The sequence below is a fragment of the Pseudomonas akapageensis genome (assembly GCF_011355085.1).
Taxonomy (GTDB): domain Bacteria; phylum Pseudomonadota; class Gammaproteobacteria; order Pseudomonadales; family Pseudomonadaceae; genus Aquipseudomonas; species Aquipseudomonas akapageensis.
This window is the reverse complement of the sequence record NZ_VXCP01000006.1, coordinates 1-115,343: the sequence shown is the minus strand read 5'-3', so window position 1 is coordinate 115,343 and position 115,343 is coordinate 1. Positions and strand designations below refer to the sequence as shown.

The following is a 115,343-nucleotide window of genomic DNA, read 5'->3' as shown; positions in this document are numbered from 1 at the left end:
GCTCTGGTGCAGGAACGGATTGGCGCTGAGCAATGGCAGCTCCAGCACCGCCTGCGGCAACACCAGGCAGGGATACGTCCCGCGCTCGACTGCGATGCCCAGGTCTTGCAGAAAATCACCCGCAGCTTGATCGGGATCTAACACGACCCGGGTAAATACCTGTCCGGGCGGTTTGCCAAGGCGCCTGGCGATATTGCGCACCAGGCTCATGGTTGCCGCGTCCAGGGCGAAGAAATGCGGTTGCGTCTGGACGGGGCGCAGGTGCAGGTGGGCCTCATGGCCGTTTTCGACGAGCTCGGCGATGACATGGTTGGTGACCAGCGGCAGATACTGGGTAAAGCACGCAAGGCTCGCGCGCAGGGTGGCAGCGGAGTCCAGCAGAATGTTGATCCCCTGCAGGCTGCTGGTGGCCATGCCATGGATCAGTTCACAGCCAAAGTGACGGCCGGCCCCCGCTTTCTCGCATTCGAGCCACAGGCGATCGACCAGGCAGGCCGGGATCTGCTGATGCTGGTCCTCGAACCATGAAGGTTCGATGCCGGCGCGATGGAGCAGGTCATCCACCGGCAGGCCGGCGGCTTCGGCATGGCTGAGGATGGTGCGGGTAAAGGCGCTGGAAGCGAAGGTTTGGCTGTGCATGACGTACAACGGGTGTGGGAATACGGCTTCAGTTATGTCACGCTCTACGACATCGATCCAATGCATTAAAAGTATGCGTTACATGCAGGGGGTGCATATTGGATTTACGTCAGCTTCGCCACTTCGTCGCACTGGCCGATCACCGCAGTTTTGTCCGCGCGGCAGAGGCCATCAATTTGAGCCAGCCGGCCTTCAGCCGCAGCATCCAGACCCTGGAGCGCGACCTGGGCTGCAGTCTGGTCGAGCGCAGCAGCCGCGAGTTCCGCCTCACCGGCCAGGGGCAACTGGTGCTGCAGCATGCGCGGCGTCTGCTGGCCGGCAGCCAGGCATTGCACAATGAATTGGTGCAGTTCAATGGCCTCACCGGCGGCGAGCTGCAGTTCGGCAGCGGTCCCTATACCGCCCAGGTGCTGGTACCCGAAGCCCTGGCCGAATTCATCCGGGCGCATCCGGCGATTCGCACGGGCTTTCATCAGGGCGACTGGGAGCAACTGGCGGTCTGGCTCAAGGAGGAACGGATCGAGTTCATCGTTGCGGACTCGCGGCATTTCACCGGCGACCCGCAGTATCAGGTGCAGCTGCTGCGGCCCCGCCGTGGTCGTTTCTTTTGTCGCAAAGACCATCCCCTGGCCGGGCAAACAGGCCTGAAACTCAGCGCCCTGCTCGACTACCCGGTGGTCGGGACGCGGATCCCGCCGATGATCCGCAAGATCCTCGCCGATATCCAGGGTGTCACCGACTTCACGCCAAGTGTGGAGTGCGCTCAGTTCGATGCAATACGACGGGTGGTGATGCGTTCGGATGCGGTCGGCCTCGCCACGGTGGAGGCCTTGGCCGAGCTGGTGGAACAGGATTCGATCCATTTGTTGCGCTTTGTCGATATACCCGCCGATGACCCGGACCTGCAAGTGCAATACGGCGTGGTCAGCCGGCCCGGTCACTCCTTGACGCCGGCTGCCCAGGCCATGGTGCGGGCCCTTGTCGAGGTCGATGAGCGTCTGGCCGGTTAAGCGCGGCGGGCCAGTTCCAGGGGTGATTCGGTCTGGCTCAGTGCCTGCAGCAGGCACTGCATGGCCTGTTCGCGGCTGCGCTCGAATCGGTATTTGCTTTCCATGTAGAGGGCCAGCAACAGCTCTACCGGTTCATCGAAAGGCAGCGGTGCCTGCTGCAGCCCCAGGACACTGGCGACACGGCTCGGCAGGCTCAGGCCAAAGGGTTGGCGGTCGGCGATCAGTTTGGCGGCCAGGGTGCTCTGGGTAGTGACGGCGATCGTCCGGCGCTGGCCTTTCAGGCCCAGGTGCAGGTCGACCGGGCTGAGCCCGTCGCGCCGGCTCGACACCTGGATCTGCGGTTGCGCGAGGTAAGACTGGAGGGTACGCGGCGGTTCGCTCAGGCCGGCGCCGTACGCGAACACATAATGATCGGCGGGCAAGGGTTGTTTGTGTAGCCCGGCCAGGCCGGCCAGGGGCTGATCGAGATCGACCAGGATATCCAGCCGGCCGGTTGCCAGGTCCAGCAAGGCATCGCGCCGGCGCGGCTGGAAATAGCGAATCTGCCAGTTGGACTGGGGCGCTTGCAGCAGTGCATCGAGCAATACCGGCTGCAGGCAATCCAGGCAACTGATGCGCAGCAACGGGTTGCCCTGGCGACCGGCCGGGATCATGCGCAGGCCTTCGCGCAGGCTGTCCAGTGCGCTGCGCACATAATCGGCCAGCCGGTGCGCGGTCAGGGTCGGGGTCACGCCGAGCTTGTTCTTGATGAACAGCGGATCCCCGCACAGGGTTCTGAGGCGGCGCAAGGCATTGCTCATCGCCGGTTGCGAGAGGTTCATCACCTGCGCCGCCCGGCTGACGCTACGCTGCTGGTAGATTGCGTCGAAGGCCAGTAACAGGTTCAGATCAAGTTGGCGTAAATCAAGCATGGACCTTGCTCCGGAAAATCGCTTTGCGCAGACTAACGACACTGACGCGACAGGCATTGAGCCCTACATGACAAAAAGTAATCAGCCAGCGCCCAACGCTTTCTACGCACCCTCCCTGCTGCCGGCGATCGAGGAGCTTCTCGCCCGCGGATTCGAACGCGAGCGCATCGAGGCGGTGTTCCGCCGCAGCCTGTATGAGTTGCGCACGCCGTTCATGCGGGTGCCGTTGCTGCTGTCCCGACGCTTCTGGGCGCTGGCGCAGCAGAGCAATGACCCGTTGATCGGCCTGGCCGCCGGACGCCGCTTTCTGTCCACCTCGACCAATGGCCTGACCTACCTGTTCGATGTTGCCGCCTCGCTGGAAAGCGCCTGCCGCTACTTCGTGCGGTTCTTTCCGTTTTTCAACGGGCACTTTCATGCCGAGGTCGTCCGCGTCGATGAAGGGGTGGAGCTGCGTCTGCATGATTGCGGCAGCCTGAAGGCCACCCCGGCCATGACAGACTACATCCTGATCAGCCTCTGCAGCATGTTGCGCAGAAAACTGCTGGCCAGCGGCCTCGAGCAAGACCCGATCGAAGCGATCGGGTTGACCTTCCCCAGGCCTGCCGAGCACCAGGCCTATGTGCAGGCCTTTCGCGCCCCCGTGCTGTGGCAACAACCCTGCCACGTGATCCGCCTGCGCCCGGCACTGTTCGTCCAGCCGCTGACGCCCGGCAACCATATGCTGGAACAAACCCTGGTGGAGCTGCTGGAAACCACCCGGCGCAACAGCGAAACCACCTTGCTGGACCTGGTCTGCAATCATTTGGTGGCGCAACTGGCCAACAACGCCCGTTGGGAAGATTTTTGCGCGGCCCAGCACATGCTCGAACGCACGGCGGCGCGGCGGCTGAAAGCGCTGGGCTGGAGTTTTTCCGAGTTGCTGGATGAGTATCGCCGGTATCGGGCCGAGGATTTATTGCAGGGTCCAGGGCTTGAACTGGTGGAGATTTCCGATCGGCTCGGCTATAGCGATGTACAGAGCTTCAATCGGGCTTGTTTGCGCTGGTTCGGGGTGGCGCCGGGGGTTTATCGGTCGCGGTTGGGTTGAATGGATTTTTCTTGCCTGTAGGGCCTCATCGCTGGCAAGCCAGCTCCCACAGGGGTAATACATGCACCGTACTTCTCTGTGGGAGCTGGCTTGCCAGCGATTGGGCTGCAGAGCAGCCCCCCGTGAACTCGAGCGGATTTCAGTTGCCCAACCCAAGTAGCCCATAAGCACGCCAATGCGCTTCAAACTCGGAGGCTGCCTACAATGAGCGAAGAACAACCTCAAAGCCAATGGGCACTACGCAAACGCTGGTACGGACAACGCAAGCGCGACTTGATCCTGGCCACCTTGCAGCGCCAGCGCTACACACGCATTTTCGAGCCCGCCTGCGCCACCGGCGAGCTGAGCCTGGGCCTGGCCACGCACTGTGAGGAACTGGTGTGCACCGATGCCAGTGCCACCGCGGTTGCCCTCGCCCGCCAACGCTTGAATGGCCATGATCATGTGCAGGTCCAGCAGGGCCGCCTGCCTGGCGACTGGCCCGAAGGTGAGTTCGATCTGATCGTGCTCAGCGAAGTCGGCTACTGCCTGGGCCAGGACGATTTACTGCAAGTCATCGAGCGTGCCGTGAACAGCCTGACAAGCAACGGCGCCCTGCTGGCATGTCACTGGCTGCACCCGATCAAGGGTTGCCCGCTCGATGGTCGGCAGGTGCATTTCCTGCTGGAACACTTTCTGCATTTTCACCGCGCCGTGAGCCATGAAGAGGCCGACTTCATCCTCGAGTACTGGTGCCGCCAGCCAAGCCCCATCGACCTCGACGAGGAAGTCCCGTAGGCGGCGCGGTTACTTGGGCTTTTCGCCACAATGGCATTTGGCAGAAGCCGTGCACGGTTCACCATTGGGATGATGGTCGGCGCAGGCCTGGCAGCAGTAATGTTTGCCATGGCGAACGACGGAATGCTCGCCGACCTTGCAGGTGCATTGCGGACAGGCACAGGTTTGTTCATTCATGATCGGACTCCCTTGCTTTTCGGGTGAAAGTCGGGTGAACGTCGGGTGATATCCAAGCGTTGCCGGGCAACGCTCATGAACGGCTGACTGACGCAATTCATGATGGGTTGCCACTCTGCGCTGCGCAATGTCCTTTCGTCCCAGCACACCGATAAAACATGAAACCCTTGGCTCGCTGTGGCTTCAAAGAAGCATGTAGGGGCGTCCCATAGTCGCCTGGGAGGTTGTCATGTCAGCGCATTTCGTAAAGCTATTCACGCAACCCAACTTCGCCTGGACAGATATCCGCGAGGAAGAGGAACGCCATCCTCGCCACTATCTCGGTCATCTGCTGGTATTGGCCTTGATCCCCACGGTGTGCCTGTTCATCGGCACCACCACCGTGGGCTGGAGCCTAGTGGCAAATGAAACCGTCAAGTTGAGCCAGGCCAGTGCGCTGCAGCTCTGCGCCCTGCTGTTTCTGCGCCCTGCTGTTTCTGACGATTCTTGCCGGCGTTGCGATCATGGGCCTGTTCATGCGCTGGATGTCGAGGACGTTCGATGCCCGCCCGAGCATCAACCAATGCATCGGCTTCGTCGCGTACACGGCAACCCCGTTTTTTGTCGCCGGTGTTGCCGGCCTCTATCCGGGACGCTGGCTGGCGGTGGCCGTGCTGGGATGCGCATCGGTGTATAGCACCTTCCTGCTCTTCGCCGGCTTGCCGACCTTCATGCGCGTACGCAAGGAGGATGGCCTGCTGTTCGCGGCCAGTGCCTGGGCCGTGGGGCTGCTGGTCCTGGTGACGATGCTGGTGTCGATGATCCTGCTCTGGCTCAACGTGTTGAACCCGCAATACCTGCGTCTGCCGATCACAGGCTGACAGTTGGGCAGGCGAACACCTTCACAGCTCGCCTTTTTTCAGCGCAACGGCCAGATTCGTCAGGACTTCGGCCTTCTGTTTATCGCTCACGGCACCACGCAGCGACAGGAAATCGGCCAGAAGCTTCAACTGCTTGACCACCGAATCGAACTGCCGGGCCGAGGCACGCTGGCCCTGCAGTGCATCCCAATACAGGTCGCAGAGCACGCTCTCCGGCTTGGCCGCGACCGCGCCCTGGGCCGGTTGCGGCAGGCTGCCCGTCAAGAGCCACCCGGCCACTGCCGCATCGGCCGACATCACCGCGTCGAAGAAATCAAAACCTTTCTGGAATCGCGCCCGCGCCGCGGCCTGGCAGCGCACCACTTCGCTCAGGTCGGCGTGCTCGACCCCGAGCAAGGCGTCGAGTTGCAGGCGATTGATCCGCGTATACGGGTCCCAGTCGGGCATGTTGGGGTCACCCTCGCCCAGTGCGTAGGCATCCCGAGCCCGGATCAGGGACGGCTCGACCGCTTTCCAGGGTTTTCGCGCTATCCACAGAATCGCAGCCTTGCGCTTGTAGGCACTCCCCAGTATCGCCTGGCGCTCGGGGTGTCCCGCGCTGCTGTCCTGGGCGCTGGATGCGCTGTAGGGATGGGGGCTGGCGAGTTTGATCAGTGCTGTCGCCCGGGCGATGGCGTCGTTGATCAGCGCCAGGGCCGATCCCGCCAATGCCTTGGCCTCTGCGGTTTGCCCTTTCTTGTGCAGTTCCTGCGCCTGTTCACCCAGGGTCTGGGCGCGGCGAGCCTCGATGTTGACCAACTGCTCGACTGCGCGCAGCGGCACCACTGCCCGCGCGAAGTCCGCGGCAATCGATTGCAACAAGGCACAGCAGGCCGCTTCGTACCCCTCTTCGCCGCAGTCTCTGTAGAGCAGCCCGAGCGCATACTGAATTTCGGGCATCTGCGCCCATTGCGGCGGCAGGCTGCGCAGCCGTTGGGCGAGACGCCGCGACAGTGTCTCGAAGTCGAGCCGGTTCGTGGCCGTACAAGGCGCCAGAGCAGCCAGGCGAATGCGTTCGACCCAATCGAGCAGCTCTTCCGGCGCGCGCAAGGGTACATCGTCCTTGATATCGCCAGGGATCAACTTGAGCTGGAAGGATGGATCACCATAGGCCTGGTAGGCACCCCAGGTATTGCAATCAGGATAGCCATCGAGCACCGCCAGGCGCGCGGTTGAAATCGCCGCACCAAAGCTGTCGCCATGCAAGGCCATGCGCATGAAGAAAATTTCGGCAAAGGTCTTGGCGGCGTCGTCGCGCACCTCCCAGCCGGCCGCGACAACGCAGCGCACGCCCATGTCGATAAGCTCCCGGGCCAGGCTGGCGGCCAGGCGATTGTCGCTCTTGGCAAAGTCCTCCATTTTCGCCAGATGGCAGCAGCTGAGAAACACCAGATCGGGCACGATCTCCATGCGGGCAATCTCGGCTGCCGTCAACAACAAACCATCGGAAAGCACCACACCACTGCGGTAGATACCGTCGGCCCCGGCCTTGGCGAATATCCCGTGGGCCGCCACCGCCAATACCCGATAAGGCCGGGCGAACAGTTGCGTGAACACTTCCCCTGCGCTGGCGCCCGGCAACACCCGATAAGTGGTATAACCGGCCCCCTCCAGTACCTGGCTGACGGCTTCGCCTTCTTTCTCGGCCTCGCCCAGCTTCGGTAGCCAGTCATCGGGCGGCTCGCCGGTCAGGGTCACCTTTTGCTTCCACTGCGGCCCACCGAACTGCGTGTAGTAACCCTCGGTGCTGGGGTTGGCGATGACGCAGGCACTCATGCTGTCGGTGCGCAGCACTTCACGACGAAAGCGTTCGGTAATGAACTGACGGACCATGCGCGTTCGTTTGATCAGCGGCTCGCCATCGGTTTCGAGCATCTCCCACGGCAGGTTGGCACTGCTCTGGTCGACCATCAGGATCAGGTTGCGCGAACGGCGTACCGAAGACTTGAAGGTCAGCGGCAATAACAGCTGGAACAGGGTGTTGCCGAAAAATGAATTCTTTTGATAAACAGTGCACCCCTGCCCCTTCAGCGAGCTGTCGACCAGCTTTTCCACCAACCCCGGCTGACGTTGTTCGACCAGCGCTTCGACCCGCGCCTTGTCGCCCATGTACGAGAAGCGAAAGCTCCTGGCGCGCAACAGAACGGGGGCAGCAGGATCGAGGCCGGACTTGTCGCTGGCAACATCGACCATATCGTCGCTGCTGACCGACAGGCGCGGCCAGTAGTCGCTGAAGGGGCTGACACTCAAGCGTTGGCGAACACCGTCGCCATACTGCAACTCGTCTGCCAGCTCCAGCTTGGTGTCGAGTTGCACCAGTTCCGTGGCCAGATCCTTGTTCAGTTCACTGACGGCATAGGCAGCTGAGATCGCGGTATCGCGGAACACCTCGACCAGGTCCAGGCGCGCAATGAGCGCCTGGGTCGCGCCCCGCTCGGCCGCCCCGGCGGTGAAATCGCGATTGGCCAGCAGCACCCCCAGCACCACGGCCTTGACCGAATCGTTGATGCTCAACTGGGCGCTGGAGTTGGTGCCGATCAACAGGCTGGCCAGGCGCAGCGCCAAGGGTGCGCCCTGGGTGGCCGGGACAAATTGCCCGGTCTCCTTGCCGTAGAAATCGGAGGCATGCAGCAAATAACGCAACACGCCCGCGCGCACCGCCTGGGTGACGCCTTCGCTGGACAGGGTGCCCATTTCCCCCAGGCCCACGACCAGGGCGCCACGCCCGGTCTGGCGCAGGTGTTCTTCGCTCGAACGTGGCATCAGTACCACGGTGGCATTGCCCAACTCACCGGAGTGCAGGCCCAGGCGCTGGCGGTGGCTGAGTGCGCCATTGACCAGGGTCCGATCGATCACGGCTTCAGCACCGGAAATCGGGTCGCCACGGTAGTGGCCGCACATCACCGGCACCTGGACGAAACTCAAGTCCATGGCCTTGACCGTGATCTGCAGCACATTGCGTTTGCGGCTGCGCAAAATACTGCTGCGGCTGCCGAGCATGCGGCTGACCAGCTCCTGATCCGTGGGGTACAGGGGCGGGCCGCCCCGGTAGCTGATCAGCGGCGCACGTTGTTCCTCGCCCCGGCTCAGGGGCAGGCGCCCCAATCTGTTGGGCACCCCCTTGCTCAACATCGCCTGGATCTCGCTGAAGAACTCCGGGGTGCCGGTCAGACTGCCATGGTCGACCGGCATGAACCAGTAACGGTCCTCGGGCAGGTTCGTCAGCCGACCGGAACGCCAGGTCACCGAACCATCGCCATTGGGGGTGCCACGCATCATCACCCGCACAGGCTTGCTGCCCTGGTTGATAATCTGCAGCCCGCAGGGGGTGTTGTCGGCCTTGCCGAATACATAGGCGATGCGCTCGTGATCCAGGTCCACCCAATGGGTATCGAGCATGTCTTTCCAGAACGCCCGCGCTTCATCCAGCGCGGCCTGGTCGGGGCGCCCGCCCAGGTTGTCGCCGAACCAGAAATCATCGTTCAGCCGGGCCAGGCGCTGCCAGCTGCTTGCCTGAAAGAAGTCCACATCGTCAGGCCGCCCGCCGGAGTCTTCGAAGTCGGGGGCCGGCAGCAGGTGCAGTGCTCCGGGAAAACCGGAGACCACATCGAGCACGTCCTGCAGGTTATGGCTGACATCCACCCGGGCCAGCATGCGCACGGTATCGGATTGCCCCAGCAAGGTTTCCACGAACGAATACGAGCCCTGGTTCGGCGTGCCCAGCATCAACAGCCGTCCCCCGGGCCGCGCCACCAGCTCCGGCCAGAGGGTCTTGTCGGCGGCGAAGGCCGCTCGCACCAGCAAACCGCCCATGCTGTGGGCCAGCAGCCGCACCGGCTGGTCAGGATTGGCCGTCAGGGCCTTGCGGATGACCTCGGCCAGGCCCTTGCCCAATGCGGCAATGGGCTGGCGCCAGTCGTAGTCATGGACAATCACTTGGTGGCTGATTTGCAGGAAATCCACCAGTTTTGCATAGGTCAGCTCGACGAGGCCGTCTTTGCGCACGGTGCGGCGGCTGTTCATGGCGATTCTGGGCAAACTGCCGGTGGCCAGGTCCAGAGGGTCGAGCCAGACCCGATTGCCATCGGCGGCCAGGTGGCTGCCCATGATGCCAGGCAGGAAGATCAGCACGGGTCGGGCATTGGCCTGCGGCGCTGGCGCTCCCCGGTCCGGCCCGCGGTCGCTGACCGGGGCCAGGTCCGGCAGTGCCAGCGCCTCCTGCCACGGCGCCCGGCCCTGGGGCACGGTGTCCAGCAGCCAGGCGCCCAGTGCGCTGGGCAGCGGCAGGTTCTGGTACTTCACATCATCGCGAAAATAGCGGAAATGATTGACCTGGGCGCTGTGCACGAAAATCGCCCGTGCCTGATCGACGCGGGTCAGGATGCCGCCGTACATGGAGTCGGTGTCCACGACCAGGTCATTGCGCGCCCGGTCGAAGAACGCCCAATCGACGAACATCACCCCGACGCGCTGCAGCACGCCGGCCCCTCCGGTTTCGATGTCCCCTGCAATCACCGCCATTTTCACCGAAGGCGAGACGCGAGCACGGCCCAGCAGCATGCTCATCGGCGCTTCCGGCAACATGGCTTCGATGCCCGGCACGGTTTGCGGCTCGAGGCGCTTGTCGGCGATCTCCAGGACGATGCGGCTGAGGAACTTCAGCCCGCTGTCGGCCAGCTCCTTGGCCTTGGCCCCGGCCACCGGCGTTGCCACCAGGCCCACGGCGGCACCGATGCTCCAGGCACCGAACTTGCGCACCAGCCCCAGCAGGCAAGAGAGGAATACATCCAGGTTATCCGACAGCAAGGCTGTGCCCCGCGCCGGGGCTGCCACGCGTACATAACGCCCGACTTGCAGGTTCTTCTGCTTGAGCAGGTCGACCAGTTGGCGCAACTTGACCTGTTCTTCGGCGGCAACCTGCTCACGCTCCATGGCCAGGGCCGTATTGTTGCGCTCGCGCTCGGCCTCATCGGGCCTCGGGTTGCTGCGGTAGCGTTCGATCAACTCGCCCAGCCCCTTGTCCGTCGGGTCCAGGCACAGCAGATCGCCGACCAGGCCACCGCGTGAGTGGGTGACCACATTGAGTCGCGTACCGGGCGCCAGCGTATTGACCAGTGCCAGCGCGTTGTCGATCGGGCTTTCGGAAAAGGTCCGGTGTTCGAAGCCGAAGATGCGCTGGCCGAAGGCGGCCTGCAGGGCGCGCCAGGCGCCGGTCCCGGGCAAGTCGCCAAAACTGCCCAGGGTGTGTGAACCGGTGCCATGGATGAACACCAGCAAGGGCCCGGCCTGCGCGGCCTCTGCCAGCCGCGCGTCGAGGGGTGCGTGCAGGTCCTGGGCCTTGAGTAGCCCACCGTCCCAGCGATACAGGCCGGGCTCACCGGCAAGCGTTCGTTCGACAGCCGCCATCAGGGCCTTGGCGCTCTTGCGCGCCGCCCAGTCGATGACGCCACCGCTGACGAGGTCGGTGATTTGCTCCCTGGCCTCGGCGGTGATCGCATCATCGCTCAGCGCCAGCTCGCTGACCTGCTGCCAGATCCAGCTCGCGGCGCCCCGGCTGACATCGGCGGTGTCGCGCAGGCGGGCGAAATCGATGACGCCATCGTCATCGACCAGTTCGGGCCGGGTGCGGCGCAATTGCGCCACCAGGGTATCGGTGCGGATGAAAATCGTGGTCCCGTCGGTCGCTTCCAGTGCCAGCAGGCCCTGGTTACTGGAGAGCACCTCGGCATGGGGGGCATCGCCGCTGCGACTGGCCGGCGCCAACTGCCAGGTGCGCTTGACCTGCACATTGCCCAGCAGACTGACCCCGGCACCGCCAGGCCCGCGGCTGCCCGGCACCGTCAAGGCCTGGGGCATGGCGCCGCCGGCGGTCGCGGCATGCATCAACGGCAGCTTCAGCGCCGGTTTCGCTCCGCTGTCCTCGTCGGTCGGACTCATGATCCGCACCTCCACGGCAGTTGGGTTGTCACGTCACCTCAGGCAAAAACCTGCCAGTGACGTGCCGTGCGACTGCCGAACAGCTGTGGATCTTGCGGCAATTGGTTGGTCGGTAAATAAGACGGGCTGATCGCCTTCATCCAGTCCTGATAACTGGCGGTGGCACTGAGCCTGGACAGCGTCTTGAGGGCGTAGAACGTAAAGGCACCGTTCGGGCGATCCCTGAAGCGCGTGTCCCAGCTGAACTGGCCGTCGGTACAGCCGGCCAGCAACAGGTCGCCGCCGCTGCGGGCCAGCCCGCCCAGCAAATGTTTGGGTCGTTGCGCGACATTGCCTAACTGGTCGGCGGGCATCCACACTTGCGGCGGCAGGAAGCGCGCTCGCGGCAGGCCGGGGTCCAGGTCGGAATCATCACCCCGGGTCACGGAGCCTGAGTGGCAACTGTCGGAAATCAGCAGAATGCGCACCCCGCTGGCCCGCTTGGTAAAGATCGCCTCGATTTCATCATCGAGCAGTGCCTGCTCCTGGGCGATGTCCCAGGGGCACAAGGCTTCGTCACGACCGTCGGGCTCGTCCCCGCTCAGATCAGGCACCCAGGTGCCGTGACCGGAATAGGTGAACACCACCAGATCGCCACTGCGGGCACTGGCAATGGTCTGCACCATGGCGGTCACCATGGCCACCTTGGTCGCGGCGGCGTCCAATAACAGGTTGACGGTAAACCCGCGCTTGCCCAGCTCCGCCGCCCAGTCATGGGCGTCGTTCACACAGCCCGTCAGGTCATTTTCGGTGCCGGGGTAGTCGTTGATACCGATGCAGAGTGCGAGCTTGGCCATGCTGTTCTCCTCGAGCGCGTCGGCTCAGGGATGGCGCCAGAAGGCGAAGGCCTGGAACTTGTCGTCCAGCCACCAGGCGGTACGGTTTACGGCGTACTTGAAGTTTCGCGCACCGGCCTGGGACTCCACCGGTCGCGTGACCCTGCCCGCCCCATCGTGCCCTGCCTGGAACGCAGGTTGCTGCGGCACCACTGCCAGGATATGCCCGGAACGGTTCAAGTCCTTGCGCCGGGCGACGGTCAGGCAAACTTCCCCGGCGTCGGCGGCGGCCTGCAAGGTGGTCAGGTCGACCTCGCGGTGCCAGCCAAATGCGCTTCCGTAATCTTCCAGCCAGTCATGCAAGGCATTGGCATTGAGTTCACGCACGCTTTCGCCATAGGCCACCACCACGCCTTCGCCCCGGGCTATGCGCTGCAGGGCGCGATCCGTCCACCAGACCCGTGGCAGGTAAACCCCGGCCAGGCAGCAATAGTCATAGGCGTAGATGTTGCAGAACGTGGTGCCGCCCTGGGGCAGGTAGCGCTTGTGATCGGCTGCGGCGCAATCCAGGTAGTCGATGATTTTGAGCAACTGGCTGGCGCGGGTTGCCGGCTTGCTGGCGGTGCGTTGCGGGCGCCCGGCCTCGCCGAGCGGGTACGCCCGTCCACCATCGAAGGCACGGGTGACGGTCTTGCGATTTTGCTGCAGATGCACCGGTGCTATCGGATGCTCAGGCACCAGCGGTGCCTCCACCGGATCGAAGCCACCCCTGGAAGCCGGCACCGGTGCGAGGAAGCGCTCGGCCACGAAGCCGTCGCGTACCACCTGATTGATCAGGGCGCGCACCTGCACCCAGCCGTCGGCGAGTCTACTCACGACCTCGACCTTGCTGCCCTGGTTAAGCGTCGCCAGCCAGGTCGACGGCGCCACCCGTGGCGCCGAACGCAGGTTCAGCTGCAGGGGTACGACCTGGTGGGTCGGCTTGAAGTGTTGCGTGTCCGCGACGGGGACCGGGCTGGCTTGCCCTTCGGGCAGGTCGCGCAAGGCCGCCTTGGCTTTTTCCAGCAACAGTCGGCGTTCATCGAAGCCTTTGAGCCCGCCGTTGATGACTTCGGTGATCCGCCTGATGTCGTCGGTATCGGCGAGCCCGTTGAGATGATGGGATTCCCAGAAGTAGACCGCCGATTGCGGGGCGAACTGTTCGGCCACACGCTCGGGCTCGGCCACCACATCTTCACTGAGCCAATTGGAAAACGCCTTGTAGTTGGACTTGCCCGTGAGTTGCAGCAGCCCGCGACCACGGTAGCGATAACCATCGCCGCTGGCCTCGTTGCCATTGCCATTGCGCGAGGCATAGACGTGGTTGCCGATCATCATCGGCTTGCGTGCGTAGGTCTGGGCCAGGGCCCGGGTGGGAAAGTATTTGCCGAAGACGCCGAGCAAGCCGTCGACGGAGTAGTTCATGTTTTCCACGACATGCTTGAAGCAGCCGGATTCATGCACTACCTGGGCGAGAAAATGGGCTATCCGTAACCTGGAATCGATGCCGTACCTGGCCATTACCGTGTTGAGCGGCTCAAGATACTTGTCCACGTCAGCCTGACTGACGCCGAGTTTGCTGAGCACATCTCCAGAGAGCTTCATGATCGAGAGCCTCACAGACAAACGTGCTCTGATAACTAAAGTTCAAGCAGGTCGGATTTTCAAGGTAGCCGCTCTGCTCACGGGGCCGGCGGGATAGTTGTACTAGAATGAGTGTGTGCATTTTCCAGCGATGTGTCGCCGACTCGGGTTGCGCACGCACTGCTACGGGCCTCCCAATGGGGATTGGATATGGCTTTTGTCGGACCTCCCTTCGCCCATGACCTGTTCGTCAGCTACAGCCATGGCGACGACGGCACCGGCGTGGGTGTTCTGCAGCCCTGGTCGGCGGCATTTGTCAAAGTGCTGGAGCAGGAGTTGCGATTCGATCGCCAGTTGCGCAAGGATCTGAAAATCTTCCTCGACAAGGATCATCGCCCTGGCCAGGGCGTGGACCCCATGTCGCCGTTGACCAAACAGCTACGCAGCCAGATCAGCGAGTCGGCGTTGCTGGTGATCCTGATGTCGCCGGACTACCTGGCCTCGACCTGGTGCGCCGAAGAGCGCAATTGGTGGTGCGAACAACAAAAACAGTTGGGTCTGGCGCTCGACCAGCGCATCGCCGTAGTGAAGATTTACCCGACCGAGCCTGAGCCCTGGCCGCCGCCACTGGTCGACGAGTATGGCGCACCGCTCGTGGGCTTCAATTTCAATGCGTCGATCAGTGGCGTCATACGCCCCTTGGGCTGGCTTGAAGCACCGGGCCCTTTTGGCCTCGAATTTCGCCAGGAACTGCTGGGCATTGTCGGCCAGTTGGTCCCCAAACTCACGGCGCTCAAGGCGCGTCTGGACGAACGTCTGCGCAGCGTGGCCGAGGCCTCCGCGCTGGCCCATGCCGGTGGCCAGACCATTTACTTGCACGGCCGCGCCGATCAGGCCCAGGCCTGGGAGAAAGCCAGTCTTGCCTTGACCGAAAAAGGCTATGTGGTGTGCCCGAACAACCCTGACCCGGTCGAGGACGACCCGCAGAAAATCAACGAAATTCGCGAGCAGCGGGTCGAAACCCTCTGCGCCTGCGATGCCCTGATGTTACTCGGCACCGCCGATGGTCAGGCACTGGATGCCGACATGGTAGTGATCGGAAAGCATGATCGGCAATCGGCGCGCTCGCGCTCCAATCGCCTGCTGCCCTGCGGCCTGCTCAACACCGTCGGGCCGGCCATCACAACGGATGAGCGCAAGGCCAACGCACGCATCGTCCAGGCCGACTGGATCGACGGCACCCAGGCCAATTGGCCCGATCAGGTCCAGCCATGGCTGCTGGAAAAAAGCGCGCAACTGGAGCCCAGGCCATGAGCGACAACGCTGCTGGCCCCCAGGACGATGTCTTCAGGATCGAGTTGCCGCCGCGCCCGTACCCGGGTCTGCGGCCTTTCGAGAAAATCGAATGGCCGATCTTTTTCGGCCGCGAACGCATGGCCGATGCCATTGTCAAGGCGCTGATCGACAAACACCTGCTGGTGGTGCATGGCGACTCCGGCTGTGGCAAAAGCTCGTTGATCCGCGCCGCGGTGCTGCCTCGCCTGGAGCAGGAAAATGCTCGTGCCGGGTTGCGCTGGCGCACCTGCACGGCCCTGCCGCGCGAGACCCCCTTGCTCAATATCGCCGAAGCCCTGGCAGCGCTGGACGGTCCTGACAGCGATGACGAGCAGATCATCACCCTGCGACGTCTGCTCAACTTCGGCCAGAACGCGCCGGCACAACTTGCCAGTCTGTTGTGTACCCACCCCGGCGAGAACCTGTGCATCCTCATCGATCAGTTCGAGGAGCTGTTCAGTCAGGCTCGGCGCCATGGTCCCGCAGAGGCGCAGCTGCTGACCCAGTTCCTGATCGCCTTGCATGAACGCCCGCCACCAGGACTGTATGTCGTGCTGACCATGCGCTCGGAATTTCTTGGCGCCTGCGCGCACTACTCCGGCTTTGCCGAAGTGGTCAATGCCACGCAGTACCTGCTGCCACGAATGGATCACAGCGACCTGCTGCGCGCCATCTGCGAGCCGGCCAGGCTTTACGATGGGAATATCGGTGCGGATCTGGCCGAACGCCTAATCCTCGATGCCGGCGGCGGTCAGGATCAACTGCCCCTGATTCAGCATGGGCTGATGTTGTTGTACAACCTCAATGCCGTGCCGCCTGCCGGTCAGCTCCCCACGGAGAGTCAACCCTGGCACCTGGGCCTTGAGCATTATCACCATGAAAACCGCCTGGCCGGGCTATTGTCGGCCCATGCCGATGAGGTACTGATCAAGGCGCAGATGACCTATCTGCCGCTCGACAGTCATGCGATCGAAGACCTGTTTCGTGCACTGACCGACATGAACGCCGAAGGCCAGGCCATCCGCCGTCCACGCACACTCAAGCAGTTGCTCGCTGTGACAGGCGCAACTGAAGGCGCACTGCGCGGGGTCGTCGATACCTTCCGTGCCGACGGCGTCTCCTTTCTCACGCCCCACGGTGACGCAGCGTTAGCCATGGACGAATTGATCGACATCAGTCACGAGGCCTTGATTCGCTGTTGGCACAAGATTGCCGACCGGGCCGACGGCTGGCTCCTGCGTGAATTCAGGGATGGCCTGGTCTGGCGCAGCCTGCTGGTGGAAGCCGAAGGTTTCGAGCGCGATTCAAGCAATGTGATTCCCCCGCTGATCACCGGCGAGCGGCAACACTGGATGCCCCGCCACAACGAGGCCTGGGCGGCGCGCCACGGTGGCGGCTGGGAACGGGTGACAGCACTGGTGGACGCCAGCGCCCAGTCGCGTGACCGAGCCATCCGGCGCCAGCGCCTACTCATAACATTTGCCGCCTGCGCGATGACGGTCCTCAGCCTGTCGGCTGCCGCGTGGTACGGCATCTACTCCAAGAACAACGCACTGAACATGGCCTACGATGCCGCCAAGGAACAGCTCGATATCGCTGTCAAACAATACCCGACACTGGAAAAGCCACTGAACGACGTCAAGGCCGAATTGCAGATCCAACAACGAAGCCAAATGATACTCAACGCCCCAGCCGATCGAAAAGCCAGCCCACAATGACCCGACGCCAACGCTACAAACGCAAGCCCGACCAATATGTCACCGCCGTCCAGCTGGACCTGGACACACCCGGCTTCACCTACCGCAAATGGGGTGCCGAGCAGCACTGCAAACGCGGCGACTGGCTGGTGAACAACGCCGGTGAAACCTACACCGTCGACGCCCAGGTGTTTCCCAGGACCTACCGTCAGGTGGGCCCGGGTGTCTATATCAAGGCAACACCGGTATGGGCCGAAATGGCTGAACGCGCCGGCAGCGTTCGCACCAAGGAAGGCGTGTCGCACTTCGAGGCGGGCGACTACCTGGTCTTCAACGACGAACAGGGCCTGGACGGTTACTGCATCAAGGCCGAACGGTTCAACGCCTTGTATGAACGGGATGAGTGAAGCCGGTCACTGCTCGAAAGCGCCTGGCAGCAATTTCAGCGACGTACGGCCGTCCGTGACGCTGATGCCGGTGTAGTGTTCAAGGTCTGTATTGGCCGGCATGTTCGGCCTTGGGCGGACGAAAACCCGTTCCCCCGCGGTCACCGAAACGTCACCCGCCCCCGTCAATTGCAGATTTTCGAAGAAGCCCTCCCCGGGTGGCGAGCCAGTAAGCGCCTGCAAGGTGACAGGTCCCGACAAGGGGACACCACTGACGGCGTGGAACAACTGCACGACATCCGCGCCGTGCAGGGCAAAAAAACCACCGCTCGCAGTGATCGCCAGGCGCTGGGTGCAGCGGTCGATAGCACTCTGCAAAGGGCGGCGCCAGGTCAGATCACCGTTCTGGCTATCGAAGCCGAACAGCACGCCATCGGTACCCAGTCCCACCACCCGGTGCTCGCCGGCAAAGGCCAGACTGCCCGCGCCGGGCTGGGCCAGACGTGGATTTTGCGGGTCAGTGCAGCGCTCGTGAACGGCTTCGCCGAGTGCACGGTGCTTCATCAGGCGCGGTGCTGCGCCGTGCTCCAGCGCATAGAGCCACAGCTCGTTGGTCTCGCTCAGCAGCGCCAGCCGGTTTGACGCGGCGTCGAAGGCCTGCGCGACCACCAGGCCGGGCAGTTCCTTGAGTTCGCTGTGCGCCATTGTCGTGAGGTCGATCAGCTCCAGGGGCGTGGACCAGCCATCGCGGTTGGCGTTGGCCACCCAGCGCTGATCCGGAGAAATGCTATGACCGGATTCGATTACCAGAATCTCCTGCTGCCGGCACCACTCGATACGCTGGGACGCCGTGGCAATCTTGCAGGCCCCGAAGGCGCCGTACGAGTTACCGGTCACGTACAGGCCCCAGGGAAAGACGGCGTCCACATCGGTCACCACCCAGGGGCCTTCGACCGTCTCGCCCAGATTGGCCAGCACGGACTTCTCATCGTCCTTGAGTTGCGAGGCATCGGCCGATTCAAGTAACTGCTGGGCCTGCTCGTGTTGGCGTTGCCGGGCATCCTGCGGCTGCTTCGACTGCTCAAGCTCCGTCGCCGTTGCTTCACGCCAAAGTTGCTCCTGGGCGAGCATCTGCGGAAAATCATGCACCTGGTTGGCTTCAGGCAGCGTGACCCGGGTTCGGGCGTCCCATTGGGTGCCCTTGGGCAATTCGCTGACGTAAGCGCCCGACTGCAGATCAATCGTCAACCCTTGCACGAACTCTCCCGAAGATTCAGCAATCAGCAGATAACGCCGTGAAACATCGGCTGCCGCGCTGACCTGCAACAGATTCACCTCAGGGCAGAAGTGCAGTGCGGCGCTACCGCGAATGCCGGACAGGCGATGGATGACCTGCGCCTCGCTGCCGTCTGCCGGGTCGGGCTCCGGGACCGCGGCCGGCTTTGCATCCGCGACGTTCGCGCTGGGCATCACCAGCGTGAAGCAGTCGTAGACGGACACCGGATCGTCCTCGTCATTGTTGACGACCGTCTGCTTTCCGCTTGCCAACAGCCATCCGGTATTGGGGATGGCGGCAATGGCGTCTGGCCGTTCCCGGGCCGGCAGCTGCACTTGCAGCAGTGGTTCCAGCGCCGGCAAGGCCAGCAGCGAGACACTCGTGTAGTCGGCGGTTACCAGGCTCTGGTTGTCTTCACTGGCCGCGATCCGCATCGACGTGCCACCCGACAGTGGACGCAACCGGTGCGTGTCGGTCTTGACGTAGAGCGTCGCACGCCAAAGCAACGGATCGCCGATCTTCATACCGGGCACAATGTCATCCAGGGCACGCAACTGCACCTGCCAGAACGGCACCACATCGCGATACTCAGGCAACAGCCCCAGGTTGTCCGTCCTGACCACATGACCGAGTGAGGCAACCGCGGCAGCCAGATCGCCATCGGCCTGGTTCAGCGCCGACTCGGCCTGGCGGCGCAGGCCCGTGTACTCGGCATTGCGCCGCTCGGCCAGCCAGTTGACGCTGAGCACGGCCAGCACCAGGCCCACGGCTGCCGTGCCCAGCACCGTCAGCCTGAGCCGCCGCGCACCGGCCTTGCGGCTGGCCAGCAACAGCGCCATGTGTTCGGCGGTGGTCAAGGGTTGTTTGCCCTGGTAGGTGGCGACCATGGTTTCGGCGTTGCGCAGATCGGCGCCGCGCAGCAAGGTGCCGTTCTCGCGCCAGGCCAGCGCCTGGAAGGTCAGGCGCGTGTGGCGCTCAGCCCATTGCTGGTCGATATCGAGGGCGGCAATGATGCGCGCGGCGATGGCCTCGGTGTCCGCTGTGGCGGTGGCGTCGATCCACTGGATGGCGCCCAGGGATTCCGGCAACTCTGCCGGGGTCACGGCATCGATGCGCACTGTGACCAGGCGCTTGTTCAACGTACCGGCCAGGTCGAGTTCCCAACGGCATTCGCGCGAATCCAGGGAGGCCCGGCTGATCAGCACGATGATGTTCTGCGACGCCTGGATCAGCGACGTCAACTTGCGCCGCCAGGCTTCGCCGTCGTGGATATCGTCACGGTCATAGACGATCGATCGGCCCTGCCTTTCCAGTTGATCGATCAGCTGCTGGGCGAACGCAGTATCGCGCCGCGAATAGGACACGAAGGCATCGTGGATGGGTTTGGCCTCATCCGTTGCTGACAGGCTCATCTGCGCATACCCGAAGCGGTGTATTACTCAAGTAAAGCAGTGAATGCTTGATCAACGGGCACATGCCCTGCCCGTTCTGGACTACCGTTGTCCGAGCCTTTTCCCATTCCGGAGACTGCCATGCCCACCCCTGCCGAGGTCCGTCCCCCGCTGCCACCCTTTACCCGGGAGTCGGCCATCGAAAAGATCCGCCTGGCCGAAGACGGCTGGAACAGCCGCGACCCCGAGCGCGTATCGCTGGCCTATACGCTCGATACCCAATGGCGCAACCGCGCCGAATTCGCCCGCAATCGCGCCGAAGCCAAGGCATTTCTGATCCGCAAATGGACCCGGGAGCTCGATTATCGGTTGATCAAGGAACTCTGGGCCTTCACCGACAACCGCATCGCCGTGCGTTTCGCCTATGAATGGCACGACGACTCGGGTAACTGGTTTCGTTCGTATGGCAATGAAAACTGGGAGTTTGACGACAATGGGCTGATGAAAACCCGTTATGCGTCGATCAATGACCTGCCGATCAAGGAATCAGAGCGTAAGTACCGCTGGCCCCTGGGGCGGCGGCCCGATGATCATCCGGGGTTGTCGGAGTTGGGGTTGTAATCTGGGGTTGCAGTTACCCTCGTTCCCACGCTCCGCGTGGGAATGCAGTGCCAGACGCTCCAGCGTCGAGACGCGGAGCGTCAGCGGAGGCGTTCCCACGCAGAGCGTGGGAACGAGGTAATACGCGTGAGATCACTGCCCGGTTTTGACCAACACCGGCTCCTCCCGATAGCGCTCGGGAAACAGCTGCTTGAGCTGCGCCACCTTCGGCAAATCGTTGATCACGATATAGGGATAACTCGGGTGCTCGGTGAGGAAGTCCTGATGGTAGTCCTCGGCGGGGTAAAAGCCGTTGAAGGTTTCAAGTCGCGTCACGATAGGCCGGTCGAATGAATGCGCGCCATCGAGCTGGGCGATGTAGGCCTGGGCGATGCGTTTCTGTTCGCCGTTCTGCGGGAAAATCGCCGAACGGTATTGGGTGCCGGTATCCGGGCCCTGGCGGTTCAGTTCGGTGGGATTGTGGGCGACCGAGAAGAAGATCTGCAACAAGGCGCCGTAGCTCACTTGCGACGGATCGTAAGTGACCTGGACCGACTCGGCATGGCCGGTGTCACCGTCACTGACCCGTTCGTATTCGGCCGTGTTCGCGCTGCCGCCGGCATACCCCGAGACGGCCCGTTTGACCCCCTTGACGTGCTGGAACACCCCTTGCACACCCCAGAAGCAACCACCGGCGAACACCACGGTTTCGTTGCCGGTCTTGCCGGCGGGTTCGTCCAGAGTCGGCGGGGCAAGCTCGACGGCATCTGCACCCGCCCCGAAGAATGCGGCATGGGCTTGCCAGGCAAGGGCCAGGGCCGAGAGCCCGAGAAGCACACTGCGTCTGGAAGGCAATTTCATCTCTTTAACTCCTTCATCACGCCGCCAACGGCTGGAATTTCATCGCCAGGCCATTCATGCAATAGCGCAGGCCGGTGGGTTTCGGACCGTCGTCGAAGACGTGCCCCAGATGACCGCCGCAACGGCGGCAATGGACTTCATCGCGCGTCATGCCGAACGACGTGTCGGTACGCACGGCAACGGCGTTCTCCAGGGGCTGCCAGAAACTCGGCCAGCCGGTATGGCTGTCGAACTTGGTGCTCGAGGAAAACAGCGCCAACGCGCAACCGGCGCAGACGAAGGTGCCTTTGCCGTGTTCATCGTTGAGTGGGCTGCTGTAGGGGCGTTCGGTGCCTTCCTGGCGCAGGACTTCATAGCGCTCGGGGCCAAGCAGCGCCTTCCATTCGGCGTCGCTGTGGGTGACTTCGAAGGTTTCGGCGCTGGCTTGCGTCGCGGCAATCGCGGAACTGGCGGTCAAACGCGGCAGCATTGCACCGACCAGCGCCGCCACGCCCACACCGGAGCTGGCCACAAGGATCTGTCGTCTGGAAATCATGACTCTCTCCAACCTTTGCCCGAATAGGTGATGGAGCTAGCCTAGGCGTGTACCGATCGCGAAATCCTCACGCCAAGTTAAACAATTCGTGATAACTCACCGGGCAGAAAAGCCGCACAATGATGGCTACGCGCAAGAGCGGGCCTTGCATAGGATGAGAGTCGATGGATCAACCCAAACGCGTCCTGGTGGTCGAGGACGATAAACACATCGCCGATCTGATCGTGCTGCACCTGCGTGACGAGCAATTGCAGGTCGTGCACTGTGCCGATGGCGATCAAGGCTTGCAGCTGCTCGAGCAAGGCGGCTGGGATGCCTTGATCCTCGACCTGATGCTGCCTGGCGTCGACGGGCTGGAAATCTGCCGCCGGGCCCGGGCCATGGCCCGCTATACGCCGATCATCATCACCAGTGCCCGTTCCAGCGAAATGCACCGCATCCTCGGCCTGGAACTGGGTGCCGACGACTACCTGGCCAAGCCGTTTTCGATGCTCGAACTGGTGGCCAGGGTCAAGGCCCTGCTGCGGCGCGTCGATGCAATGGCGCGCACCCTGAAGATGGACACCGGCAGCCTCAACGCCGGCGGCCTGTTCATCGATCCGCTGACGCGTGAAGCCTCGCTGGACGGCAAGCGCCTGGACCTGACGCCGCGCGAATTCGACCTGCTGTACTTCTTCGCCCGTCAGCCAGGCAAGGTGTTCTCACGCATGGACCTGCTCAATGCCGTGTGGGGATACAGCCACGAAGGCTATGAACACACGGTCAATACCCACATCAACCGGCTGCGCGCCAAGGTCGAGGCCGACCCCGCGCAGCCAGCACGCATCCTCACCGTGTGGGGGCGCGGCTACAAGTTCGCAAGTCTGGAGGAACAGCCGTGAGACTGACCCTCACTCACCGACTTTCCCTGGTGTTCGCCCTGCTGTTGCTGGTGTGCAGCGGTACGTCGGCGTGGATGCAGGTGCGTTCCAACCGCATGCACGAACTGGAAGTGGTGCAAGGGCTTTCCCGTGACCTGGCCGCACACATCGCCCGCGATACACAATTGATGGATGCCCAGGGCCTGAAGCCGGAGGCTTTGCGCCAGTTGTTCAGCCAACTGATGCTGGTCAATCCGAGTGTCGAGGTCTACCTGCTCGACCCCAACGGGCGCATCGTCGGCAACGCCGCCCCTGCCGGGCGCCTGCGCCGCGAGCAAGTCGATCTGGAACCGGTACGACGCCTGCTCGCCGGCGCAACCCTGCCCATCGTCGGCGACGACCCACGCAGCGTCGACGGGCGCAAGGTCTTCAGCGCTGCGCCCCTGCGGGTCGATGGCAAGGAGGCGGGCTATCTCTACGTGGTACTGCTGGGCGAAGAACACGACCAGTTCGCCGAACGCGGCGCCACCAGCGAAGCCCTGAACACGGCCTTATGGTCGATCGGCATGGTGGCCTTGTTGTGCCTGCTCGCCGGCCTCACCGCCTTTGCCCTGATCACCCGGCCCTTGCGCCGCCTGACTGAAACGGTCAGGCAATTCGATATCGACGGTGCCCCCGTCACCCCACCCCCTGCTCCGGCCCTGGGCAAGGGCGCCAGCGTCGACGAGATCGCCATGCTCGATGCTGCCTTCCGACAGATGCAAACCCGCCTGGGCGAGCAGTGGCGCTCACTGACCCGTCAGGATCAGGAGCGCCGTGAACTGGTGGCGAACATCTCCCATGATCTGCGCACGCCTCTGGCGTCGCTGCATGGTTATCTGGAAACCCTGCAGCTCAAGGATGCCAGCCTGACCCCGGACGAACGCCGTCGCTACCTGGGCATCGCCCTGGATCAAAGCCGCAAGGTCGGTGGGCTGGCGCAGTCGTTGCTGGAGCTGGTACGTCTGGAGCATGGCTTCGTGCAGCCGGTGCTGGAGCAGTTTTATCTGACCGATCTGGTCCAGGACGTCTTCGAGAAATTCGAACTGACCGCCGAAGCGCGGCAGATTCAGCTCAAGGCGAGCTTCGCCCCCGGCGTCCCGGCGGTGTACGCCGACCTCGGGCTGATCGAGCGCGTGCTGACCAACTTGCTGGACAACGCACTGCGCCATACCCAGACCCTGGGTGATGTGAAGATCGACCTTGCCGCGCAGGGTGCATTCGTTGAAGTGACGGTGAGCGACAGCGGCCCGGGCATCGCCAGCGAATTGCGCGAAGGTCTGTTCCTGCGCCCGTTCAATATCGGCGGTGCACGCCGGGATGGCGGGCTGGGCCTGCGTATCGTGCACCGGATACTGCAGCTGCATGGGTGCGAGATCCGGCTGGTGGACCGTGCAGGGCGTGGGGCGACGTTTTGTTTCTCGTTGCCGGTGGATGGGCAGGTGGCTTCGAAACTGGCTGGCCGGTCGATGCTTGCGCGGTGATGCCATCGCCAAAGTCCATTGTGGGATCATATCCATCTTCATCTATCTGGTAGCTGACCATGAGCCTATCCGACGACCACCTCCCCCCCTGCTCCATCCTGCTCCTGGCCGGCGGTCGCGGCCAGCGCATGGGTGGCCTGGACAAAGGCCTGGTGCAATGGCGCGGGCGACCCTTGATCGCGCCTATCCACGACGTCGTGCGCCCGCTCACCGACGACCTGATCATTTCCTGCAATCGCAACCAGACGCTTTACCGGCCCTATGCCGACCATCTGGTGGTTGATCCGCAGGCTGACTTCCCGGGCCCGCTGGCGGGTGTGCTGGGCGGCCTTGCCCAGGCCAGGCATGACCGTTTGCTGGTACTGGCCTGCGATGCCCCGATGATCGATCGCGCCTTGCTGGAGCAACTGATACTTGCCGCCGGCCCCCAGCCAGCCGTCGCCATGGTGCGCCAGGATGGCCAATGGCAACCGATGTTCAGCCTGATTCCCCGGGTACTGCTTGGCGCGCTGCAAGCCCAATGGCAACAGGGTGAGCGCAGCCTGTTGCGCGCGCTGCTCGATCACGGCCTGTGCCCGGTCGAATGCGCAGCGGACGACCCGCGCCTGTGCAATTTCAATACCCTGGAACTGGTACAGCAACATTCCTGAGCCGCGTCGCTTTACTCGTTCCCATGCGCAGCAAAGGAATGCAGTGACTGACGCTCAGCGTCGAGACGCGGAGCGTCAGGGGAGGCATTCCCACGCGGAGCGTGGGAACGAGGTATGAGGCCCGGGAGCCTCACAAAAATCAACGCCGCCGGAACAACGGCCTCGGCTCGATCGCCGAACGCCCGTACAGCACGCTCATCCCCGCCAACCCCTTCAAGGCATCCTCGGCCGACTTGTCTTCACGCACCGCAAAGCTGTCGAACCCGCACTGGCGCATATGGCTCAGCTGGTCGCGCAACACATCGCCGATGGCACGCAGCTCACCCTGCCAACCCAGGCGCGTACGCAGCAGGTAGGCCTGGCTGTAGCCGCGGCCATCGCGAAAGCTGGGGAAATCGATAGCGATCAATGACAGTTCGCCGAGCCTGAGCTCAAGGCTTTCCACCTCATCATCCGGGCTCAGCCAGATGCCATGGCCTTCGCGCCAATGTGCCAATGGCAGGATCAGCGGCCCGGTCGGCAGTTCGTCTTCGATTTCGCGTACCAGCGTCCAGGGATCATCACTCAGCAGTTGTGCCTGGCCATCGACCAGGCGAATCAGGTTATTCATGCCGCTTCCCCCTCGGCCTTGGCATAGACCCGCTCCTTGAACGGCTCCAGGCCAATACGCTGGACGGTGTCGACGAACAGCTCATCGCTTTCGCGGTAGTCCGTGAAGGTGGCGACGATCTGTTCGATCACATCAGGTATTTGCGCAGCACTGAACGACGGCCCGATCACCTTGCCCAGCGCACTGTCCTTGCCCTGGGCGCCGCCAAGCGTGACCTGGTACCACTCGCTGCCGTTCTTGTCGACGCCCAGAATGCCGATGTTGCCGATGTGGTGATGGCCGCAGGCGTTCATGCAGCCGGAGATATTCAGGCTGACGTCGCCGATATCGTGGAGATAGTCCAGATCGTCGAAACGTTGCTGGATCGCCTGGGCAATCGGGATCGACTTGGCGTTGGCCAGGGCACAGAAATCACCACCCGGACAGGCGATGATATCGGTCAGCAAGCCAATATTGGCGGTGCCCAGGCCCTGCTCGCAGGCCCGGGCCCACAGGGCATAAAGGTCGCGCTTGCGCACATCCGGCAGGATCAGGTTCTGCTCGTGGGCAATACGGATTTCGCCAAAGCCGAATATTTCCGCCCAATCGGCGACAGCGTCCATCTGGATATCGGTCAGGTCACCGGGCGGCGCTGCAGGCCCGGGCTTGGTCGACAGCACCACGCTGGCATAGCCCGGCACCTTGTGCGGCTGGACATTGCGCGCGACCCAGCGGGCAAAAGCGGCATCCATGACCAGGCGCGTACCGAAATCCAGGTCCGTGTCGGACAGTGTCTGATAGCTCGGCGGGACGAAGGCATTGGCGACGCGCTGGTATTCCGCGTCGGTCAATTGCGCCGGTCCGTCCTTGATGTGCTGCCACTCCTGCTCCACTTCATGGGCGAACGCGTCGATGCCCAGCGCCTTGACCAGGATCTTGATACGCGCCTTGTATTTGTTGTCGCGCCGGCCGTGGCGGTTGTAGACCCGCAGAATGGCTTCGACGTAAGACAGCAAGTGCTGCCACGGCAGGCCTTCGCGGATTTGCAGGCCGAGAATCGGCGTGCGGCCCAGGCCGCCACCGACCATCACCCGCAACAACATCTCGCCGTTCGGGTCACGGTACAGGTACAGGCCGATGTCATGCATCATGATCGCCGCCCGGTCCTGTTCGGCCGAACAGATGGCGATCTTGAACTTGCGCGGCAGGTACAGGAATTCCGGGTTGATGGTCGACCACTGGCGCAGGATCTCTGCCAAGGGGCGCGGGTCCATCAACTCATCGGCGGCGACGCCGGCGAAGGCTTCGGTGGTGATATTGCGCACGCAGTTGCCGGAGGTCTGGATCGCATGCATCTCGACCTCGGCCAGGATCGCCAGGATATCCGGGACCTGCGCCAGTTCGATCCAGTTGAACTGGATATTCTGGCGTGTGGTGAAGTGGCCGTAACCACGGTCGAACTCCCGGGCGATGCGCGCCAGGGTGCGCAACTGGTTCGCGCCCAAGGTGCCATAGGGGATGGCCACACGCAGCATGTAGGCATGCTTCTGCAGGTACAGGCCGTTTTGCAGGCGCAGGGGCAGGAACTCTTCTTCGCTCAGCTCACCGCCCATAAAGCGTTGCACCTGGTCGCGAAACTGCGCCACGCGCTCGAACACCAGCGCGCGGTCATACTCGTCATAGTGATACATGGTCGGGGCCTCATCGGTTCAGAGGCCGTGACTATGCGCCGGGGGTGTATTGCATAACAGATTCAGATTGGCGGGAAAGTACCATATCAGTGGAGGACCTTGAGGGCCTCATCGCGGGCAAGCCCGCTCCCACAGGGGTGATGCATGAACCGTAGTTCTCTGTGGGAGCTGGCTTGCCAGCGATGCAGGCGACACGGTCTCAGCCAGTCTACCAATGCCGCTTGTCAGGCCTGGTCAACCCCAGCTTCTCGATCCGATACCGCAGCATGTCCCGGGTCAACCCCAGCAGCCGAGCCGACTTGGTCACGTTCCAGTCAGTCCTGTCGAGCATGTTGCGTACCCGGTCGCTTTCGCCGTGGGGCAGTTCTTCTTCATCGTGATGGTGTTCGGCAGGGGCTGTGTAGCTGTGGGCTATGCGCTCATCGGGCTGCGTGGGTTCATCGACCAGGCTCAGGCAGACATTCAACTGGCTCGGTTCGATGACCGGATTCGGCGCCAGCAGCACGGTTTGCTCCAGCATGTTGCGCAGCTCGCGCACATTGCCCGGCCAGCTGTAGCTCATCAGCAGTGATTGCGCCTGGGCGCTGAAACGCAGGTTCGGCTTGCCATAGCGCTTGCCGTGCTTGGCGAGAAAATGCCTGGCCAGCAACAGGATGTCCTCGCCGCGCTGATACAGGCGCGGCACCTTGATCGAAATGATGCGCAGGCGAAAGAACAGGTCTCGACGAAACTTGCCCTGCTGGACCATCTGTTCCAGGTTGCAATTGGTCGCACTGATGATGCGCAGGTCCACCTTGCGCTCCTTCACCGAACCGACCCGGCGAATGGTCCGGTCTTCGAGCAACTTGAGCAGCTTGGCTTGCAGCAGCAGGTCCATTTCCCCGACTTCATCGAGAAACAGGGTACCGCCGTCAGCGGCTTCGACCAGGCCTACCCGACGGTCCTTGGCGTCGGTGAAGGCACCTTTTTCGTGGCCGAACAATTCCGCCTCGATCAGGTTCGCCGGTATCGATGCACAGTTGAATTCGACGAAGGGTTCCTTGCTGCGCGGCCCGTCGAAATGCAGGGCCCTGGCCACCAGCTCCTTGCCGGTACCGGTTTCACCCTCGATCAGGACCGGCGGCAGGTCGCTGTTGCCCATGCGCTGCTCGGCATCGAGCAACTGGTTGATCATGTCTTTCATCGAGCGCATCGCCGGCGACTCGCCGATCAGCGCCTTGAGTCCGGCATTGTTGGCTTCACGCTCCTGATAGAACGACAGCGTGCGTTCCAGGCGCTCGGTCTCCAGTGCCTTGTCCAGCAACAATTTCAGTTCAGGCAAAGCCACGGGCTTGGTCAGGTAGTGAAAGGCCCCCTCCTTCATTGCCGTGACCGCATCTTCGACGTTGCCGTAGCCGGTCATCATGATCAGCTTGAGTGCAGGCGCCGTGCTGCTCAAGTGCTTGATCAACTCATGCCCGCTCATGCCAGGCAAGGAGTTGTCGGTCAGGACCACATCCGGTTGGCAGGTCTTGAGCAGTTCCAGGGCTTCTTCCGCCGAGTGACAAACCATGGTCTCGAAGTTCTTGCGCTCAAGATAGGTCTGTATGTTTTCAGCTAGAAGTTCGTCATCCTCAACGACCAGAATGCTGTGCTCCATGTTCCCCTCCCTCTGCAATTCTAAAGTCCAGGGTTACGCGGGTTCCTTCCTCTTCGCCGCTGCTCAGACTGACCGAGCCGCCGAATCTTTCCATGATTCGTTTGACGAGTACCAGGCCAACTCCCAGTCCACCCTGTTTGGTGGTGAAAAACGGCTTGAAGACCATCTGTTGTTGTTGTCGGGTCATCCCTTTACCCGTGTCGGTCAGCGACATACGCAGATTACCGCTGGCCGACTCGGGTTCAAACTCGATTTTCAGAACGCCGCCGGTGGGCATCGCCTCCAGTGCGTTGGCAAGCAGACTATTAATAATCTGCGTCAACTGCACCTGTTGGCTGACCACCGGTGGCACCGGTTGCGGGTCATACTCGATCTGGACATTGGACCGTTTGATCTGCAGTCCGTAGGCATGCAGGCTGTCCTGTACCGTCGCCGTCAGATTGACCACTTCAGAGGCGTCGTTCAATGGCCGCAACGACTGCAACAGGTCGCGCACCCATTTGGACATGCGGTCGACCTGGCCAATGATGTCGTCGATGTTCTTGCGTGCAGGTTCCCCGGCCACTTCCTGGGCCAGCTCGGCGCTCGAGCGGATCGAGGCCAGAGGATTGCGCAGGCTGTGCGCCACCGCCGAGGACATCTCGCCCATGGCCACGAAGGTTTCATTGGCGATCAGCTGCCTTTGCTGCGAAGCCAGAAGGCCTGCGGCACGCCGCACGATCCAGAACAGGCCGAAGTAGATCAGGCCGCCGCCGAAGGCGGTGGCGATCCAGATCAGCACGAAGCCGCGCTCGATGCGCACGATCAGGTCCTTGGGCTCCTTGTAGATCTCGACCATGGCCATGACGGACTTTTCATCGGCGTCGAACAACGGGATGTAGTTCTCGATGAACAGGAACTCGGGAGCCCTGGGAAACCGTTGTTCCTCCCGATCCTCGAAGGCCTTGTGATAGCTGGCCGAGACCCGTTCCTTCATGCGGAAGGCACGCTCCAGGCCTGGATCATCGTCAATGCGCTCGCCAATCAGCTCCGGGTTGGTCGACCAGATGATCACGTGGTCCGGCGCATAGATATTGGCCAGCAATACATCCGGCAAGTTGGCGATATGGTCGAGGAATTCGCTTCGAGCACGGGCGCGAGCCTCGGGGGTGACCCCGGGAAAGCTCTGGTCCTGGCGCGAGTCGAGCAGCTCGCCCATGGTCCGCAGATTGGGGATATCGGCATGGCGCACCTCGGCCGCACCGAGGGCGTGAATGAATTGCGCGGTGAGCAAGCCATCGCGTTCAACGCTCTCGTTCACCAGAAAACGGGTTGTGATAATGCCCAGGCCCACTGCAACCGAGGCGATAATGCCCAGGCTGACCAGTGAGAACCAGCGCAACAGGTTGAACGGGCGGCGAGTCTCTGTCCGTTCGCCGCCCGCCTGCTTTCGAGAAGTTGACGCTTTGCGCTCGACCATCTGCATTGACGAATTCCCCGGCGCTTTTCTTTTTGGTATAGCCCACACTTCTCAAGCTGTGTGAATCATTGAGCACACAGTGATAGTAATTTGCCTTCATTGTGCATGCCTTCTACAGCATAGCCCATACCCCGTACATACCCATCCGTCCCCAAAAGCCCCCACAAGCGGGGACGATCGCACCGCCTGTCATTTTCTTGAAATACCCCTCCATGCCTTGCCCCACGGGCTTTTCAGCTGCTTTGGTACGAAAGTTGCCAAGGTCCTGTCACCGTTCCATCCCACGGGTCTGGTTCATCGCAAGAGGGAAGACTCATGCAGCACAAACTGTCTCATATCACTGCAGTGATCGTATTAACGACAGCCATCCAAGGATCGGCCACGGCGGCGCTTTATGCTGTCGACCCAGGCCCTTACAACCCCCAAATCGGCGAATTCGCCTCCTGGTACCAGGACAGTCATGGTCGAACCCTCGACCTGTGCCTGTCGAGGAATGTCAGTTCACGCGTCGCCGGAGCTCCCGGCGCGCCCGCATACATGTGTACGTTGGCCGTGGCTCCGGGCATTTTCGATGACACCCAGGACCTGGTTTTCCCGACCAACTTCCCCGACGAAGCGTTCTGGTTCATGGGCGACGCCAGCATTACCGATGCGGCGAGCGGCATCAACCTGACGTACGTGTCGGCTATCGAAGCGGCATTTTCCGGCGGCGACCCGAAAGAAGGCGATCAGATCAGCTTCGCCCGCATCCGGATTCGGGTGGATGTCCCCACCCCCGGGATCTACACCATTACCCACCCCTATGGCGTCGATGTGTTCGATGTTACCCAGGCCGACTTCACCGACACTGGCGGCCGCAAGGCAATCAACATGACCCGCGACGTCGGCATCGGCGCTGCGAAAACCTACAACGGCGCCTTGCAAGGCGATATCGGTCCGTTCCTGCGCAGCATCAGAGGCCCCTACGTCGAAGCTAACCCCGACGGCGGTTCCGACACCTTCATTGGCGACCCGAACCTCCTCGAGCCTGTGACCGGCAGCCCGTTCAATACCAACTTCGTGCGTGTCGAAGGGCCCAACGGTATCAACGTCAGTACCAACCTGTTCGCTGTAACCGGCAAGCTTTCGCAGGTGACCCTGCCGACACCGCTGATTACACAGCGCGCCACCTACTCCCGCCGCAACGGCAGCGGCAGCGGTAGTGTCATTGCCCAGCAAGATGTGTTCATGCAGGCCCCGCCTCCACCGGGTCTCGCGGACTTTGTCAGCAACGGCCAGACCACCGCGATGATCGAGTCCAATGCCACCGGCAACTGGTATGGCCAGACTGCGCTGAACCCCAGCGTGCCGGTCGACCTGCAACTGACCGCTGACAATCGGCCGGCAATCCTCACCAGCACGCCCACCACCGTCTCGGTGCCCCTTGTCGACCAGGTGACCATACAAACCGCCGAATGGCACGCGGGGACGTTGAAGGTGGAGGCCACGACCAGTGACGAGACCGCCCCAGTGACCCTGACGGCCTTCACCGGAAACGGCGCGTTGATCCTTGAAATGTCCGGCGACGGCGCCTCGAAACAGATGTCGACCCCGTCACCGATCCCCCCAGCCAGGGTCGAGGTGAAATCGTCCAATGGCGGTACCGATACCGAAGAAGTGGTCCTCGTTCCATGACCGCGTCTCACCCGATCTCGAATCCGGAGGCATTATGAACAAATGGCCACGCCTTGCGCTTAGCGCTCTGGGGCTATCCCTCTCGATGGCCGGGGCGGCACACGCCGGTCTCAAAGCCGTCGACCCAGGTCCTTACACCGCCGCTAACGGTCACTTCCCGATGTGGTACCAGGACGACAACGATCAGAAACTCGAACTCTGTCAATCCAAGGCCATAAGCCCCAACGTAGCTCCAACCACCCCACCCTCCTACTTGTGCACCCTGGCGGTAGCCCCTGGGGTCTATGACGATACCGTGCCCATGGTTTTCCCGGACAACTTCCCGGACGAGGGCTTCTGGTTCATGGCCCAGGCCGCAATCCCGGCCGTTGGCGGTATGGAGCTGGAAATCTATACAGCCGCGGTCGAAGCCGCATTTTCGACGCCTGCCCCGGCCAATGGCGGTCAGATCGCCTTCGCCCGGATCCGCATGCGCATCACCGTACCCAGTGCCGGTACCTACACTGTGACCCACCCCTACGGTTTCGATACCTTCAACGTCACCACCCCCGGTCGTCGGGCGATCAACATCACCCGCGACATCGGCATCGGGGCACCCGGTGACTACACAGGCGCGCTGAAAGGCGAGATCGGGCCATTCCTGCAAAGTGTCAACGGCCCCTATCACGCGACGAATCCGGAAACCGGCGTAGTCGAAACCTTCATCGGCGACCCGAACCTGAGCGAAGCCGTCACCGGCAGCCCCAAGGGTACCAACTACATAGAAATCCAGGGCCCCGGGCCGAACGGACCCAAGATCCGCACCGACCTGTTCACGGTCACCGGCAAGCTGTTCGACGACCGCAAGCAAACGCCGCTGGAAGTGGAGCGGGCGACCTATCGGCGCACCGGTGCCGGCACCCAGGTGGAAGTCTTCGGCAAGGCACCGAACAACTCGTCGCTGTGCTTCCGCGAGACGCTCGCACTGCTGCCCGGCGCGACACCTGCTTGCCTGATCCCCATGGACACCAACAACAACGGGCTGTACTTCGCGCAACACAATTTCAATGGCGCCGCTCCGCAATTGGTGGTGGTAACCGCCAGCGACCTGCTCCCCCCCGCCAACCCGCTGAGTACCAAGCCGACTTCGCTCTCGAGCAAGCTCATTGACGTGGTCAAGATTCAGACCGCACGGTACGACTGGAACAATCACCGCCTGACCATTGAAGCGGCGTCGAGCGACGAGGTCGATGTTCCGGTTCTGGTTGCCGAGGGCTTTGGCCGCCTGTCCACGTCCGGCACTGGGCAACAGCTGACAGTCAACGATCTGCCACAACCGCCTGCCACCCTCACCGTCAAGTCGTCTGCCGGTGGTGTCGACACCGAGCCGGTGACTGTTGTGGGCAATGCGCCTGAGGGACCTGGCGACGGGGTACCACGTACTACGGCAGACAGCGCCACCACGACACAAGGCGCTCCAGTGACCATTGACGTACTGGCCAACGACACCGCGCTTAACGGCAATACCCCACTCACCGTCACGGACCTCACCCAACCGGCTGCCGGTCAGGGTACTGTGGCACTCAGCGGCACGACGGCGGTGATCTTCACCCCACCGGCCGTGGTCACTGCACCGTTCACTGCAACATTCACCTACCGTGCCATGGATTCCACGGGCGTGAAGTCGACAGTCACCACGGTCAACGTGGCGGTCACGCCACCGCCAAACCAGGCACCTGTTGCCGGCAATGACGTCGCAACCACCACCACCGGGGCTGCACCTATCACCCTGAACGTGCTGGCCAACGACACTGATCCGGACGGCAATGTTCCGCTGACCGTAGTCGGCCTGACCCAGCCTGCCGCAGGTCGGGGCACTGCCACTACCAACGGCACGACTGTGGTCTTCACACCCGGGACCACTGCCGGCACGGCGACCTTCACCTACCAGGTGCGCGATAGCCTGGGTGCTCTCTCGGCCCCGGCAACGATCACGGTGACCGTCACGGCTCCGGTCAACCAGCCACCTGTTGCCAACAATGACACCGGTGCCACCCAAACCACTGCGATCGCCCTGAACGTATTGGCCAACGACACCGACCCGGATGGCAACACGCCGCTGACCGTAGTCAACCTGACCCAGCCGCCTGCCGGCCAAGGCACAGTGACCACCAACGGCACGACGGTCACCTACACCCCACCGGCCGGGTTGCAGAACGCCATCAGTGCGTCCTTCACCTACCGGGCCCGGGACAGCAGGGGCGCCCTTTCGGCTCCGGCAACGGTCACCGTGCAGGTCACGCCTGTGGCCAACGTCGAGAACCTGAGCGTCACTGCGGCAACGGTCACACTCAAATCCGGCAACCGCTTCACCTGGGATATCTCCGGGACCGCAGGGACGACTGCGGGCAACACCATCACCGTTCAGGCCACCACCCCGAACGGCCTGGTGACCCTGGGCACCACGAATGTACCGGTGTCCGGCCGCTGGCGGTTGGTGGCCAACAACTCGAGCATCGCTCCAAGCGCAGCACCGACAGTCACTGCTCGATCGGCTGCCGGCAATACGGTCACGGCTTCTGTGACAGTGCAGTAGCGGCCCGCCCCGCCTCCCTCACAGGGGGCGGGGTCAACCGTTGAAGATTCATTGGACTCAACCTGAAAGGACATCGACATGCCAGGTCTTACGCGCATTTCGTTCAGGCACTTGATCGTCGTGCTCGCCTTGCCACTGTGCGTGGCCGGTCAGGTGCTGCGCGCCGATGACTTGATGGACAACGGCGACATAGGCCCTGGCGGCGACCTCGGTGACCCGCCAGTGTTCCTGATGACCACCCCCAATGGCCAGCGGGCAATCATCAGCCAGGACGGCCAGACCAACGAAGCACTGATCAAGCAGAACGGCCAGTCGTTGCTCGGCCAGATCGTCCAGGCCGGCAGCGCCCAGGAGGCGTGGATTCTTCAGGAAGGCATCGACCAGATCGCCATGATCAATCAACAAGGCTATGGCAACGAAGCCTCTATCAGCCAGAGCGGCTCGGGTAACCGGGCACAGATCAACCAGAACGGAAGCGGCAATCGGGCCAGCATTGAACAGAACGGAGCCGGTCTGCGCAGCAGTGTCAGCCAGATCGGCAATGGCCAGCGTGTCGAAGTTCGCCAGATCCAATAGCACCCAGGCAAACCCTAGCGAGTACCACGCAAGCAAAGCGATTTACAAGGAGGCAACACCATGTTCAAACTCAACCCCCTCGCTGCCGCTGTGCTGGTATTGGCCAGCACCCAGACCCCGGCTGCCACGAGTGACTCGTTACAGACCCAGTTCGGTGCCGAAAACATCGCCGACGTGCAACAGATCGGCGCCGACCTGGCCAGCACCCTTCAATTCCAGGATGGCGAAGGCAACAATGCCGCCGCCTATCAGACCGTTACCGACAACCTCATCGACCAGAACCAGGAAGGCACCTACAACGCGGGCTACGCCGAACAGATGCAGGAAGACTCCGGCAAGATCGAGCAAAAACAGAAAGGCGATTACAACACTGCCCACGCCAGCCAATCCTCGGGCACCAACAACGAGGTCCTGCAGAAACAGGAGAACTCCGGCAACTTCTCCTTCGTCATGCAGGCAAGTCAGTTCGACTCGATCGCCAAGACGATCCAGCTCGGCAGCTACAACGAAGCCAATGTCGAACAGCTGTTCGGCGGCGCAAACAACGCCAGGATCAACCAGTACGGTGACAGCGGCTATGCCACCGCCGAGCACCTGAACCACACAAATGGCGATATCGAAATCAACCAGTATGACCAGGGCAACTGGGCCTATGCCGAGCAGGGCAGTAGTGATGGCGGCATTGTCCTCGTGAACCAGACTGGCAACTTCAACTCCACCGAAGTCTGGCAGGATGGCCAATTGGGCAACAGCCGTGCCAGCGTCGAGCAGAACGGTGATACCAACGAAACGATCGTCGACCAAAGCTATGGCAGCAGCAACCTGGCAACGATCATGCAAATCGGTAACACCAACGCCATCTACGCCGACCAGTACGAATCGAGCAATTCAGTCACCAACCTGTTCCAGAACGGCAATGGCAACAATGCCTTGACCTATCAGACCGGCCTTAACCATAGCCTGGTGATCACCACCACAGGCGATGACAACAAGATCTACGCCAGCGACTGGCAAGGTCCGGAGAATGAGCATGGTGGCCAGTTCGGCGACAGCCAGATCGCCGTACTGAACCAGGACGGCACTGGCAACACCATCACCCTCAAGCAGGAGGATGTCGGCCAGGCCACCCAGATCGATCAAAATGGCAGCGGCAACTCCGCCAACGTCAAGCAGAGCGAAGCCTATAACGAGTTGTACTTCGAGCAGAACGGTACCGACAACATCCTGGTCGCCGACCAGCACGGTACGAGCAACCTTGCCGAAGGTTCCTCCTACGGCGCTGGCAACAAGGTCGAGCTTGATCAGTCGGGCAGCAGCAACCTCAGCTATATCTATCAGCTCGGCGGCGGGGACAACACCGCAATCGTCAAACAATCGGATGGCGTCAACATGGCGTTCGTCAATCAGAATGGCATGGGCAACACAGCCAACGTCACCCAGAGCAGCAGCGGCATGAACGCCGATGTCCAGCAAACCGGCAACCTCAACCAGGCCACCGTTTTGCAACAATGAGCAAGTGTTTCACTCTCCTGCAGTTCCCACTTTGCTCCCACGTTTAGACGTGGGAGTTTTTTTATGGGGGCCTCATCGCGGTGTACCTTAGTTACCGAGATGTCGCCATCGCAGTCGGGCTCGCTTCTACAACAGACCGCCCCCGAGTCGCCAGGCAGTAATACAGCGGACAGGTCACCGCCAGCCCCACCAGCCACGACAAATCCACGCCCTCGATGTAGTTGGCATAAGGCCCCACATACAGCGACGTATTGGCAAACGGCAACTGCACCAGAATGCCGATGAAATAGGCCACGATCGCGTGCAGGTTGAAACGTCCGTAGATGCCGCCGTCGGCACGGAAGATCGAGGCGATGTCATAGCGGCCACGCTTGATCAGGTAGAAGTCGATCAGGTTGATCGACGCCCAGGGCACCAGCACCAGCAACAGCGCCAGAATCAGGCCAATGAAATGCGAGATGAAATTGGCCGAAGCGCTCAGTGCCATCAGGCAGCAACCCACTAGCACCACTGTCGACAACACCACCCGCACCTTGATGCTCGGCGTCCAGCTGCCGGCAAAGGTCTGGATCGAGGTCACGATCGACAGCACGGCGCCATATAGATTCAGCGCGTTGTGGCTGATGATGTTGAGCAGGAACAGCACCATCAGCACCGGACCGAGCACACCGGTCGACTGCTTGACCGCCGCCATGGCCTCGGTCCCTTCCGGGGTCGCCAATACGGCTACAGCACCAAAGCTGAACGACAGGATGGTCCCCAGTGTCGCGCCAAAATACGTGGCCCAGAACGGCCTGGCGATACCGATATCGCTCGGCAGGTAACGCGAATAGTCGGAAACATAAGGCGAAAAACTGATCTGCCAGATAATCCCCAGCGACACCGTCGCCAGCCAGCCGGACAGGTTGAAACCGCCGCGGCTGAAAAAGTCCGCCGGCAATTCATGGCCGAAGATGTAGACGAAGCCGGCCAGCAAGGCACTGCCCATCACCCAGGTGCCGATACGGTTGAGGGTATGAATGAAGCGATAACCGATCACCCCGATCGCCGTGGCGCTCAAGGCTCCGAGCACGATACCCGCCGGTAGCGGTACGGATTCGACCATGCCGTGAATCGATTCGCCGGCCAGGACGATGTTGGAGATGAAGAAACCGACATAGATAAGTGCCGCAAAGAATACGATCAGCAACGCGCCGTAGCGACCGAACTGACCGCGGCTCTGGATCATTTGCGGAATCCCCATCCGGGGCCCCTGGGCTGAAGCCAGGGCAATGACAATGCCACCAATCATGTGCCCCAGGGCAATGGCAATCAGCCCCCAGAACAGATTGAGGTGAAACACCTGTACCACCATCGCACCGGTGACGATCGGCAACGGCGCGATATTGGTACTGAACCACAGCGTAAAGAGATCCCTGGCCTTGCCGTGACGCTCGGCAAGCGGTACGAAATCGACCGTATGGTTCTCTATCAGCTGGTTTTGCTGGGACGTCTGGGACATGGGCTATAACTCGAGTTTGTCAGTTCTTGTCTTTGTATGAAGCCAAACCAGGAAGCTGTCAGGCAGCCCCTCAGATGAATCCCATATTATGGTATTCCAAACTTTTCACAAGACTGATCCGGCCATTACACGACGAACTGATCCGCACGCCTGACCCACCGTTAGCCCTTGCTGACAGCTGCAACCCTTGAATTCATTAGTCGCCAGGCAGAAACACGGCGTTCGTCGCCTTGCCTGAAAAGCGCTTGCAAAAGACGTATTACGGTATACCATCAGACACACCAAACACAAAAAGCGCGCTCAAAGCCGCCCGTCATACCGAGGACCATCCGATGATCGACGCAAACGTCTACAAGCAAGTCATGGGCTCCTTCCCTTCCGGCGTCACCGTGATCACCACGCTCGACGACGACGGCCAGATCGTCGGCCTGACCGCCAGCGCCTTCAGCTCCCTGTCGATCGATCCGGCCCTGGTGCTGTTCTGCCCCAACTACAGCTCCGATTCCTATCCGGTGCTGATCAGGAACAAGCGCTTCGCCATCCACTTCCTTTCCGGTGAACAACAGAACGAAGCCTATGCCTTCGCCCGCAAAGGCAAGGACAAGGCCCAGGGCATCGAATGGACCCTCAGTGAGTTGGGCAACCCGCTGCTGGCCAACGCCACGGCGATCATCGAATGCGAATTGTGGCGTGAATACGAAGGCGGCGATCACGCCATCATGGTCGGCGCGGTGAAGAACCTGATCGTGCCCGAGCAGGCCAGCAGTCCGTTGGTCTACTGCCGCGGGAAGATGGCCGCGCTGCCGGCGTTTGCCTGATCGGCTGGGTGACGAAGATTTTGCAGCGTTAATGTATTATGGTATACCAATAGAAGCGCGCAGCCTGCGCTCCTGATAACAAAAGATCCGAGGAATGCGTCATGAAGTTTTCTTTGTTCGTGCACATGGAGCGCTGGGACGAGCAAGTCAGCCACCGCCAATTGTTCGAAGACCTGACCGAATTGACCCTGATGGCTGAAGCCGGTGGTTTCAGCACGGTCTGGATTGGCGAACACCACGCCATGGAATACACCATTTCGCCAAGCCCGATGCCGCTGCTGGCCTATCTGGCGGCCAGGACCACGACCATCCACCTGGGTGCCGGTACCATCATCGCGCCGTTCTGGCACCCGCTGCGGGTAGCCGGCGAATGCGCCCTGCTCGATGTGATCAGCAACGGCCGGATGGAAGTCGGTCTGGCCCGTGGCGCCTATCAGGTCGAATTCGACCGCATGGCCGACGGCATGCCTGCAGCCACCGGCGGCAATCACCTGCGTGAAATGGTCCCGGTGGTGCGCAAGCTGTGGCAAGGCGACTACGCCCACGACGGCGATATCTGGAAATTCCCCACGTCCACCTGCGTGCCAAAGCCGATCCAGAAGCCGAACCCGCCGATGTGGATCGCGGCCCGCGACCCGGATTCGCACAACTTCGCGGTTGCCAACGGCTGCAACGTCATGGTCACTCCATTGATGAAAGGCGACGAAGAAGTCCTGGACCTGAAGAACAAGTTCGAAGCGGCGCTGGCCAACAACCCGGACGTTCCACGGCCGCAACTGATGGTGTTGCGCCACACCCACGTCCACAGCGCCGACGACCCCGAAGGCTGGAAAGTCGGGGCCAAGGCCATCTCGCGCTTCTACCGCACCTTCGACGCCTGGTTCGGCAACAAGCAGACACCGGTCAATGGTTTCCTCGATCCGAGCCCGGAAGAAAAATTCGCTGGCCGCCCGGAGTTCGAACTGGAGAACATCCACAAGAACACCATGATCGGCACGCCGGCAGAAATCATCGAACGCATCCAGTACTATCAGGAACTGGGCGTGGATGAGTTCAGCTTCTGGTGCGATAACAGCTTGCCCCATGCCGAGAAGAAGAAATCGCTGGAGTTGTTTATCAAGGAAGTGGTGCCGGCTTTTCGATAAAAGCCCTGGATTTGTATAGGTCTTGCTGGCCTCATCGCTGGCAAGCCAGCTCCCACAGAGTTATTCCATGCACCGCGATCTCCTGTGGGAGCGGGCTTGCCCGCGATAGCCCGCGAAGCGGGCTCAAAAAAACACAAAAACAACGGTCGATGCTCACCATGAACAATCGATTCAACCCACCTGCCACTCCCCTCCTGCCCGGTGCCGAGCTGGCCTACCTGTGCGCCAACGCCAGCACCTCGCACGTCCAACTCAAGCGCCTGCGCGCCAGCGTCTCGGCCAAGCAGAACGGCTTCTGGTCGATAATTTCCTGAGCAATCCCTGAGCTGCACCTTTTTGCCGACCGCGCGGCTTCGCCGTGCTCGACAACCTTGATCAGGCTTTGCCCATGAAAAATAAAAACGCATTTTTGATCATCGACATGCAACAGGAAGATGGCTTCGCGCTCGAGAACTTCTCCCGTGTCGTGGCCAATACCCGGATCGTCCTCGACGCCGTTCGCCATCTAGCGATTCCGGTGATCTACACCCGCCACATCAACCAGGCCGATGGCAGCAACCTTGCACCCGGCGAACCCTTGGCCGTCGACAACGGCCCTGCCGGTTACCGCAGCGGCACTGCCCAGGTGGAGATCATCGAGGCACTGACGCCACGACCGGATGACCGGGTTATCGACAAACCCCGCTACAGCGCCTTCCACCAGACCGATCTGGACGCCCAGCTCAAGCAACTTGGCGTCGACACCCTGATCGTCGGCGGCGTGCTCACCGACGTTTGCGTCCTCACCACGGTGTACGACGCCTTCGCCCTGGGCTATCGCATTCGCCTGCTCACCGATGCCTGCACCACGACCACCCTCGCCGCTCATTATTCGGCGCTGTTGATCATGGCCAACTGGGTCTACTCGCTGGAGCTGCTGACCTGCGCCGAACTCCTGCGCGCCCTGGACAACCAGGACTACATCAGCTGCGCCCCCGAGCACCCGGACCAGTTCGCCCATCAACCCCATGAACTGCAAGGCACCATCGCGCGCCTGCAGTCCCGCCTTCTCCGCCAGGCCCAGGAGTGATCGCCATGCAAGTCGAAAAAAGAAGCATCGATTTCATTCCCGAAGCCGAACGTTACGGCAAACCCGGTTCGCTGTTCTTCATCTGGTTCGGCGCCAACATGAACATCACCACCATCGCATCCGGCGTGCTGCCGGTGGTGATAGGCCTGAACCTGTTCTGGAGCGCCCTGGCTATCGTGCTCGGCTCCCTGCTCGGCGCCATCTTCATGGCCTCGCACTCGGCTCAGGGGCCAAGGCTGGGCATCCCGCAAATGATCCAGAGCCGTGCCCAGTTCGGCGTGATCGGTGCTGTGTTGCCGCTGCTGTTCGTGATGCTGATCTACCTGGGCTTCTTCGTCAGCAATACCCTGCTCGCGGCCCAGGCCGTGGCGTCAGTCAGCCCGCTTTCAGCCAATGCCAACATCTATATGATCGGTGCGCTGTGCTTCGGTGTGGCGCTGTATGGCTACCGCTTGATTCACCGCCTGCAGAAATGGTTGTCGATCCTGTCGCTGGTGGTGTTCATCGCCGCGACGCTGTTGGCGCTGAGCCTGCCGATCCCCGCCGAGCAATGGGCGGCGACCGGCTTCTCGCTGTCGAAGTTCCTGGTGGCGGTCAGCATCGCGGTGACCTGGCAGTTGTCCTATGCCCCGTACGTGGCCGACTACTCGCGCTACCTGCCCACCGACACGCCGATGTCCAGGGTGTTCTGGTACAGCTATGCCGGCACCGTCAGCGGCGGCGCCTGGATGATGATCCTTGGCGCGATTCTCAGCGTCGCCATCCCGGATTTCGCCAGCAATGTCGGCAGCCAGGTCGCCGGGTTGTTCGGTGCGGCGGCGGTACTGCTATTCGCCTTCATCGTCTATGGCCAGGTCTCGATCAACGTCTTCAACCTGTACGGTGCGTTCATGTCGACCATCACCGTGATCGAACCCTTCTCCCGCTTGCGCGTCACCCCACGGGTACGCGGCCTGTTCATGCTGATCATCAGCCTGATCGCCACGGCGCTGTGCACCATCAGCCAGGATGACTTCATAGCGTTCTTCCTGAACTTCATCTTCTTCATGAGCTACTTCCTGATCCCTTGGACAGCGATCAACCTGGTGGACTACTACTGCCTGCGCAAGGGCCAGTACCAGCTCGAAGACATCTTCGACATGAACGGCATCTACGGGCGGGTCAACGGCGTTGCCTGCGGCAGTTTCGTGGTGGCGATCCTGCTGGAGATACCGTTCATGAACACCACGCTCTATGTGGGGCCGGTGGCCACGGCGCTGGATGGGGTTGACCTGGCCTGGGTGGTGGGACTGGTCGTGCCTGCGTTGAGTTATTTCCTGCTGATGAAAGCCAGGGCGGTTAAAGTTATTCCGGCTCGAAACTTGTAAATCACCCACGCGACGCTGGAGCGTCTGGTACTGCATTCCCACGCAGAGCGTGGGAATGCCTCCGGCGACGCGCAGCAAAGTGACATCTCCAAAAAAGCATGTTACGTTCAGCCGGCAATTGCCCGCATCGGGCAATGGAAAGGCTCTCATGACCCCTCATTTCGTAGCGCACATCCTGGATGTATCGAACCTGGCAGTTACCGCCAGTGTTCGCCTGTGCGCCACGCCTCCCCCACACACCTCGTCTGTCGTGGATGTTGCAGTGGTAGCAGCAGGCGTATGCCCGCCGCCACTGGTTGCCATCCCGGGCTGATACCGGCCCGTTTCACGGTTCCAGCATTCAATACCTGCCGTTTTCCGTGCGCGTGTGCGCCCGGCATGGTGCTGGAGCCTGTTGTCCTCCGACAGGTGATTTTTTCATGACATGGAACAAATCCACACTGGCCTCCTACGGGGCCATGCTGCTCTTTGTGCTGCTATGGGGCAGCGCGGCGATTTTCACTCGCTGGGGGCTGGACCACGGTTCGGCCTTTGCGCTGCTGATCGTGCGCTTCGCCCTCGCCTTCGGTGTACTGCTGATTTTCGGCTTGAACGCCGGACAATGGTTGCCGGACCGGGGCACGCGCCGGCGCGTCGGCGCAACCGGCCTGTTGCTGATTGGCAGCTACGCCATCTGCTACTTCCAGGCCATGGCCCATGGCATCACCCCCGGCCTGATCGCTACCCTGCTGGGCATTCAACCGATCCTCACCCTGCTGTTGGTCGAGCGCCGCTTCAACGCCCTGCGCCTGGGCGGGTTGTTTGTCGCCCTGGGTGGCCTGGTGCTGGTGGTTTACCAGAGCCTCGTGGTGTCGCGCTTTGCCCCCGCCGGTATGCTGTTCGCGCTGGCAGCGCTGGCGTGCATGACCATCGGGGCCATCTTGCAGAAGCGCATCCAGCAGTCACCTATCCAGGTCCTGCCATTGCAATATGGCATCAGCCTGCTGGCCTGTCTGGCGTTCGTACCCGTGCAACCGATCGAGTTCGAAATGAGCATCGGCTTCATCGCGCCAGCACTCTGGCTGGGGCTGGTGATCTCGGTGCTGGCGCAATTGCTGCTGTACCGAATGATTCGCGCCGGCAACCTGGTCAATGTCACCAGCCTGTTCTACCTGGTGCCAGCGGTAACGGCGGGGATGGATTACCTGTTTCTGGGTAATGTGCTGTCCGGGCTCAGCGTGATCGGCATGCTGGCGATTCTGGCTGGCGTTGCACTAGTCTACAAGCACGCCCCTGCTGCCAAGGGATAACCCTTGCACGCAAGTCTGGCGCAGCGATTACCCTGATCGCTGCGCCAGCGCCTCGAATGAAATTGCGACGAAGGAATGACCATGACCATTCATATCGTTCAATTGGGATCGCCACGCAGTGCGAACGAAGGCCTGCGCCTGGGTACTGTGCGTCGACCACCGCGAGGCGTACCGAAAGCCGAATTCGCAAGCCGGAACTTCTACGACATCTGGTTACCCGTGCTGTCGCCCAGCGCTGCGCTGGTCGCGGATGCCAAAGCGTCGGCAGATGAAAAATCCTGGGCCATCTTCGTGAAAAAGTTCCGGGCCGAAATGAACGAGCCGGCGGCCCGCCAACTGCTCGATCTTCTGGCAGCACTCTCTCACCAGACGCATATGGCGATCGGCTGCTACTGCGACGATGAGCGTCATTGCCACCGTTCGGTGTTGCGGGAGTTGTTGCTGGCTCGTGGCGCGGTGGTTTCATAGCAGAAGGCACGGCCCCTTAACTCCGCGCCAGAAAACCTCTATCTATTTGATAGCAATAGTATTTTTATACTTGATCGAGCTAATCGAGCAACCGTGTCGAAAAAAACTGGACTGTAGTGAATACTACACATATACTTTTTTTCATCGAATTGAAGCAAATCAAACATACCTACAAGAAATGCCCACATGACAAATTTGCGAGAACAACTCACGGACGTTGCGCTGAACCCAACGCCGTCCGAACGCAAGGTGATTCGCGCATTACTCGACCACTATCCGCGCAGCGGGTTGGGGCCGATGGCCAAGCTGGCTGAACATGCCGGCGTCAGCGACCCGACTATTGTGCGCCTGGTCAAGAAGCTGGGGTTCGGTGGCTATGCCGAGTTTCAGGACGCCTTGCTCAGTGAAATGGACCATCGCCTGCGGTCCCCCGTCACACTCTTGCAGCCGCGTGCCCACTCATCCCAGGACGATGCCTGGACGAGCTATCTGAATGAGAGCAGCCGCACCCTGCAAGAAACCCAGGCACTGACCCAGCCTGAAGATGTAAGGGTACTGGTGGAGTGGATTCTCGACACTCGACACCAGTTGTATTGCTTTGGCGGACGCCTGAGCAGCTTCCTGGCCGGCTACCTGGTGAGTCACCTGCGCCTGTTGCGCCCGGGTTGTCATGCACTGGAAGACAATGCCCAACTGCCGGACCGCCTGTACGACTTGCAACGCCAGGACATCGTCCTGCTGTTCGACTACCGCCGCTATCAAACCCAGGCCCTGCGTGTCGCCAACGCAGCCAAGGCTCGTGGTGCACGCATCGTACTTTTCACGGACATCTACGCCTCGCCGTTGCGCGAACTCGCCGACCTGGTCATCAGCGCCCCGGTTGAATCCATCTCTGCATTCGACACGATGGTGCCCGCACTCGCACAAGTAGAAGCCTTGATTGCCGCTCTCACAGTACGCAGCTCTGATCTGGAAGATCGCCTGGAAGGCATCGACAAGCTGCGCACCGGTTTCGCCGCCCACCTCCTCGAGGAAAAATAATAATGTTTACACTCCCTCATCACTCGCCGCGTGACCTGCCTTATGTGTGCGGCCATACCGCACTGTTGCTGGTAGACATGCAACGTGCCTGGCTGGACCCACAACTCGATCCACATTTGCAGGGCCCGCAAGCGGAGTACTTTCTGACGCGTACCCAGGCCAAGGTCATTCCCAACCAGCAACGGCTGCTCAAGGCGATGCGCGAAGCCAACCAGAATGTGCTCCACACCATCATCGAAAGCCTCACCGCCGATGGCCGCGATCGCTCTCTGGATCACAAGCTGTCCGACATGCACCTGCCCAAGGGCAGTTACCCCGCCGGCATCATTGACGAACTGGCCGCAGATGAAAACGAGGTGATCCTGCCCAAGACGTCATCGGGCGTTTTCAACTCGACCAACATCGATTACGTACTTCGCAATCTGGAAACCCGTCATCTGATCATTGCCGGGATCGTCACCGATCAATGCGTGGACATGGCGGTTCGTGACGCAGCCGATCGCGGCTATCTGGTGACGTTGGTCGAAGACGCTTGTGCCACCTACACAGCCACCCGACATCAGGCGTGCCTTGAAGCGATCAAAGGCTATTGCTGGATCACCGACACCGACACTGTCGTCAAGCGCCTGCAGGAGATGCAAGCATGAACCGGCCCACTCCTGACAATGGCCTGATTACGCCCACCGCAATGACGACAATCGTCACCACCGACCTGATTGGCATCACCCGCGGCCGGTCATTTCCCACCGACGAACTGGAGAGCTACCAAACCAGCGGTTGTGGCTGGGTACCGGCCAATAGCGCGCTCACGCCTCAGGATGTAGTGGCCAGCGACAACCCTTGGGGTGCATACGGCGACCTGCGGCTGATTCCGGACATGAGCACTCGCGTTCAGGTACCCAACGGTCCCGACGCCAATGCGCCAGGCCTGGATTTCATTCACGCCGATATCTGCGAAACCGATGGCCGACCTTGGGCGGCGTGCCCACGAACACTGCTGCGCAATGAAGTCCAGCGCTACCACGACGAACTGGGGCTGGAGGTAACGGCAGCATTCGAACACGAATTCAATCTCGGCGAGCTCAATGCGCAGCCATCGCACCGGGCATTCTCCCTCGGCGCGCAGCACCACGCGGCCAACTTTGGGGGCTGGTTGCTCAGTGCCTTGAGGGCCGCAGGGGTGGAGCCGGAAATGTTCCTGCCGGAGTACGGCAAGGCACAATACGAAATCACTTGCCGACCCACACAAGGTGTTGCCGCCGCCGACCGGGCGGTGAACGTTCGTGAGATTACCCGCGAAATCGCCCGGCAGATGGGCCTGGATATCAGCTTCTCGCCAAAGCTTGAAGAGCACGGTGTCAGCAACGGTGTGCACCTGCATATCAGCCTGCAGGATCAAGCCGGCAACCCGGTGATGTATGACCCCGAACATGCCAATGGCTTATCCACGTTGGGACAGCATTGGGCGGCCGGTGTGTTGCATTACTTGCCGGCGCTGTGTGCCTTCAGTGCGCCGACACCGATTTCGTACCTGCGCTTGAAACCCCACCACTGGAGTGCATCGTACGCCTGTCTTGGCCAACGCAACCGCGAAGCGTCACTGCGCATTTGTCCGACGATCACCATTGGTGGCAAATCACCGGCCAAACAGTACAACCTGGAGTTTCGCCCGCTCGATGCAACTTCTTCACCACACCTGACCATGGCCACAGTACTGATGGCTGGACGATTGGGTATTGAACAAAAGCTGGCCTTGAACGCCACCACCGATGAAGAGCCAGACACCCTGACCGACGAACAACGCCAATCGCGCAACATCATCGCCCTGCCCGGCTCACTGGCCCAAGCGCTTGCATGCTTGCGACAGAGCACGGAACTGTTCGAAGCGCTGCCAAAACTGATGATGGACGCTTACTTCGCGATCAAGGCTCAAGAGCTGAAATCGACAGAGCACTTCACGCCCAACGAACTGTGTGACCACTATGCCCGCCTTTATTGAAACCCCAGAGCATGGCTTGTACACGGAACCGGTGTATACGGTAAGCCAGGAGGACGGCGAACACCCGGTAATCCTGGTGTGCGAGCATGCAAGCCCGTTCATGCCTGCAGCCTTGCAACGCCTGGGATTGAGCATCGAGGCAGCAGGCGAACATATTGCCTGGGATATCGGCGCCCAGGCCTTGGCCCTGCACTTGTCGCAAAGACTCGGCGCGACGCTGATATCGGCAAACTACTCGCGCCTGCTGATTGACCTGAATCGACCACTTCAGGCACCAGACAGCATTCCGCAGCGCAGCGAAATATACGAGGTGGCAGGCAATCAACATCTGGATGAAGCCACTCGCCAGTATCGGCGAGACTGTCTGTTCACTCCTTTCCACCACAAGCTGAGTGAGTTGATCGATGCCCGGGTTGCCAAAGGTCGAGTCGCACGGATCGTCGGCATCCATAGCTTCACCCCGACGTACTTCGGCAAACCTCGAACCCTGGAAATCGGCGTGCTGTACGCCCGTGCGCAGGCTTATTCGCAACGGCTGATCGAGGGCCTGGCGGTGCAAGGACTGAAGGTAGCGGCAAACCAGCCTTATGAAATCAATGTACTGGAGGACATGACCGTCCCCTTTCATGGCGATAACCGCGGCATGGATGCTGCGCTGATCGAGGTCAGAAACGACTTGCTGCGCACACCGCAAGCCATTCAGACATGGTCAGACGCCTTGGCTCCACTGCTGTAACCGCTGTTGCTTGGTAAATCGGTAATACAACTATAAAAAAACCGCTTGGGCGCTTTTTAACCTGCCGGGTTCAAAAACGTGATTCAGTCGCCGCGTTGTCAGCAGCCGAAGACTGAACGCTCGCCTTACTCGCTTACGGAGTACCGTGTCATGGCTATCGAAGAGTTTGGTTATAAACAAGAATTGAAGCGCAGTTTGTCGCTTGCTGATCTAGTGGTCTATGGGATGGTTTTCATGATTCCCATTGCACCTTTTGGCGTGTATGGGTATGTGAACCAGGAAGCCCCCGGCATGGTTCCGCTGGCCTATATCATTGGCATGGTTGCCATGTTGTTCACTGCCTTGAGTTACGGCAGCATGGCCCGCGCCTTTCCCATTGCCGGTTCAGTCTACTCCTATGCGCAGCGGGGCTTGCACCCTAACGTTGGCTTTCTTGCCGGCTGGTTGCTGTTGTTGGATTACTTGCTGATTCCGCCGTTGCTGTACATATATGCCGCCATGGCACTTAACCATCTCTACCCGGAAATTCCGAAGTTTGCGTTTATATTCGTTTTTCTGATCAGCGCTACTCTGGTTAACTTGCGAGGCATTACTTTCACAGCCCGCATGAACATCCTGTTCCTGCTGGCGCAGCTCGTGGTGCTGGGCATTTTCCTCGCCTGTGCCTGGAAGGCACTGCACGCAGGCGGCGGCAATGGGCAATTGACACTGGCGCCACTGTACAACCCTTCGAACTTCAATTTTGCCTTGATGATGCAGGCGGTTTCGATTGCGGTGCTTTCTTTTCTCGGGTTCGATGCCATTTCAACATTGGCGGAAGAAACCAAGGGCGATGCCGGACGCAACATTGGCAGAGCCGCACTCATCAGTCTGCTCATCATGGGCGGGATCTTCGTGGCGCAAACATGGCTTGCTGCAGATCTTGCAGCGGGTATGGGCTTTACTTCCGCCGACACGGCGTTCTATGAAATTGCCGCCATCGCCGGTGGCGACTGGCTGGCATCCATGACGGCTGTCGCGACTGCCCTGGCCTGGGGCGTGGCGGTCTCAATCACATCGCAGGCCGCCGTTTCCCGGTTACTGTTCGGGATGGCGCGGGATGGGAAACTGCCAAAAATCCTGGCTAAGGTTCACCCCCGATATCGCACACCCCACCTGAGCATTTACCTCGTCGCGATATTGTCTCTGGTGATCTGCTACTTGTTTATCAATGCCGTCGACACCCTGACTTCATTGGTGAACTTCGGCGCCTTGAGTGGTTTTATTATCCTGCACCTGACGGTGATCAACTACCACTGGCGTCGGCAGAAGTCAGGCAATGTTTTATTCCACCTGATATCGCCAGTCATGGGTTTCATCATCACCAGTGCAATCATGTACAACATGGGCCTGGATGCACAAAAGCTCGGTTGCATCTGGATTCTGACGGGGCTGGTCTACCTTTGTATTCTCAATCGAAAAGGTGCAAACCTGATGTTATCGAAAGATATCTGACTTGCCGGATTTCTTTATAAAACTCTAAACGCTTCGGTGCATTGAACGACCTACACCCATAAGGGTGTGGCGCTGGCGGCTGCCCTGAAAACGCCATCAATGCACCCACCACCGCATTTATCCGAAGGATGAAACCATGACTCGTTATATTGATGTCCACGACCTCTGCCAACTGGTAGCCCATAAAGGCCTGACGACGTGCCTGGCGGAAATGGCCGAATGCATTCGTGAAGATTACCTTCGTTGGCATGAGTTCGATAAATGCGCACGCCTGGCCAACCATTCAAAGGAAGGCGTGATAGAACTCATGCCGGTCTCCGATGCCTCGCTATATGCCTTCAAATACGTCAATGGCCACCCGAAAAACACCCAGAGCGGCATGCTGACGGTGATGGCGTTCGGCGCATTGGGCGATGTGGACACAGGCAAACCGGTCCTGCTCAGTGAAATGACACTGACCACTGCCATCCGTACGGCGGCCACGTCGGCGTTGGCTGCGCGTTATATGGCGCGGTCCGACTCACGCTCCATGGCCCTGATTGGCAACGGCTCACAGAGCGAATTCCAGGCAATCGCTTTCCATACAATGATGGGGATCAACGAGATTCGCTTGTTCGACATCGATCCCGAGGCTTGCGCCAAGTTGGCAAAAAATCTGGAGAGCTTCCCGGCGCTCAACCTCATCATTGCAACCTCGACCGGCGAGGCCGTGCGAGGTGCCGACATCGTGACCACGGTAACGGCGGACAAGGCCTACGCAACCATCCTCACCCCGGAAATGATCGAGCCCGGTATGCACCTCAATGCCGTGGGTGGCGACTGCCCGGGCAAGACTGAACTGCACCCTGACATCGTAGAGCGCTCTCGGGTGATCGTTGAATTTGAACCGCAAAGCCGCATCGAGGGCGAAATTCAGCAGATGCCCGGCGATTCACCCGTCATTGAATTCTGGCGCGTGGTCAATGGCCAGGAGGCAGGCCGTGAACATGCTGATGATGTCACACTATTCGACTCGGTCGGCTTTGCACTGGAGGACTATTCAGCGCTGCGCTATGTCCTGCGCATAGCCCAGGCGTGCGATATCGGTCGTGACATCGAACTGGTTCCTGATCTGGAAAACCCGAAGGACCTCTACGCACGTCTGAATACGACCGCGATGGATGTTCAGAAAAAATGCGCATGAATGACATCAATCCGCACTGACGCCATGTATCCTACGTATTAAGATTCATTCTCACCACGGATCGTGGGAATGACTTCAACTACTGCAAGGAGCGTCATGAACCTGTCTGCCGCCATCCCTATCATCAGGATCTTCTCGGTTGCCAAGGCCAAGGAGTTCTATCTGGACTACCTCGGCTTCACCCTCGATTGGGAGCATCGTTTCGAGGAAGGCTTTCCGCTTTACGCCCAGGTTCGGCGCAGCGACCTGGTGCTGCACTTGAGCGAGCATCATGGCGACGCCACGCCGGGTTCGACGGTGTTCGTGCCGGTGGTGGATATCGATGCCCTGCACCGTGAACTGGAGGCCAGGCAGTATGCCTATGCTCGTCCCGGGATCGAGGTACTGGATTGGGGGCGGCAGCTGCAGGTGGCGGATCCGTTTGGCAATCGTCTGCGGTTTTGTGAGCTGGCCAAAGTCTGATTCCGCGTCGCCTGCATCGCTGGCAAGCCAGCTCCCACAGGGAAAGTACGTGCGCCTCATATTCCTGTGGGAGCTGGCTTGCCAGCGATGAAGCCCTTTCTGTTCGCCCCTGACTACGTGAACGCCGCTTTCCGGCTACTTCACCTGCCCGCCCTGCCGATAATCGACTATCGATCACGCGCAAGGAGAAGTCGGTATGGCAACCACGGACATGCAGCGGGTCGATCCCGCCACTTTGAAAAGAGTCATCTGCGCGGCGGCCATCGGCAACTTTGTCGAATGGTTCGATTTTGCCGTATACGGTTTTCTCGCCACCACCATCGCCCTGCAGTTCTTCCCCAGCGACGACCCCAGCGCCGGTTTGTTGAAAACCTTCGCGGTGTTTGCCGTGGCCTTCGCCTTCCGGCCGCTTGGCGGGATCTTCTTTGGCATGCTCGGCGACCGGATCGGGCGCAAGAAAGCCCTGGCCACGACCATTTTGCTGATGGCAGGTGCCACGACCTTGATCGGACTGCTGCCGACCTATGCGGCCATCGGCGTCATGGCGCCCGTGTTGCTGACACTCATACGCTGCGCCCAGGGCTTTTCCGCCGGGGGTGAGTACGCCGGGGCCTGCGCCTATCTGATGGAACATGCCCCGCGTACACAACGCGCCTGGTATGGCAGTTTCGTACCGGTCTCGACCTTTTCCGCGTTCGCCTGTGCAGCGGTGGTGGCCTATGCGCTGGAAGCATCGCTGACGAGCGAGGCGATGAGCAGCTGGGGTTGGCGCGTGCCGTTCCTGGTGGCCGCGCCGTTGGGTATTGTCGGCCTCTATTTGCGCTGGCGGCTGGATGAGACGCCTGCATTCAAGGCGGTTGCCAAGGACGATGCCGTCGCCCATTCGCCGCTGCGCGAAACCCTGAGCAACCATGGTGCGGCGATCTGCTGCCTGGGGGCGTTCGTGTCCCTGACCGCCCTGTCCTTCTATATGTTCACCACCTATTTCGCCACCTACCTGCAGGTTGCCGGCGGCTTGAGTCGTGCGACCGCGCTGCTGATTTCGGTGATTGCCCTGGTGTTTGCCGCAGCGTTCTGCCCGCTGGCCGGTGCCTTTTCAGACAAGGTCGGGCGTCGGGTGACTGTGGTTTCGGCCTGTACGTTGCTGATCCTGGTGGTGTACCCGGCGTTCCTGATGGCCAGTTCCGGCTCGTTCGTGGCCTCGATCATCGGCGTGTTGCTATTGGCGATCGGCGCGGTGCTCTGCGGCGTGGTCACTGCGGCGCTGTTGTCCGAAACCTTCCCGACCCGCACGCGCTATACCGCGTCGGCCATCACCTACAACTTGGCCTATACGATCTTTGGCGGTACGGCCCCCCTGATGGCCACCTGGTTGATCACCCGGACCGGCAGCAATCTGTCGCCGGCCTTCTATCTGATGGCGATCGCGCTGCTGGCGCTGGCGGGCGGCCTGGCTCTGCCGGAAACCTCGAAAATATCCCTTCACGGTGTTGGCGACACTGACGGTGAACCCGGCGCCAGCGCGGTGCCGCTTTCAGCTCGTCGGTCATGATAATGACGTGGACGTTGGGGGGTAACTGGTTGGCATTCTCGACTGCGCATGGCATTTGCATGAAATTCCATGATCGCCCGAATTAGTCGGCTGCAAACAAAAAAACGTCAGCTAGGCTAATGGCTAATTGAAGCCGGTGATGGGAGGCAATGGGGCCTCTTGCGCTATCTAAAGCGTTAATCACAAACGAGAATTCTCCATGAGCCTCACATACAGCTTGGGCAAGTATTTTTCCGGCAAGGAAGTCACCTCGACAACGGTGCAGTTCAACCTGTTGCGCTGGTTCTCGCTGGCAAGCTTCCTGATCATTACCTTCGTCGCCCTGGGGCTTGGCTTCATCGCCACCCGTTTCGTGGTCAACGAAAGCATCCAGCGCGATGCGGTACTGACAGCTCAGTTCATTCAATCCATGGCTGCGGCGGAGGTGAGTCATCACAACTTGCCTAATATGCAGATGGGGGAAGTGCTCGATCCGCGAGACGACGTCGGGCTACCTGCCGAGATACAGAAGAGTCGGCGAGAGGCGCGCATTGAGTTCCTCGATCACATCAAACATATCGCCAAGCAACCCGACTCGCTGTTGATCTCCATCTATGCGCCCGACGACACCGTCATCTGGTCGAGCAATCCCACACTGATCGGCCAGAAGTTCGAGGATGACGATGAGCTGGACGAGTCATTCCAATCCAAGGAACGGATCTTCGCGACCTACCATGAAGTGCAGAATGACCGCGAAGAGCAGCAGTTCCTGCGCAAGCCGGAAAATCTGTTCATCGAAAACTACATTCCGATGCTCAATTCGGCCGGCAAGGCCGTGGCGACCCTCGAAATCTACAAGGAACCCTCGGACCTGATCGCCAGGACCAAGCGCGGCTATGTGTTGATGTGGCTCGCCACCTCCTTCGGCGGCGCGATGATCTACCTGGGCTTGTACTGGATCGTGCGCCGCGCCTCCGGCTTGCTGGTTTCCCAGCAAAGTCAGTTGATCGAGAACGAAACCTTCGTCGCTCTCGGCGAGATGTCCGCCGCGGTTGCCCACAGCCTGCGCAACCCCCTGGCGACGATTCGCTCCAGCGCCGAACTTGCCCAGGAACTCGGCAACCCGCCGGTGCAGAAAAACATCACCGATATCATCGGCCAGGTCGATCGCATGTCCAAGTGGGTGCGTGACCTGCTGTTGGCCTCGAGCCCCTTGCAAGGTTCCAACGAAGAGGTCGACCCGCTGGAAGCCATTCTCGAAACCCTGCATGCGTTCGAGCCACAGATTCGCAAGGCAAACGTGCTGGTCGAATTCACGGCAACCGCAGCCCCCGTCGTGGTTGGCCACCGGGTGCTGCTCTCGCAGGTGCTCAACAGCCTGGTGTCCAATGCCGTGGAGGCCATGGCTCAGGGCGGCAGGCTGCAAATAGAAATTGAACCGGATGCACTGCGCAGGAAACTCAGCATCACCCTCAGGGACAATGGCAAGGGCATGACCGAGAACCAGCAGCAAATGCTGTTCAAGCCGTTCTGTACCAGCAAGCAAGGCGGACTGGGCGTAGGCCTGGTGATGGTCAAACGCATCATGGATCGATTTGGCGGAAAGATCAGCGTGACCAGCCGGGTTAACAGCGGAACCGAAGTGCGCTTGACCTTCCGCATAGCAAAGAATCAATAAGTTCGCCTGCCCCCCTCTCCAGACTACCTGTGATCGGCCTGCCATCGGGGCCGATCGAGCAGGTCTAGACTGCTATTACTTTGCCTTGGGCGTCAAAATTCGATAAAGTTAACCTTCAGGTCAACTTTATTCCGTCAGAATTCAGCCCTTCGCATTCTCGGGAAGGGCCCCCGCATGACCTAAAGTTTCCAAGAACATAACGACATGGGCGGATTTCACTACCGTCCAGAGGATGATCCATGTCCAACCGTGAAATATCCCGACGCTCATTCCTTCAGGGCGGGTTGGTTGCCGGCGTCAGCGTGACGTTGGCGCCCCTGAGCAGCCAGGCGCTGGCCGCCCTGATGGAAAACAGCGTGACCGTGCCGTCCGAGCAGTGGCTGGGCAATAACGGCCAGGCGCGTTTTCGCAACGACGCATTGTCCAAGGTCTGCGGCAGCAAGGTGTTTGCCCGCGACATCCGTGCCAAGGACATGCCGGGCTGGCCGCAGCAGCAAGGCCACGCCATGCTGCTCAAGACCGTGCGCGCCGACCGCATCTATGACGGTTACGACCTGTCCTGGCTCGGCGCCGAGTTGCAGCCTGACCGAATTGTCACGGCCGACGATCTGCAGAAGGACGGTATCGTTTTCCCCGAAGAGCACGCACCCGACCCGCTGCTGCCCGCAGGCAAGGTGCCCATGTTCATCGGCCACCCCGTCGCAATCCTGATCTGGAATGATTTCGAACGCTACCGCCAGGCCAAGAGCAAACTCAAGTTCAACGACAAGGCCATCCGCTACGGCGCCCAGGTGCCGTACTACAAGGGCGAACCCTATGGCAGCTTCCGCTATGTGCGTGTTGGCGGCCCGACCTCGGCAGACGAAGACGAATTCGCCAGCCTCAAGGATTCGATCCTGTTCCCGATGATCCGCAACCGTCGCCCGGAGTGGAATTCCCAGCCCGACCTGCATGGCAATCTGAACGAGCGCGGGATGTTCTATGCCGAGCGCATGAAACAGCAACTGCAGACCCCGCCCGAAGACTGGCTGGTGTTCGACGAGCGCTACAAGACCCCGTCCATCGAACCTGCGGCCCTGGAGCCGGACAACGGCAACGGCTGGTACGACCCGGCGACCAAAACCCTGCACTTCGTCGTGGCCACCCAGTGCCCGGTCGAGGCCGCCACCGAAACGGCGAAGATGATCGCCCCGTCGCGTTTCGGCCTGGCCAAGCTCAACATGCACCCCGGCTACACCGTGGGTTACGGCTCCAAGGACCACAACATCTTCGTTTACTACGCAGCCCTGGCCGCGTTGTACGGCGCCGGTGTGCCGATTCGCCTGGCCAATGACCGCTACGAGCAGTTCCAGAGCGGCATCAAGCGCCACTCTTTCGATATCCATTACCAATTGGCCGTGGACAAGAAGGATCACAGCTTCAAGATTTTCCGTGCCGAGATGGATGTCGACGGTGGCGGACGTATCAACTACAGCGCCTCGGTGGCAGCGGTCGGCGCCACGGCGGCGCAGTCGATCTACTACATGCCGCAAAGCGACCTGCAGGCCACCGCCTACCACTCGCGCGGCGTCGAAGCAGGCTCCATGCGCGGCTACGGCACCCTGCAAAGCATGGCCTCCACCGAAATGATGGTGGACGAAATTGCCGGGCGCCTGGGCATTGACGCGATCGATCTGCGCAAGAAAAACGTCCTGCGTTCGGGCATGAAGAACACCCAGGGTGCGGTGCCTGCCGGTGCCCTGCGCCTGAACGAGATTCTCGAGAAGGCCAGCGCCAACGAGATCTGGAAAAACCGCGACGCGCGCAAGAAGCAGTTCGACGCGCAGGACCCGGACAACTGGTACGGCGTCGGCTTCGCCATTTGCCAGAAAGACTTCGGTACCGGCTCCGAAGCGCCCATGGCCAGCATCGAATACACCGCCGAGGGGCACATTACCCTGCGTCATATCGGCATCGAGCTGGGCACCGGCATGTCCACCTCCCAGGCCCTGGTGGTCGCCGACTTCCTCGGCAACCCGGCCAATGAAGTCAGCACCGGCGTCACCGACTGGAGCGAGCTGCAACTGACCACCAGCGGCAACCCGTACATCATGAGCCAGGCCGAACAGGACAACGTCCTGCGCAATCCGCGCTGGGTCGGCAAGATTGCATCGGCCTCCTCGGCCACCAACTCGGCCTACTACTTCAGCCACGCCACCCGCGAAGCGGCGCGCGTGCTGTTCAACCACGGCCTGTGGCCGGCGGCGCTGGAAATCTGGCGACAAGGCCCGTACGGCGGCCAGGCCAACCCCTATGTGGTGCGCCGCGAAGACGCCCACTGGGTCGACGGCAAGCTCACCGCCAATGGCATGGAGCCCCTGCCCTTTGCCATGCTCGCCAAGCGCGCCCACGAGCGCGGCCTGGTAACCGGCGCCACCGTGCACGGTTTCAACCGCTGGAGCTGGGCCGAGTCCGAGTTCACCATCGATGGCGTGCGCGAGCGCCTGCCCCTCGATGGCCTGGCGGTCAAATACGGTGACGGCGCACCGAACGTGAAGAAGGCGCAAATGAACAGCGCCGGCTTCCACCTGCTCGACCGCCAGAACGTGGCGTACCCGGTCACGCAGTTGAACAATGCGGCCGTGACCTATTACAGCCCGGTGGCGACCCTGGTAGAGCTGAAAGTGAACAAGGGCTCGGGCGAAGTCAAAGTACTCGACCACCACACCTGGGTCGAATGTGGTCGCGTGCTGGTACCTGAGCTGGTCAAAGGCCAGATCGAAGGTGGCGTGGCCATGGGCATCGGCCATGCGCTGCTCGAAGAAATGCCGCTGTATGAAGGTGGCCCGGGCGAAGGCGACTGGAACTTCAACCGCTACCGCTTGCCCCACGCCCGGGATGTCGCGGTCTGGAAGCAGACCTCGGAGATACTCCCGCCCCTGTCGCCAAGCGACCCGTCCAAAGGCATCGCCGAAGTGGTGATGATCCCGGTGGCCGGCGCCATCGGCAACGCCGTGGCCCATGCAATCGGCAAGCGCGTTCGCGACCTGCCCATCACTTCTGCGCGCATCAAGGAGGCCCTCAATGGCTAATCGTCCGCTGCAACTGACCCTCAACGGTCAATCCGTCGGTCCAGTGGAGGTCCCCGATGATCTGCCGATGATTGACTACCTCCACGAGTACCGCAACCTCACCGGCTCACGCCTGGGCTGCGGCCAGGGCATCTGCCATGCCTGCGTGGTGATCGTCGACAACCCCGATGGCACCAGCGAAGAAGTGCGTACCTGCATCACCGGTGCGCATTTCTTCGACGGCAAGAAAGTGCGCACCATCGAAGGCCACGCCCACCGTGACGAAAGCGGCAAGGTGACTGAACTCAACCCGATCCAGCAGAAGTTCGTCGACAAGTTCGCCTTCCAGTGCAGCTACTGTGCTCCGGGTTTCGTCAACGCAGCCACGGTGCTGGTGGAAAAGCTCCAGCGCCAGCCGATCAAGAAAAGCCAGATGGAACAGGTGATCGAAGACAGCCTCGGCCACCATATCTGCCGTTGCACCGGTTACGTGCGTTACTACAGCGCCACCCGCGATGTGTTGCTCGATCTCGACCTGGTCAAGGAGGGTTGAGCATGAAGCAACTTTTCCCCCGCCTTAGCCTGGCGGTTGCCCTGGCTGTGCCGGCGCTGCTGGCCCAGGCCGCCGACCAGAAGCAAATCGAACGCGGGGAATACCTCGCGCGCGCATCGGACTGCATGGCCTGCCATACCGCGCCCGGCGGCGCGCCGTTTGCCGGCGGCCAGCCGATCGTCTCGCCATTCGGGACCATCTACGGGACCAACATCACGCCGGACAAGGAACACGGCATCGGCCAGTACAGCGACGATGAATTCTTCGCCGCCGTGACCCAGGGCAAGCGCCGCGATGGCGCCAACCTGTACCCGGCGATGCCGTACACCTCCTATCACTTGATGTCGCGTGAAGATTCCGACGCCATCCACGCCTACCTGCAGACCGTGGAGCCGATCAACCGTGCAGCGCCCGTCACCAGTCTGAGCTTCCCGTTCAACGTGCGTCTGGGACTCATGGGCTGGAACATGCTCTACGGCAAGGATGTGCAACTGGCGCCGGCCGATGGCAAGAGCGAAGCCTGGAAACGCGGCCAGTACATGGTCGATGTCCTCGGTCACTGCGGCGAATGCCACACCCCCCGCGGCCTGCCCGGCGCCATGCAACAGGACAAGCGCCTGACCGGCGGCCTGCTCAATGGTTACCTGGCGCCCAGCCTGCTGGCCGATGACCTGGCCGCACGCGGCTGGACCCACCAGGACCTGAGCACCTTCCTCAAGCACGGCATGAGCGCCCAGGGCACCATGTTCAATGAAATGTTCCCGGTGTTCCACAACAGCACCGTGGGCCTGAACGACCAGGACCTGGCCGCCATGGCGACCTTCCTGCTCGGTGACCAGCCGCCCCAGGCCCGGACCCTGGCTGCAGTGCCGACAGACAAACTCAGTGCCAGCGCCCAGCGTGGTCGCCAGCATTACCTGAACGTCTGTGCCGGCTGCCATGGTGTCGAAGGCGAAGGCAAACCGCATATAGCCGTCGCCATGCAAGGCAACACCACCCTGCGCCTGGAAGACTCGCGCAACCTGGTACGGGTGATCGAAGACGGTATCGGCGAGCAGAAGTTCGCAGGTTTCGAACACATGCAACCGATGCCGGCCTTTGCCGACAAACTCAGCACCGAACAACTGGCCGACCTGGTCAACTACCTGCGGCAGGCCTGGGGCGGTCAACCGACCGAACTTGCCGTCAATCAGGTAGAGCAGTTGAAAGCCGATGCCTCTGCCGAGCACAAGGCGCACTGACATGCAGCACCTGGACCTGCAAGTGATACGGCGAGCGTTGGCCTGGTCCAGCGCTGGCCAGCGCGTCTGGCTCTGCACGGTGCTCTGCACCTACGGCTCGGCGCCTCGTGCGCCGGGCTCGTTGCTGGCGGTCAACGGCACCGGGCAATGGATCGGCTCACTGTCCGGAGGTTGCGTGGAGGACGACTTTCTCGCCCGGGTGGCCGAAGGTGCATTTACCGCTGCGGTCGCGGTGGTGCGCTACGGCGAAGGTGACGACCCGCGCTCACAGGTACGCCTGCCCTGCGGCGGCATCCTGGATGTGCTGGTGGAAAAGCTCGATCCCGATTGCGAGGTACAAGCACACCTGCGCGAACTGGAATCCGCCCTGCTCGGCCAGCGCCGACTGATCCGCGAAGTGGACCTGGCCACCGGAGCGCGGCACCTGATCGCCGACCATGAACACGGGCCGCGGGTCGAGCGTGATTCGGACCGCGTGCGCTTGCGCATGGGGGCCGCCCAGCGCTTGCTCCTCGCCGGTTACTCCAGCGTGGCCCAGGCCTGTGCGGAGTTCGCTGTGGGGCTGGGCTTCGAGGTGATTCTCTGCGATCCGCGCGACGAAGTGCTTGAAGGCGTCGTGCTGGAGAATGTGGAGATTCGCCGCGAACTGCCATCGATCTTTATCGCCGATGGCGGCTGCCACAGCGATACTGCCGTGGTGGCCTTGACCCATGACCCGCGCATCGACGACCTGGCCATGATGGAAGCAGTGCGCACCGATGCGTTCTATATCGGCGTGATGGGTTCGATGCAGACTTCGCAAAAGCGTTTCGAGCGGCTGCGCCGAATCGGTGGCTTGAGCGAGCTGGAACTGGCGCGCATTCATGCACCGATCGGACTCAATCTGGGTAGCAAGACGCCGGCGGAAATTGCCTTGGCAGTGCTGGCCGATATTCTGCGTATTCGCAGTGGTATTGCTCGCGATCGGCTCTGATTCCTGACAGGGCTCTCGCCCTCGTTCCCACGCTCCGCGTGGGAATGCCTCCCCTGACGCTCTGCGTCTTGACGCGGAGCGTGGGAACGAGAGGTAACGAGGGTGATGGGTGAATTTTTTTCAACATCAATTAATGACATATTTTAATGCTTTAATTGATTTTGTATCATCCATCCCCGGCTCGAGGTAACCGCCATGAACATCAAGATCCCGGCTTTGCTGTTACTCGCCTTCTGCGTTCAACCCGTTTTGAACCCGTCCTACGCAGTCACCACCCAACCCGCCGCCGCAGACTCCGCTGCACTGAGCACGCGGCTGGCGCTGCGCGACCTGTGGGTCCAGCATATCTTCTGGATCAGAAATTATGCGATGGCCAATCAGGCAGGAAACAGCGCTGAAGCCAAAGTCGCCGCCGATCAGGTAGTCGCCAACGCTACAGCCATCGCCAACAGCCTCGCACCGCTCTATGGGCAGCCGGCCGCCGACCAGATGCTCAAATTGCTGGCCGGGCACTGGGGCGCGGTGAAACACTACAGTGATGCCACCGTTGCCAAAAATTCGGCCGGCAAGGAGGCCGCGGTCAACGATCTGACCAGCAATGCCAAGGCGATAGCAGCGTTCCTGGCCAAGGCCAACCCGAACTTGCCAGAACCGACGCTGGTGGCCATGCTCAGCGCCCATGGCGGACACCACGTGGCCCAGATTGATGAATTAGCCAAGAAAGACTACACCGGCGAGGCGAAAACCGAGGAGGCCATGCGTGGACACATTCTGGTGCTGGCCGATACCTTGACCTCTGCACTGGTCAAACAATTCCCTGACAAGTTCTAAAAGGAGATCGAATGCTTCAGGGCATGGGCCGTACCCAGCAGGATCTGCTCAGCGCGCTGCTCTACCGGGCAGCGGGCATGAGCATTGATGACCTGGCCGAGGTGCTCGCAATCACCCGCACCGCAGTGCGTCAGCACCTCTCGGCACTGGAGCGCGACGGCCTGGTGGCGCGGGGTGAAACCCGCCCCACCGGTCGACGGCCCGAGCAGCTGTATCAACTGACGCTACGAGGCAAGGAGCTGTTCCCTCGGCAATACCAGCTCCTGGCCAACCTGTTGATCGAGGAAGTCGCCAATATCATCGGCCATGACGGCCTGGTCGCCCTGATGCGCAGCCTCGGCCGCAAGATGGCGGCCGGCCTGGAACAGCAGGCCATCGACGAGGCGCAGATCGTAAGCCACATGAACCACGCCGGGTATGAAGCCGAGGTCATCTTTCGCTCCGGCGGCGAAAAGGAAATTGTGGCGCACAACTGTGTCTTCCATCACCTGGCCAAGGCCCATCCGCAAGTCTGCGAGCTGGATCTGGCGCTGATCGGCACACTGGGCCATGCTGATGTGGAACATGGCGAATGCATGTTGCGTGGCGGCACGGTGTGTCGTTTTCACCTCACGCCAGCGGCAGCCGCGCCTGGCGAGCCTGCGCAAGCGCAAGAAGAAGGATGAGTGCGTATGTCCCTGACGCTTTATTCCCACCCGCTGTCGTCGTTCTGTCACAAGGTCTTTATTGCGCTTTACGAGAACGACACCCCCTTTACCAGCCACCTGGTCGACTTCGGCGACCCGGACTCCACCGCCCTGCTGCACAGGCTATGGCCAATGGGCAAGATGCCGGTGCTGCGGGACGCCGCGCGCAGCGAAACCATTCCTGAAACCAGCATTATCATCGAGTACCTGGAGCAGCATTATCCAGGCCCTGTTCCTCTGCTCCCGAATGATGAAAGCCTGCGCCTGCAGACGCGCCTGTGGGACCGCTTCTTCGACCTGCATGTGCAGGTGCCGATGCAGAAAATCGTCGGCGATCGCCTGCGCCCCGAGAACGGCAAGGATGTGCTGGGAGTCGCTGACGCCCATGCCAGCCTGCGCAAGGCCTATGCCCTGCTCGAGCAGCACATGGCCAACAGGCACTGGGCCATTGGCGACGCCTTCAGCCTGGCCGATTGTGCCGCTGCGCCGGCGCTGTTCTATGGGTCGATCGTAGAGCCGTTCCCGGCCGCTTACGGCCACCTGAATGCCTATTTCGAGCGGCTATTGCAACGCCCATCGTTCAAGCGGGTGCTAAACGAAGCGCGCCCGTGGCTGGCCATTTTTCCGTTCAAGGAAGATGTCCCGGCGCGCTTTCTGCGTGACAATTAGGGTTTGTACGAAAAGTCGCCGAGCGGCGATCAGGCAAGGCAAAAACAGGCGAGGAACGGCCGGGGTCGCGCCCGACTTTACTGATTGTAAATGAGCATTCCGAGCCTGTTTTTAACGCAGCATGATCGCCGCGCAGGCACTTTTCGTACAAAGCCTGCTCAGGGCTCCTGGCACAGCTTGTAGCCCAGGCCATGCACGGTATGCAGCAGCGGCTTTTCAAAGGACTTGTCGATCGTGCGGCGCATCATGTGAATGTTGCTGCGCAAACTGTCGCTGCTGGGCAGGTCCCGCCCCCACAACGCCTCCTCCAGTTCACGCCGCTGAACCACATGAGGACTCTTGCGCATCAACACTTCCAGCAACTTCATATTGGTGGGATTGAGCTTGAGCAGCGTACCGCTTCGAGAAACTTCCAGAGTATCGAGATCGAACCGCAGGTCGCCGACCTCAAGGATGCGGCCCCCCTTGCGAACGCGCCGCGATACCACTGCCTTGATACGGGCGAGCAATTCCGACATTGCAAAGGGCTTGGTGATGTAATCATCGGCGCCCACATTGAATCCGGTCAGCCGATCATTGAGTTGATCCCGTGCGCTGAGCATCACGATGGCCACTTCGGACTTCGAATGCTGACGCAAACTATGACAAATCTGATTGCCGTCGATTCCCGGCAACATGATATCCAGAATAATGGCGTCAAAGTGCCTTGAAGCCGCAAGATGAAGCCCGGTCAAACCATCCAGGGCACCTTCGACCTCGTGGCCCTTGAGCTCCAGAAACTCGACAAGATTGTCATGAATGTCCTGGTTGTCTTCTACAACTAATATACGCATCTGGTTTTACCTTCAAGGCCGGCCTAGCTCGACCGAAAATCGACAACCGTTGGGCTCGCGGCTGGTTAGCGTCACTTTCCAACCCTGGTTTACGCAAATCCGCTGCACCAGGGAAAGCCCCAGGCCGAGACCCTCGCCTCGCTGTTCATCCCCCCTGACAAAAGGTTGAAACATCGCGTGCCGCTGTGCTTCCGGAATGCCAATACCACTGTCTTCGACACTAAAGCCGGTGGCATCCAGCGTTAAGCGAACAAAGCCTTGATCGGTATAGTGCCAGGCATTGCGCAGAAGATTGCCCATCACCGATTGCAGGAACGTCTGATTATAAAGAGCGGGCGGATCGTTCTCGGGAAGGTAGATGAACTCAAGTCCTTTTTCCTCGATTTGCCTGCCCCATATCTCGGCCAGTTCATCGGCGGTTTTTTTCAATGTGGCTGTCGTGCTCAATGCCGACGCACTTCCCTTGTCACGCGCCAGCAACAGGAAGGTTTCGATCAACTGCCGCATTCCCTCCGTGGCTCGCGCGATACGGGTCACCTGTTTTTGCGCGCGCGGGTCGCACTTTGTATTTTCCAATAGCAGATCGCACGAACTGGCCAGCACCATCAAGGGTGTGCGCAGTTCATGGCTGACATCACTGGTGAAGAGTTGCTCACGCCCCAGGGCAGCGCGCAATTTGCTCAGAGCCTGATCGAAGGAAGCAGCCAGCTCGCCGACCTCGTCGCTTGCATATTCCGGCGACAGTGCGGGTGCCAGGGTGAGCATCTGATCACGGTGGCGAACTTGCCCTGCCAGCCGAATCACCGGGGCCATGACCCGCCGGGCCAACAGCCTGCCCAGTAACAATGCCAGCACGATACTCAACAAAAAGCCCGCGCCGACAATGACGAACAGCAGTTTTTCGCGTTTGACCAGGCCGAGTTGATCACGCAGCAGGACATACTTGCGTCCGTCAACGACTTCGACCATTGCGAAATAGTGTGAAGCCCCCAGGACGACTTCCTGAAAGCCAATTTTCAGCTGTTTGAGATCATTACCCAGCGCCAGGTCGCCCTGGCCATCCTGAACATAAAAGAGTTCATCGTTTACCGGTCGATGACGCCAACTTTCAGTGCTGCGCTGCATCAATAACCCGTGCAGGCTTCCACTCAAGCTGAGTGCCGTCAGTTTGCGTTCGACGACATGGACGGTTGCGACAATACCCGTGGCGAATATGCCGGCGACGAAAGCGCTCATCAACGCAAACACGATGACGATCCTGCTGGCCAGGCTTTGCTTGAGTTCCATTGGGTTCCGCCGACTCCTTCTCGACTTCACTGCGAGTCCTCACTCCCTTTCGAGTTCAAACACACACGATGGAGAGCCGCTTTGATTTTTATCGGGGTTGGCAATGAACTGGATGATGGGAGGTTATGAACAATAAAGTCGAAAGATAACTAACCGCGGAGACTACCGCCCTATTTGCCAAAAAAATGTCAAAACCTTCGTAAAGTTATGTCAATGTGCCGCATATGCGAGGGGTCTGCGCCCGACCTTTTGACCAATTTCTCACAACCCTTTCACCTGCCAGTAACTGGTCGTTTCTTACATTGCCCGGCATTCGTGGCGTAACACGCTGCCGGGTCGTGCTTGACCGGCATTGGCGCCACCCGACATTGACCCTGGTTCTGGAGCGGCCCGATGCTGCGTTTTGTTGGAATTGAATCAACCGTTGCGAAAAAGCTGTTCGCTTTGCTTGCATTGACAGCAGCAACGCTCTGGCTTTCAGGCTGTACACGCATCGAAGACCTGGACAGCGGCGCCCAGATGACCAAAACGGGTGTCTATGCCGGATGGGCAAAGGGCGAAATCATCGTGCTGGTGCGCCACGCCGAACGTTGCGATCGCTCCGACAATCCTTGCCTGGCCGATGCCGACGGTATAACCATCAAAGGCAGCGAGACGGCTACGCAAGTCGGTCAAGGCATCAAGAGCCTGGGGCTCGACCAGGCCACCATTCTTTCCAGCCCCGAGACCCGCACCAAACAGACGGCGTATTCCATGTTCGGCAAGCCAGCCGATACCCAGGAGTGGCTCAAGGAGTGCGACCAGGACTTTACCGGCAAGCTCCTGGCACACAAGCAAGCCCATCGAAATCTGGTCCTCATCACCCACAGTGGTTGCATCGACCATTTCGCCCGGGACATGAAAGTTTCGGGCGGCCAGCGCTCGAGCGACTATACTGAGGCCTTTTTCATCTCGGTCGACGAGCTGGGGAAACCGAAAATTCTGGGGTCGGTGAACGCTGCCGCATGGCAGCGTGTTCTGGCCAAGGCGGAGTAGTACGCATGCAACGTGGCACCGGCAACACCTTCTATCGCACCAATCTTGGCCTTCCTCTGCTGTTGGCCGTGGTGGTGTTTTTGCTGTTCGATCTGACGGATCTGGACCGGGTGCTCAGCAACCTGATCTATGATCCGTCGATTGGTTTGTTCCCGCTGGAACACAATGAACTGTTCGAAAAAGTCACCCATAAATGGCCACGGATCATTCCGAACTGGACCGGGGAAATTGCGATCATCGGCTCATTGCTGTCGTTCATTTGGCCGCGATTCGCCAAACACCCCAATGCCCGCATCACTGTATGGCTGGAAAAAATCCGGCTCGCGCCCGTCTTGCGCTTTACCACTCGCCACCGCCGGGACTTCCTGTTCGTGGTAGTGGCCTTTGCCTTGAGCACCGGCGTGATTCACTACCTCAAAAGCCACACCAGTGTGTATTGCCCGGTAGAAACCACGTTGTACGGGGGAACGGAAATTCGCAAGGAATGGTGGGAAAACTTCTCGCTGTTGCATAAAGCCGGTGCTGGACGCTGCTGGCCGGGTGGCCACGCATCCAGCGCCTTCAGCTTGTTCGCGCTCTACTTCGTCGCCCGACGCTACCGTTGGCAGCATTCGAAAAAACTCCTCTACGTCGTGCTGCTGTTGGGATTCGTGTATGGCACGACGCGTGTCTTCCAGGGCTGGCACTACATGTCCCACACCTTGTGGTCAGGCATCTTCGTCTGGCTGAGCTCCCTGTCGATGGCGCTGGTTTTTTACGGTCGAGCCAAACTGGCAATGCCGATCAACGACGGCGCAGCCAAGGATGTGAATAAGGCTCCCTTCGGCGAGAAACAAATCGTCTAAAAGAAACATTACCCATGTCGCGGATTTTGCGCTTTCCTGTTGCTGACTTTTGCAAAACACAAGGGAGGTGCGACGATGCGCTGCATGGTCATAGTCAAGGCCAGCAAGGAATCCGAAGCTGGCGAGATGCCGAGCGAGGCGTTGCTGACCGCAATGGGTCAGTACAACGAGGAATTGGTAAAGGCGGGAATCATGCTCGCCGGCGAGGGTCTGCACCCTAGCTCCAGGGGGGCCCGCGTTCGTTTTTCAGGTAAGGATCGAAGCGTCAATCGGGGGCCGTTCGGCCCCGCCGAACAGCTCGTCGCCGGGTTCTGGTTGTGGCAGGTCGACTCGATGGATCAGGCGATCGAGTGGGTCAAACGCTGCCCCAACCCGTCGCCGGGAGACTGCGAAATCGAGATTCGCCCGTTATTCGACGCCGAAGACTTCGGTGCCGAGTTCACGCCCGAATTACGTGAACAGGAAGAACGCCTGCGAGCAGAAATGGAAGCCAGGCAGTCTAAACCCTGAACCTGCTACTACAAGGAACTGACCATGAAAATCAATCCCTACCTGATCTTCGATGGACATTGCGAGGCAGCCTTCAAGTTCTACCAACTGGTCCTGCACGGCAAAATTGCCACCATGATGCGTTTTAGCGAGATGCCCGGCGGGGAAAAAATGCCGAAGGAGGATCATGAGAGGATCATCCATGTCCGCCTGGAAGTCGGCGACCAAGTCCTGATGGGCTCGGACACCACCACCGATCGTCCCCATGCCGGCATTACGGGATGTTCGGTCTCGTTGAATGTCGACACCATTGCCGAAGCCAAGCGCATCTTCGAGGAACTGTCCGACCAGGGCACCATCCAGATGCCCCTGGAGCAAACGTTCTGGGCGTCACGCTTCGGCATGCTGACCGACCGCTTCGGGGTGCCGTGGATGATCAACTGCGAGAAGGATCAATAACCTGGAACCTGCCCGGGTTTTACTGTTCTGTGGGAGCGGGATTGCCCGCGATGCTAGCGACGCGGTGTCTCTGAATCACCGCGGTGTTGCCATCGCTGCGGTCCGGCGATCCGGCAAGCCAGCTCCCACAGGGTAACCCCGCCACCTATATTTTATCTGTATATCCATACAGATAAAGGTTGCCTCCGTCCGCATCACTACGCATGCTATGCACCATTGAAGACAAACGATCATCAGTGGTGTGCATGCGGCTCTTTCTCTGTGAAAAACCTTCCCAGGCCAAGGATATCGCCCAGGTGCTCGGCGCCAGGCGGCGTGGGGATGGCTGTTGGGTCGGCACGGACGTGACGGTGACCTGGTGCATCGGCCATCTGCTTGAAGCCGCACCACCGGATACCTATGACGCTCGCTACAAACGCTGGGTCCTGGCCGACCTGCCGATCGTTCCGGCACAGTGGAAAATGCTGGTCAAGCCCAAGACTGCCGGCCAGTTCAAGGCCGTCAAGCGCCTGCTCGGTGAAGCCCGCGAGCTGGTGATCGCGACCGACGCCGACCGTGAGGGCGAGATGATCGCCCGCGAGTTGGTGGAGCATTGCCGCTATCGCGGGCCAATCCAGCGCCTCTGGCTGTCGGCGCTCGACGACGCCTCGATCCGCAAGGCCCTGGCGGCGCTCAAGCCCGGCGCCGAGACCTTCAGCCTCTACCATTCGGCGCTGGGTCGCTCGCGAGCCGATTGGTTGATCGGCATGAACATGAGCCGGCTGTTCACCCTGCTCGGGCGCCAGTCCGGGTATCAGGGCGTGCTGCCGGTGGGCCGCGTGCAGACGCCGACCCTGCGTCTGGTGGTGGACCGCGACCGCAGCATTGCCAATTTCGTGCCGGCACCCTACTGGGCCATCGATGTGCAACTGGTCAGCGACGGCACCACCTTCACTGCCCAATGGCGTGCAGCCGATGAGCACTGCGACGAACACGGCCGCTGCCTGAACCAACCGCTGGCCCAACAAGCCGCTGCAGCCATGGCCAACGCCGCCAGCGCAAGGGTGCTCGAACTGCGCACCGAACGCCTGCGCGAAGCACCGCCGCTGCTGTTCGATCTGGGTACCCTGCAGGAAGTGTGTTCGAAAAAGCTCGGCCTCGGCGCCCAGGAAACCCTCGACATCGCCCAGGCGCTCTATGAAACCCACAAGATCATCACCTACCCGCGCAGCGATTGCGGCTACCTGCCGCTGAGCCAGCATGGCGAGGCGTCGGCCATCCTGGCGGCGCTGGGCCGTGCCGATCCGGGCCTGGCCGAACTGCACAAACACCTGGACCCGCAACGTCGCTCACGCGCCTGGAACGACGCAAAAGTCAGTGCCCACCACGGCATCATCCCGACGGCCGCCGCGATCGACCCGGGTCGGCTGACGAGCAAGCAACGCGCCGTCTACACCCTGATACGGGCACGCTACCTGGCCCAGTTCCTGCCCAACCATGAATACGATCGCACCCAGGCGGATTTCGACTGCGCCGCACAGCCCTTGCGCGCCGTGGGCAAGCGCATCGTCGAACCAGGCTGGCGCCGGGCCCTGCCTGAGGCGCTGACCCCGGCCAAAGGTCGTGAAGCCCCTGCCCCCCAGGCCTTGCCGAGCCTGCGCGAAGGTCAGGACTGCACCGTTGCGGACATTGCGCTCAAAGACCTCTGGACCCAACCCCCCAAACCCTTCACCGAAGGCGACCTGATCAAGGCGATGAAGAATGTCGCCAAGCTGGTGGACGATCCACGGCTCAAGCAAAAGCTCAAGGACACCACCGGCATCGGCACCGAAGCCACTCGCGCCGGAATCATTCAGGGATTGCTGGACCGCGGTTATCTGACCAAAGTGGGCAAGGCTCTGGCCGCCACCCCGGCCGCGTTCAGTCTGATCGACGCCGTACCGCGCGCCATCGCCGACCCCGGCACCACAGCCATCTGGGAGCAGGCGCTGGACATGGTGCAAAGCGGCGAGATGAGCCTTGATGAATTCGTCGCCAAGCAGTCAGCCTGGATGAGCAAGCAGGTAGAACGCTGCGCCGGCCTGAGCCTTGCCATCGCGGGGCCGGCAAGCCCGGCCGGTCGAGCCAGCGCGCCCTGGAAGAAAAAACCCAGGACCGCCCCGCGCAAGAGCACGTCCACCGCCAGGCGCAGTAGAAAACCTGTCGGCAAGACTTGATGCCCCTGGGCTGTCTGCCGGCCTGAATCAGACCGCGACACCACCGACTACCTTGCAAAACGCCGACGCAGCATCTTTACTCGATGTCAGTGGTGGGTGTGTCAGTGGTGGGTGTGTCAGTGGTTATGTTTTTCATTGGAAAAGCCTTCTGCATTAACGCTGGAGACAGGGGGAATGTTGCCAGGCATTCCTGATTCCATGGAGAGGATTGCGAGTTTTTGCAATAAAAACGTTTGAATTCACAATCTCGAATAACTTTGGCGCACTGATAAATAAATGAAAGAATCCGTAGCGACACTGACGCGTAAACTCATATCTCCTTCAATACGATTTGAGATAAGAAAAGCTGCCGCCTGGCTACGAGACATGTTTGGAAGAGCATGTTTTTGGCGCTGGGAAATTGCCAGATTCAAACTACGCAAAGATAGTCCTCACGACATCCTCTATGTTGGCAGAAAAGCACAGCGGGACATGGTGAAGGTTCTCATGGGTGGAGAATCTCAAGTACTTGACAGCAACCTGGAATCAGATAAATCAAGTCGAACGGTGTTGGTCAGTGAAATGCCAACCCGGGGGGCATTATTTGTCCCTCAGTATCTGAGTGCTATCGTGCCTCTGAACAGGTCAATCGACGAGATCACCGCGAGATACAATACGGAGTTACGTCGAAATCTACGCAAGAACCGGTCACGCTACCGGATGAAACAGGCGCTGCTCGACGACGAGATTGAAACTGCCGATCGGGAAATGCTGCAACCTTATGCCAGTGCAAGACATGGCCCAGCCGCCTCTCAAATTGAATCCCACGAGGTTCAAAGAGTGGCAAGGATTTCCGGGCGGCTCGATCTGATACTGTTGGATGACGAGGTGGTGGCCTGCCATCTTGGCTGCGTAATCACCAGGGCTGGAAAGCGCTACTGGAGCACGATCAGGTTCGGCTATCCTGAAGCTGTTTTTTCGGATGCCAAAAGGCTACGTGAAATCAACTCAATCACCACCTTCATGGCACTTGAATGGGCGCTGGAAAATGGTTTTGACTATTATGATATAGGGACTTGTCTGGCTCGCCCGGACGACGGACTTCTAGAGTGGAAAAGAAGACGTGGGGGTGATGTCGATACGCTGGGCAACCACGGTTATATGTTTGTTCGACTGCCCAGGGTTGGCGCAGCGCAGTTTCTCTGGGATACACCTCTGTTCGCTGTTGAAGGCAAAAAATTGACCCTTCATCTTGGGCTTCCGGATGGACCGAGTGATGAGGAAGTCGCCAGCCGATATCGTGAAATGGGTTTTGGTGGACTATTCAAGATCTATCTCCATTGCGCCAAAAATCCGGGAGAGACACTGCTCGAAACCTTACGTAGCCGCTACACTCACCTTACGTCCCCGCCTATCGTGGAAAGTATTCTCTCCACCTGAACAGCTTGCTGCTTTAAACGAAATAACGTTTTACGTGTTTAGCCATGACGACACTTCTGTGCAACCCATCAAAATGGAAAATCACATGTTGGAAATTACTACATTGGCGGGTGGCGATCGGTCGAAGTGGAGTCTTGCGGCGTACAAACACATTTTAAAAACGCGACTTGTACGAAAGCCGTCGTTACCCCTGCAACAAGTGGCGGTGAAAACGTGGGAAATTGCTCCAGGTGAAACGTCAATTGCTCCGCCCGCTTTTTTCCTTCCCAATCAACTCGAACGTGTGACCGGCTGGGAAGGAGAGCTTTTTTATCCTTACGAACATCCCCGTCGCACAATGGAAGGCGTGGGGAGTGTTGAACACGGTCCAACACGTGGCTACCTGCTAAAAGATGTCTGGTTAATCGACGGCACCCTTTACAAGGATAATGCAAAATCATGCTTATCCCCCAGATCCAGTTGGTTACCAAGGATTCGGGTAGAAGACGAAATTGATCGCGGGGCGCTGTATTGCACGCCGGGAGGGAATAAATGGTTTGGCTCGTGGTTAATGGACGATTGTGTGACATATCCATTGGCATGCGAGGAAGGCGTCCCGGTAACTACGGCACTTTCTGCCAACCTGGGCTCCACAGCAAGGAATGGCATACTTCATACGCCGGGTTATGAGGACTGGCTTGGCATGCAGCCGGTTCGTCTGCGTAATGCATTTTTTCGTGAACTGGTGATCTTTGACGACCTCAGTCAAAACCGACACAAGCACTTGCGTTTCCGTGCGATGGGCGACAAATTGCTATCCCACGTAAAAGTGTGCTCTCACCCCGGCGTGTTCATTCTGCGAGGCGGCAAGGGTGCATTGCGATTGTTACGCAATGAACTGGAACTTGCTGAACGTCTGCGCGAGCGCAGAGGTTTCCGCATTATCGATCCTGCGACAACCGATGTTCCGACCATCGTGGCGACCTGCGCAGGAGCAAGAACCGTGGTGGGGATCGAGGGGAGTCATCTCATACATGGTGTCAATGTGCTCCAGCCAGGTGGTTCGCTGCTGATTTTGCAGCCCCCTAATCGCTTCCTCTGTTTTTTCAAATACCTGACGGATCGCGATCACCAACATTTTGGTTTTGTCGTCGGTACACCAGAGGGAGATGGTTTTAGTATCGACCCCGATGAGGTTGAGCGTACGCTGGATCTGTTTCCGTCATGACAGTTTCTTTTGCGCGGCGTTGAACAACTCACCGGTTCGCGCCGCCCCCCCTTCAAGTCGATGCAATCCGTCCGCCAGAACTCTTTTCTTTCCCCACTCCGGTTTCAGGCTCATTCTCACTCTTTCGCCGGGCATCCCATATTTCAAGTGGGTTTACCCGGCCGCACGTTGTAATCGCCCAGCCACTCAAGTGCGGCTAGTAGGCGTGCTTGCCAGTAAAGGCAAACAGCGTTCGCACCAGAATGACGAAATCGAGCCAGAGCGACCAGTTGTTGATGTACTCAATATCGGAATCAACACGAAGAGCCATCTGCTCCATATCTTTCGTTTCACCGCGAAAACCACGCACCTGAGCCAGGCCTGTAATGCCTGGTTTGATATTGTGACGTGCAAAGTACTCTGCGATGCCCTTCGAGTACTGCGCATCGTGTTGAATAGCGTGCGGGCGAGGCCCTACCAGAGACATTTCCCCCATCAAAACGTTGAACAACTGTGGCAGCTCATCCAGGCTGGTTCGCCGAATAAAGGCGCCAACCCTGGTCTTGCGTGGATCATTCTTTTCTGCCTGCTTGACCATGCCGTCTTCCTGCTTGTGGACGACCATGCTTCTGAACTTCCAGATACGAAAGACTTCCCCACTCCATCCCATACGCTCCTGCCGAAAGAACACCGGTCCTGGACTGTCGAGCTTGATGGCTATCGCTACAGTCAGCAGCAATGGCTGGGCAAGAAGCAAGATGAGAAAGGCCAGGACTTTGTCTTCAAGGTTTTTCAGAAACAGCCGCATCCCCACCAGCGGAGTTTCAGACAAGGTCAGCACGGGAATACCGGCAATTTCACGGACGCTGTGGTTGATCAAGCGCAGTGCAAAGATGTCAGGCACCCAATTCACTGCAATGTGCTTATCAAGCAGCTTCAAGTAGACATCCTTGATGACCTCCGAGCCATCCAGCGGTGTAACAAAATATACGGTTCGGATGGAATGGCGCACGACCAACTCATCCAGGTCGGCAATAGTCCCCAGTATCGGTAAACGCTGCACACGCCCTGAGCTCTCCCTCCTCCGATCGTTGCCCGCCCCAGCCAACACACAACCGACCACCCGTTCACCGAGCCAGGGATTATTGCTTATTTTATGGTGAAGGAAGCTGGCCAGCCCTCCCGAGCCAATAATAAGAACGTTTTCCGATTGAGCCGAGTGGGCCAATATTCTCTTCTGCACTTCGCGCACCGCGAGGTGCAAAAGCAACTGAGCAAAATATCCAACAACATATAACTGCGCAACCAATAACCGCGAGTACTGTTCGCTTTGTTTGGTAAGAAAGGCCATGACCACGAGAAAACCAAAAGCGGCAGACCACGCCTTGAAAAGCTTGAAGGCTTTGGCGGCAAATCCAACATTGCTTCGGTAGATAGCATAATGGTCGTATACGACGGCCAACGCCCCAAGCAGCAACAGGAGCATGATGACGTAATCAGACGTTATAAAGCCGATATGATAATCAATCAAATACCAGGCGACGCCGGTTACAGCGATACCATCGAGAGCGGACTGAATAGTGTTACTGGCACTGCTTCGACGCTGGAGTATGGAGCGGGTAGTGCTGGGTTCGAATATCATATTCAGACCTCCTTAAAATGAAATGCCAAAGCTCCTGCCAACCAATGAAAAAAACAGCAATGAAAACAAAATTATCAATTAACTGTCAGTCCTGAATGACCCGCCTCATACATGATAGGCTCCTTGAACCTGTTCAATATTCCCAGCGCCTGGTGGACCCGCTCAGCGTCGTAAGAACTATTCCCTTGACTCAGCTCGAGCATCTTTTCGAGCTCCTTGCGCGCCTGCTCATTTTTATTCAGTGCCCGATAGCTCATCCCGAGGTGATAACGGAACGCCGGCTGTTCGGGCAATTCGCGTGCAGCGTCCTCGATTAGCGCAATCCCCTCCTCGACATTACCTAACCGATAACTCGTCCAGCCCAAGGTGTCCTTGAAATAAGGGACATCGCTGCGCCTGAAGCGCTGAGCCAAACCGTGTGCGCGAATCAAACTCGCCTGGTCGGCGCGGTGCTCGCTCAGCAGGCTCGCAAGATTGTTGACCAGCACATCGGAACCTGGATGGTCCTTGAGCAGGCTCTCGTACGCCTCGATTGCCTCATCAAACCGCCCGGACACCTCAAGGATGCCCGCTCTTGCCATGGACAGCTCAAAATTGCCAGGAACCTTCGCCACACCCTGATCAATAATCTGCTCCGCCTCAAGGATGCGGCCGGCTCGCATTTGCAAACTGGCCAAATTGACATAACCGGCCGCCAGCTGCGGTTGCTGGCTAATGACTTGCCGGAAGGCCTGAATGGCGGCCATGTTATTGCCACTCACTGCATGCAGCTCGCCGAGGAGCAAAAGCGCTCTCGCATTTCCCGGGTTTGCTTTGATTACCGAGTCAAGGAAAGCCACTGCCTCGCTCGCCTTGCCGGCCAGCAGGTAGGCGCGCGCCAGGGACACCATCGCCTGAACATCCGAAGGCGCGGCATCGTAGGCGCGGCGAAACGCTGCAATACTTCCCACGTAATCCTTGCGAGCAGCAAAGATGCTTCCACGGATCTGCTCTGCCAGCTCTTGGTGACCTGGCAGCTTGTTCATTTCATCCGCCACCGCTTGCGAGCCCGACCATTTGCTCTGCTTGATCCGAGCCTGCGCAAGCAACCTCAGCGCCGGCACATTCCGCGGCTCTGACTGCAAAATCTCGGACGCGACAGCCTCGGCACGGGCCACCTGACCACGCTGCAACAGAAACTCGGCATAGGTGATGCCAAAGGGCAGCGTCGGCTTGCCTGCCTCGTAAGCCTTCATATAGCTTTCCTGGGCAAGTTCAGTCGCCCCTGCAAGCTCATGGGCCTTGGCCTGCATCAGCAGAGCACGGGGGGAATTGGGCGAATCGCGCAGGATGGTATGCAAATCGGCAAACGCCAGATCGAGTTGGCGCTCGTCTATCGCCAGGCTGGCCTTGAGCAGCAGGCCCTGTTCATTACGCCGATCCCCGGCGAGCACCTGGTTGATAAGGGACTGCGCTGCCGGCTTGTCGCCATTCCAGAGCAACACGCCCGCCAACAGCCCTTTGGCCTTGATGGCATCAGTACTATCGCCGGATTTCTCGATGATAGAGCGAAATACCGCCGCGGCAGCGCGGTGATCACCCTGAGATTGCAGCGTGGCGGCCAGCAGGAAGTTGAGCTCATTATTGCCAGAGTCCCTGGCAATCATTTCCTGCAATTGTCCGATCGCTGCTTTTGTCCCTTTGACGGAAGCGATAAAGCGCACCCTATCCAGGCGGGCTTGAACGTCATTCGGATTCTCCACTGCAATGGCCCGATACTCGGCTTCAGCCGCATCTGCACGCTCGTGAGTCAGGTAGAACTGGGCAAGCATATGGCGCAAGGCGCGAGTTTGCGGGTAGAGCTCAACCAGCTTTCGCAAAACAACCTCGGCAGACCCTGTCTGACCTAAAGCGTCCAGCGCCTGTACCTTGATGAGTTGCAGGGCAATATTTTTCTCGCTGACTTTCAAGCCTCGGTCGAGATATTCAATGGCCCTGTCAACATCGTTGGCCGCCAGGCGTTCAGTCGCCAGCACCACCAGCGCATCCATATTATTCGGGCTTGTCTTCAGCGCCGCATTTGCCTGGGCGACTGCCCCTGCCACATTGCCCCCTTTGTAGAGCACGCCAGCTCGCAACCCGAGTACCTCGGCATTATTTGGCGCCAAACCGAAGGCGATATCACTCGCGACAAGCGCCTGGTCCATTCGACCGGCAGCCAGCAGCATGCGCCCCAACTTCAGCTGGGCTTCAAGATGCTGAGGATCATGTTCAATAACCTTGTTGAGCAAACCGAACAGTTGTTCCCAGTCCCCCTGCTGTTCGGCGATCTGGGCGAGCGCAAACCATGCCCTGGTGAGTCCGGGACTGATTTGTAACGCGTTCTGCAATTCGATGCGGGCTTTGGGCAAGTCGCCCTGAACCATCAGCGCCAGACCTTTCTCGTAATACTTGATGGCCTTCTCAACCGGCGAAGAGCAGGCCGCCAAGCCAAAAAAGCAAATTGCAAGGAGCCCGATAGCGGCGTCCTTGCCAACTTTGCTCAAATACAACTTCATCGAATTCACCCCTTGGAGGTCAATGCGTAATATGAGCCGCCAGCCGTGGCACAGCCAATCTCATGAAGTCTTTTTAACGCTTCACTAGGCGCTTCGCAGGCTCTGACAGGCCTTGTCAGCCTCACCCCGGCAGATCGCTGCCACCTTGCACAGTGCCCGTCAGGCGCGCCCAAAACGGGTGGCGTCAAAAATCCATCTCTGGCCGTTTATTCGACGTTCAGGTGACATTGATATCACTGTAGCAGCAGTATCCGATCAGCCACTGAATCGCCCCGGATTTTCTGGAGACGTTCCAGGCACGTTTGCCGCTGAGCAGGGATCCGACGATCAGTGAGATCGATCGCCGGGCTCTGCGCCAGGGTTGAGCGGGCGTTTGCCAGACTGGCGTGCCCGAATTTTTTGCTTGCGTTGACGACCTGCGCGGCGTCGACGAAGGTCATCTGCTTCGTGGGAAAATCGTGCAGCAAGGACCGACGAACGTCACCAGAGATGGTAAGTCTTTTTCAGGTTCCCCCTGAGCAGAACATTTCTGAAGATCAGCGTGCGCAACAAGAACTTCGGATTACCAACCACATAGCGAACGAATAATCGCTTTGGCTCACTCATCAGCCTGAATACCCACTCACAACCGATATGACGAACCCAATGCGGAGCCCGGGTAACCTTGCCGCCGAGAAAATCCAGGATCGCCCCGCCGCACACAATCAGACAGGGCACTCCAATGGCAGTCAGCCTGGCAGCAACAGCTTCTTGCTTGGGCATGCCCATGCCCAGCACAACCAATTCCGGCTGCAGTTGCCGGGCCAGTTGTATGTAGGCATCCACCTCGGCAAACCCATGGTGAGCAGAAACGACATTTACTTCATATATCGCTTCGCAACGCTGCACCGCATTCGTCAGAAAGGGCTCGCGGGTGCCCCAGAAAGCCACGCGCCGCCCCTTGAACGCAGCCAGTAACTTGGGAATGAAATCCGTGCCATCCATATTCAGCCCCGGCAACAGGCCGAGTCGGTGATACAGGATGGACATGCCGGAGCCATCCCGTAACAACACGTGAGCAGCCGACAGCGCGTTATAGTAATCGCTGTTGCACGCCACCAGGTTCATGGCATGGGCATTGACGAATCCAAGCACTGTCGCCGCCTCAGGCCTGGATAGCGTATCAATCAAGCCTTGTTCATCACCGGGATCACTGACCACCCTGAGGTTATGGATAATTGTTTGCCAGTTATTCTGCCAGGCCAAAGTGCGCATTATTGGTCACCTCGCGAAGAACGCACCCACTCCACTTGGCGCTTGAGCAAAAAGCCCAGATACAGGGGTATCTTCTTCACCGCGTAGAACGGCGCATACAACAAGGCTGAAAAAGAGATCACTGCGCGCGCAAATTGGCTCCATGCCAGCACGATAGTCGCACTCAAGAGTGCAACCCCGGCAGAAGCGATCAATGCCGGGGGCCAGGCTCCTCCCAGCATGAATACCAGCCATGACAGGCTAAAGGCCGCCCCCAACGCCAAAGCCAGCAAGGCCAACGGCGGGACCAATAAATCCAGCGTCATGGCCAGCAGGTTCCAGTTACCCCGGCCAATCGACTCTACGAACAACCTTGGTGCATCACCGAGGATTACCCCCAGATGACCATGCTCCCAGCGCGTACGTTGGGTACTCAAACCTTCATCACTGCGCGGAAAATAACTGGTCACTCGTGCATCAGGGCAAAACAGGGGTGGTTTGCCGCGGCGACAGAATTCGAAGCCCATCTTCAAATCTTCGACGATGTGGCCACTGGCTAAATCGATCAAAGCCAGATCCCGCCAGACGAAGGCCATTCCTGAGCCCATCAACTGACAGGGCAGACCCAACCGAGCCCAACCTTGCGGCCGCACCAGATTCTTCACACACCAGGCAAACTCGGCGATCCGCACTTTCAGCCCGGAATGTTCTGGAGCGCGCATCAGATAAAGTGCTTGCGTGGGCCGACCGGAGTCGAAGCAACACATTGCCAGACGGTCAATAGCGCCCTCGCCCAGCTGACAATCGGCATCGACAATGATCATGACGTCCGGTGCCCGCTCCGCCAGGTGACGCACCCCGAAGTCCAGCGCATACCCCTTGCCACGCTGCTGATCATTGCTGCGCTCCACCACCTCGGCGCCCGAAGCGCGGACCAGCGCGGCCGTGTCATCAGCACAGTTGTCCGCCACCACCAACAGACGATCGCCTTCCAGCAACTGCGGCCGAATGCTATTGAGCGTCGCGATGATGACCGAGGATTCATTGTGTGCCGGCACCAATACCGCCACCCGCGGACGCGAACCTTGCGCCGATGGGAGCGATCGCACCGGCAGGCAGGCCAGCAGCACCTGCACAAAAAGCACCAACACCGGCAAGAAGAGGAGTATGAGCAGTACGCTGAGAAGCCAATCAAATAATGTGATCATGCTTGCGTCCTAAACAAATCGGCCAGCTTGGCCGCTTCGGTATCGATGTCGTGTCGCTCCAGCACTCGCTGATAAGCCGCCTCGCCCATCCGCTGCAAGACCTCGGCAGGTTGCGCAAGGCAGTCCGCCAGCGCCGCTGCCAACTCATCCACCGCCCCAGCAGGAAACAACCAACCGTTCTCACCCTGACGTACCAACTCGGAAATGCCGGCTACATACGTCGTCAGCACAGGCCGGCGCAAGGCCATGGCCTCCATGATGACCACCGGCAAACCCTCGGCGAAGCTCGGCAACACCAGGGCACGCGCCGCAAGCATTTCCGCCCGCACCTGCTCGCTGCTGATCCAGCCGGTAATCCGCACCTGCGCCTGCAAGCCGTACAGGGCAATCAGGGCTTCGATCTGCCCACGCATTTCACCGTCGCCGGCCAGTACGATTTCGATCGCCACGCCTTGCGCTGCCAGGATGCGGGCAGCCTCAATCAACAATAGTTGGCCCTTTTGCTCACACAAGCGGCCCACGCAAACCAATCGCGGTACGGACGGCACTGCAACTGCGGGCACATCGTGAAACGCCCGCTCCAGGCCGCAATGCACCACCTTTACCTTTGCCCAGTGCGCATGCGCCACCCAGCGAAACAGCTGGCTGCGCCCATAAGAGCTGATAGCCGCGACAAAGGCCGCGCGCCGGACTTTCTCGCCCAAATGAATAAACTGCGGTTTGTCGAATTCTTCCGGGCCGTGCACGGTAAAACTGTACGCCGGCCCGCCGAGTGCATTGGCCAGCATCACCACCTCGGTTGAGTTGGTGCCGAAATGCGCATGCACATGCTCGGCGCCAAACGCGTGCAACCAGGGCAGCAGGCGGCACGCCTCGGACAAATAGATCAAATGGTACGGCCAAGGGCGATCGGCACGCCGGCCCATGCGCAGCGCCAGGCGCAGCGTCGAAAGAAAGCGCCGCGGCTGGGCGCGCAGTACCTGCAACACAGGCAATAACAGCCCTTTGACGCCACCCTGCAGCACATAGCAGGTTTTATCGCGTTCGGAAGCGTCTTCGTCGTCCACCAATTCGGCGTCCCAGCCACGCAGAGCAATACGCTGCACTGCAAAGCCCTGACGTTCCAACGCCAAAATCTCGCGACGAATGAAGCTATGGCTAACTTTGGGGTATTGATTGATAAAATAAGCGATACGCATAGGAACCCATGCTTGGATATCGTTACGGTGGATTAATGCTGCTTTATTCCCAAAGCTAGTACAGTTATCAGGAACGTCAACAACACCACGTCGCTTATACCGACCACACGTCAATTATTGACCAAATAAAATGCGTGTAGACACTCACCCAGGAAGGGCAAATAAAAAACCGTTTAAAATCAATACCCTCTATACTCGGATATTGAGCTAATGAGCGCTTGCGCTCACTGCAGAACTGCCTGTCAACACTTCGTCTATTCTTGTAAAAACACACTCAAGAAGCTCATAACGCCTGCGGTACATGGCGCGTTTCTTTGAGGGAATATCATCAAGCGCTTTTTTCGACAGGGTCAGGGGAATTTCAAAAAAGTCTTCACGCCCTGATGGAAAAGCCCCATGTTCCAACCAGATGACATCATAATTGGCCGCCAGTTCCTGGGCTTTGTGAGCCCCAAAATACGGATGACGATGATGACGATAGCCATCCCCTATCGCATAAATTTTTTCAACTCCAATATTGATTGCGATATACTTGATTGCTTCGATCAGAAAACTTCTTGGCCGCAGGCCTTCAAAATTCTTTGTTAGTTCCCTGTAAATATCCAGAGACTTGTCACTCTCCACGCCCTTGTGTATCCCCTGGACCGCACCGATAAAAATACATAATTCAGTCTCCGTGCGACACAAGGTGAACGCTATTGATGCAATGCGCAAATCCCCCTGAAACAAATTCAGCACCAGTTCTCCTTCGCGCATAAACCACATCGGACGATCCAGCACCAGGGAACAACCGACAGCGCACTCCGACAAGTCACTCAAGATCAAACTTTCATTGCGTCCCAGTAGTAACAGCTGCGGACAGCTCTTTGTCACCACTTCATAATGGGAAGCCAGCACACCCAGTCTATCCTGTGGCCTCCAGCATTTACTGATGTAAGGCCAATGAACAACACCGACACAATCATTTCCCAGCCTTTCAAAGCCGGACCTGCCCAGAGCATTCGACATTCGCTGCAAAAACAACTTGAGCTCAGACCAGTGCCTGGCAATTAAAACCATTAACTTTAATTTATTATTCAATGCTCTGAAGGAGTACCCTGCATGCAAAAAAACCACGCTTTTCAATATGTGCCGATACGTCATGGAAGTCTCACTTGTATTCGATCAGCGTCGTCTTGCCGGCACTGAATCTGCTCAACAGAAACTTGACTTGCCCGAGCATCTCGGGAAATTTGCCCAGCACCAGAAAGAAAGCCTGCAACCAGTTTTCGCGCGCAGATCGTTCGCCCCGGCGAGCCAGGCGCACCACCTGCAGTGGATAGACCAGCAGCAGAAGCAGCCCGGACCATCCCAGCAGCAGACACGCGCCGATAGTCGCCAGTGGCAACCCCAGGCCCCATAGCCAGGCACGGCGCGACTCCCGCAGCCAATGTTGCTCCGGTGCGGCCCCATGCAAGAATGCGCCCTGGGCGAAGGCATGGCCACTGCGCAAGGTGCGCCGCCACCATTGGCCGAAGCGGGTCATGGCTGCATCGTGCAAGGTCATGTCCTCCTCCAGACGCCAGACCTTCCATCCAGCCGTACGCAGACGCACGCACAACTCGGGCTCTTCTCCGGCAATGAGATCCGCTCGAAACCCCGACACTGAAGCGAACGCGTCAGCCCGCATCAGCGCATCGCCACCACAGGCCCTGGCCTCACCTATCGGCGTGTCCCATTCAAGATCACACAGCAAGTTGTAAATCGAGCGCTGTGGAAAACGTTCCCGACGCCGCCCGCAGACCACCGCAACCTCTGGTCGCGCATCAAGAAAGGCTTGTGCCCGGAGTAGCCAGCCGCCGGCAACTTCGCAATCACCGTCGACGAACTGCACGTAACGCAGCGCCGGCAACAAGCGTTGCGCGCAGGCAAACCCTTCATTGCGCGCACGCGCAGCCGTAAAGGGAATTGCCATATCCAACTCGACCACCTCGACCCCAAACCTCAGTGCCATCTGCACTGAACCATCCGTTGATCCGGAGTCGACATACACAACCTTCTGCCCCGAAGCGACCAGCGAAGCCAGGCAGCGCTCAAGCCTTAGGCCTTCATTGCGACCGATCACAACAACACCAAGGCCAGTAGCCATGGCGTTCATGAGCATTTCCTTACTTCTGCGCGCTGCATTTTCTTGATAGTCGCAGGCACGCCCACTGCCAGGCAGTCGTCCGGGACATCTGTCAGCACCACGGCATTGGCACCAATCACGACATTGTCACCAATGCGGATATTGCCCAGCACCTTGGCCCCTGCACCGATATCAACATTGTTGCCTATCACCGGGGCAATCGGCTCACTCACATTCTTCAGCCCCACGACCACACCATTGCGGATACGGCAATTATCGCCAAACTGCGCATAACCACTGATCACGATTCCGCCGAAATGATCGATGACGAAGTTGCGACCGATCACCACTTCACACGGCAGCTCGATACCCGTCACGATCTGCACCCATTTGAAGAGCACTTTGTAGATAAAGGAGAGCAACTTTCGCAACAACGCCGGGCGCACACCGTAGCGCCAGCGGCCGAAGCGATAGACCAGCATCACCCAGAACCCCTGGCCCCCCCAATCACCACCGTAAGCACGCAAATCCCCACGTATATTTTCGAACATAGATTGATCTACCGTGTTGGTTGCCTGGCGAAATGGGTATCGCGCAGCAATGCCCAGGTAACCCGGGCATGCTGCCAGCGTGCACCCATGGCGGCCCAGCCGCGGCCCTTCAATAGAGCTTTTAGCGCCAGAATCAGATCACCCAGGCTGACCAGGAACATATGTACGGTCAAACCCGATAGGCCGTGGTGCTTGCGGAAGTACAAAAGCTCACTTTCAATTTGCAACCTGGGAATCTGGCGACTGGCCGCGTTGAGCTGGTCAACAGATTTGGCGCTTTCACCGCCGATATGCACCACCGTGGTATGCGGGTAATAAACCACCTTCCAACCCGCCTGTTTAACGCGTTTGCAGTGATCGACCTCCTCGTAATAAAGAAAGTAGCGCGGGTCGAACAAGCCCACCTTGTCAATGACTTCACGACGGATCAGGTAGTAGCACCCGGGCACCCAGTCGCACTCACGCACCGAGTTATGATCCCAGGTCATGTCGTCGACCTTTTTCACCCCAGGGAAAAAACGTTCAAGCCCTGTAGTGGCGATAAAGACATTAAACGGAGTTGGAAAATAGCGGCAGGAGGGTTGCAAATCGCCCTCTCGTCCGACCAGCCGAACGCCCAGGACACCGCAATCAGTATGAGTCTCCATGTATTCGAGGGTCTTGCTCAGGGTATCCAAATCTACGAAGGCATCGGTATTGAGGAGCAACGCGTACTTGCCTTGCAGGTGTTCGACCAATTGATTATTGGCACGTCCAAAACCAACATTATTTTCATTGGCCAGTTGCAATGCCTCTGGACAAATACTTGCCAGGCACTCCAGCGAATTATCGGCAGAGGCATTGTCCACCACCAAATAACGCGTGCGCTCCGCGTTATTTGACTGGCGTAACGCATTAAACATCGGCTGCAGCAGAGATGCTGTATTGTAATTAACTACCAAGACATCAAGGGCTGCACTAGCCATTTGCTTGTTCGCCAAAAAAATACTCTGTTCTCATTGCTTTCAGCTTCGGTTCCAGTTCCGGGTCATATACACCCTTGCGCTGCTGGATGAGGTCAATCCATGGATAAGCGGCGCAACGCTCTTCGACATTCTTCACCAGCGTTTCCATCGTACAGATAACCCTGGCTGGATTCCCCCCGACCACGACCCCGGGCGGAACGTCTCTGAGTACAACAGCGCCAGCGGCCACAACTGAATCCGGGCCAATCGTTACGCCCTGCATGACGATAGCGCCATGGCCGACAAAGGAATTAGATCGGATATCGACGCCACCAACAGAATCGAGTTTTGTTCCGTTACGCGCATTGAGCATATGGACGATGCCATCGTGGCCGAATATTGTGCAATCAGATAAACCTACGTTGTCGCCGACTCGTAGCATCCCCGGGTCGGTGATGTTGCACCCAAGGTTGATCCATACGCCTTTACCGATGGAGTGCAGTCCCCCCCATCGCGCCATATGTTCAGCCCATTGATACCCATCCGGTTTACAAAACTTTTTGTAGAGTGAGGTACCACGCCCTGTTGTTTTGGCGTAATGAGCAATAGCACGCTTTAGTAGACCAATCATCCTGTCAGCCTCACAAAATACAGCGATTTATAACTGAACCAGAGCCAGATACACCTTCGGTTTTTATCCACCCTTCACTGCATTACTCCGAAAGTGGATTGTCTCCCCCTTGAACTCAACATTCGTACACTCTAGTCAACGCATCAACACACTACTATTGGTGAATTTGCCTCCTGTCCATGTAGAACGCTCCCGCTCAGGAATTCGCAGCCACTGCCGAACTCATTTGATGATTGAGATGCTCCGCCAATCTCAGGGTAAGCTGCACGATAGGCATAGTGGGATTGCTGGCGCCGCCGGTAGCAAAAACACTGCTGCCGGCCATGTAAAGGTTGTCGGTGCCGAACACTTTACAGTTTTGATCGACAACCCCGAATTCAGGCGTAGATGCCATTCGCGTAGTCCCCATATGGTGAGCATGGGGCGTCATTTTCAGTGGCTGCGAGACATCATATACGCCCTCACTCAACTTGACGTAACCAAGCCCTGCTTCTACGAAGCACTTTGCCATCTCCATCCCGATGGTTTTGATGGTATGCCTGTCCTGAAGACTGAGTTCCCAGTTTATGTTCACCTTGCCCATGCCTAATCCATCTCGCTCTTCGAGAAAGGACAGGCGGCTTTTACGATTGGGAAACTGCTCAATCATAGTAGTAATCACCCCATCGCCCGGGCAATTAAACTTGGCAATGTAATCGATTTTATGTGCAATCCCTATATCGCAGGATAGCGTCTCGAGAAAGGTCTTGACTTCTGCCATTCGCCCATAGGATTTCACTTCAGATAGAAGCGCAGTCGATACATTGCCTTTACCTGACTTGTGCTCCATCACAAACGCATCGGTAGTGAAGTACTGTCGAGGCTCTGGATCCTGCCCCTCCATCAGAATGAAGGTACCCATTTCGACATTCAGGTGCTCCATGAAACAACTTCCGACGAAGCCATCCCTGCTGACGACACCGCCAGCCACCAGGGACTCGCTGTTGAGCAGTTGCCTGGCATTCTCGACGGCGCCCGTTGCCAGAATGAAATGTTTTGCCCTCGCTCTTTCTCGGCGCAGGTCGTAGTCAGACACCACTACCGCAGCTATGCGGCTGGTCGTATTGTCAAACTCCAGATCGACGCAGTTGCAATTGATGAAGACATCAAGTCCCTCGGTCTCCTCAAGATCCCGGGCATATTTTTGTGCAAATCGCGTCGGTGGGCTGAGCAAAAAGCGATCCGCTTCAAATTCGCTGTCCATGGCACCATTAATGGTCTTGAAGCCCGAGTCCAGCGGAAGATCCAGGATAGCCATGGCCGCCGGCAGATGACGCTCTATCTCGGAAAACTCAATGGGCCAACCGGGCAAGTCCCCAGGAGGCGGCACGGCGAAGTCGGATTGCTGAAAGGGGCGGCAACGCCCGGCCCAATGATTGGAGGTACCGCCAAGAAAGCGCAGGCGCGTCTCCTCGAGGTAGACATTGAGGCCTGAGGATGAGCACTTGTAGAGGCTTTGCGAGCGCTGCGAATAATTGTGCTCCCCGCCTTCGAGAAGTACCACGCTCCAGCCATACCCGGCCAGACGCAACGCCAGTGTGATGCCGGCCGGCCCGCCCCCGACGATGCAGAAGTCATAAAGGTCGCGCAGTTCTTTCTGCGACTGGTAATCTTTGATCATGCTCGCTCGTTCCGAAAATAGTGAGCAGGCAACACCCAGCCGTTGACAAGAACAAACTCTGGTTTATCAACAGAAGGCCGAGCGGCGACGCGGGGAAGTCCGAATACATACCCCCCTACACTCAACAGAACACACGCCTGGAAAAAGCCTCTTCGACTCATCACAGGGAATTTCAAATCAAGTTCACTCATGACTCAAAGTTCCACGACGTTGAAATGCGTTGTAATTTTAATTAAACATCAAAGTCACACCACCTTCTGATCGACCATCCCTGCCAACCACCTCAATAATGTCCATCTGCCACCACTTTGAAAGTAGCAAGAGATCGAGATTAAATCAAAGCCATTTGGCGACACTTACCACTAGCTCTCCACACAACGCGCCAACCCCCATCATTGGTAGCACAAGAAGTTCACGCTTGATATCGAACAGCCCCAATTTACAATTGACATAAATGATCAGGACAAGCGTGGGAAGCGCATGCAGGGCAACCCCCCAAATTGCATAATCCAACCCGCCAAGTGCCAACAACAATGGCAGTAGCAGCCATAATGAGACAACGCGAATAATATTATCCATGGCCAGGTACTTGGTTAGCCCCATGGCAAGCCAAATCTGATGCGCCAGGGTGAAACGCAATATGAAAAACGACAGGGATAGTATGCCCAACATGCTGCCGGCGGCGGCATAGCGCGCGTCGTACAACCAGCTGATGACGAGTGGACTGACGGTCAGCAACAGCCCGCATAAAAAAAGCAAGGCAAGATCGACAATCAATCTCAAGCGGTAATACAACGCGCGCAGCCGCGCGGTGTCATTGGCTCTGGCTGCCTCGCCGAAGGCTGGCAGGGCCACCGACGCGACCAACTTCAGCACCCCGAGTTGAATGCCCCCCAGAATCAGTCCGGCAATGGAGTAGATACCCAAATCGGCGGCCGATATGCTGCCGCCGAACCAGATGCGATCGCCATTCATGGCCAATACCCCTACCGCCGAAGACAACAGTATCCAACGGCCGAAGGCGACTAACTCTGTGAGCGCAGTGCGGTCCCACTGTATCCGGTTAGGCGGACCCTGAAACCAGAGATGACCAAGCAGCGTGCTGACCAGTGCCGAGAACAACCCTGCAATCACCAGTGACCAGATAGACCTGGTGAAGTAAGCGATGCCGAGCATCACCAGCAGGCCGGCAACCTGGGACGCGAACTCGGCGAGCACCACTTTCTTCTGCTGGAAGGTGCGAACTGCCAGGTCGATCTTGGTCGACTGAAAACCGAAGATGACCGCGGTAAAACCGGTAACGGCCAACACCAGTGGCAACTCCGGTTCGGCATAGGTGGAATCGGCCGACCACAGATTCAAGGCTTGCGCAAACCACGCAAAGCCCGCCACCAGAAGTGTCAAGGCGAAAAGGGAAAAACCGCGCAGGATCTGTACCGTCCAGGCGGTATTGAGAAACACCGGATCGTCACCACGCGGGCTCTGGATGATGTTCTGGCGCACGCCCACATCGGAAAGCAAGTGCAGGATCACCGAGACGGTGGTGGCAATGGCCATGACACCGAACATTTCCGGCACCAGCAAGCGGGCCATCAAAAGGTTGCCGCCCAGGCGAATGGCTTGAGTCGTGACCAGCGAGCCCAGGTTCCATGCCCCTGCAGATATCGCTCGCTTGCGAAGGTTCATGGTTGGCGATAAATCGATTGAAGGCATAACATCAACCCCAAGGCTCTGTGTCATGGAAATGACTATAGCCGCAAATGGGAATGCCATTAGGCGTCGCTCACCAATAAAAAAAGCCCAATAATCTATGCCTGAGCACCTACGCGCGTTGATCGTCATTCTGGTTCTGGCGGGCATCGTTTTTGCCTTTGCACGCCGACCGGCAACAGACCTGATCCCCCAGGGCGACTTCACTCGCCGTCGCAATCTGTGGTTCGCATTGACGCTGCTGGCCTTTGTTTCGCACAGTTTCTGGGTGTATGCGGGCATTGCGGCGATCGTTTTGACCCTCGCACGACAACGCGAACACAACCCCCTGGCGCTGTTTTTTCTTCTGCTGTTTCTCATACCGCCGGCTCAGGCGCGGATTCCCGGCCTGGGCCTGGTCAACTATTTTTTTGACCTGGACCATATTCGCCTACTGGCATTGTGTGTGTTGTTCCCGGCATTCCTGGCCTTGCGCAAGCGTCCCGACACACTCCCGTTCGGACGTACCTGGCCTGACCGATTGCTGGCGGCCAACATCCTGCTGATGAGCTTGCTCTGCCTGCGAGCAACCACCATCACTGACACGTTTCGCCAAACGTTCTACCTGTTCATCGAAGTTTTTTTGCCTTATTACGTTGCCAGTCGGGCACTGAAGGACCTCAGCGACTTCAAGGATGCGCTGTTCGCCTTTGTACTCGCCGGCATGCTGCTGGCGCTTATTGGTCTCGCCGAATATACCCGCCATTGGCTGCTGTACAGCGCGCTGATCGGCGCCCTGGACATGCAGTGGGGTTCTGCCACCTATTTGAGCCGTGGTGGCTCGCTACGTGCCAGTGCCAGCACCGGCCAGGCAATTGCACTGGGTTACGTCATCAGCGTGGCCCTCGGCTTTTACCTGTTCCTGCGCGAGAGTGTACGCAGCCGATTGCATCGCCACCTCGGCGCCCTTCTGCTGGCCGTCGGCCTGATGACACCGCTGTCGCGAGGTCCCTGGGTCGGTGCCGCCGCCATGATCGCCGTGTTCGTCGCCACCGGCCGTAGCGCCGTCAAACGCCTGACGCTGCTGGCACTCGCCGGGGTGCTCGCCATTCCCCTGCTGAGCATCGTGCCCGGCGGGGACAAGGTGCTGGATCTGCTGCCGTTCATCGGCACGGTGGACAAAGAGAACATCACGTACCGGGAGCGCTTGATTGACAACGCATTGATCGTCATCGAGCGCAACCCTTTGCTGGGTACTTTCGATTTCCGCAACACACCTGAAATGCAGTCCATGATTCAGGGCCAGGGCATCATCGATATCGTTAATACCTATGTCGGCGTGGCGCTGAAGGTCGGCCTGATCGGCTTGGCGCTTTTCGTGGCTTTTTTCGCCACTGTTGTGGTTGGCATCCGCAAGGCGATGCGTTCCATTCCCAACAAGGACGATGAGACGCGCCGACTCGGACGCGTGCTGTTGGCGACGCTGGCCGGAATACTGGTGACCATCGTCACTGTCAGCAGCATTACGGTAATTCCCCTGGTGTATTGGTCGGTGGCCGGGCTAGGAGTGGCCTATGCTCAGTTGGCGCGCAGACAAACAAGCATGTCGACCGCAGTAACTGCGAGTGCCAACCTTCAAACCCGGTAATGCCAATGGCCAATTTCTTTCGCCGCACCCGACTGCTGCTTCCGATTCTTTTGGCCACGACTATCTGGCCATTTGGCACTTGGGCGTCGGACTGGGTCGTCAGCGTGGATGAGCGCAACGGTCTGCCAGTGCTGGAGCGTGGTGGCGGCCCTGTTATTGCTTCTTCATTCAGCTTCTGGGGGAACAACTGGGACTGGACCTATCTGCAGACCGAATTCAAAGTCAAAACCCCCTTCAGCTACTCCCTTGCCGGCAAGAACAAAGCGCTGGATTTCGACCTGACTTCAGAGATTCAGAAGGAAGGCGAGCAGAAGATGACCTGGAACTTTGCCCTGGACGCACACAGCATGATGCGCAGCGTGATGGGCGGGGGCATCGTCTTCGACTTCGACCCTGCCCTTTTTGCCGGAGAAATGGGCGAGCCGGCTTTACTGCCCGACAACCGCGGCTGGTCCTGGGGCAATGCACAAGGACGACGCATCGAAATGCGTTTTGAACCTGCGCTGGCGAGCGTGTACTTCGAGCGGGGTGATAAAGCTCAGGTGCGTGCTTTTTTCTACAAGAACACGATCAAACCCGGCCGCCAGAATTTCAAAGCCACCTTGAGCGTGACTGGCGATGTGGCGATCGGTCCAACCAGTACCGAACGCTACGGGCTGGTGGACCCAAAAAGCTGGCCGAGTGACAACCTCGACTGGAAAACCTCGCCGGTCGATCTGTCCTTTCTCAACGCTCAGGAAAAACCCGCAGGCAAGCGCGGCTTCGTCAAAGCATCCGGCGAGCAGCTGTTATTCGCGGACAACACCCCGGCGCGCTTCTGGGGCACCAATCTTACGTCCTATGCGCTGTTCCGCACACCAGACGATGCGATCAAGCAGCAGGCAAAACGCCTGTCGGCGCTCGGTTTCAATCTCGTCCGACTGCACCACCATGACTCCCCATGGGTGAGCCCCAACATCTTCGGCGACGGTCACATCACACGGGATACCCAGCAACTGAGCCCGGACTCGCTGAAAAAAATTGATTGGTGGATCAAGTGCCTGAAAGACGAGGGCATTTATGTATGGCTCGATATGCACGTCGGAAGAGTCTTTACTGCAAACGACAACATCTATGGCTTCGATGAACTACCGAAAGATGGCAGGAACAACGCCGAGCTCAAAGGCTATTCCTATGTCAATGTCACCATCAAGAAAGCGATGCAGCGCTTCACCGAAGCCTATATGACCCATGTCAACACCTATACCGGCCTCGCCTACAAAGACGATCCGGCGATCGCCGCCGTCCTGATCACCAACGAAAACGACATCACCAATCATTTTGGCAACGCCCTGTTGCCAGACAAGCAAGTGCCGAAGCAAAACAAGATCTACATGGCCGCGGCCCAGGCCTTTGCCAGTGAGCACAATCTATCTGCAGACCAGACCTGGCGTTCCTGGGAGCATGGCCCCTCCAAGCTGTTCCTCAACGATCTGGAGCAACGCTTCAACGTAGAGATGATTGAGCAGCTGCGTGGATTAGGCGTGAGGGTACCCATTGCCACGACCAGCAGCTGGGGTGGCGACGGCCTGAGCTCCCTGCCGGCCCTCACCGCCGGCGACGTGATCGACGTCCATAGCTACGGTGGTGTTGGGCAGCTGGAAAAGAACCCGCTCACCAGCGGCGGTTTGATGAACTGGATTGCCGCCGGCCAAGTCGCAGGCAAACCCCTGACGGTCACCGAGTGGAACAGTGAGCCCTTCCCGACCCCCGACCGTCATTCGCTGCCACTCTATATGGCCGGCACCGCCAGCCATCAGGGTTGGGATGCGCTGATGCAATTTGCCTACAGCCAGGAGCCGCTATCCGGCGAAAGGATGTCTGCCGACAACTGGCACGCCTATAACGACCCCGCACTGCTGGCCACCCTGCCCGCCGCCGCCTTGCTTTATCGCCGTGGAGACGTTCGCGAGGCACAGACAACCTTTGTCTTCGCGCCTTCGCCAACCACCCTGTTCAACCAATCCATCACAGCGGCCAATGCGGTGCTACTGCGTACCGCCATGGAGAAAGGCAAGCTGCAGATCGCCTTGCCACAGACGCCGGAGTTGCCTTGGCTGCAGCAGAGCAGTATCTCGAGCACTGCACAGGTGCTCGATGACCCTGACCAGTCGCTGCTCGACGCCAATGCCAGCGAGTCCACGACAGACACTGGCGAGCTCAAGCGCAACTGGAAACAAGGCATCTACACCATCGATACACCGCGCACCCAGGCAGCCACCGGCTGGATCGGCGGCGAGTCGATCAGCCTTGGCAACATCCAGGTCCAGATGAAAACCGCCAATGCCAGCGTGGTGGTTCAAAGTCTGGACGGCGTGCCTGTCGGCCGATCCCAGGATCTGATGATTTCGCTGGGCACCCGCGCCATCCCCAAGGACGACAACCAAACACCTTTTTATGTTGAACCCCTCGAAGGCACGCTCACCATCAAGGCTCCGCCAGGCTTGACGCTGTTCACCCATGGCGTTCTTGCGCAAATGAAAGAGCTGCCCACCACCTACCGGGATGGGCGCTATACGATCAAGTTCGACGGCCTGCGGATTTCCAATTGGTTGTTTTTGAAAAAAGGCATTTCGCAAGCTATAACTTCAAACAACGCACAGCCACGCCCTGTCGGTAGCGGATCATCGAACAAGGCGGTTAGCCAATAAATAATTCTTCTTTTTTTAAATAATGGTCTAGCAAATCGCTGTCGTTTCAAGCTGCGCTCACAGCAACATTCTCCAGGAGAATTGGATGAAGTTCTTGGTGGTTGGCGGCGCGGGCTATATCGGCTCGCATATGGTCAAGCGGTTGCTGGGCGCAGGTCACGAACTGGTCGTGGCAGACAACTTTTCCACCGGCCACCGCAGCGCATTGGTGGGTGGGAGTCTGGTCGAGCTGGACATCGCCGACGCGCAAGCCTTGAATATCCTGTTTGCCGTACAACAGTTTGACGCCGTGTTCCACTTCGCCTCATTCATTCAGGTGGGCGAGTCCGTCACAGAACCTTCCAAGTATTACCAAAACAACGTCACCGCCACCTTGGCGCTGCTCCAGGCCATGGTTCGTGCAGGCGTTAAAAACTTCATTTTTTCCTCATCCGCGGCCGTTTATGGCGACCCGGAGTATGTACCCATCGACGAGGAACATCCCAAGACCGCGATTAACCCCTATGGTCGCAGCAAGTGGATGGTGGAGCAGATGCTTGTTGATTTCGACCGTGCATACGGCCTGAAATCAGTCTGCCTGCGTTACTTCAATGCCGCCGGAGCAGACCCTGAAGGAGAGCTGGGTGAACGCCATGAACCGGAAACTCACCTTCTGCCATTGATCCTGCAGGCTGCCGCAGGTCGGCGCACATCCATTACCGTGTATGGCCGCGATTACGACACGCCCGACGGCACCTGCATTCGCGACTACGTCCACGTCACTGATCTCGTTGCGGCACACGCACTTGCCGTGGATTATCTGCTGGCAGGCGGTACAAGCACGGTTTTTAACCTCGGTAACGGTCAAGGTTTCTCAGTACAGCAAGTGATTGACACCGCACGCCACGTGACCGGCCAGGATATTGCCGTCAGCGAAGCGCCGCGCCGCGCCGGCGATCCGCCACGACTGGTGGCCGATCCCCGCAGGGCCAGGGAATTACTTGGCTGGCAGCCGCAATTCGCCTCACTTGAACTGATCGTTGCGCACGCATGGAATTGGGAACAGAAATACCCCTGGATTTGAAAGTCGGCGCACGTGCCCTGTTCGTTTGAAATAGTTCAGGAAAGACAAGTAATTAAAAACAGGGCCGTGAGCATCGTTGCAGCACACGCCAATTGGAGCTACCCCGGGGCAGCAGGTCGATCCCCTACGAGAACAATAAAAAAATGCAAATCTCAGCCAGGATTATCGATCGCTCTTCGCAAACACTAAAATCAGAATGGCCAAATATAGTATTATGGTCATACTTGATGTCGCCCTTGATAATCAGATTAATAACAAACTATCAGTACTCGAAAATTGATTTGCTGACCCTTTACACCATCAGCATTTCATTGCTATGGCTTCTGGCACTCAGATTTATTTCATCCAACCAATTCAAAATCCATATCATGCTACTGCCATTCTATCTGGCAGCGACCATAGATCTATTTCTGGTTTTGAATTTCAACTCAAGGTTAACAGCTGCATACCTGTTTATTGGCCTGACCAATTACAAGGAGGCAGGCGATTTTCTACCGACCTATTGGCAGCCCATCAGTATCGTCCTGGCGGCTTTCATAATTTGCTATGGGGTTGGACTGACAGGCCTGCATAATCGCAAATACTATCAAAACAAGAGCTTTTTCTTTCTGGTCATTAGCGCCTTGCTCCTGGGATATGGGGCGTATTTTTATAAAACCGTCAAGGCCAATTCTTTCGGGAAACATGCATTCCTGGACCTCGTTGCAAAGGATCAGAGCACACCACTAGGTTACCTGTCGCAAATCGGCCTGACTGCGCACCTGGTTTCGGAGACGGAAAAACTTATCCAACAACGTCGAGAGTCCGAGGTAAAAATAACCGGCATATCGGACCAATCAAATATAGAAACCGTTGTTTTTGTGATCGGTGAGTCGTCCCGACCGCAAAATTGGTCTCTTTACGGCTACAACAAGGAAACAACCCCAAATCTCGATAAGCAGCCGGGGATTTTCAAGTTTAATCGCATGTGTTCGACAGCTCCCTACACGTCGGTTGCCGTTCCTTCGATGCTTAGCCTCGAGCCCATATCGGACTGGAATTCAATTGCCTCGACAAAATCATTGGTGGCGATATATCGCGCAGCCGGGTATGCAACCTATTGGTTGTCTGTACAGGAAGTCGATAGTTTTGGCGGAATAATTCCACAAATAGCTGCAGAGGCACAACACCGTCAATATTTTGAGAGGAGCTATGACGGCGCCTTGATTCCAGAATATGAGAAAATATTAGAAAAAGGCGATACGCAGAAGCAAGCCATATTCATTCATGTCAAGGGTAGCCATTTCGAATATTCGCGCCGCTACCCGGACAGTTTCAAAAAGTTCACACCTGCAACAAACAGCGCAAAAGACAGAGTTACCGCAGAATATGATAATGCCATCCTGTATACGGACTGGCTATTAAGCAAAATTATCAACCAGTTGCAATCAAGCAAAAAGCCATCCATTTTGTTTTATTCATCGGACCACGGTGAAAACATCATGGATGACAGTCAAGGATTGCTGGGACATGGCATTGGCAACAAATACGACCTTCCGGTTTCGGCATTCATCTGGGCATCCGATAACATTTCAAGCCAGCAATCGCTCAAACTTTCAATATTGAAGGAGAGAGAAAACCAGAAAATCAGCATATCTTCCCTGCCCCATACCCTTTTAAATATCACAGGAATTTCCACGAGCAAGTACAATAGTTCGGACGATCTACTAAGCAATGATTTTGTATCGTCAAAATGCCCCTATATGCTCGGCGCTGGGTATGTTCCATCGTTTGATTTTGATGCCCATTGAACAGCCCTGGCGGAACACCGCAAGGGCTTGATCCATGAGTTTTGGGTTATTTGAGGCTTTATCTGCCTCCTCCGGATGTGGCGGAGGCAGTATCGAGCGCCAACGCCAGCACTAGTAATAAGAGCGATGTTCCATCTCTGCCTTATTTAGCACCGTACCGATCAGATTGGCTGTCGCCAGATGATGCAGGCTGTCTTCGATCTCTTTATTGCTGTTCATGCCGTTGGCGACCACCAGCAGGACGCAGTCGAACTTGGGCAAGACGGTGATGACATCATCAGAGCTCAACAACGGCGGCAAGTCGAAAATAGTGATACGTGAGTCGTAGCGCTCGCGCAGATCCGTAATCAGATTGCTCACCGCGGGCGATGACAATACCTCAGTGGAGAGAGGAACCGGCTTACGCGTCGGCAGGACCACAAAGCGTGGCAAAGTCGGATTGACCAAAACCTCTTGTAGCTCAGCTTTACCTGCCAGCAAGTCATTGAGTGATTTATCCATCGGCAGCCCCAGGTAGGAACCCACCTTGGGACGGCGCAAATCGAAATCCACCAGTAACGCTGTCTTGGTAGTGAAATGCGCAATACTCATTGCCAGGTTGATAGCCAATACCGTCTTGCCTGCTTCCGGCGTTGGCGAGGTGATAGCGAGCGTGCGCCAGCCATTTTCCTCCATGGCTTTCAGAACCTGTGTACGCAGCAGATCGAAAGCCCAACTCATGTTCGAATTCTTGTTGTAAGCCACAATGCGGTGTTGCTCAAGGTGCTCTGCCCGCAAAGGAACAACCTTGGTTTGCACATAATTGAGCGGACCCAACGCCGTGGGCTGCCCGGTCAGTACCAAGGCTTGAGGCTTGGTGCCGAGACCTGGTGAGGCCTGTTGTTTGGCTTTTTCGATATCCGACTTGATTCCTTCCATCGCTATTTTCCTTATTCAAACCGGGCCAGAGTCTTGAATAACAGAACATCCAGCGGCATGTAGAAACGGTGCACGAGCACCAGAAGGACGGTGATGATCACGATTGCAGAAAGGACCAGAAGCATTCGCAACCTCTTGCGGCGTGACAGTTCCGCCTGAGTGGGAATATAGGGAATGGCCACCAAGACACGCCTGCCCAGTACGCTTGCCAGGGCCGCAGCCCCGCGCACGCGCTGATTCATCATCTCGAGGAGCATCACCAGACCGCCAGCACCAGCCGGGGCCAGGACAAAACCCAAGGCAACGACTTTCTTGCGGTTGGGCTTTACCGGCTTTTCGGGCATCAGGGGCGGTTCCAGAAGAACAAAACGCTCAGCCTTGTTTTCCTGCTCCAGGCTTTCGGAAATTTTCGCACCCATTTCCTTGGTGCGAATCTCTTCATATTTCTTGCGGGCATTATCATGATCACGCATCAAAGTGACCAGGCCGCGCTCGACTTGCGGCGCCTCAAGAATCTGCGCCTCGTAGGCGTCCATTTTGTTGATCAACGCCTGCCTTTGCACGGCCAGCGAGTTGATACGTGCTTCTGTGGTAGCGATCCGAGTCTGGACCCTGGCAACATCCAGACTTACCGCGCCACCCGCGCGATCCCCTTTGTTAGCCTCAAGCGCAGCAATTTTGCGTTTGATGGCGCGTACATCGGGGTGGGCTTCCGTATACAGCGACCGCAGCCTGCTGTACTCCGCCTTGAGGCTAGCCAGATCTTGCGGTACGTCAGCTACAGCATTGGACGTTCCGGTCTTGGTCGCCGGCCCGGCTTTTGCCGCGGCGAGCTCCAACTCAAGAAAGCGCGACTCCTCACGGGCAGCCTTGTAGTCACGGTCGACCTCTTTAAGCTCGACTTCAGCGCGCGACAACATATTCATGCGCAACTCTTGATGCTCGGGTAGCGCGTTGCCGTGCGCCTGCTTGAAGTCCGCCAACTGGTTCTCCAGGGTTTCCAGTTCGACCCTGAGCTTGTTCGCCTCCTGCGTCAGGAATTCTGTTGTTTCACTCGCTCGCTCGGTGCGCTGCTTGATGTTTTCATCCAGAAACAGCGTAACCAGTTCGTTGGCAACATTGTTCGCAATCTCTGGCTCTTTGTGATCGAAGGAAAGACGGAAGGCAATCGTTACTTCTCCGCGCCCCTTGACCGCAGCACTGACCAGGGAAAGCGTAATGGCATTGCGCATTTCATCGATCTTCTCGGAAACAGTCAGCTGCTTGCGTTCCGTTGCAAAAAGATTGTATTTGTCGATGATCCGCAGCAGATGCTCACGCGTCATCACTCGCTGGCGAATGATTTCGATGCGCTCGTCCGCATAGGTATTGTTGTTCGCCGAAACCAGATCTGGCGAGATCTGCTGAGACTCGACCAGAATGGTGCCGGCTGACTGATAGATAGGTGGGATACTCATGGCTACTACTACGCTCACGCCGAGTATCACCGCGAAACTCAGACCCAACAGCCACGCTCGACGCTTGATTACAGCAATATAGTCGTTGAGCGACAGTTCGTATTCAGAGCTCATAATTCCCACCCATCTGAAATTCAGAAGTCGGGGTGACTATAGATCAGGGTCACCCCAAAGACATCTTCGTTGGCATCTGGCAAGCCATTTTGCTGGCGTTCTTTGTAGGCTAAGGATAGGCGCGCAATCCAAAATGGCGAGAGCTCCCGACTCGCCCAGGCAGAATAGTTGTATAGGGTATTCGGCGTTTTCCCCTTGCTGTCTTGCCATGAAGCATCAACGCCGACACGACTGGTTTCCGCGAGAGCATAACTCCAGGTGCCCCGTGCCTCGTCGACCTCGACATAACCGCCATCCCCGCTGGCGATGGTATTGCGACCAGCGTCGATGCTTGTATCGATACGTTCACCCTTATAGTGCAACAGCAAACCGCCTATGCCGCTGGATCCGCTTTGAGCGCCAGTGACATGAGTGACACCGGCGTGCAGCGTCCCCTCAAGCCGCTCGGAGATCTGGAAGTCCAGCCCGGTTGTGGGGGTGTAGCTGTCCGAGGAATCAAGTCCTGCCCCCCCCGCTGGTTCATAGTGCCGCACTCCAAATCGGGTGAACCACACGACACGCTCGCTCCAGGCATAGTTCAAGCTGAAACGGGTCCCAATCTCGTCATAGTCGGTCAGTGAATCAATATCGTATTTGACGTTTGTGTAGTCAGTTTCGTTAACCAGGGTACTTCGCTCGCTGAGCTTGGTACTCCAGTTGCCTCCCAACGAATAAGCCTTTTGCGTGCCATCGGTGGCAACTACCACACCGGTCTCTTGAACCGCAGTGGATAGCGTAGAAACCTCAACATATTTCGCCGTCAGCCCATAACCTCCCCTTTCGGTTTCGCGCTGCCACCCCAATTGCAACGTGGGGTCTTCACGGTCCGATACGATGGACGAATCGGACGAGCGCTCCACATTCACACCGAGACCGAACCGAAACTGATCCAGGTCGGATGTACCCACGAGACTGTAATCGGGCGCGATGATTGTACGAGTCACACCTTTCTCATTCTCCGTAAGCAGCAATGGGTTGCTGTCGTACTCAACAGTCATCGGCAGAGCTATTGCCGATTGCCAAGTGGCGGCATAGGTCAGACCAGAATACGGCAGTATCAGGATTGCCGTCACAACACCGGTTGTTCGCAACAGAAGCAAGTTAGTCCCTTATGCATGACGCAAGGTTATGGCACGATCAGCGTATCGCCGGCCTGCAGTTGAAAATTAGTGGACATGTCACGCCCGGAAATCAAATCGCTGTACCGAACGGGTAGTATCTCTTGTGCGTGTCCCCTGACTCGCACAACCTTGATTTCATCTTTATCCGCGAATTTGTCGAGTCCGCCCGACATGCTCAATGCCTGCAGTACTGCAGTTGGACCTGCCATCTGCACCGGGCCGGGCTTCACAACTTTCCCCTGAATGTAGACGAGATTGCCTTCGATGCTCTTGATGACAACGCTCACGTTAGGATCAGGTATGTACTCTTCAAGCTTTGCAGCGACTTTTTTCGCAACCGCGGGGGTATCAAGCCCCGCAACCTCGATTCGTCCTGCGAGCGGGAAGGTGATACTGCCATCGGGAAGTACACGTACCTCCTTGCGCAGGCTCTCTTCGCGCCAGACGGAAACTTCAATGAGATCGCCCGGACTCAGCAGGTAAGCCGCGGCTTTTTCGTCGGCACTGGTAACGCTGGACCAGACCGCCAGCGTGCAAAGCGCAGGTATCAGAAAACGCACCATCGGAATTCCCCCGAGTAAGTAGCGACGAAATGAGTTTCACCTTAAAACGGGGTCACTTGCTCCCACCTAAACTTTCCGTCGATTGGCGACCACAATAAAACCAAGCAACGCGGATGCAAGTAACCATGCTACAGCAGGAAGCGGTACAGCACTCGAACGATTGAGATAGGAATCAGTAGTTTCCATCCCTGTACCCTTGGCATGCAGACCCCCGCCCAATTGTCCATTGCCAAGCGCCACTATCAAACCGTCGAACGAAGAAGCATTGGCCCACGGCCCAAGGAAGCTGAACCACTCACCGACAGCGTTGATCCCGTTGTTCAGCACACCGCTGGTAGCAATGCTCTGCCCGTCGGAATCAGCGGAAAAGTCGGCACGAAAGTCATTGACGTAGCCACCTGGAAAATACGCCGGGGTGCCCTGGATGTCGATGCTGCTGAATAAGGCAGGTTGCACATCATCGAAATAAATATCGCTGATGGACGAAGGCGCACCAAGGTTTTCTCTTAAAGTAAACAGTGCGCCCTCTTCGATCAGCATGCCGGCTTGAGGTCCCGAATCCTCGCCAGAGTTACTCAGGCGGCTGAAATCATAGGCCACACTGGCCGCCTGCGCACTGAAAACAGCTGCACTATTCAATAGTATCAATAACATAGCGGATTTAATAAGAAGTGACGGGCGCATAACACTGCCTCCCTGCGCTGAGGATGTTTCTTTTTGCCGGACGAAGGAACCTTTGATCAGGTTAAATTGAGCATAGAGTGTATGGCCACCACGTCAATAGTCCGTCATCATAATAAATTCAAATAAAAAACCAGGACGCGCACGTCAAAATAACGCCACGGAACGCCGGTGCGAAAGATTGGGGTTCCCTCGTCGGAGAAGCAAAGGCACTGCTGTAAAACCTGCATCCGCAGCATAGGCGACAAGCCCATCGCCGGCCATCTCCCCTGGCCCGAGAGTCAGCGTAGAACGGCGGCACTCGGGCGTCCACTAATGCCCATGACACCCATTGATCCAATGGGTTCGCCGGGATCGTTTCTCCCTGGTGCGGCTGACGGAAAAACGCCGTAATTATGACGCCAACAAGAAAAATGCCACTTCATTGACATAAGGTGGTACTCCTAGTCTATACATCGATGTAACAGTCTCGCGGCGTTTACACCTGTGCAGTTGGATTTCCAGGCCAACGCCGCCGTTACTGAACTGGTCTCCATTGCTGAACCTTGACCATCACGTCCACCGTAACGCTCGGCACTGCCGGCACACCACTGGAGGGGTCCTGATGCCGCACCAAGTCATAGTCAACGCTGACGATTTCGGCCTCAGTTGTAACGTAAATGCGGTGATCCTGCGGGCTTTTCAAACCGGCATGATCAGCTCGGCCACGATCATGGCCAATACGCCGGCATTTACCTCGGCCTGTGTGCTGGCGCAGCAACCTTTGCTACAGGGGCGGATCGGTCTGCATTTCAACCTGACCCATGGGCGCCCGTTGAGTGAGCCTATCCTGGGTTTGCCGATGTTCTGCAACAGAGACGGCGAATTCGACCTCAGCCTGCCACGCCATCAGTTATGGTTGAGCCGACGCGCTCGGCGAGCCGTGCGTGCAGAACTCGATGCGCAATGGCAGCGCTGCCTGGAGCATGACCTGGTGCCCAGTCACCTGGATTCCCATAAGCATGTACACAACATCTGGCCGATCGGCGAAGTGGTCGCGCGCTTCGCCGCGGAAAAAGGTGTGGCGGTGCGGCTGGCACCCAACATCGGGCACAACATTGGCGCGGCAAAATGGCTGTTCAATACCCTCTTCAACCGCAGATTGCGCCAACTCTGTGGCGCAACCGCCGGGTTTGTCTGCAACCCGGCCGACCTGCGCAATGCCTTGCCACCGGCCCATGGCGTGCTGGAGATCGTTACCCACCCCAGCCGTCTGGGTGCCGATTTCGGGGATGCCTACCTGGAAACCGGCGAGTCGCTCCAGGCCTTGCTTGACCAACACCTGTCGCAAGTGCCCCGAGTGGGCTACGGTGTATTGGGCAAGTCCACACCGGCCTGAACCTCACCTACCCGTTACCGTTGGGCAGCCATTTGCTGCCCAGGGGTTGTCTTTTTCGAATAACTGTATATATATACAGCTAACCAATCGCCGAGTCTGCTGTCCAATGATTGGTGTACTTCCATACTGCTTTTACGGTGAGTCATCACCACTACAAGGAGGAAAGGAAAATGACCGTCAAATCCATTCCCGAAGGTCAGCACAGCGTCACCCCCTACCTGGGGATCGAAGGTGCCAGCGAAGCCATCGAGTTCTACAAGAAAGCGTTCGGCGCGGTGGAGATGTTCCGGTTGCCGACGCCCGATGGCAAGGTCGGGCACGCGGAGCTGAAGATCGGTGACTCCTCGATCATGCTCGCCGACCCCTGCGACCAGGGCCCCCTGCGCAGCTCGCAGTCGCAAACCAGCGGTGCATCGGTTGCCCTGCATTTGTACGTCAACGATGTGGATGCCCAGTTTGCCCAGGCGCTCAAGGCCGGAGGCAAGGAAATCAGCCCGGTGAAGGACCAGTTCTACGGTGATCGCACCGGCACCCTGAAAGATCCATTCGGCAACGTCTGGTTCCTGGCCACCCACAAGGAAGACCTCTCGGTCGAACAGATCAACCAGCGTGCGGCAGAAATGTTCGGCAACGCCAAAAAAGGTTGATCCCCTGAGCGGCTCGCCGCTTGCTGCGGCGAGCCGTTTCGAGGTGCTACGCGCCGAGTGACTCTTCTCGCCAATTGTCTTACCGTGCCCTCCATTGCAAGGTACTTTGGCCGGGATAGCCCATGAGAATCATCGAAAAGAACGGCGCCCTGGTGCGCACCCTCACCCCCGCCGAAGAAGTCCTGGCCCGCGGCTTTGCCGAGGGGAGCCTGGAGGGGCATCGCCTGCTGCAGGTCAATCAATTGCTCATGCGCATCCGCAGCGAAGGCCACTGGCTGGCCTGCGACTGCCAGGCCCATGTGCTGCCGGTGATGAACGTCACCCTCAACAGCAGCACCGGCACGCTGTTTCTCAAGAACAATCCGGGCACCCCGGATCATGCGTCCGACTGTGTGTTCATCAAGGATGAGCGCGAAACCTCCGCCGCCGACGCCGAACGGGACGAACCGCCAGCCGCCTGGCTGGCACCCGACACGCCGTTGAAACTGATCGGAGATTTTCGCGCCAGTGCCGACCGCGAGGCCGAGCGTGGCGCAGGTCCCGGGTTGGCCAGAAAGGAACAACATCGGCTTATGTCCCTGCTGGTCACACTGATCGAGGCCAGCGGCTTGAATGTCTATGCCACGCAGATGAAAAAGGACCTGACACAACAATTCGCCGAATTGCGCAGCGTCGCCAGCCGCTATCCGCTGGTGGAGCGCGTCCCGGCCAGCAATTACCTGGAAACCCGCATCGACATGAAACACATGATGATGCTCAAGTCTCGCCTGCGTGACTCAAGCGTGTTCGCTACACATCGTCGCTACGGGCTGTTGCTTGACTGCATCAGTGAGGTCAAGGCTCGCAAGCTGATCAATGATCGCAGCGAAAACGGCTTCGACTTCCAGGGCCATCACCTGCTCTGGGGCGGAGCGAAAACCAGTGGCCCCCTGCTCGCCCTGGCCATCTACTCGCCCACCACCGCTGGCAGTCATTTTTACGAGATGATCCACGTCGCGACCCTGCCGGTGTTATCCCGCGCCCATCTGTTCCCTGTGTACCGGGACGAAGAGCGCGAACCGCTGAAAATGCTGGTGTCGCTGATCGACTGGATGGCCAGCAAGGGTGTCAAGGTGATCATGCGTCGCCCGGTGATCGGCGGCACGGTCATGGACGAACTGGTGCTCAGTTCGGACCGGGACCGGGTGCTGTCGGTGTCGCTGATGAAAGAACCTCTGGGGCCCGAGCCCAGCTCCGACACCTTCAAGCGTTTTGCCGATTTCAAGAGCCTGGATACCTTCCGCAAGTACGTGGCCGGATTCTTCATGCGCGAGCGTGACTGATCCCGCCCTCATCCTCACCCCCGCGACCTCGTTCCCACGCTCTGCGTGGGAATGCGTCGGGCGACGTTTTGCGTCGTGAATACCGCTGGAGCGATTGACACTGCATTCCCACGCGGAGCGTGGGAATGAGAGATCGAGGGCCCCCTCCTCACCATAGCAGTAATGGTAACGAGTTGCATTTGCATGTAAAGTATCTGCCGCAGGAGGGATTTTTCCTTACATCTTTTAATACATCTCCTACACAACAAACCTGTCGTTGAAACGCCCCCTGGCTTAGCATGCCGCGGGTCAATTATGGAAGATTCACATGTCAACGCTCCCTCGCCGCTGGACGCTCGTGCCCTTGCTCGTACTGTCCCTGACCCTCGCCGCCTGCGACTCGAAAACCGCTCCCGAAGGAAAAGCGCCGCCGAAGAAGGTCGCCATAGAAGCCATCACAGTCCAACCGTTGGCGATCAGCACAGAGCTGAACGGGCGGATTCTGGCTCCACGCATTGCCGAAGTGCGGGCACGAGTGGACGGTGTGGTGCTGCAGCGGGTGTTTCGCGAAGGCAGTGACGTGAAAAAGGGCGATGTCCTGTTCCGCATCGATCCAGCGCCCTTCCAGGCCGATTTCGACAGCGCCCGGGCCAGCCTGGCCAAGGCCGAGGCCAATCGTTTTCAGGCACGCCTGCAAGACCAGCGTTACAGCGAGTTGATCGACATCAATGCCGTCAGCCGCCAGGACTACGACAACGCCCGCGCCGCCTTCCGGCAAGCCGACGCCGACGTCGCCTCGGCCAGGGCGGCGCTGCAACGAGCACGCCTGAACCTGGGTTACGCCACCGTCACGGCGCCGATCTCCGGGCGCATCGGGCGTGCATTGGTGACCGAAGGGGCGCTGGTCGGTCAGAGCGAAGCCACGCCACTGGCAATCATCCAGCAACTGGACCCGATCCACGCCGACCTGACCCAGTCGACCCGCGAGCTCAATACCCTGCGCCGGGCCTTTCGTGCCGGCCAATTGCAGCAAGTCGGCCAGGACCAGGCCCGCGCCACGCTGATCCAGGACGACGGCACGCCCTACCCGCTTGAAGGCAAGTTGCTGTTTTCCGACATCAGCGTCGACCCCGGCACTGGCCAGATCATTTTACGCAGCGAGTTCCCCAACCCGGACCACGACCTGTTGCCGGGCAGCTTCATCCGCGTACGCCTGGAACAAGCAATCAACCAGCAGGGCATCAGCGTGCCGCAACGGGCGGTCCTGCGTGACAGCGCAGGCGTGCCGCGCGTCTTGCTGGTCGATGAGCAGCTACGCATCAGCGAGCGCCCGGTAAAGCTTGGCAGCGCGCAACAGGATCGCTGGATCGTCACCGAAGGCCTGGCGCCGGGCGACCGGGTTGTGATCGAAGGTGTGCAGCACGTGCGCGTCGGCGACCAGGTGCAAATCGACACGCCGGCCCCGTCCCGGGCAACGCTCCCCATCGTACAAGCCACTGGCCAGTGAGGCCCTGACCCATGCCGCAGTTTTTCATTGACCGCCCGGTCTTTGCCTGGGTGATCGCCCTTTTCATCCTGTTGGCCGGCGCCCTGGCGATTCCGCAGTTACCGGTGGCGCAGTACCCCAATGTCGCGCCGCCACAGGTGGAGATCTACGCCGTCTACCCCGGCGCCTCCGCGCAGACCCTGGACGAAAGCGTGGTCAGCCTGATCGAGCAGGAGCTCAACGGCACCGACAACCTGCTGTACTTCCAGTCCCAGAGCAGCCTGGGCAGTGCCTCGATCCTCGCCACTTTCGAACCCGGCACCAACCCTGAACTGGCTCAGGTCGATGTGCAGAATCGCCTCAAGGTGGTCGAATCGAGGTTGCCCCAGGCTGTGACCCAACAGGGCCTGCAGGTGGAAAAAACCTCTTCCGGTTTTCTCCTGCTGGTGACCCTGACCGCTGAAGACGGCCAGCTCGACGAAGTCAGCCTGAGCGACTACCTGGCGCGCAACGTGATGAACGAGATCAGGCGCATCAAAGGTGTCGGCAAAGCTCAGTTGTATGGCTCCGAACGCGCCATGCGGATCTGGATCGACCCGCAGAAGCTGATCGGCTTCAACCTCACACCTGGCGACGTCAATGCCGCCATTGCCGCCCAGAATGCCCAGGTCGCGGCCGGCAGCATCGGCGACCTGCCCGCGCTGGCCACCCAGGAAATCACCGCCAGCGTGGTGGTCAAGGGCCAGTTGTCGACGCCACGGGAGTTCGCCGACATTGTCCTGCGCGCCAACCCCGATGGCTCGAAAGTGCGAATCGGCGATGTGGCCAGGGTCGAGATCGGCAGCCAGGAGTACCAATTCAGCACGCGCTTGAACGGCAAACCCTCTACCGCCTTCAGCGTGCAACTGGCCCCTGGTGCCAACGCCCTGGAGACCTCGACGCTGATCCGCGCCAAGATGGACGAGCTGTCCCACTACTTCCCGGCCGGGGCCAGGTACGACATCCCCTACGACACCTCGCCCTTCGTCAAGGTATCGATCAGCCAGGTGATCAATACGCTGCTCGAAGCAATGTTGCTGGTGTTCATCGTGATGTACCTGTTCCTGCAGAATATCCGCTACACCCTGATCCCGACCCTGGTCGTGCCCGTGGCATTGATGGGCACCTTCGCGGTAATGCTGGCAATGGGTTTTTCGATCAACGTGCTGACCCTCTTCGGCATGGTCCTGGCCATCGGCATCCTGGTGGACGATGCGATAGTGGTGGTCGAGAACGTCGAACGGATCATGGCCGAAGAAGGCCTGTCGCCACGGGATGCGACTCGCAAGGCGATGAAACAGATCAGCGGCGCGATCGTCGGCATCACCCTGGTATTGGTCGCCGTGTTCATTCCGATGGCCTTCATGCAAGGTTCGGTCGGGGTGATCTACCAGCAGTTTTCCCTGTCGATGGCGACCTCCATCCTGTTTTCGGCGTTTCTTGCCCTGACCTTGACGCCGGCCTTGTGCGCCTCCCTGCTCAAGCCGATCGCCAAGGACGAGCATCAACACAAACGCGGTTTCTTCGGCTGGTTCAACCGCCGCTTCGAGGCGCTGACCCAGGGGTATCAGCGCTGGGTGGTTTCCGCGCTCAAGCACACCGGCCGCTACCTGCTGATCTACGGGGTGCTGCTGATCGGCCTGGGCCTGTGCTTCAGTCGCTTGCCGTCGTCGTTCCTGCCGGTCGAAGACCAGGGCTACACCATCACCGACATCCAGTTGCCCCCGGGCGCGAGCAAGAACCGCACGCTGCAGGTCGTCGAGCAGATCGAGGCACATAACACCAAGGAAGCGGCAGTGGCCGACAGTACCTTGATCCTGGGCTTCAGTTTCTCCGGAACCGGCCAGAACGCAGCGTTGGCATTCACCACGCTCAAGGACTGGTCGCAACGTACCAGCGAAGACTCGGCCGCCGCCCTGGCCGATCGGGCCAACGGCGTTTTCGGCGCGATCAAGGAAGCGGTGGTCTATTCGATTCTGCCCCCTCCGGTCGATGGGCTCGGTACGTCCAGCGGCTTCGAGTTTCGCCTGCAGGACCGTGGCGGCCTGGGCCATGGGACCCTCATGGCCTCGCGCGACCGCCTGCTGGAAGCCGCCGGCAAAAGCCCGGTGCTGGTCAACGTGCGCGAAAGTGCCCTGGCCGAAAGCCCACAAGTACAGCTGGAAGTGGACCGCAACCAGGCCAATGCCCTGGGCGTGTCCTTCGCCGATATCGGTACGGTGCTGGCCACTGCGGTCGGCTCGGCCTACGTCAATGACTTCCCCAACCAGGGCCGCATGCAACGGGTCATCGTCCAGGCCGAAGGCGACCAGCGCAGCCAGATCGAAGACCTGCTCAGGATTCATGTGCGCAACAGTGACGGCAGGATGGTGCCATTGTCGGCGTTCACCCAGGCGCAGTGGGTTCAGGCACCGGTCCAGTTGACCCGCTACAACGGCTACCCGGCCATTGCGATTTCCGGCGAACCGGCGCCGGGCTACAGCTCGGGTGAAGCGATGGTCGAGATCCAGCGTTTGATCGACCAGTTGCCGATGGGCATGGGCATGGAGTGGACCGGTTTGTCGCTGCAGGAGCGCATGTCCGGCGATCAGGCGCCGATGCTGCTGTCTTTGTCGATATTGATCGTCTTCCTGTGCCTGGCGGCCCTGTATGAAAGCTGGTCGATACCGACCTCGGTGCTGCTGGTGGTGCCACTCGGGGTGCTGGGCGCGGTGCTGGCGGTGACCTTGCGCGGGATGCCCAACGACGTGTTCTTCAAGGTCGGTCTGATTACCCTGATCGGGTTGTCGGCCAAGAACGCGATCCTGATCATCGAATTCGCCAAAAGCCTGGTCGACGAGGGCCATGACCTGGTCGACGCCACGGTCCAGGCTGCCCGCCTGCGCTTGCGGCCGATCGTCATGACCTCCCTGGCGTTCATCCTCGGCGTGGTCCCGCTGGCGATTGCCACCGGCGCCAGCTCCGCCAGCCAGCAGGCAATCGGCACCGGAGTGATCGGCGGCATGCTCAGCGCGACCCTGGCGGTGGTGTTTGTGCCGGTGTTTTTTGTGGTGGTGATGCGGTTGGCTGGCAAGGGTAAACCGATACCGACAGCCGCCGCAGAGCTGTAAACGCTGCCGCTGGCTCAGGGCGCCGCTGAGGCCCACAGGGACCTCAGCGGTGCAGCAGCGCCCGCATTGCTTCAAACGATAAAGTTAACCAGGCGATTCGGCACCACGACCATTTTGCCTGCCTGCTCGCCCAGATAGACGCGTAATGATACATCGGCCAAGACTGCTTCCCTGATTTCCTTCAGATCCGCGCCAGTTTTCACAAGAATACTTCCCCGCAACTTTCCGTTGACCTGCACCATCATTTTTATTTCCTCCTGCTGCAGCGCCTCCTCTTCGACCTCCGGCCAGGGGCTATCGAGAATACCTCCTTCGAACGCCAGTTCTTTCCACAGCACATGAGTGATATGAGGGGTCACGGGGTATAAGACGCGCAGTAAAATACCGATGCCTTCACGCAAGAAAAGCGGCCCATCAACCTTGCTGGCCTCAAGGATCTTAAGCATCTTCATAGCACCGGAAACCACCGTGTTGTATTGCAACCGTTGGAAGTCGATGTTGATCTGCTTCAGCAAGCTATGAATCTCGAAGCGCAGACGCTTCGATTCAGCCCTCCCCTTGTTGCCCTCGGCGAACGAGCTCGAAGCAATCTTATATTCATAGGCAAACGCCCAGAGCCGATGCAAAAAACGATAAGCCACTGCGACTCCACTGTCGCTCCAGACCGTGCTCTGATCGGGAGGGCCGGCAAAAATAGTGAATAACCTTGCGGTATCAGCCCCGAACTTGTCGATAATCTGTTTGGGCTCAACGACATTGCTCTTCGACTTGGACATTTTCTCCACGCCACCTATAACTACCGGCAAGCCATCATCGATCGCAATGGCCGAAGTGGGTCGGCCTTTTTCGTCATGGGCGACCGTCACCTGCGTGGGATAAAACCATTGACGCTTACCGTCAGCACCTTCCCGGTAGTAACACTCACGCAACAGCATTCCTTGAGTGAACAAGTTCTTGAACGGCTCACTGAAATCGACCAGACCCTCATCACGCATGGCCCGCGTCCAGAACCGCGCATAGAGCAGGTGCAGCACGGCATGTTCAATCCCGCCGATGTATTGGTCGATCGCCATCCAGTAACGGCTTCCAGATCCGACCATCGCGGTGGTGCTGTCAGGATCGCAGTAGCGCATGAAATACCAGCTTGAATCGACGAAGGTATCCATCGTATCGGTTTCGCGTAACGCCGGCGCCGCGCACTTGGGGCAGTTCACATGACGAAATCCGTCATGCCCCTCCAGTGGATTGCCACTGCCATCCGGAATGCAATCGGTAGGCAGTAACACCGGCAGCTCCGCATAGGGCACCGGCACCTCCCCACATTGGCGACAATGGATGATGGGAATGGGTGTGCCCCAGTACCGTTGCCGGGAAATCCCCCAGTCACGCAAACGCCAGGTCGTCTTTCGCTCGCCCAGCCCCTTGGTGACCAACGCAGCCGTGATGGCTTGCGCAGCATCGGCGACTGACAATCCATCATAGATTTGTGAATGCACCAGACTTCCATCGATGCTGGCGTACCAGGCCGACCAGTGCTGTGGGTCATATGTCCTGCCATCAATGGCGACGACTTGGCGGATACTCAGGTCATGCTGCCTGGCGAACTCAAAATCCCGCTCGTCATGAGCCGGAACCCCCATCAACGCACCCTCGCCATACTCAGCCAGGACATAGTTGCAGATCCACACCGGGATCGACTGACCGGTAAGAGGGTGATCAACGTACAAACCACTGGAGACGCCCTCTTTGCTCCGACCACTCATGGCCGGACCGTTAACGGTCGATAGTCGACAAGAGTCGACAAATGCCGAGAGCTCAGGGTTGAGTTCCACCGCACGTTTGGCCAGCACATGGTCGGGGGACACGGCACAGAAGGTAACGCCCATGAGCGTATCAACGCGCGTAGTGAACACCCATAGCCGCCCTTCGCCAATCGTTCGACCTTGTCCGTCATTGATGCTGTGGGGAAACGCCAAGCGAACCCCTGCGGCGCGACCGATCCAGTTGCGCTGCATGGTACGAACCATTTCCGGCCACCCACTCAGCGTATCGATTGCCGACAGCAACTCATCGGCATATTGAGTGATCCGCAGGTAGTAGCCCGGAACCTCCCGCTTTTCGACCTTGGCCCCCGAACGCCAGCCACGGCCATCCACCACTTGCTCATTGGCAAGTACGGTTTGATCGACAGGGTCCCAATTGACGATCTGCGTCTTTTTGTAGGCCAGGCCTTTTTCCAGCATCTTGAGGAAAAACCACTGGTTCTACTTGTAGTACTGCGGATCGCACGTAGCGATTTCACGTGACCAATCGAATGCCAGACCCAACGGTCGCATCTGCAACTTCATGTCGGCAATGTTCAACCGGGTCCATTCGGCGGGTGAACACCCAGAGACCATGGCCGCATTCTCCGCCGGCAGCCCGAAAGCATCCCATCCCATTGGCATGAGGACATTGAATCCCTTCATGCGCATATGACGCGCCAACATATCGTTGATCGTGTAATTGCGCACATGCCCCATATGCAGTTTTCCGGAGGGGTACGGAAGCATGGAACAGGCATAGAACTTCGGTCGGGTGTCATCTTCAACGGCTCTGAAGGTATCGTTTTCATTCCATTCGGATTGAACTGTGCGTTCAATCCAGGCCGCTTCGTAGTGTGGTTGCATAGATGTTCCTTGATGCTGATAGCGGTGATCATGCCTATCGGGTACTGCTACCCCTGAAACCTGCATTGCTTAAATTTCAGGCCTGACAATTCAGAACTTAAGCCTCACCGAACAGACTCCATTCAATTTGTTCCTCGCTGACCGTAACCTTGTCGAGGAGCAAGAAGCGGGTCTGGTGGCTCTGGACATTCAGGGTGGGCATGATCTCGCCCTGCTTGAAGCGGCGAATGTCACCTCCTGTGAGTCTCGAATAAGCTTGGTTTGCAATCCCAGTGGCCTGCCAGTAGCCGGATTGCGGACACGCCTGGCCACTGTTGCAGGTTGGCGCCGGGAAAGCGGCCCGAATGAAGTCGCGTGAATCTGGCAATGGTCGGCCCGTGGCGGGGTCGAGGACTTTGGCCTTGGCCAGTTGGCTGATCAGCGCCTCGCTGGGCTTTTGCGGCGGGACATTGGCCAGGCGCGCTTCCAGCCATTGGAGTTTGCCGTCCCATGGTGGAAGTTTGGCCGGTGGTAGCGGGAGGATCTCGTTGATTTCGGGGACTGTGGGGTAGGCGTAGGAGTAGTTGGCGAGCACTCTCCAGATTTTTTCATAGCGTTCGGCGCGTTCAAGGTCTTCCTGCTGGCCGAGGTAATACATTCGATCCTCCGGCATGGGGCCACGAAAACCTTTCTCCAAAAAGGAAGCCGAGGTTGAGTCACCAGCAGCCACTCCGAGTTGAAATGCTTCGAGTGCCTCTTGATAAGTCCCTTTTGTCGACAAATTAACTCCTAGTGCTCTAGCAGCCTTGCCATTCCCCTGCTCGGCGGCACAACGGCGCATCTGCCGGGCAATATCCGGTGCAATATCTATGGGTGCCAGTATGTCACTTACATGGAATTGCGCTTGGGCATTACCCTGGTCGGCAGCCTTGCGGAAATAACGCAGGGACATTTCCGGATCCTTCTTCAGTCCCGCTGAACCCTGCTTCAGAAATATCCCGCCGAAGTAATACCCCGTCGCCACGCCCGCTTCGATCAATCGCTGGCTCATACGCAAATGCTCCTCGCCCCGGAGGTTGAAATAGCCGCGCATGGCGCCGTTCTGCAGGTTGATATTGGCCTTGTGATGGTCGTTTTCGGCGCCGATGCGGTAGAGCCGCTCGATCTCGACATCGACGCTTTTGTCCTGCTTGAGCTGGTTGTTTTTCTGCAGCCAGCGAGCGTATTGGAACAATACATCGGCCTCGGTCGGAGCCTGCGGAACAGTCTCGTGTACGCAGGTAAAAGCCAGATTGGCTTTGATATGTGTGAGGGGGTTCAAGGGGTTGTCCTTCTTTGTGTAGAGAAAGGGGGCGCCAGGATCACAAGCGGCCAGCAGCAGGCACGACACCAGGAGGATCCGACGCATCAATCGAGATCCTTCAGGGTGGCTTCGTCGTAATAAAATTCGACAAGGGGAGCGTAGGGTGTCAATTTTTCCAATTGACAGTCTTTATTCCGATTGATGATCTCCTGCCAAGCTTCGAACGCCTTACCTGGATCATCCTGCGCCCCCATCCCCGCCGTATGCAGATCCCATAACCGCCGCCGCATCGCCTCAGTCACACTCGCCCATTCATGGGCGATATTCAGCTCACTGTCGATCTGCATGCTGCGGGTATTGATATTGGCCGACCCATGAGTGGTGAACACGTCATTGACAATCATCAGCTTGGAATGGACATACACCGGCATCCACTCCTCGCCCGCAGGCGAGTCGGGAGCGACCAGCGAGCACACGTGGACTTTCAGGCCGGGTATGTCCCTGTTCGGGGTAACGGTGCTGTGCTCGATCTCACTGATTTTGAACTTGAGGGAGATTTGCCGTGCACGATAGTCTCGCGCAGCATCCTTTTGGGCTTCCCTGGCTTTACTGCTCATATCACCGCCGCCCATGGCATCGGTGATGCCCGTCAGCGTGAGCAAGGCCTGCTTTTCGAGAAGCTCACCCAAGGTCGGTGCCTGTGCGGCTACTTCGGCTTTTGCCTTCTCGATGCGCTGCAACTTGGTTAGTTGCGGAATGGTGTCACCACGCCCGAGGGCGTCGAGCATGCGCTGTGTGTTCAGGGTTCCCGCGCCAATTCCGTCGTTGGTGGCGTTGGTGATCACAAACAGATGCAAGGCCCCATGCACGCCGGGATCTCGCCCCTCACGGGTCTGGTCGGCCGCTGCTTTTTTGATCGCCTCGGCCAGCGGAGGCCAGCGGAAATACTGGTTTTCGATATAGATAAACTGAGTCGCGTTGTTGACGGCATTCAGGTAAAGCATCTCGATATCGCGTTTTCCCACTTGTGGCTGGGTGCGCAACAATTGGGCCAGCATTGGGGTGCCACCGTTGCATCGAAGCTGCTGCCCCGCTTGCTTGGCTTGACGTAACGCGAGCAGGTCTTCGCCGGTTTCCTTGCGCCAGGCAGTAGCGAAGTTGTGGTGCAGGTGCTCCAGAATCGGCCCCGTGACCTGACTGGAAATATCCTGGCGCGGTCTTACACCACGCGGACCACGGTGGTGTGCAGGCTTGCTTTCCGCGGAACGGTTGAGTGCCGAATGGTCGTCGGTGTCCCAGTATTCGTCGAGCATGTTATGCCCCATGACGAAACCGACGGCGCGATCCGGCAGCTCATAGTCGACCAGGACACTTTTTTGATGATGAGTAGCAGCCAACTTCAACGTAAAGCGCATGCCGGTACTGATCTGTGGATCGAGACTTTTGAATTTCACCTGATGGTCGATTTCGGCTCTCTCACGCAGACTGAAGCCGCGGCTGACAAAAACAGGAAGACCATCTACGCCCCGCTGAATGGCCTCGTTGTCCGCGACCGCACAGTCGGCGAACCACTGCCGGTCTTCGGTGTATTGTCCAGTGGTCGAGCTTTGCAGTTTGCGATCCGCGATGCGGATCGTGCCCTTGCCGGGCAGGTTGGCTTCACCTGCCATGCCGGCGGTATTGAAGGGCATTTCCCAACCCAGCACACGCACGCGCACGCCTTGCCGGGCCTTGGCCTTGAGCAGCGCGCCGATGCTCGGGGCCTTGCCATCGCGGATGAAGTACATCGACGGCTGGAAGCCCCAGCAGATGATGTCGACGGATTTCGTCGCCTGAGCGATGGCAAGGTGGACAGCCCTGAAAGCTTCTTCGCCATTGATCAAGGGCTGATAGGTGGCTGCCACTGGGTGGTATTCGGTATTACAGACGAACCAGGGTGAGGTACAGGTCGCCTGGTCGGTGTGCTGCAGGGCGACCGGCACTACGATATCGCGCTGTGTCATTGGGCTTTCCCTTCCTTGTCACCGAGTCCTTCCAACACCGCTTCATACGAAGTACGGTGATCCGTGTGCCCCTCGGGTTGGTTCACTTCGGCATCGGTTTGTGAGGGGTGGTTGTGCAGGCCGCGATTGGCCAAGTGCGCCTGCTCAGCATTGCGGTAGTCGGTGGGGACAGGAATCTGGTAGTTCACACCGTTGGCCATCTGCAGGCGGTAGTGCCGGGTCACGACCTGGTGTTCGATCAGCAGTTGACCGGTGTCATCCAACACGCCTTGCTTGAGCAGCGCGCCATCGGCATAGAGCTTGTAAGGCATGCCGATCCAGCCTTTGCGGGTTGCATTGGGGGCTTGCGGAATGCTGAGACGCAGCTGTTGTTTGGACAGACTTTGCGGAAAATCCGGATGCGTGGCCGTCATGCTGGCTGGGCCGAGATAGTCGAAATGTGCAGACTTGATGTAGTAGTCGCCCGCCGTTCCCGATTCGATTCTGTTGGGATCGAGGGTGATGTAGCTGCCGCCGGCATTGAGGGCGATTTTCTTTTTGGCCGTGATGCGGATTTCGTCTTCGGTGCTGGTGATGTCCAGGCCATGCCGGGCCAGCAGTTCCAGCTTGTCGTTTTGCGCCTGGACAATCACCGGGCCGTGGTTGGCGATCAGCTTGAGGCCGAACTTGCGCACGAACAGACTCAGCCCCCGCCCCACGCCGATGAACAGACGCTTGACCACGCTGATGTCGGCTTCAGCGCCTGCGTTGAGCATCAGGTTGTGTTGCGCCGCCAGTTGCAGGTGCTTGCCGCTGGTCAGGGCGATACCTTGGGGGGCGCTGAGCAGCAGGACGGAGGATTTGAGTTGTTCCAGATCCTGCCGGAGCAGGCTGATTTGCGCTTGTACGTCAGCCGGTTCGGCTTGGCTGGCCTGGGCATCGACCGAGAGTTTTTGCAGTTGTTCGCCGGCCTGTTGCAATCGATCCACGGCGGCATTCATTTCGAGCACCGGCCCCTGAGCCTTGGCCTGTTCCTCCGCGCTGATGAACAGCCCCTTGCCGCCCCTTATCGCGCCCCAGCCATCGGTGCGCAGCTCAAAACCTTCACCGCGTTTCTTCTTCTGGGCATCCACCAGATGCCCCAGATTCAGCTGGCTCTTGCCGCTGTGCTCGGTACTGAGTTTGATGTGCTCTTCGCCGCGGTTGTCCTCCATGCGCAACTTGTTATTGGCTGGTGTGCGCAGCACGTTGCGCTTGCGGTTGAACAGAGTGACGGGGTCCGGGTGCTCGCTGTCGTGCAGGGCGTGGGCGATATAAGGTCGGTCCACATCACCCCGCTGGAACGCGATGGCCACTTCGGTGCCGGCGAGCAGCGGCAGGTGCAAGCCGTAGGTGTCGCCGGCATAGGGCCGAGCCAGGCGCAGCCACATGCTTTCCTCGCCGCGCGGCCAGGAGTCGCGGTCGAAGAGGAAGTTGACCCGGTAGCGACCTTCGGGGTCCATCTCGGCATAGAGATCATTTTTCTGCGGGTTGGTGACGCGGGCCGGCACGGTGCCGGCGATTTGTGGCTTGGCCCGCAGCGGTGGGCGGAAGCACACCCGGTCGGCATAGGGCATGGCCTCGAAGGTGACCAGGAGGCTGCTATCGCGCGCGGCGGTTGTCGTCATTTTGATGATCACCGCGCCCGGGGCGAAGGCCTGCGGCGCGCCGTCGGTGATCTTCAGC

92 protein-coding genes and 2 pseudogenes (1 of these 94 running past the window's edge) are annotated in these 115,343 nt (G+C 59.0%); 55 read left to right on the top strand and 39 right to left on the bottom strand.

Annotation, left to right across the window (positions count from 1 at the left end; all coding sequences use genetic code 11):
- Positions 1–639, bottom strand: the 5' portion of a protein-coding gene (locus F2S13_RS06015; RefSeq protein ID WP_166359561.1) for an AraC family transcriptional regulator. Its footprint begins 204 nt before the window's first position; only the first 639 of its 843 coding nucleotides appear in the window; it begins with the start codon at positions 637–639; its stop codon lies beyond the left edge, outside the window.
- 98 nt (positions 640–737) lie between these two features.
- On the opposite strand from F2S13_RS06015, the gene F2S13_RS06010 reads away from it, so the two are divergent.
- Positions 738–1,649 carry a LysR family transcriptional regulator gene (locus F2S13_RS06010; RefSeq protein ID WP_166359560.1) on the top strand — a complete coding sequence of 304 codons (912 nt, stop codon included), beginning with the start codon at positions 738–740 and terminating at the stop codon, positions 1,647–1,649.
- On the opposite strand, the gene F2S13_RS06005 is transcribed toward F2S13_RS06010, so the two are convergent.
- Entirely contained in the window at positions 1,646–2,560 is a 915-nt protein-coding gene (locus F2S13_RS06005; RefSeq protein WP_166359559.1) for a LysR family transcriptional regulator, read from the bottom strand. The genes F2S13_RS06010 and F2S13_RS06005 overlap by 4 nt on opposite strands.
- A 67-nt stretch (positions 2,561–2,627) precedes the next feature.
- Here F2S13_RS06005 and F2S13_RS06000 point away from each other — a divergent pair, with 67 nt between their 5' ends.
- Both F2S13_RS06000 and F2S13_RS05995 read left to right on the top strand, forming a co-directional pair.
- Positions 2,628–3,650 (top strand): AraC family transcriptional regulator, encoded by a 1,023-nt coding sequence (locus F2S13_RS06000; protein ID WP_166359558.1) that lies wholly within the window; start codon positions 2,628–2,630, stop codon positions 3,648–3,650.
- Positions 3,651–3,854: 204 nt separating this feature from the next.
- Complete coding sequence (locus F2S13_RS05995) at positions 3,855–4,427, top strand: methyltransferase (RefSeq protein ID WP_166359557.1); 573 nt, start codon at positions 3,855–3,857, stop codon at positions 4,425–4,427.
- A 9-nt stretch (positions 4,428–4,436) separates the two neighbouring features.
- Here F2S13_RS05995 and F2S13_RS05990 read toward each other — a convergent pair whose 3' ends face one another.
- On the bottom strand, positions 4,437–4,604 hold the full coding sequence (locus F2S13_RS05990; protein ID WP_166359556.1) for a metallothionein: 168 nt from the start codon (positions 4,602–4,604) through the stop codon (positions 4,437–4,439).
- A 229-nt stretch (positions 4,605–4,833) separates the two neighbouring features.
- Here F2S13_RS05990 and F2S13_RS05985 point away from each other — a divergent pair.
- Positions 4,834–5,464, top strand: a pseudogene (locus F2S13_RS05985) (Yip1 family protein).
- 21 nt (positions 5,465–5,485) lie between these two features.
- Here the strand turns inward: F2S13_RS05985 and F2S13_RS05980 are convergent.
- From F2S13_RS05980 to F2S13_RS05970, 3 genes are read right to left on the bottom strand one after another with little or no spacing between them, the layout of a single operon-like run.
- Positions 5,486–11,440, bottom strand: a complete 5,955-nt coding sequence (locus F2S13_RS05980) for a CHAT domain-containing protein (protein ID WP_166359555.1) — start codon at positions 11,438–11,440, stop codon at positions 5,486–5,488.
- A 38-nt stretch (positions 11,441–11,478) separates the two neighbouring features.
- Complete coding sequence (locus F2S13_RS05975; RefSeq protein WP_166359554.1) at positions 11,479–12,276, bottom strand: caspase family protein; 798 nt, start codon at positions 12,274–12,276, stop codon at positions 11,479–11,481.
- Between the two features lie 24 nt (positions 12,277–12,300).
- Complete coding sequence (locus F2S13_RS05970; RefSeq protein ID WP_166359553.1) at positions 12,301–13,899, bottom strand: glycoside hydrolase family 19 protein; 1,599 nt, start codon at positions 13,897–13,899, stop codon at positions 12,301–12,303.
- Positions 13,900–14,088: 189 nt separating this feature from the next.
- Between F2S13_RS05970 and F2S13_RS05965 the strand changes: the two genes are divergently transcribed.
- Genes F2S13_RS05965 through F2S13_RS05955 form a run of 3 tightly spaced genes read left to right on the top strand, consistent with a single transcriptional unit; the run spans position 14,089 to position 17,317 of the window.
- Complete coding sequence (locus F2S13_RS05965; RefSeq protein ID WP_166359552.1) at positions 14,089–15,192, top strand: toll/interleukin-1 receptor domain-containing protein; 1,104 nt, start codon at positions 14,089–14,091, stop codon at positions 15,190–15,192.
- Positions 15,189–16,931 (top strand): nSTAND1 domain-containing NTPase, encoded by a 1,743-nt coding sequence (locus F2S13_RS05960; protein WP_166359551.1) that lies wholly within the window; start codon positions 15,189–15,191, stop codon positions 16,929–16,931. The genes F2S13_RS05965 and F2S13_RS05960 overlap by 4 nt, the downstream gene beginning before the upstream one ends.
- A complete protein-coding gene (locus tag F2S13_RS05955; RefSeq protein ID WP_166359550.1) occupies positions 16,928–17,317 on the top strand; it encodes a hypothetical protein in 390 nt (129 codons plus the stop codon). Before F2S13_RS05960 ends, F2S13_RS05955 begins: the two co-directional genes overlap by 4 nt.
- 6 nt (positions 17,318–17,323) lie before the next feature.
- Here the strand turns inward: F2S13_RS05955 and F2S13_RS05950 are convergent, their stop codons facing one another.
- Positions 17,324–19,984 (bottom strand): toll/interleukin-1 receptor domain-containing protein, encoded by a 2,661-nt coding sequence (locus F2S13_RS05950; RefSeq protein WP_166359549.1) that lies wholly within the window; start codon positions 19,982–19,984, stop codon positions 17,324–17,326.
- A 120-nt stretch (positions 19,985–20,104) separates the two neighbouring features.
- Between F2S13_RS05950 and F2S13_RS05945 the strand changes: the two genes are divergently transcribed.
- Positions 20,105–20,584: a nuclear transport factor 2 family protein gene (locus F2S13_RS05945; RefSeq protein ID WP_166359548.1), complete on the top strand. Its 480-nt coding sequence runs from the start codon at positions 20,105–20,107 to the stop codon at positions 20,582–20,584.
- Positions 20,585–20,716: 132 nt separating this feature from the next.
- On the opposite strand, the gene msrA is transcribed toward F2S13_RS05945, so the two are convergent.
- Both msrA and msrB read right to left on the bottom strand, forming a co-directional pair.
- A complete protein-coding gene (gene msrA / locus F2S13_RS05940) occupies positions 20,717–21,424 on the bottom strand; it encodes a peptide-methionine (S)-S-oxide reductase MsrA (protein WP_166359547.1) in 708 nt (235 codons plus the stop codon).
- A gap of 16 nt (positions 21,425–21,440) precedes the next feature.
- On the bottom strand, positions 21,441–21,959 hold the full coding sequence (gene msrB, locus F2S13_RS05935; RefSeq protein ID WP_166359546.1) for a peptide-methionine (R)-S-oxide reductase MsrB: 519 nt from the start codon (positions 21,957–21,959) through the stop codon (positions 21,441–21,443).
- Positions 21,960–22,123: 164 nt separating this feature from the next.
- Here msrB and F2S13_RS05930 point away from each other — a divergent pair, with 164 nt between their 5' ends.
- Genes F2S13_RS05930 through mobA form a run of 3 tightly spaced genes read left to right on the top strand, consistent with a single transcriptional unit; the run spans position 22,124 to position 24,992 of the window.
- Positions 22,124–22,840, top strand: a complete 717-nt coding sequence (locus F2S13_RS05930) for a response regulator transcription factor (RefSeq protein WP_166359545.1) — start codon at positions 22,124–22,126, stop codon at positions 22,838–22,840.
- The gene (locus F2S13_RS05925) at positions 22,837–24,342 is read left to right on the top strand and encodes an ATP-binding protein (RefSeq protein WP_166359544.1); all 1,506 of its coding nucleotides are present in this window, start codon (positions 22,837–22,839) and stop codon (positions 24,340–24,342) included. The genes F2S13_RS05930 and F2S13_RS05925 overlap by 4 nt, the downstream gene beginning before the upstream one ends.
- A 59-nt stretch (positions 24,343–24,401) precedes the next feature.
- Positions 24,402–24,992, top strand: coding sequence for a molybdenum cofactor guanylyltransferase MobA (mobA, locus tag F2S13_RS05920; protein WP_166359543.1), 591 nt, complete (start codon positions 24,402–24,404; stop codon positions 24,990–24,992).
- 139 nt (positions 24,993–25,131) lie between these two features.
- Here the strand turns inward: mobA and F2S13_RS05915 are convergent, their stop codons facing one another.
- From F2S13_RS05915 to F2S13_RS05900, 4 genes are all read right to left on the bottom strand, one after another.
- The gene (locus F2S13_RS05915) at positions 25,132–25,602 is read right to left on the bottom strand and encodes a DUF934 domain-containing protein (RefSeq protein WP_166359542.1); all 471 of its coding nucleotides are present in this window, start codon (positions 25,600–25,602) and stop codon (positions 25,132–25,134) included.
- A complete protein-coding gene (locus F2S13_RS05910) occupies positions 25,599–27,272 on the bottom strand; it encodes a nitrite/sulfite reductase (protein WP_166359541.1) in 1,674 nt (557 codons plus the stop codon). Before F2S13_RS05910 ends, F2S13_RS05915 begins: the two co-directional genes overlap by 4 nt.
- A gap of 208 nt (positions 27,273–27,480) precedes the next feature.
- Positions 27,481–28,911, bottom strand: coding sequence for a sigma-54-dependent transcriptional regulator (locus F2S13_RS05905; RefSeq protein WP_166359540.1), 1,431 nt, complete (start codon positions 28,909–28,911; stop codon positions 27,481–27,483).
- The gene (locus tag F2S13_RS05900) at positions 28,886–30,376 is read right to left on the bottom strand and encodes a sensor histidine kinase (protein WP_166359539.1); all 1,491 of its coding nucleotides are present in this window, start codon (positions 30,374–30,376) and stop codon (positions 28,886–28,888) included. Before F2S13_RS05900 ends, F2S13_RS05905 begins: the two co-directional genes overlap by 26 nt.
- Before the next feature lie 309 nt (positions 30,377–30,685).
- On the opposite strand from F2S13_RS05900, the gene F2S13_RS05895 reads away from it, so the two are divergent.
- The 4 genes from F2S13_RS05895 (at position 30,686) to F2S13_RS05880 (ending at position 36,707) form a co-directional block, all read left to right on the top strand.
- Positions 30,686–32,044 carry a hypothetical protein gene (locus tag F2S13_RS05895; RefSeq protein ID WP_166359538.1) on the top strand — a complete coding sequence of 453 codons (1,359 nt, stop codon included), beginning with the start codon at positions 30,686–30,688 and terminating at the stop codon, positions 32,042–32,044.
- 34 nt (positions 32,045–32,078) lie between these two features.
- A complete protein-coding gene (locus F2S13_RS05890) occupies positions 32,079–34,619 on the top strand; it encodes an Ig-like domain-containing protein (protein WP_166359537.1) in 2,541 nt (846 codons plus the stop codon).
- Between the two features lie 78 nt (positions 34,620–34,697).
- Positions 34,698–35,195 carry a curlin gene (locus tag F2S13_RS05885; protein WP_166359536.1) on the top strand — a complete coding sequence of 166 codons (498 nt, stop codon included), beginning with the start codon at positions 34,698–34,700 and terminating at the stop codon, positions 35,193–35,195.
- A 60-nt stretch (positions 35,196–35,255) separates the two neighbouring features.
- The gene (locus tag F2S13_RS05880; protein ID WP_166359535.1) at positions 35,256–36,707 is read left to right on the top strand and encodes a curlin; all 1,452 of its coding nucleotides are present in this window, start codon (positions 35,256–35,258) and stop codon (positions 36,705–36,707) included.
- 91 nt (positions 36,708–36,798) lie between these two features.
- On the opposite strand, the gene F2S13_RS05875 is transcribed toward F2S13_RS05880, so the two are convergent.
- Positions 36,799–38,208, bottom strand: coding sequence for a purine-cytosine permease family protein (locus F2S13_RS05875; RefSeq protein ID WP_166359534.1), 1,410 nt, complete (start codon positions 38,206–38,208; stop codon positions 36,799–36,801).
- Positions 38,209–38,540: 332 nt separating this feature from the next.
- On the opposite strand from F2S13_RS05875, the gene F2S13_RS05870 reads away from it, so the two are divergent.
- The 24 genes from F2S13_RS05870 to F2S13_RS05755 all read left to right on the top strand — a co-directional run bounded on the left by F2S13_RS05870 (position 38,541) and on the right by F2S13_RS05755 (position 62,491).
- A complete protein-coding gene (locus F2S13_RS05870) occupies positions 38,541–39,026 on the top strand; it encodes a flavin reductase family protein (protein ID WP_166359533.1) in 486 nt (161 codons plus the stop codon).
- A 101-nt stretch (positions 39,027–39,127) separates the two neighbouring features.
- Positions 39,128–40,171 carry an LLM class flavin-dependent oxidoreductase gene (locus F2S13_RS05865; protein ID WP_166359532.1) on the top strand — a complete coding sequence of 348 codons (1,044 nt, stop codon included), beginning with the start codon at positions 39,128–39,130 and terminating at the stop codon, positions 40,169–40,171.
- A gap of 158 nt (positions 40,172–40,329) precedes the next feature.
- Complete coding sequence (locus tag F2S13_RS05860) at positions 40,330–40,485, top strand: hypothetical protein (protein ID WP_166359531.1); 156 nt, start codon at positions 40,330–40,332, stop codon at positions 40,483–40,485.
- Positions 40,486–40,559: 74 nt separating this feature from the next.
- Positions 40,560–41,240, top strand: coding sequence for a cysteine hydrolase family protein (locus F2S13_RS05855; RefSeq protein ID WP_166359530.1), 681 nt, complete (start codon positions 40,560–40,562; stop codon positions 41,238–41,240).
- 5 nt (positions 41,241–41,245) lie between these two features.
- Complete coding sequence (locus F2S13_RS05850; protein WP_166359529.1) at positions 41,246–42,607, top strand: purine-cytosine permease family protein; 1,362 nt, start codon at positions 41,246–41,248, stop codon at positions 42,605–42,607.
- A gap of 148 nt (positions 42,608–42,755) precedes the next feature.
- Positions 42,756–42,920, top strand: coding sequence for a hypothetical protein (locus tag F2S13_RS05845; protein WP_166359528.1), 165 nt, complete (start codon positions 42,756–42,758; stop codon positions 42,918–42,920).
- Positions 42,921–43,026: 106 nt separating this feature from the next.
- Complete coding sequence (locus tag F2S13_RS05840) at positions 43,027–43,896, top strand: DMT family transporter (protein WP_166359527.1); 870 nt, start codon at positions 43,027–43,029, stop codon at positions 43,894–43,896.
- A gap of 81 nt (positions 43,897–43,977) precedes the next feature.
- On the top strand, positions 43,978–44,364 hold the full coding sequence (locus tag F2S13_RS05835; RefSeq protein WP_166359526.1) for a DUF488 domain-containing protein: 387 nt from the start codon (positions 43,978–43,980) through the stop codon (positions 44,362–44,364).
- A gap of 186 nt (positions 44,365–44,550) precedes the next feature.
- Positions 44,551–45,405, top strand: a complete 855-nt coding sequence (locus tag F2S13_RS05830) for a MurR/RpiR family transcriptional regulator (protein ID WP_166359525.1) — start codon at positions 44,551–44,553, stop codon at positions 45,403–45,405.
- Between the two features lie 2 nt (positions 45,406–45,407).
- Positions 45,408–46,052, top strand: coding sequence for a cysteine hydrolase family protein (locus F2S13_RS05825; RefSeq protein ID WP_166359524.1), 645 nt, complete (start codon positions 45,408–45,410; stop codon positions 46,050–46,052).
- Positions 46,049–47,404 carry a glutamine synthetase family protein gene (locus tag F2S13_RS05820; RefSeq protein ID WP_166359523.1) on the top strand — a complete coding sequence of 452 codons (1,356 nt, stop codon included), beginning with the start codon at positions 46,049–46,051 and terminating at the stop codon, positions 47,402–47,404. The genes F2S13_RS05825 and F2S13_RS05820 overlap by 4 nt, the downstream gene beginning before the upstream one ends.
- The gene (locus tag F2S13_RS05815) at positions 47,388–48,140 is read left to right on the top strand and encodes an N-formylglutamate amidohydrolase (RefSeq protein ID WP_166359522.1); all 753 of its coding nucleotides are present in this window, start codon (positions 47,388–47,390) and stop codon (positions 48,138–48,140) included. Before F2S13_RS05820 ends, F2S13_RS05815 begins: the two co-directional genes overlap by 17 nt.
- A 150-nt stretch (positions 48,141–48,290) precedes the next feature.
- Positions 48,291–49,634 carry an APC family permease gene (locus F2S13_RS05810; RefSeq protein WP_166359521.1) on the top strand — a complete coding sequence of 448 codons (1,344 nt, stop codon included), beginning with the start codon at positions 48,291–48,293 and terminating at the stop codon, positions 49,632–49,634.
- Positions 49,635–49,770: 136 nt separating this feature from the next.
- Positions 49,771–50,817: an ornithine cyclodeaminase gene (locus F2S13_RS05805; protein ID WP_166359520.1), complete on the top strand. Its 1,047-nt coding sequence runs from the start codon at positions 49,771–49,773 to the stop codon at positions 50,815–50,817.
- 96 nt (positions 50,818–50,913) lie between these two features.
- Positions 50,914–51,279 (top strand): glyoxalase superfamily protein, encoded by a 366-nt coding sequence (locus tag F2S13_RS05800; protein WP_166359519.1) that lies wholly within the window; start codon positions 50,914–50,916, stop codon positions 51,277–51,279.
- 196 nt (positions 51,280–51,475) lie between these two features.
- The gene (locus F2S13_RS05795; protein ID WP_166359518.1) at positions 51,476–52,831 is read left to right on the top strand and encodes an MFS transporter; all 1,356 of its coding nucleotides are present in this window, start codon (positions 51,476–51,478) and stop codon (positions 52,829–52,831) included.
- A 199-nt stretch (positions 52,832–53,030) separates the two neighbouring features.
- Positions 53,031–54,488, top strand: a complete 1,458-nt coding sequence (locus tag F2S13_RS05790; RefSeq protein ID WP_166359517.1) for a sensor histidine kinase — start codon at positions 53,031–53,033, stop codon at positions 54,486–54,488.
- Between the two features lie 239 nt (positions 54,489–54,727).
- Positions 54,728–57,559, top strand: a complete 2,832-nt coding sequence (locus F2S13_RS05785; RefSeq protein WP_166359516.1) for a xanthine dehydrogenase family protein molybdopterin-binding subunit — start codon at positions 54,728–54,730, stop codon at positions 57,557–57,559.
- Positions 57,552–58,091 (top strand): (2Fe-2S)-binding protein, encoded by a 540-nt coding sequence (locus F2S13_RS05780; protein ID WP_166359515.1) that lies wholly within the window; start codon positions 57,552–57,554, stop codon positions 58,089–58,091. Before F2S13_RS05785 ends, F2S13_RS05780 begins: the two co-directional genes overlap by 8 nt.
- Positions 58,092–58,093: 2 nt before the next feature.
- Entirely contained in the window at positions 58,094–59,332 is a 1,239-nt protein-coding gene (locus F2S13_RS05775; protein ID WP_166359514.1) for a c-type cytochrome, read from the top strand.
- 1 nt (position 59,333) lies between these two features.
- Positions 59,334–60,305, top strand: a complete 972-nt coding sequence (locus F2S13_RS05770) for an XdhC family protein (RefSeq protein WP_166359513.1) — start codon at positions 59,334–59,336, stop codon at positions 60,303–60,305.
- A gap of 195 nt (positions 60,306–60,500) precedes the next feature.
- The gene (locus tag F2S13_RS05765; RefSeq protein ID WP_166359512.1) at positions 60,501–61,136 is read left to right on the top strand and encodes a hypothetical protein; all 636 of its coding nucleotides are present in this window, start codon (positions 60,501–60,503) and stop codon (positions 61,134–61,136) included.
- An 11-nt stretch (positions 61,137–61,147) separates the two neighbouring features.
- Positions 61,148–61,801, top strand: coding sequence for a helix-turn-helix transcriptional regulator (locus tag F2S13_RS05760; protein ID WP_166359511.1), 654 nt, complete (start codon positions 61,148–61,150; stop codon positions 61,799–61,801).
- A 6-nt stretch (positions 61,802–61,807) separates the two neighbouring features.
- Positions 61,808–62,491 carry a glutathione S-transferase family protein gene (locus F2S13_RS05755; protein ID WP_166359510.1) on the top strand — a complete coding sequence of 228 codons (684 nt, stop codon included), beginning with the start codon at positions 61,808–61,810 and terminating at the stop codon, positions 62,489–62,491.
- Between the two features lie 158 nt (positions 62,492–62,649).
- Here F2S13_RS05755 and F2S13_RS05750 read toward each other — a convergent pair whose 3' ends face one another.
- Positions 62,650–63,324: a response regulator transcription factor gene (locus F2S13_RS05750; RefSeq protein WP_166359509.1), complete on the bottom strand. Its 675-nt coding sequence runs from the start codon at positions 63,322–63,324 to the stop codon at positions 62,650–62,652.
- Between the two features lie 12 nt (positions 63,325–63,336).
- On the bottom strand, positions 63,337–64,611 hold the full coding sequence (locus tag F2S13_RS05745) for a sensor histidine kinase (protein WP_166359508.1): 1,275 nt from the start codon (positions 64,609–64,611) through the stop codon (positions 63,337–63,339).
- Between the two features lie 393 nt (positions 64,612–65,004).
- Between F2S13_RS05745 and pmrG the strand changes: the two genes are divergently transcribed.
- From pmrG to F2S13_RS05710, 7 genes are all read left to right on the top strand, one after another.
- Positions 65,005–65,646, top strand: a complete 642-nt coding sequence (gene pmrG, locus F2S13_RS05740) for a lipopolysaccharide core heptose(II)-phosphate phosphatase PmrG (RefSeq protein ID WP_166359507.1) — start codon at positions 65,005–65,007, stop codon at positions 65,644–65,646.
- Between the two features lie 5 nt (positions 65,647–65,651).
- Entirely contained in the window at positions 65,652–66,491 is an 840-nt protein-coding gene (locus F2S13_RS05735) for a phosphatase PAP2 family protein (protein ID WP_166359506.1), read from the top strand.
- A 75-nt stretch (positions 66,492–66,566) separates the two neighbouring features.
- On the top strand, positions 66,567–67,001 hold the full coding sequence (locus F2S13_RS05730) for a YciI family protein (RefSeq protein ID WP_166359505.1): 435 nt from the start codon (positions 66,567–66,569) through the stop codon (positions 66,999–67,001).
- A 24-nt stretch (positions 67,002–67,025) separates the two neighbouring features.
- Complete coding sequence (locus tag F2S13_RS05725; RefSeq protein ID WP_166359504.1) at positions 67,026–67,439, top strand: VOC family protein; 414 nt, start codon at positions 67,026–67,028, stop codon at positions 67,437–67,439.
- A gap of 245 nt (positions 67,440–67,684) precedes the next feature.
- A complete protein-coding gene (locus F2S13_RS05720) occupies positions 67,685–69,634 on the top strand; it encodes a DNA topoisomerase III (RefSeq protein WP_166359503.1) in 1,950 nt (649 codons plus the stop codon).
- A gap of 276 nt (positions 69,635–69,910) precedes the next feature.
- Positions 69,911–71,053 (top strand): hypothetical protein, encoded by a 1,143-nt coding sequence (locus tag F2S13_RS05715; protein WP_166359502.1) that lies wholly within the window; start codon positions 69,911–69,913, stop codon positions 71,051–71,053.
- A gap of 85 nt (positions 71,054–71,138) precedes the next feature.
- Positions 71,139–72,260: a glycosyltransferase 61 family protein gene (locus F2S13_RS05710; protein WP_246237784.1), complete on the top strand. Its 1,122-nt coding sequence runs from the start codon at positions 71,139–71,141 to the stop codon at positions 72,258–72,260.
- A 196-nt stretch (positions 72,261–72,456) separates the two neighbouring features.
- Here F2S13_RS05710 and F2S13_RS05705 read toward each other — a convergent pair whose 3' ends face one another.
- The 14 genes from F2S13_RS05705 to F2S13_RS05640 form a co-directional block, all read right to left on the bottom strand.
- On the bottom strand, positions 72,457–73,881 hold the full coding sequence (locus tag F2S13_RS05705; RefSeq protein ID WP_166359501.1) for an undecaprenyl-phosphate glucose phosphotransferase: 1,425 nt from the start codon (positions 73,879–73,881) through the stop codon (positions 72,457–72,459).
- 74 nt (positions 73,882–73,955) lie between these two features.
- Entirely contained in the window at positions 73,956–76,418 is a 2,463-nt protein-coding gene (locus tag F2S13_RS05700; protein ID WP_166359500.1) for a tetratricopeptide repeat protein, read from the bottom strand.
- A gap of 233 nt (positions 76,419–76,651) precedes the next feature.
- On the bottom strand, positions 76,652–76,858 hold the full coding sequence (locus F2S13_RS05695; protein WP_166359499.1) for a hypothetical protein: 207 nt from the start codon (positions 76,856–76,858) through the stop codon (positions 76,652–76,654).
- A gap of 40 nt (positions 76,859–76,898) precedes the next feature.
- A complete protein-coding gene (locus F2S13_RS05690; protein WP_166359498.1) occupies positions 76,899–77,672 on the bottom strand; it encodes a WecB/TagA/CpsF family glycosyltransferase in 774 nt (257 codons plus the stop codon).
- Complete coding sequence (locus tag F2S13_RS05685) at positions 77,672–78,859, bottom strand: glycosyltransferase family 2 protein (protein ID WP_166359497.1); 1,188 nt, start codon at positions 78,857–78,859, stop codon at positions 77,672–77,674. Before F2S13_RS05685 ends, F2S13_RS05690 begins: the two co-directional genes overlap by 1 nt.
- Entirely contained in the window at positions 78,856–80,058 is a 1,203-nt protein-coding gene (locus F2S13_RS05680) for a glycosyltransferase (protein WP_166359496.1), read from the bottom strand. Before F2S13_RS05680 ends, F2S13_RS05685 begins: the two co-directional genes overlap by 4 nt.
- Before the next feature lie 207 nt (positions 80,059–80,265).
- On the bottom strand, positions 80,266–81,201 hold the full coding sequence (locus F2S13_RS05675; RefSeq protein WP_166359495.1) for a DUF535 family protein: 936 nt from the start codon (positions 81,199–81,201) through the stop codon (positions 80,266–80,268).
- Positions 81,202–81,208: 7 nt separating this feature from the next.
- Positions 81,209–82,186, bottom strand: a complete 978-nt coding sequence (locus F2S13_RS05670; RefSeq protein WP_166359570.1) for a glycosyltransferase family A protein — start codon at positions 82,184–82,186, stop codon at positions 81,209–81,211.
- A 5-nt stretch (positions 82,187–82,191) separates the two neighbouring features.
- The gene (locus tag F2S13_RS05665; protein WP_166359494.1) at positions 82,192–82,716 is read right to left on the bottom strand and encodes a serine O-acetyltransferase; all 525 of its coding nucleotides are present in this window, start codon (positions 82,714–82,716) and stop codon (positions 82,192–82,194) included.
- 8 nt (positions 82,717–82,724) lie between these two features.
- A complete protein-coding gene (locus tag F2S13_RS05660; protein WP_166359493.1) occupies positions 82,725–83,681 on the bottom strand; it encodes a glycosyltransferase family 2 protein in 957 nt (318 codons plus the stop codon).
- Positions 83,674–84,291 carry an acyltransferase gene (locus F2S13_RS05655; protein WP_166359492.1) on the bottom strand — a complete coding sequence of 206 codons (618 nt, stop codon included), beginning with the start codon at positions 84,289–84,291 and terminating at the stop codon, positions 83,674–83,676. The genes F2S13_RS05660 and F2S13_RS05655 overlap by 8 nt, the downstream gene beginning before the upstream one ends.
- A 196-nt stretch (positions 84,292–84,487) precedes the next feature.
- Positions 84,488–85,951 (bottom strand): FAD-dependent oxidoreductase, encoded by a 1,464-nt coding sequence (locus F2S13_RS05650; RefSeq protein ID WP_166359491.1) that lies wholly within the window; start codon positions 85,949–85,951, stop codon positions 84,488–84,490.
- Positions 85,948–86,142 carry a hypothetical protein gene (locus tag F2S13_RS05645; RefSeq protein ID WP_166359490.1) on the bottom strand — a complete coding sequence of 65 codons (195 nt, stop codon included), beginning with the start codon at positions 86,140–86,142 and terminating at the stop codon, positions 85,948–85,950. The genes F2S13_RS05650 and F2S13_RS05645 overlap by 4 nt, the downstream gene beginning before the upstream one ends.
- A 145-nt stretch (positions 86,143–86,287) precedes the next feature.
- Complete coding sequence (locus F2S13_RS05640) at positions 86,288–87,664, bottom strand: oligosaccharide flippase family protein (protein ID WP_166359489.1); 1,377 nt, start codon at positions 87,662–87,664, stop codon at positions 86,288–86,290.
- Between the two features lie 97 nt (positions 87,665–87,761).
- Here F2S13_RS05640 and F2S13_RS05635 point away from each other — a divergent pair, with 97 nt between their 5' ends.
- From F2S13_RS05635 to F2S13_RS05620, 4 genes are all read left to right on the top strand, one after another.
- Positions 87,762–89,288 carry an O-antigen ligase family protein gene (locus F2S13_RS05635; RefSeq protein WP_166359488.1) on the top strand — a complete coding sequence of 509 codons (1,527 nt, stop codon included), beginning with the start codon at positions 87,762–87,764 and terminating at the stop codon, positions 89,286–89,288.
- Positions 89,289–89,293: 5 nt separating this feature from the next.
- Positions 89,294–91,978: a glycoside hydrolase 5 family protein gene (locus F2S13_RS05630; RefSeq protein ID WP_178118985.1), complete on the top strand. Its 2,685-nt coding sequence runs from the start codon at positions 89,294–89,296 to the stop codon at positions 91,976–91,978.
- An 85-nt stretch (positions 91,979–92,063) separates the two neighbouring features.
- Positions 92,064–93,041: a UDP-glucose 4-epimerase GalE gene (gene galE, locus F2S13_RS05625; RefSeq protein ID WP_166359486.1), complete on the top strand. Its 978-nt coding sequence runs from the start codon at positions 92,064–92,066 to the stop codon at positions 93,039–93,041.
- A gap of 281 nt (positions 93,042–93,322) precedes the next feature.
- Positions 93,323–94,831: a phosphoethanolamine transferase gene (locus F2S13_RS05620; protein WP_246237782.1), complete on the top strand. Its 1,509-nt coding sequence runs from the start codon at positions 93,323–93,325 to the stop codon at positions 94,829–94,831.
- A gap of 111 nt (positions 94,832–94,942) precedes the next feature.
- On the opposite strand, the gene F2S13_RS05615 is transcribed toward F2S13_RS05620, so the two are convergent.
- From F2S13_RS05615 to F2S13_RS05595, 5 genes are all read right to left on the bottom strand, one after another.
- Positions 94,943–95,749, bottom strand: a complete 807-nt coding sequence (locus F2S13_RS05615; protein WP_166359484.1) for a CpsD/CapB family tyrosine-protein kinase — start codon at positions 95,747–95,749, stop codon at positions 94,943–94,945.
- A gap of 11 nt (positions 95,750–95,760) precedes the next feature.
- Positions 95,761–97,320 (bottom strand): GumC family protein, encoded by a 1,560-nt coding sequence (locus F2S13_RS05610; protein ID WP_166359483.1) that lies wholly within the window; start codon positions 97,318–97,320, stop codon positions 95,761–95,763.
- A 20-nt stretch (positions 97,321–97,340) separates the two neighbouring features.
- Positions 97,341–98,459 (bottom strand): hypothetical protein, encoded by a 1,119-nt coding sequence (locus F2S13_RS05605; RefSeq protein WP_166359482.1) that lies wholly within the window; start codon positions 98,457–98,459, stop codon positions 97,341–97,343.
- Positions 98,460–98,485: 26 nt separating this feature from the next.
- On the bottom strand, positions 98,486–99,043 hold the full coding sequence (locus tag F2S13_RS05600) for a polysaccharide biosynthesis/export family protein (protein WP_166359481.1): 558 nt from the start codon (positions 99,041–99,043) through the stop codon (positions 98,486–98,488).
- Positions 99,044–99,109: 66 nt separating this feature from the next.
- Positions 99,110–99,727, bottom strand: coding sequence for a VPLPA-CTERM sorting domain-containing protein (locus F2S13_RS05595; protein ID WP_166359480.1), 618 nt, complete (start codon positions 99,725–99,727; stop codon positions 99,110–99,112).
- Positions 99,728–100,328: 601 nt separating this feature from the next.
- Between F2S13_RS05595 and F2S13_RS05590 the strand changes: the two genes are divergently transcribed.
- The 5 genes from F2S13_RS05590 to F2S13_RS05570 all read left to right on the top strand — a co-directional run bounded on the left by F2S13_RS05590 (position 100,329) and on the right by F2S13_RS05570 (position 107,685).
- Entirely contained in the window at positions 100,329–101,102 is a 774-nt protein-coding gene (locus F2S13_RS05590) for a carbohydrate deacetylase (RefSeq protein WP_166359479.1), read from the top strand.
- A 170-nt stretch (positions 101,103–101,272) separates the two neighbouring features.
- Positions 101,273–101,749, top strand: coding sequence for a VOC family protein (locus F2S13_RS05585; protein ID WP_166359478.1), 477 nt, complete (start codon positions 101,273–101,275; stop codon positions 101,747–101,749).
- A 122-nt stretch (positions 101,750–101,871) separates the two neighbouring features.
- Positions 101,872–103,071 (top strand): hypothetical protein, encoded by a 1,200-nt coding sequence (locus F2S13_RS05580; RefSeq protein WP_166359477.1) that lies wholly within the window; start codon positions 101,872–101,874, stop codon positions 103,069–103,071.
- Positions 103,072–103,378: 307 nt separating this feature from the next.
- The gene (locus F2S13_RS05575; protein ID WP_166359476.1) at positions 103,379–104,557 is read left to right on the top strand and encodes an efflux RND transporter periplasmic adaptor subunit; all 1,179 of its coding nucleotides are present in this window, start codon (positions 103,379–103,381) and stop codon (positions 104,555–104,557) included.
- 11 nt (positions 104,558–104,568) lie between these two features.
- Positions 104,569–107,685, top strand: coding sequence for an efflux RND transporter permease subunit (locus F2S13_RS05570; protein ID WP_166359475.1), 3,117 nt, complete (start codon positions 104,569–104,571; stop codon positions 107,683–107,685).
- 71 nt (positions 107,686–107,756) lie between these two features.
- On the opposite strand, the pseudogene leuS reads toward F2S13_RS05570, so the two are convergent.
- The 4 genes and pseudogenes from leuS to F2S13_RS05550 form a co-directional block, all read right to left on the bottom strand.
- A pseudogene (leuS, locus tag F2S13_RS05565) lies at positions 107,757–110,354 on the bottom strand (leucine--tRNA ligase).
- 97 nt (positions 110,355–110,451) lie between these two features.
- Positions 110,452–111,741, bottom strand: a complete 1,290-nt coding sequence (locus tag F2S13_RS05560; RefSeq protein ID WP_166359474.1) for an SEL1-like repeat protein — start codon at positions 111,739–111,741, stop codon at positions 110,452–110,454.
- Entirely contained in the window at positions 111,741–113,639 is a 1,899-nt protein-coding gene (locus tag F2S13_RS05555; RefSeq protein ID WP_166359473.1) for a phospholipase D-like domain-containing protein, read from the bottom strand. The genes F2S13_RS05560 and F2S13_RS05555 overlap by 1 nt, the downstream gene beginning before the upstream one ends.
- A partial coding sequence (locus F2S13_RS05550; protein ID WP_166359472.1) for a DUF2345 domain-containing protein occupies positions 113,636–115,343 on the bottom strand: 1,708 nt, incomplete at its 5' end. The genes F2S13_RS05555 and F2S13_RS05550, both read right to left, overlap by 4 nt.

What these genes read in the sequence shown, in the direction of transcription:
- F2S13_RS05590 (WP_166359479.1), top strand. Translation starts at nt 100,329, where the DNA reads ATGCCGCACCAAGTCATAGTCAACGCTGACGATTTCGGCCTCAGTTGT.
- F2S13_RS05745 (WP_166359508.1), bottom strand. Translation starts at nt 64,611, where the DNA reads ATGGAACTCAAGCAAAGCCTGGCCAGCAGGATCGTCATCGTGTTTGCG.
- F2S13_RS05785 (WP_166359516.1), top strand. Translation starts at nt 54,728, where the DNA reads ATGTCCAACCGTGAAATATCCCGACGCTCATTCCTTCAGGGCGGGTTG.
- F2S13_RS05915 (WP_166359542.1), bottom strand. Translation starts at nt 25,602, where the DNA reads ATGAATAACCTGATTCGCCTGGTCGATGGCCAGGCACAACTGCTGAGT.
- F2S13_RS05830 (WP_166359525.1), top strand. Translation starts at nt 44,551, where the DNA reads ATGACAAATTTGCGAGAACAACTCACGGACGTTGCGCTGAACCCAACG.
- F2S13_RS05860 (WP_166359531.1), top strand. Translation starts at nt 40,330, where the DNA reads ATGAACAATCGATTCAACCCACCTGCCACTCCCCTCCTGCCCGGTGCC.
- F2S13_RS05970 (WP_166359553.1), bottom strand. Translation starts at nt 13,899, where the DNA reads ATGAAGCTCTCTGGAGATGTGCTCAGCAAACTCGGCGTCAGTCAGGCT.
- F2S13_RS05645 (WP_166359490.1), bottom strand. Translation starts at nt 86,142, where the DNA reads ATGAGTGAACTTGATTTGAAATTCCCTGTGATGAGTCGAAGAGGCTTT.
- F2S13_RS05735 (WP_166359506.1), top strand. Translation starts at nt 65,652, where the DNA reads ATGCAACGTGGCACCGGCAACACCTTCTATCGCACCAATCTTGGCCTT.
- F2S13_RS05750 (WP_166359509.1), bottom strand. Translation starts at nt 63,324, where the DNA reads ATGCGTATATTAGTTGTAGAAGACAACCAGGACATTCATGACAATCTT.
- F2S13_RS05870 (WP_166359533.1), top strand. Translation starts at nt 38,541, where the DNA reads ATGATCGACGCAAACGTCTACAAGCAAGTCATGGGCTCCTTCCCTTCC.
- F2S13_RS05615 (WP_166359484.1), bottom strand. Translation starts at nt 95,749, where the DNA reads ATGGAAGGAATCAAGTCGGATATCGAAAAAGCCAAACAACAGGCCTCA.
- F2S13_RS05980 (WP_166359555.1), bottom strand. Translation starts at nt 11,440, where the DNA reads ATGAGTCCGACCGACGAGGACAGCGGAGCGAAACCGGCGCTGAAGCTG.
- F2S13_RS05765 (WP_166359512.1), top strand. Translation starts at nt 60,501, where the DNA reads ATGAACATCAAGATCCCGGCTTTGCTGTTACTCGCCTTCTGCGTTCAA.
- F2S13_RS05955 (WP_166359550.1), top strand. Translation starts at nt 16,928, where the DNA reads ATGACCCGACGCCAACGCTACAAACGCAAGCCCGACCAATATGTCACC.
- mobA (WP_166359543.1), top strand. Translation starts at nt 24,402, where the DNA reads ATGAGCCTATCCGACGACCACCTCCCCCCCTGCTCCATCCTGCTCCTG.
- F2S13_RS05760 (WP_166359511.1), top strand. Translation starts at nt 61,148, where the DNA reads ATGCTTCAGGGCATGGGCCGTACCCAGCAGGATCTGCTCAGCGCGCTG.
- F2S13_RS05560 (WP_166359474.1), bottom strand. Translation starts at nt 111,741, where the DNA reads ATGCGTCGGATCCTCCTGGTGTCGTGCCTGCTGCTGGCCGCTTGTGAT.
- msrB (WP_166359546.1), bottom strand. Translation starts at nt 21,959, where the DNA reads ATGATTTCCAGACGACAGATCCTTGTGGCCAGCTCCGGTGTGGGCGTG.
- F2S13_RS05960 (WP_166359551.1), top strand. Translation starts at nt 15,189, where the DNA reads ATGAGCGACAACGCTGCTGGCCCCCAGGACGATGTCTTCAGGATCGAG.
- F2S13_RS05775 (WP_166359514.1), top strand. Translation starts at nt 58,094, where the DNA reads ATGAAGCAACTTTTCCCCCGCCTTAGCCTGGCGGTTGCCCTGGCTGTG.
- F2S13_RS05840 (WP_166359527.1), top strand. Translation starts at nt 43,027, where the DNA reads ATGACATGGAACAAATCCACACTGGCCTCCTACGGGGCCATGCTGCTC.
- pmrG (WP_166359507.1), top strand. Translation starts at nt 65,005, where the DNA reads ATGCTGCGTTTTGTTGGAATTGAATCAACCGTTGCGAAAAAGCTGTTC.
- F2S13_RS05630 (WP_178118985.1), top strand. Translation starts at nt 89,294, where the DNA reads ATGGCCAATTTCTTTCGCCGCACCCGACTGCTGCTTCCGATTCTTTTG.
- F2S13_RS05670 (WP_166359570.1), bottom strand. Translation starts at nt 82,186, where the DNA reads ATGGCTACTGGCCTTGGTGTTGTTGTGATCGGTCGCAATGAAGGCCTA.
- F2S13_RS05865 (WP_166359532.1), top strand. Translation starts at nt 39,128, where the DNA reads ATGAAGTTTTCTTTGTTCGTGCACATGGAGCGCTGGGACGAGCAAGTC.
- F2S13_RS05675 (WP_166359495.1), bottom strand. Translation starts at nt 81,201, where the DNA reads ATGACGTATCGGCACATATTGAAAAGCGTGGTTTTTTTGCATGCAGGG.
- F2S13_RS05720 (WP_166359503.1), top strand. Translation starts at nt 67,685, where the DNA reads ATGCGGCTCTTTCTCTGTGAAAAACCTTCCCAGGCCAAGGATATCGCC.
- galE (WP_166359486.1), top strand. Translation starts at nt 92,064, where the DNA reads ATGAAGTTCTTGGTGGTTGGCGGCGCGGGCTATATCGGCTCGCATATG.
- F2S13_RS05875 (WP_166359534.1), bottom strand. Translation starts at nt 38,208, where the DNA reads ATGTCCCAGACGTCCCAGCAAAACCAGCTGATAGAGAACCATACGGTC.
- F2S13_RS05665 (WP_166359494.1), bottom strand. Translation starts at nt 82,716, where the DNA reads ATGTTCGAAAATATACGTGGGGATTTGCGTGCTTACGGTGGTGATTGG.
- F2S13_RS05900 (WP_166359539.1), bottom strand. Translation starts at nt 30,376, where the DNA reads ATGCAGATGGTCGAGCGCAAAGCGTCAACTTCTCGAAAGCAGGCGGGC.
- F2S13_RS05965 (WP_166359552.1), top strand. Translation starts at nt 14,089, where the DNA reads ATGGCTTTTGTCGGACCTCCCTTCGCCCATGACCTGTTCGTCAGCTAC.
- F2S13_RS05805 (WP_166359520.1), top strand. Translation starts at nt 49,771, where the DNA reads ATGACTCGTTATATTGATGTCCACGACCTCTGCCAACTGGTAGCCCAT.
- F2S13_RS05810 (WP_166359521.1), top strand. Translation starts at nt 48,291, where the DNA reads ATGGCTATCGAAGAGTTTGGTTATAAACAAGAATTGAAGCGCAGTTTG.
- F2S13_RS05930 (WP_166359545.1), top strand. Translation starts at nt 22,124, where the DNA reads ATGGATCAACCCAAACGCGTCCTGGTGGTCGAGGACGATAAACACATC.
- F2S13_RS05990 (WP_166359556.1), bottom strand. Translation starts at nt 4,604, where the DNA reads ATGAATGAACAAACCTGTGCCTGTCCGCAATGCACCTGCAAGGTCGGC.
- F2S13_RS05580 (WP_166359477.1), top strand. Translation starts at nt 101,872, where the DNA reads ATGAGAATCATCGAAAAGAACGGCGCCCTGGTGCGCACCCTCACCCCC.
- F2S13_RS05575 (WP_166359476.1), top strand. Translation starts at nt 103,379, where the DNA reads ATGTCAACGCTCCCTCGCCGCTGGACGCTCGTGCCCTTGCTCGTACTG.
- F2S13_RS05880 (WP_166359535.1), top strand. Translation starts at nt 35,256, where the DNA reads ATGTTCAAACTCAACCCCCTCGCTGCCGCTGTGCTGGTATTGGCCAGC.
- F2S13_RS05585 (WP_166359478.1), top strand. Translation starts at nt 101,273, where the DNA reads ATGACCGTCAAATCCATTCCCGAAGGTCAGCACAGCGTCACCCCCTAC.
- F2S13_RS05635 (WP_166359488.1), top strand. Translation starts at nt 87,762, where the DNA reads ATGCCTGAGCACCTACGCGCGTTGATCGTCATTCTGGTTCTGGCGGGC.
- F2S13_RS05655 (WP_166359492.1), bottom strand. Translation starts at nt 84,291, where the DNA reads ATGATTGGTCTACTAAAGCGTGCTATTGCTCATTACGCCAAAACAACA.
- F2S13_RS05710 (WP_246237784.1), top strand. Translation starts at nt 71,139, where the DNA reads ATGTTGGAAATTACTACATTGGCGGGTGGCGATCGGTCGAAGTGGAGT.
- F2S13_RS05595 (WP_166359480.1), bottom strand. Translation starts at nt 99,727, where the DNA reads ATGCGCCCGTCACTTCTTATTAAATCCGCTATGTTATTGATACTATTG.
- F2S13_RS05800 (WP_166359519.1), top strand. Translation starts at nt 50,914, where the DNA reads ATGAACCTGTCTGCCGCCATCCCTATCATCAGGATCTTCTCGGTTGCC.
- msrA (WP_166359547.1), bottom strand. Translation starts at nt 21,424, where the DNA reads ATGAAATTGCCTTCCAGACGCAGTGTGCTTCTCGGGCTCTCGGCCCTG.
- F2S13_RS05685 (WP_166359497.1), bottom strand. Translation starts at nt 78,859, where the DNA reads ATGATCACATTATTTGATTGGCTTCTCAGCGTACTGCTCATACTCCTC.
- F2S13_RS05680 (WP_166359496.1), bottom strand. Translation starts at nt 80,058, where the DNA reads ATGCGTATCGCTTATTTTATCAATCAATACCCCAAAGTTAGCCATAGC.
- F2S13_RS05695 (WP_166359499.1), bottom strand. Translation starts at nt 76,858, where the DNA reads ATGACCTTCGTCGACGCCGCGCAGGTCGTCAACGCAAGCAAAAAATTC.
- F2S13_RS05890 (WP_166359537.1), top strand. Translation starts at nt 32,079, where the DNA reads ATGAACAAATGGCCACGCCTTGCGCTTAGCGCTCTGGGGCTATCCCTC.
- F2S13_RS05650 (WP_166359491.1), bottom strand. Translation starts at nt 85,951, where the DNA reads ATGATCAAAGATTACCAGTCGCAGAAAGAACTGCGCGACCTTTATGAC.
- F2S13_RS05600 (WP_166359481.1), bottom strand. Translation starts at nt 99,043, where the DNA reads ATGGTGCGTTTTCTGATACCTGCGCTTTGCACGCTGGCGGTCTGGTCC.
- F2S13_RS05690 (WP_166359498.1), bottom strand. Translation starts at nt 77,672, where the DNA reads ATGCGCACTTTGGCCTGGCAGAATAACTGGCAAACAATTATCCATAAC.
- F2S13_RS05825 (WP_166359524.1), top strand. Translation starts at nt 45,408, where the DNA reads ATGTTTACACTCCCTCATCACTCGCCGCGTGACCTGCCTTATGTGTGC.
- F2S13_RS05755 (WP_166359510.1), top strand. Translation starts at nt 61,808, where the DNA reads ATGTCCCTGACGCTTTATTCCCACCCGCTGTCGTCGTTCTGTCACAAG.
- F2S13_RS05895 (WP_166359538.1), top strand. Translation starts at nt 30,686, where the DNA reads ATGCAGCACAAACTGTCTCATATCACTGCAGTGATCGTATTAACGACA.
- F2S13_RS05780 (WP_166359515.1), top strand. Translation starts at nt 57,552, where the DNA reads ATGGCTAATCGTCCGCTGCAACTGACCCTCAACGGTCAATCCGTCGGT.
- F2S13_RS05995 (WP_166359557.1), top strand. Translation starts at nt 3,855, where the DNA reads ATGAGCGAAGAACAACCTCAAAGCCAATGGGCACTACGCAAACGCTGG.
- F2S13_RS05730 (WP_166359505.1), top strand. Translation starts at nt 66,567, where the DNA reads ATGCGCTGCATGGTCATAGTCAAGGCCAGCAAGGAATCCGAAGCTGGC.
- F2S13_RS06005 (WP_166359559.1), bottom strand. Translation starts at nt 2,560, where the DNA reads ATGCTTGATTTACGCCAACTTGATCTGAACCTGTTACTGGCCTTCGAC.
- F2S13_RS05725 (WP_166359504.1), top strand. Translation starts at nt 67,026, where the DNA reads ATGAAAATCAATCCCTACCTGATCTTCGATGGACATTGCGAGGCAGCC.
- F2S13_RS05555 (WP_166359473.1), bottom strand. Translation starts at nt 113,639, where the DNA reads ATGACACAGCGCGATATCGTAGTGCCGGTCGCCCTGCAGCACACCGAC.
- F2S13_RS05770 (WP_166359513.1), top strand. Translation starts at nt 59,334, where the DNA reads ATGCAGCACCTGGACCTGCAAGTGATACGGCGAGCGTTGGCCTGGTCC.
- F2S13_RS05950 (WP_166359549.1), bottom strand. Translation starts at nt 19,984, where the DNA reads ATGAGCCTGTCAGCAACGGATGAGGCCAAACCCATCCACGATGCCTTC.
- F2S13_RS05905 (WP_166359540.1), bottom strand. Translation starts at nt 28,911, where the DNA reads ATGGAGCACAGCATTCTGGTCGTTGAGGATGACGAACTTCTAGCTGAA.
- F2S13_RS05945 (WP_166359548.1), top strand. Translation starts at nt 20,105, where the DNA reads ATGCCCACCCCTGCCGAGGTCCGTCCCCCGCTGCCACCCTTTACCCGG.
- F2S13_RS06000 (WP_166359558.1), top strand. Translation starts at nt 2,628, where the DNA reads ATGACAAAAAGTAATCAGCCAGCGCCCAACGCTTTCTACGCACCCTCC.
- F2S13_RS05975 (WP_166359554.1), bottom strand. Translation starts at nt 12,276, where the DNA reads ATGGCCAAGCTCGCACTCTGCATCGGTATCAACGACTACCCCGGCACC.
- F2S13_RS05610 (WP_166359483.1), bottom strand. Translation starts at nt 97,320, where the DNA reads ATGAGCTCTGAATACGAACTGTCGCTCAACGACTATATTGCTGTAATC.
- F2S13_RS05715 (WP_166359502.1), top strand. Translation starts at nt 69,911, where the DNA reads ATGAAAGAATCCGTAGCGACACTGACGCGTAAACTCATATCTCCTTCA.
- F2S13_RS05855 (WP_166359530.1), top strand. Translation starts at nt 40,560, where the DNA reads ATGAAAAATAAAAACGCATTTTTGATCATCGACATGCAACAGGAAGAT.
- F2S13_RS05850 (WP_166359529.1), top strand. Translation starts at nt 41,246, where the DNA reads ATGCAAGTCGAAAAAAGAAGCATCGATTTCATTCCCGAAGCCGAACGT.
- F2S13_RS05795 (WP_166359518.1), top strand. Translation starts at nt 51,476, where the DNA reads ATGGCAACCACGGACATGCAGCGGGTCGATCCCGCCACTTTGAAAAGA.
- F2S13_RS05790 (WP_166359517.1), top strand. Translation starts at nt 53,031, where the DNA reads ATGAGCCTCACATACAGCTTGGGCAAGTATTTTTCCGGCAAGGAAGTC.
- F2S13_RS05820 (WP_166359523.1), top strand. Translation starts at nt 46,049, where the DNA reads ATGAACCGGCCCACTCCTGACAATGGCCTGATTACGCCCACCGCAATG.
- F2S13_RS05845 (WP_166359528.1), top strand. Translation starts at nt 42,756, where the DNA reads ATGACCCCTCATTTCGTAGCGCACATCCTGGATGTATCGAACCTGGCA.
- F2S13_RS05570 (WP_166359475.1), top strand. Translation starts at nt 104,569, where the DNA reads ATGCCGCAGTTTTTCATTGACCGCCCGGTCTTTGCCTGGGTGATCGCC.
- F2S13_RS05835 (WP_166359526.1), top strand. Translation starts at nt 43,978, where the DNA reads ATGACCATTCATATCGTTCAATTGGGATCGCCACGCAGTGCGAACGAA.
- F2S13_RS05910 (WP_166359541.1), bottom strand. Translation starts at nt 27,272, where the DNA reads ATGTATCACTATGACGAGTATGACCGCGCGCTGGTGTTCGAGCGCGTG.
- F2S13_RS05660 (WP_166359493.1), bottom strand. Translation starts at nt 83,681, where the DNA reads ATGGCTAGTGCAGCCCTTGATGTCTTGGTAGTTAATTACAATACAGCA.
- F2S13_RS05885 (WP_166359536.1), top strand. Translation starts at nt 34,698, where the DNA reads ATGCCAGGTCTTACGCGCATTTCGTTCAGGCACTTGATCGTCGTGCTC.
- F2S13_RS05700 (WP_166359500.1), bottom strand. Translation starts at nt 76,418, where the DNA reads ATGAAGTTGTATTTGAGCAAAGTTGGCAAGGACGCCGCTATCGGGCTC.
- F2S13_RS05705 (WP_166359501.1), bottom strand. Translation starts at nt 73,881, where the DNA reads ATGATATTCGAACCCAGCACTACCCGCTCCATACTCCAGCGTCGAAGC.
- F2S13_RS05640 (WP_166359489.1), bottom strand. Translation starts at nt 87,664, where the DNA reads ATGCCTTCAATCGATTTATCGCCAACCATGAACCTTCGCAAGCGAGCG.
- F2S13_RS05815 (WP_166359522.1), top strand. Translation starts at nt 47,388, where the DNA reads ATGCCCGCCTTTATTGAAACCCCAGAGCATGGCTTGTACACGGAACCG.